The 110343-nt window shown below is 74.4% G+C and carries 106 protein-coding genes and 1 pseudogene (1 of these 107 only partly in view); 55 read left to right on the forward strand and 52 right to left on the reverse strand.

From position 1 onward, the window contains the following. Nucleotides 1-140: 140 nt before the first annotated feature. Nucleotides 141-1199, reverse strand: a complete 1059-nt coding sequence (locus AC5L34_RS17880; protein WP_441176461.1) for an aldo/keto reductase — start codon at nt 1197-1199, stop codon at nt 141-143. Nucleotides 1200-1283: 84 nt separating this feature from the next. After that, the gene (locus AC5L34_RS17885) at nt 1284-1796 is read right to left on the reverse strand and encodes an HIT family protein (protein ID WP_172896686.1); all 513 of its coding nucleotides are present in this window, start codon (nt 1794-1796) and stop codon (nt 1284-1286) included. 211 nt (nt 1797-2007) lie between these two features. Between AC5L34_RS17885 and AC5L34_RS17890 the strand changes: the two genes are divergently transcribed. Further along, complete coding sequence (locus tag AC5L34_RS17890) at nt 2008-2757, forward strand: D-Ala-D-Ala carboxypeptidase family metallohydrolase (protein WP_441176460.1); 750 nt, start codon at nt 2008-2010, stop codon at nt 2755-2757. A gap of 61 nt (nt 2758-2818) precedes the next feature. Here the strand turns inward: AC5L34_RS17890 and thrS are convergent, their stop codons facing one another. Beyond that, a complete protein-coding gene (thrS, locus tag AC5L34_RS17895; protein ID WP_357719167.1) occupies nt 2819-4828 on the reverse strand; it encodes a threonine--tRNA ligase in 2010 nt (669 codons plus the stop codon). 243 nt (nt 4829-5071) lie between these two features. Here thrS and AC5L34_RS17900 point away from each other — a divergent pair, with 243 nt between their 5' ends. After that, nucleotides 5072-5974, forward strand: coding sequence for a DUF1775 domain-containing protein (locus AC5L34_RS17900; RefSeq protein WP_494826015.1), 903 nt, complete (start codon nt 5072-5074; stop codon nt 5972-5974). 79 nt (nt 5975-6053) lie between these two features. Here AC5L34_RS17900 and AC5L34_RS17905 read toward each other — a convergent pair whose 3' ends face one another. Next, a complete protein-coding gene (locus AC5L34_RS17905) occupies nt 6054-6974 on the reverse strand; it encodes an ADP-ribosylglycohydrolase family protein (RefSeq protein WP_441176458.1) in 921 nt (306 codons plus the stop codon). A 74-nt stretch (nt 6975-7048) separates the two neighbouring features. Between AC5L34_RS17905 and AC5L34_RS17910 the strand changes: the two genes are divergently transcribed. Together AC5L34_RS17910 and AC5L34_RS17915 are read left to right on the forward strand one after the other, a co-directional pair. Beyond that, nucleotides 7049-7738 (forward strand): response regulator transcription factor, encoded by a 690-nt coding sequence (locus AC5L34_RS17910; protein ID WP_089001050.1) that lies wholly within the window; start codon nt 7049-7051, stop codon nt 7736-7738. Nucleotides 7739-7767: 29 nt separating this feature from the next. Further along, entirely contained in the window at nt 7768-9156 is a 1389-nt protein-coding gene (locus AC5L34_RS17915) for a HAMP domain-containing sensor histidine kinase (RefSeq protein WP_441176457.1), read from the forward strand. A 251-nt stretch (nt 9157-9407) separates the two neighbouring features. Here AC5L34_RS17915 and AC5L34_RS17920 read toward each other — a convergent pair whose 3' ends face one another. Beyond that, nucleotides 9408-10433 (reverse strand): adenosine deaminase, encoded by a 1026-nt coding sequence (locus tag AC5L34_RS17920; protein ID WP_441176456.1) that lies wholly within the window; start codon nt 10431-10433, stop codon nt 9408-9410. Beyond that, nucleotides 10430-11227 (reverse strand): trans-aconitate 2-methyltransferase, encoded by a 798-nt coding sequence (locus tag AC5L34_RS17925; protein WP_441176455.1) that lies wholly within the window; start codon nt 11225-11227, stop codon nt 10430-10432. Before AC5L34_RS17925 ends, AC5L34_RS17920 begins: the two co-directional genes overlap by 4 nt. Nucleotides 11228-11311: 84 nt before the next feature. Here AC5L34_RS17925 and AC5L34_RS17930 point away from each other — a divergent pair, with 84 nt between their 5' ends. Both AC5L34_RS17930 and AC5L34_RS17935 read left to right on the forward strand, forming a co-directional pair. After that, complete coding sequence (locus AC5L34_RS17930; RefSeq protein ID WP_441176453.1) at nt 11312-12295, forward strand: aldo/keto reductase; 984 nt, start codon at nt 11312-11314, stop codon at nt 12293-12295. Nucleotides 12296-12335: 40 nt separating this feature from the next. Beyond that, a complete protein-coding gene (locus AC5L34_RS17935) occupies nt 12336-12530 on the forward strand; it encodes a hypothetical protein (protein WP_089001054.1) in 195 nt (64 codons plus the stop codon). A gap of 132 nt (nt 12531-12662) precedes the next feature. Here the strand turns inward: AC5L34_RS17935 and AC5L34_RS17940 are convergent, their stop codons facing one another. The 7 genes from AC5L34_RS17940 to AC5L34_RS17970 form a co-directional block, all read right to left on the reverse strand. Further along, on the reverse strand, nt 12663-12866 hold the full coding sequence (locus AC5L34_RS17940) for a cold-shock protein (RefSeq protein WP_007075740.1): 204 nt from the start codon (nt 12864-12866) through the stop codon (nt 12663-12665). Between the two features lie 291 nt (nt 12867-13157). Continuing rightward, the gene (locus AC5L34_RS17945) at nt 13158-13430 is read right to left on the reverse strand and encodes a DUF4235 domain-containing protein (protein WP_089001055.1); all 273 of its coding nucleotides are present in this window, start codon (nt 13428-13430) and stop codon (nt 13158-13160) included. Next, nucleotides 13427-13777 carry a DUF3618 domain-containing protein gene (locus AC5L34_RS17950; protein WP_441176452.1) on the reverse strand — a complete coding sequence of 117 codons (351 nt, stop codon included), beginning with the start codon at nt 13775-13777 and terminating at the stop codon, nt 13427-13429. Before AC5L34_RS17950 ends, AC5L34_RS17945 begins: the two co-directional genes overlap by 4 nt. Further along, on the reverse strand, nt 13774-14208 hold the full coding sequence (locus AC5L34_RS17955; protein ID WP_441176451.1) for a phage holin family protein: 435 nt from the start codon (nt 14206-14208) through the stop codon (nt 13774-13776). The genes AC5L34_RS17950 and AC5L34_RS17955 overlap by 4 nt, the downstream gene beginning before the upstream one ends. A 399-nt stretch (nt 14209-14607) precedes the next feature. Next, nucleotides 14608-15804: a mechanosensitive ion channel family protein gene (locus AC5L34_RS17960; RefSeq protein WP_363621647.1), complete on the reverse strand. Its 1197-nt coding sequence runs from the start codon at nt 15802-15804 to the stop codon at nt 14608-14610. An 83-nt stretch (nt 15805-15887) separates the two neighbouring features. After that, nucleotides 15888-16709 (reverse strand): DUF1206 domain-containing protein, encoded by an 822-nt coding sequence (locus AC5L34_RS17965; protein ID WP_441176450.1) that lies wholly within the window; start codon nt 16707-16709, stop codon nt 15888-15890. A gap of 60 nt (nt 16710-16769) precedes the next feature. Further along, complete coding sequence (locus tag AC5L34_RS17970; protein WP_441176449.1) at nt 16770-17135, reverse strand: hypothetical protein; 366 nt, start codon at nt 17133-17135, stop codon at nt 16770-16772. Nucleotides 17136-17225: 90 nt separating this feature from the next. On the opposite strand from AC5L34_RS17970, the gene AC5L34_RS17975 reads away from it, so the two are divergent. Continuing rightward, complete coding sequence (locus AC5L34_RS17975; protein ID WP_441176448.1) at nt 17226-18452, forward strand: cysteine desulfurase-like protein; 1227 nt, start codon at nt 17226-17228, stop codon at nt 18450-18452. After that, nucleotides 18449-18736: a GNAT family N-acetyltransferase gene (locus AC5L34_RS17980; protein ID WP_101409155.1), complete on the forward strand. Its 288-nt coding sequence runs from the start codon at nt 18449-18451 to the stop codon at nt 18734-18736. Before AC5L34_RS17975 ends, AC5L34_RS17980 begins: the two co-directional genes overlap by 4 nt. Nucleotides 18737-18825: 89 nt before the next feature. Here AC5L34_RS17980 and AC5L34_RS17985 read toward each other — a convergent pair whose 3' ends face one another. Continuing rightward, complete coding sequence (locus tag AC5L34_RS17985; protein ID WP_494826024.1) at nt 18826-20322, reverse strand: glycoside hydrolase family 3 protein; 1497 nt, start codon at nt 20320-20322, stop codon at nt 18826-18828. Nucleotides 20323-20500: 178 nt separating this feature from the next. Between AC5L34_RS17985 and AC5L34_RS17990 the strand changes: the two genes are divergently transcribed. The 4 genes from AC5L34_RS17990 to AC5L34_RS18005 all read left to right on the forward strand — a co-directional run bounded on the left by AC5L34_RS17990 (nt 20501) and on the right by AC5L34_RS18005 (nt 24124). Continuing rightward, complete coding sequence (locus AC5L34_RS17990; RefSeq protein WP_255474757.1) at nt 20501-20623, forward strand: hypothetical protein; 123 nt, start codon at nt 20501-20503, stop codon at nt 20621-20623. A 94-nt stretch (nt 20624-20717) separates the two neighbouring features. Continuing rightward, nucleotides 20718-21668: a TIGR03557 family F420-dependent LLM class oxidoreductase gene (locus AC5L34_RS17995; RefSeq protein ID WP_441176446.1), complete on the forward strand. Its 951-nt coding sequence runs from the start codon at nt 20718-20720 to the stop codon at nt 21666-21668. 254 nt (nt 21669-21922) lie between these two features. Next, nucleotides 21923-23554, forward strand: coding sequence for a RecQ family ATP-dependent DNA helicase (locus AC5L34_RS18000; protein WP_494826025.1), 1632 nt, complete (start codon nt 21923-21925; stop codon nt 23552-23554). Nucleotides 23555-23620: 66 nt separating this feature from the next. Then, nucleotides 23621-24124, forward strand: coding sequence for a hypothetical protein (locus tag AC5L34_RS18005; RefSeq protein ID WP_101409152.1), 504 nt, complete (start codon nt 23621-23623; stop codon nt 24122-24124). 66 nt (nt 24125-24190) lie between these two features. Here AC5L34_RS18005 and AC5L34_RS18010 read toward each other — a convergent pair whose 3' ends face one another. Next, nucleotides 24191-24964 carry an ABC transporter permease gene (locus AC5L34_RS18010; RefSeq protein ID WP_494826027.1) on the reverse strand — a complete coding sequence of 258 codons (774 nt, stop codon included), beginning with the start codon at nt 24962-24964 and terminating at the stop codon, nt 24191-24193. After that, on the reverse strand, nt 24957-25916 hold the full coding sequence (locus AC5L34_RS18015) for an ATP-binding cassette domain-containing protein (RefSeq protein WP_494826029.1): 960 nt from the start codon (nt 25914-25916) through the stop codon (nt 24957-24959). Before AC5L34_RS18015 ends, AC5L34_RS18010 begins: the two co-directional genes overlap by 8 nt. A 98-nt stretch (nt 25917-26014) precedes the next feature. Here AC5L34_RS18015 and AC5L34_RS18020 point away from each other — a divergent pair, with 98 nt between their 5' ends. Beyond that, nucleotides 26015-26770 (forward strand): TetR/AcrR family transcriptional regulator, encoded by a 756-nt coding sequence (locus tag AC5L34_RS18020; protein ID WP_441176442.1) that lies wholly within the window; start codon nt 26015-26017, stop codon nt 26768-26770. Nucleotides 26771-26879: 109 nt separating this feature from the next. Beyond that, nucleotides 26880-27917, forward strand: a complete 1038-nt coding sequence (locus AC5L34_RS18025) for an AraC-like ligand-binding domain-containing protein (RefSeq protein WP_494826031.1) — start codon at nt 26880-26882, stop codon at nt 27915-27917. Nucleotides 27918-28060: 143 nt separating this feature from the next. On the opposite strand, the gene AC5L34_RS18030 is transcribed toward AC5L34_RS18025, so the two are convergent. The 8 genes and pseudogenes from AC5L34_RS18030 to AC5L34_RS18065 form a co-directional block, all read right to left on the reverse strand. After that, nucleotides 28061-29044, reverse strand: a complete 984-nt coding sequence (locus AC5L34_RS18030; RefSeq protein ID WP_494826033.1) for a DNA topoisomerase IB — start codon at nt 29042-29044, stop codon at nt 28061-28063. Beyond that, nucleotides 29028-29981 carry a glycosyltransferase family 9 protein gene (locus AC5L34_RS18035; protein ID WP_441176439.1) on the reverse strand — a complete coding sequence of 318 codons (954 nt, stop codon included), beginning with the start codon at nt 29979-29981 and terminating at the stop codon, nt 29028-29030. The genes AC5L34_RS18030 and AC5L34_RS18035 overlap by 17 nt, the downstream gene beginning before the upstream one ends. Then, complete coding sequence (locus AC5L34_RS18040; protein ID WP_363621676.1) at nt 29978-30679, reverse strand: SDR family oxidoreductase; 702 nt, start codon at nt 30677-30679, stop codon at nt 29978-29980. Before AC5L34_RS18040 ends, AC5L34_RS18035 begins: the two co-directional genes overlap by 4 nt. 170 nt (nt 30680-30849) lie before the next feature. Beyond that, nucleotides 30850-32268, reverse strand: a pseudogene (locus tag AC5L34_RS18045) (PfkB family carbohydrate kinase); the annotation flags it as partial. Continuing rightward, complete coding sequence (locus AC5L34_RS18050; protein ID WP_441176498.1) at nt 32265-32939, reverse strand: D-sedoheptulose-7-phosphate isomerase; 675 nt, start codon at nt 32937-32939, stop codon at nt 32265-32267. The gene AC5L34_RS18050 and the pseudogene AC5L34_RS18045, both read right to left, overlap by 4 nt. Then, nucleotides 32936-34153: a glycosyltransferase gene (locus tag AC5L34_RS18055; RefSeq protein WP_441176438.1), complete on the reverse strand. Its 1218-nt coding sequence runs from the start codon at nt 34151-34153 to the stop codon at nt 32936-32938. Before AC5L34_RS18055 ends, AC5L34_RS18050 begins: the two co-directional genes overlap by 4 nt. After that, complete coding sequence (locus tag AC5L34_RS18060; protein WP_441176437.1) at nt 34138-35115, reverse strand: glycosyltransferase; 978 nt, start codon at nt 35113-35115, stop codon at nt 34138-34140. The genes AC5L34_RS18055 and AC5L34_RS18060 overlap by 16 nt, the downstream gene beginning before the upstream one ends. Next, nucleotides 35112-36878 (reverse strand): HAD-IIIA family hydrolase, encoded by a 1767-nt coding sequence (locus AC5L34_RS18065; protein ID WP_494826037.1) that lies wholly within the window; start codon nt 36876-36878, stop codon nt 35112-35114. Before AC5L34_RS18065 ends, AC5L34_RS18060 begins: the two co-directional genes overlap by 4 nt. Nucleotides 36879-37026: 148 nt before the next feature. On the opposite strand from AC5L34_RS18065, the gene AC5L34_RS18070 reads away from it, so the two are divergent. From AC5L34_RS18070 to AC5L34_RS18080, 3 genes are all read left to right on the forward strand, one after another. Further along, nucleotides 37027-37455 carry an SRPBCC family protein gene (locus AC5L34_RS18070; RefSeq protein ID WP_441176435.1) on the forward strand — a complete coding sequence of 143 codons (429 nt, stop codon included), beginning with the start codon at nt 37027-37029 and terminating at the stop codon, nt 37453-37455. Beyond that, nucleotides 37452-38453, forward strand: a complete 1002-nt coding sequence (locus tag AC5L34_RS18075; RefSeq protein ID WP_441176434.1) for an SDR family oxidoreductase — start codon at nt 37452-37454, stop codon at nt 38451-38453. The genes AC5L34_RS18070 and AC5L34_RS18075 overlap by 4 nt, the downstream gene beginning before the upstream one ends. A 119-nt stretch (nt 38454-38572) precedes the next feature. Further along, complete coding sequence (locus tag AC5L34_RS18080) at nt 38573-39340, forward strand: polyprenol monophosphomannose synthase (protein WP_089001079.1); 768 nt, start codon at nt 38573-38575, stop codon at nt 39338-39340. Nucleotides 39341-40618: 1278 nt separating this feature from the next. On the opposite strand, the gene AC5L34_RS18085 is transcribed toward AC5L34_RS18080, so the two are convergent. Continuing rightward, entirely contained in the window at nt 40619-42223 is a 1605-nt protein-coding gene (locus tag AC5L34_RS18085) for a phytoene desaturase family protein (RefSeq protein ID WP_494826040.1), read from the reverse strand. A 70-nt stretch (nt 42224-42293) separates the two neighbouring features. On the opposite strand from AC5L34_RS18085, the gene AC5L34_RS18090 reads away from it, so the two are divergent. Beyond that, on the forward strand, nt 42294-43727 hold the full coding sequence (locus AC5L34_RS18090; RefSeq protein ID WP_441176432.1) for an aldehyde dehydrogenase family protein: 1434 nt from the start codon (nt 42294-42296) through the stop codon (nt 43725-43727). Between the two features lie 81 nt (nt 43728-43808). Here the strand turns inward: AC5L34_RS18090 and AC5L34_RS18095 are convergent, their stop codons facing one another. Beyond that, the gene (locus AC5L34_RS18095) at nt 43809-44210 is read right to left on the reverse strand and encodes a ChaB family protein (protein WP_089001082.1); all 402 of its coding nucleotides are present in this window, start codon (nt 44208-44210) and stop codon (nt 43809-43811) included. A 159-nt stretch (nt 44211-44369) separates the two neighbouring features. On the opposite strand from AC5L34_RS18095, the gene AC5L34_RS18100 reads away from it, so the two are divergent. The 4 genes from AC5L34_RS18100 to AC5L34_RS18115 all read left to right on the forward strand — a co-directional run bounded on the left by AC5L34_RS18100 (nt 44370) and on the right by AC5L34_RS18115 (nt 46728). After that, nucleotides 44370-45350 carry a YihY/virulence factor BrkB family protein gene (locus tag AC5L34_RS18100; protein ID WP_441176431.1) on the forward strand — a complete coding sequence of 327 codons (981 nt, stop codon included), beginning with the start codon at nt 44370-44372 and terminating at the stop codon, nt 45348-45350. 95 nt (nt 45351-45445) lie between these two features. Further along, a complete protein-coding gene (locus tag AC5L34_RS18105; RefSeq protein WP_441176430.1) occupies nt 45446-45862 on the forward strand; it encodes a DUF2795 domain-containing protein in 417 nt (138 codons plus the stop codon). Nucleotides 45863-45914: 52 nt separating this feature from the next. Continuing rightward, nucleotides 45915-46376 (forward strand): SRPBCC family protein, encoded by a 462-nt coding sequence (locus AC5L34_RS18110; RefSeq protein ID WP_089001085.1) that lies wholly within the window; start codon nt 45915-45917, stop codon nt 46374-46376. A 91-nt stretch (nt 46377-46467) separates the two neighbouring features. Continuing rightward, entirely contained in the window at nt 46468-46728 is a 261-nt protein-coding gene (locus AC5L34_RS18115; protein WP_101414860.1) for a hypothetical protein, read from the forward strand. Nucleotides 46729-46840: 112 nt separating this feature from the next. On the opposite strand, the gene AC5L34_RS18120 is transcribed toward AC5L34_RS18115, so the two are convergent. Continuing rightward, nucleotides 46841-48043: an MFS transporter gene (locus tag AC5L34_RS18120; RefSeq protein ID WP_441176429.1), complete on the reverse strand. Its 1203-nt coding sequence runs from the start codon at nt 48041-48043 to the stop codon at nt 46841-46843. A gap of 154 nt (nt 48044-48197) precedes the next feature. On the opposite strand from AC5L34_RS18120, the gene AC5L34_RS18125 reads away from it, so the two are divergent. Then, nucleotides 48198-48410: a hypothetical protein gene (locus tag AC5L34_RS18125; protein WP_089001087.1), complete on the forward strand. Its 213-nt coding sequence runs from the start codon at nt 48198-48200 to the stop codon at nt 48408-48410. Nucleotides 48411-48428: 18 nt separating this feature from the next. Here the strand turns inward: AC5L34_RS18125 and AC5L34_RS18130 are convergent, their stop codons facing one another. After that, nucleotides 48429-48878 carry a hypothetical protein gene (locus AC5L34_RS18130; RefSeq protein ID WP_101409134.1) on the reverse strand — a complete coding sequence of 150 codons (450 nt, stop codon included), beginning with the start codon at nt 48876-48878 and terminating at the stop codon, nt 48429-48431. 162 nt (nt 48879-49040) lie between these two features. On the opposite strand from AC5L34_RS18130, the gene AC5L34_RS18135 reads away from it, so the two are divergent. Beyond that, the gene (locus tag AC5L34_RS18135) at nt 49041-49418 is read left to right on the forward strand and encodes a DUF6401 family natural product biosynthesis protein (protein ID WP_494826045.1); all 378 of its coding nucleotides are present in this window, start codon (nt 49041-49043) and stop codon (nt 49416-49418) included. A 68-nt stretch (nt 49419-49486) separates the two neighbouring features. On the opposite strand, the gene AC5L34_RS18140 is transcribed toward AC5L34_RS18135, so the two are convergent. Beyond that, on the reverse strand, nt 49487-50353 hold the full coding sequence (locus tag AC5L34_RS18140; protein ID WP_494826047.1) for a mechanosensitive ion channel family protein: 867 nt from the start codon (nt 50351-50353) through the stop codon (nt 49487-49489). Nucleotides 50354-50542: 189 nt separating this feature from the next. On the opposite strand from AC5L34_RS18140, the gene AC5L34_RS18145 reads away from it, so the two are divergent. The 3 genes from AC5L34_RS18145 (at nt 50543) to AC5L34_RS18155 (ending at nt 54780) form a co-directional block, all read left to right on the forward strand. Further along, nucleotides 50543-52669 (forward strand): ATP-binding SpoIIE family protein phosphatase, encoded by a 2127-nt coding sequence (locus tag AC5L34_RS18145; protein ID WP_441176426.1) that lies wholly within the window; start codon nt 50543-50545, stop codon nt 52667-52669. A 38-nt stretch (nt 52670-52707) separates the two neighbouring features. Beyond that, nucleotides 52708-53385, forward strand: coding sequence for an HAD family hydrolase (locus tag AC5L34_RS18150; protein WP_357719244.1), 678 nt, complete (start codon nt 52708-52710; stop codon nt 53383-53385). A 105-nt stretch (nt 53386-53490) separates the two neighbouring features. Then, on the forward strand, nt 53491-54780 hold the full coding sequence (locus AC5L34_RS18155; RefSeq protein ID WP_494826050.1) for a cation:proton antiporter: 1290 nt from the start codon (nt 53491-53493) through the stop codon (nt 54778-54780). Between the two features lie 31 nt (nt 54781-54811). Here AC5L34_RS18155 and AC5L34_RS18160 read toward each other — a convergent pair whose 3' ends face one another. Then, on the reverse strand, nt 54812-55753 hold the full coding sequence (locus AC5L34_RS18160) for an NAD(P)/FAD-dependent oxidoreductase (protein ID WP_494826207.1): 942 nt from the start codon (nt 55751-55753) through the stop codon (nt 54812-54814). A gap of 165 nt (nt 55754-55918) precedes the next feature. Here AC5L34_RS18160 and AC5L34_RS18165 point away from each other — a divergent pair, with 165 nt between their 5' ends. Continuing rightward, on the forward strand, nt 55919-56134 hold the full coding sequence (locus AC5L34_RS18165; RefSeq protein WP_089001095.1) for a DUF3072 domain-containing protein: 216 nt from the start codon (nt 55919-55921) through the stop codon (nt 56132-56134). Here AC5L34_RS18165 and AC5L34_RS18170 read toward each other — a convergent pair. Beyond that, nucleotides 56128-56643 (reverse strand): metallophosphoesterase family protein, encoded by a 516-nt coding sequence (locus AC5L34_RS18170; RefSeq protein WP_494826052.1) that lies wholly within the window; start codon nt 56641-56643, stop codon nt 56128-56130. The two genes, AC5L34_RS18165 and AC5L34_RS18170, sit on opposite strands and share 7 nt — an antisense overlap. A gap of 160 nt (nt 56644-56803) precedes the next feature. Between AC5L34_RS18170 and AC5L34_RS18175 the strand changes: the two genes are divergently transcribed. The 5 genes from AC5L34_RS18175 to AC5L34_RS18195 all read left to right on the forward strand — a co-directional run bounded on the left by AC5L34_RS18175 (nt 56804) and on the right by AC5L34_RS18195 (nt 61320). Beyond that, on the forward strand, nt 56804-58186 hold the full coding sequence (locus AC5L34_RS18175; protein WP_494826054.1) for a glycoside hydrolase family 6 protein: 1383 nt from the start codon (nt 56804-56806) through the stop codon (nt 58184-58186). Nucleotides 58187-58266: 80 nt separating this feature from the next. Continuing rightward, a complete protein-coding gene (locus AC5L34_RS18180) occupies nt 58267-59058 on the forward strand; it encodes a helix-turn-helix domain-containing protein (protein ID WP_494826209.1) in 792 nt (263 codons plus the stop codon). Nucleotides 59059-59111: 53 nt separating this feature from the next. After that, nucleotides 59112-59696: a YflT domain-containing protein gene (locus tag AC5L34_RS18185; protein WP_089001099.1), complete on the forward strand. Its 585-nt coding sequence runs from the start codon at nt 59112-59114 to the stop codon at nt 59694-59696. Between the two features lie 144 nt (nt 59697-59840). Next, on the forward strand, nt 59841-60323 hold the full coding sequence (locus AC5L34_RS18190) for a MarR family winged helix-turn-helix transcriptional regulator (RefSeq protein WP_494826057.1): 483 nt from the start codon (nt 59841-59843) through the stop codon (nt 60321-60323). A 10-nt stretch (nt 60324-60333) separates the two neighbouring features. Next, on the forward strand, nt 60334-61320 hold the full coding sequence (locus AC5L34_RS18195) for a pirin family protein (protein ID WP_441176421.1): 987 nt from the start codon (nt 60334-60336) through the stop codon (nt 61318-61320). A 70-nt stretch (nt 61321-61390) separates the two neighbouring features. On the opposite strand, the gene AC5L34_RS18200 is transcribed toward AC5L34_RS18195, so the two are convergent. Next, on the reverse strand, nt 61391-61519 hold the full coding sequence (locus AC5L34_RS18200) for a hypothetical protein (protein ID WP_284039359.1): 129 nt from the start codon (nt 61517-61519) through the stop codon (nt 61391-61393). 141 nt (nt 61520-61660) lie between these two features. Here AC5L34_RS18200 and AC5L34_RS18205 point away from each other — a divergent pair, with 141 nt between their 5' ends. Continuing rightward, a complete protein-coding gene (locus AC5L34_RS18205; protein WP_441176495.1) occupies nt 61661-63250 on the forward strand; it encodes a phospholipase D family protein in 1590 nt (529 codons plus the stop codon). Nucleotides 63251-63266: 16 nt separating this feature from the next. On the opposite strand, the gene AC5L34_RS18210 is transcribed toward AC5L34_RS18205, so the two are convergent. Next, nucleotides 63267-64022: an acetoacetate decarboxylase family protein gene (locus tag AC5L34_RS18210; RefSeq protein ID WP_441176420.1), complete on the reverse strand. Its 756-nt coding sequence runs from the start codon at nt 64020-64022 to the stop codon at nt 63267-63269. 353 nt (nt 64023-64375) lie between these two features. On the opposite strand from AC5L34_RS18210, the gene AC5L34_RS18215 reads away from it, so the two are divergent. Continuing rightward, nucleotides 64376-65203, forward strand: coding sequence for a SigB/SigF/SigG family RNA polymerase sigma factor (locus tag AC5L34_RS18215; protein WP_494826059.1), 828 nt, complete (start codon nt 64376-64378; stop codon nt 65201-65203). 199 nt (nt 65204-65402) lie between these two features. Here AC5L34_RS18215 and AC5L34_RS18220 read toward each other — a convergent pair whose 3' ends face one another. From AC5L34_RS18220 to AC5L34_RS18230, 3 genes are read right to left on the reverse strand one after another with little or no spacing between them, the layout of a single operon-like run. Continuing rightward, nucleotides 65403-65993 carry a GNAT family N-acetyltransferase gene (locus tag AC5L34_RS18220; protein WP_494826061.1) on the reverse strand — a complete coding sequence of 197 codons (591 nt, stop codon included), beginning with the start codon at nt 65991-65993 and terminating at the stop codon, nt 65403-65405. Then, a complete protein-coding gene (locus AC5L34_RS18225; protein WP_494826063.1) occupies nt 65990-67516 on the reverse strand; it encodes an APC family permease in 1527 nt (508 codons plus the stop codon). The genes AC5L34_RS18220 and AC5L34_RS18225 overlap by 4 nt, the downstream gene beginning before the upstream one ends. A gap of 40 nt (nt 67517-67556) precedes the next feature. Then, nucleotides 67557-68183: a GOLPH3/VPS74 family protein gene (locus AC5L34_RS18230; protein ID WP_250100622.1), complete on the reverse strand. Its 627-nt coding sequence runs from the start codon at nt 68181-68183 to the stop codon at nt 67557-67559. 141 nt (nt 68184-68324) lie between these two features. Here AC5L34_RS18230 and AC5L34_RS18235 point away from each other — a divergent pair, with 141 nt between their 5' ends. Genes AC5L34_RS18235 through hrpB form a run of 3 tightly spaced genes read left to right on the forward strand, consistent with a single transcriptional unit; the run spans nt 68325 to nt 72050 of the window. Further along, entirely contained in the window at nt 68325-69167 is an 843-nt protein-coding gene (locus AC5L34_RS18235; protein WP_357719271.1) for a helix-turn-helix domain-containing protein, read from the forward strand. Between the two features lie 41 nt (nt 69168-69208). Then, entirely contained in the window at nt 69209-69409 is a 201-nt protein-coding gene (locus AC5L34_RS18240) for a DUF397 domain-containing protein (protein WP_089001108.1), read from the forward strand. Nucleotides 69410-69437: 28 nt separating this feature from the next. Next, nucleotides 69438-72050 (forward strand): ATP-dependent helicase HrpB, encoded by a 2613-nt coding sequence (gene hrpB / locus AC5L34_RS18245; protein ID WP_494826066.1) that lies wholly within the window; start codon nt 69438-69440, stop codon nt 72048-72050. Nucleotides 72051-72096: 46 nt separating this feature from the next. On the opposite strand, the gene AC5L34_RS18250 is transcribed toward hrpB, so the two are convergent. Then, on the reverse strand, nt 72097-72822 hold the full coding sequence (locus tag AC5L34_RS18250) for a PP2C family protein-serine/threonine phosphatase (RefSeq protein ID WP_101409115.1): 726 nt from the start codon (nt 72820-72822) through the stop codon (nt 72097-72099). A 228-nt stretch (nt 72823-73050) separates the two neighbouring features. Between AC5L34_RS18250 and AC5L34_RS18255 the strand changes: the two genes are divergently transcribed. The 3 genes from AC5L34_RS18255 to AC5L34_RS18265 all read left to right on the forward strand — a co-directional run bounded on the left by AC5L34_RS18255 (nt 73051) and on the right by AC5L34_RS18265 (nt 77488). After that, nucleotides 73051-75663: a glycoside hydrolase family 9 protein gene (locus AC5L34_RS18255; RefSeq protein ID WP_494826069.1), complete on the forward strand. Its 2613-nt coding sequence runs from the start codon at nt 73051-73053 to the stop codon at nt 75661-75663. Between the two features lie 165 nt (nt 75664-75828). Beyond that, complete coding sequence (locus AC5L34_RS18260) at nt 75829-76764, forward strand: hypothetical protein (protein ID WP_494826071.1); 936 nt, start codon at nt 75829-75831, stop codon at nt 76762-76764. A 190-nt stretch (nt 76765-76954) separates the two neighbouring features. After that, on the forward strand, nt 76955-77488 hold the full coding sequence (locus tag AC5L34_RS18265; protein WP_441176414.1) for a GNAT family N-acetyltransferase: 534 nt from the start codon (nt 76955-76957) through the stop codon (nt 77486-77488). 115 nt (nt 77489-77603) lie between these two features. On the opposite strand, the gene AC5L34_RS18270 is transcribed toward AC5L34_RS18265, so the two are convergent. Beyond that, complete coding sequence (locus AC5L34_RS18270; RefSeq protein WP_441176413.1) at nt 77604-78548, reverse strand: RICIN domain-containing protein; 945 nt, start codon at nt 78546-78548, stop codon at nt 77604-77606. Nucleotides 78549-78845: 297 nt separating this feature from the next. Between AC5L34_RS18270 and AC5L34_RS18275 the strand changes: the two genes are divergently transcribed. Beyond that, nucleotides 78846-79262 carry a hypothetical protein gene (locus AC5L34_RS18275; RefSeq protein WP_363895863.1) on the forward strand — a complete coding sequence of 139 codons (417 nt, stop codon included), beginning with the start codon at nt 78846-78848 and terminating at the stop codon, nt 79260-79262. Between the two features lie 228 nt (nt 79263-79490). Here the strand turns inward: AC5L34_RS18275 and AC5L34_RS18280 are convergent, their stop codons facing one another. From AC5L34_RS18280 to AC5L34_RS18290, 3 genes are read right to left on the reverse strand one after another with little or no spacing between them, the layout of a single operon-like run. After that, complete coding sequence (locus tag AC5L34_RS18280; protein ID WP_441176412.1) at nt 79491-80456, reverse strand: TIGR03885 family FMN-dependent LLM class oxidoreductase; 966 nt, start codon at nt 80454-80456, stop codon at nt 79491-79493. Nucleotides 80457-80510: 54 nt separating this feature from the next. Continuing rightward, nucleotides 80511-81923: an NADP-dependent succinic semialdehyde dehydrogenase gene (locus tag AC5L34_RS18285; RefSeq protein ID WP_494826075.1), complete on the reverse strand. Its 1413-nt coding sequence runs from the start codon at nt 81921-81923 to the stop codon at nt 80511-80513. A 12-nt stretch (nt 81924-81935) separates the two neighbouring features. Further along, entirely contained in the window at nt 81936-82199 is a 264-nt protein-coding gene (locus AC5L34_RS18290; RefSeq protein ID WP_363895854.1) for a DUF6343 family protein, read from the reverse strand. A gap of 295 nt (nt 82200-82494) precedes the next feature. Between AC5L34_RS18290 and AC5L34_RS18295 the strand changes: the two genes are divergently transcribed. Both AC5L34_RS18295 and AC5L34_RS18300 read left to right on the forward strand, forming a co-directional pair. Continuing rightward, complete coding sequence (locus AC5L34_RS18295) at nt 82495-83106, forward strand: antibiotic biosynthesis monooxygenase (protein WP_441176410.1); 612 nt, start codon at nt 82495-82497, stop codon at nt 83104-83106. Nucleotides 83107-83292: 186 nt separating this feature from the next. Then, nucleotides 83293-84144, forward strand: coding sequence for a GDSL-type esterase/lipase family protein (locus AC5L34_RS18300; RefSeq protein ID WP_357719292.1), 852 nt, complete (start codon nt 83293-83295; stop codon nt 84142-84144). A 63-nt stretch (nt 84145-84207) separates the two neighbouring features. On the opposite strand, the gene AC5L34_RS18305 is transcribed toward AC5L34_RS18300, so the two are convergent. The 3 genes from AC5L34_RS18305 to AC5L34_RS18315 form a co-directional block, all read right to left on the reverse strand. Continuing rightward, nucleotides 84208-84966 (reverse strand): EcsC family protein, encoded by a 759-nt coding sequence (locus AC5L34_RS18305; protein WP_441176408.1) that lies wholly within the window; start codon nt 84964-84966, stop codon nt 84208-84210. A 37-nt stretch (nt 84967-85003) separates the two neighbouring features. Then, nucleotides 85004-85147: a hypothetical protein gene (locus tag AC5L34_RS18310; protein ID WP_172896546.1), complete on the reverse strand. Its 144-nt coding sequence runs from the start codon at nt 85145-85147 to the stop codon at nt 85004-85006. A 103-nt stretch (nt 85148-85250) separates the two neighbouring features. Then, nucleotides 85251-86087, reverse strand: coding sequence for a peptidase M23 (locus AC5L34_RS18315; RefSeq protein ID WP_441176407.1), 837 nt, complete (start codon nt 86085-86087; stop codon nt 85251-85253). Between the two features lie 420 nt (nt 86088-86507). Between AC5L34_RS18315 and AC5L34_RS18320 the strand changes: the two genes are divergently transcribed. Genes AC5L34_RS18320 through AC5L34_RS18330 form a run of 3 tightly spaced genes read left to right on the forward strand, consistent with a single transcriptional unit; the run spans nt 86508 to nt 88600 of the window. Beyond that, on the forward strand, nt 86508-87428 hold the full coding sequence (locus AC5L34_RS18320; protein ID WP_494826079.1) for a proteasome assembly chaperone family protein: 921 nt from the start codon (nt 86508-86510) through the stop codon (nt 87426-87428). Between the two features lie 37 nt (nt 87429-87465). Further along, nucleotides 87466-88263 carry an exodeoxyribonuclease III gene (locus AC5L34_RS18325; RefSeq protein ID WP_441176405.1) on the forward strand — a complete coding sequence of 266 codons (798 nt, stop codon included), beginning with the start codon at nt 87466-87468 and terminating at the stop codon, nt 88261-88263. 28 nt (nt 88264-88291) lie between these two features. Further along, entirely contained in the window at nt 88292-88600 is a 309-nt protein-coding gene (locus AC5L34_RS18330) for an antibiotic biosynthesis monooxygenase family protein (RefSeq protein ID WP_363895835.1), read from the forward strand. Between the two features lie 16 nt (nt 88601-88616). Here AC5L34_RS18330 and AC5L34_RS18335 read toward each other — a convergent pair whose 3' ends face one another. After that, nucleotides 88617-89294 (reverse strand): class F sortase, encoded by a 678-nt coding sequence (locus AC5L34_RS18335; RefSeq protein ID WP_441176403.1) that lies wholly within the window; start codon nt 89292-89294, stop codon nt 88617-88619. Nucleotides 89295-89302: 8 nt separating this feature from the next. Continuing rightward, nucleotides 89303-89830 (reverse strand): hypothetical protein, encoded by a 528-nt coding sequence (locus AC5L34_RS18340; protein WP_441176494.1) that lies wholly within the window; start codon nt 89828-89830, stop codon nt 89303-89305. Nucleotides 89831-89972: 142 nt separating this feature from the next. Here AC5L34_RS18340 and trmB point away from each other — a divergent pair, with 142 nt between their 5' ends. The 3 genes from trmB (at nt 89973) to AC5L34_RS18355 (ending at nt 95017) form a co-directional block, all read left to right on the forward strand. After that, nucleotides 89973-90686 carry a tRNA (guanosine(46)-N7)-methyltransferase TrmB gene (gene trmB / locus AC5L34_RS18345; protein ID WP_441176402.1) on the forward strand — a complete coding sequence of 238 codons (714 nt, stop codon included), beginning with the start codon at nt 89973-89975 and terminating at the stop codon, nt 90684-90686. Between the two features lie 97 nt (nt 90687-90783). Further along, a complete protein-coding gene (locus AC5L34_RS18350) occupies nt 90784-93288 on the forward strand; it encodes a DEAD/DEAH box helicase (RefSeq protein WP_494826083.1) in 2505 nt (834 codons plus the stop codon). 358 nt (nt 93289-93646) lie between these two features. Further along, entirely contained in the window at nt 93647-95017 is a 1371-nt protein-coding gene (locus AC5L34_RS18355) for an MFS transporter (RefSeq protein WP_494826085.1), read from the forward strand. An 86-nt stretch (nt 95018-95103) separates the two neighbouring features. On the opposite strand, the gene helR is transcribed toward AC5L34_RS18355, so the two are convergent. Further along, nucleotides 95104-97251 carry an RNA polymerase recycling motor ATPase HelR gene (gene helR, locus AC5L34_RS18360; protein WP_494826211.1) on the reverse strand — a complete coding sequence of 716 codons (2148 nt, stop codon included), beginning with the start codon at nt 97249-97251 and terminating at the stop codon, nt 95104-95106. A gap of 539 nt (nt 97252-97790) precedes the next feature. Here helR and AC5L34_RS18365 point away from each other — a divergent pair. From AC5L34_RS18365 to AC5L34_RS18375, 3 genes are all read left to right on the forward strand, one after another. Further along, nucleotides 97791-98435 (forward strand): hypothetical protein, encoded by a 645-nt coding sequence (locus tag AC5L34_RS18365; RefSeq protein WP_494826087.1) that lies wholly within the window; start codon nt 97791-97793, stop codon nt 98433-98435. 152 nt (nt 98436-98587) lie between these two features. Continuing rightward, nucleotides 98588-100357 carry a hypothetical protein gene (locus AC5L34_RS18370; protein WP_494826213.1) on the forward strand — a complete coding sequence of 590 codons (1770 nt, stop codon included), beginning with the start codon at nt 98588-98590 and terminating at the stop codon, nt 100355-100357. Nucleotides 100358-100420: 63 nt separating this feature from the next. After that, a complete protein-coding gene (locus tag AC5L34_RS18375) occupies nt 100421-101512 on the forward strand; it encodes a glycosyltransferase family 2 protein (protein ID WP_441176397.1) in 1092 nt (363 codons plus the stop codon). A gap of 22 nt (nt 101513-101534) precedes the next feature. Here the strand turns inward: AC5L34_RS18375 and AC5L34_RS18380 are convergent, their stop codons facing one another. The 4 genes from AC5L34_RS18380 to AC5L34_RS18395 are packed head-to-tail and all read right to left on the reverse strand — an operon-like array spanning nt 101535 to nt 105487. Continuing rightward, the gene (locus tag AC5L34_RS18380) at nt 101535-102479 is read right to left on the reverse strand and encodes an ABC transporter substrate-binding protein (protein WP_441176396.1); all 945 of its coding nucleotides are present in this window, start codon (nt 102477-102479) and stop codon (nt 101535-101537) included. Next, nucleotides 102479-103327 carry an ABC transporter ATP-binding protein gene (locus AC5L34_RS18385; protein ID WP_441176395.1) on the reverse strand — a complete coding sequence of 283 codons (849 nt, stop codon included), beginning with the start codon at nt 103325-103327 and terminating at the stop codon, nt 102479-102481. The genes AC5L34_RS18380 and AC5L34_RS18385 overlap by 1 nt, the downstream gene beginning before the upstream one ends. A 25-nt stretch (nt 103328-103352) precedes the next feature. Further along, on the reverse strand, nt 103353-104444 hold the full coding sequence (locus AC5L34_RS18390; RefSeq protein ID WP_441176394.1) for a FecCD family ABC transporter permease: 1092 nt from the start codon (nt 104442-104444) through the stop codon (nt 103353-103355). After that, nucleotides 104441-105487 carry a FecCD family ABC transporter permease gene (locus AC5L34_RS18395; protein WP_494826090.1) on the reverse strand — a complete coding sequence of 349 codons (1047 nt, stop codon included), beginning with the start codon at nt 105485-105487 and terminating at the stop codon, nt 104441-104443. The genes AC5L34_RS18390 and AC5L34_RS18395 overlap by 4 nt, the downstream gene beginning before the upstream one ends. Before the next feature lie 153 nt (nt 105488-105640). Between AC5L34_RS18395 and AC5L34_RS18400 the strand changes: the two genes are divergently transcribed. Next, nucleotides 105641-106000, forward strand: a complete 360-nt coding sequence (locus AC5L34_RS18400; protein WP_363621771.1) for a YciI family protein — start codon at nt 105641-105643, stop codon at nt 105998-106000. Between the two features lie 67 nt (nt 106001-106067). On the opposite strand, the gene AC5L34_RS18405 is transcribed toward AC5L34_RS18400, so the two are convergent. After that, nucleotides 106068-106508 carry a cytidine/deoxycytidylate deaminase family protein gene (locus AC5L34_RS18405; protein WP_089001133.1) on the reverse strand — a complete coding sequence of 147 codons (441 nt, stop codon included), beginning with the start codon at nt 106506-106508 and terminating at the stop codon, nt 106068-106070. A gap of 169 nt (nt 106509-106677) precedes the next feature. Between AC5L34_RS18405 and hrpA the strand changes: the two genes are divergently transcribed. After that, nucleotides 106678-110343: the 5' portion of an ATP-dependent RNA helicase HrpA gene (gene hrpA / locus AC5L34_RS18410; protein WP_494826092.1), read on the forward strand. Its footprint extends 363 nt past the window's final position; the window shows 3666 of its 4029 coding nt (coding positions 1-3666); it begins with the start codon at nt 106678-106680; the stop codon falls past the right edge of the window.

The raw sequence follows: 110343 nt of genomic DNA on the forward strand, positions 1-110343 counted from the left end.
GGAGACCTCTTCAGTTATCGATCACCGCCACGCCGTGACCCCACCCGACCAACACCCACTTACGAAACGCGCCCTAGGCGTGTCTCGGAAGTGGTGGGGGTCGCAGTCCTAACGGCGCTCCCGGCCGACGGCACCCCCCGTCAGGGGCGGGCGGTGGGCAGCGTCGGGGTCGGCCAGTGGGGGCGGTCGGCGTCGCGGAGGGCGGCCGAGCGCAGCGCGGCCAGTTGGCGCTCCACCTCGGCGAACTGGTCGGCGGGCAGCGGGCCCCGGTGCAGGGCGCCGGCGTTCTCCGCCACCTGGGCCACGGTGCGGCAGCCGGGAATCGGGACCGTACGGGCGCTGCGCGCCCAGAGCCACCCGAGTGCGCCCTGCGCCAGGGTCCGCCCGTCGGCGGTCAGCGCGGCGCGCACGGCGGCCACGCGGCGCAGCCACTCCGGCGCCGGCCGGCCGCCCCGGAACCACTCCAACCAGCCGGGGGCGGCTCCGCGTACGTCGTCTCGGGGCAGCGTGGCGCCGGCCGTGTACTTGCCGGAGAGCAGCCCCATGCCCAGCGGTGCCCGGTTGACGCTGGCGAGGTCGTACTTGTCGCAGACGGCGAGCAGTTCGGGGGCGTCCCGGAGCACCGACAGCGTGTGCTGCACGGCGGTGGCGTGCCGGGCGCCCTGGCCGAACGCGGCGGCCCGGTCGGGGCGGTCGGTGCTCCAGCCGTACGCCCGGATCAGCCCTTCGGTGACCAGGTCCTCCAGGGTTCCCACGAGCGCCTCGGCGCGGGGCACCGGCAGGTCCGCGAGGTGCAGCTGGTAGAGGTCGATCCGGTCGGTGCCCAGCCGGCGCAGCGAGTGCGCGACGGCCTGCCGCAGGTACGCCGGGGAGGCGTCCTCGCCGGTGGCCTGGCGGGCGGCCTCGTCGAAGGTGTAGCCCCACTTGGTGGCGATGACGGCCTCGTCGCGACGGCCGGCGAGGGCCCGGCCGAGCACCCGCTCCCCGTGCCCGGCCCCGTAGGTGTCGGCGGTGTCGAAGAGCGTCACCCCGAGGTCGAGTGCGTGCCGGATCGCCCGGACCGACTCGTCGTCGTCGACCGCGCCCCAGCCCAGCGGCCGGGTGCCCTCGGCCCAGGGGCCGCCGATCGCCCAGCATCCCATGCCGAGGGCGCTGACCTCGATGCCGCTGCGGCCCAACGTCCGCGTCGTCACTGCCATCGCCAGATCGTGCCACCTCGCGCCCCGCCCCGGGGTGAGAAGTTCAGCGCCGCCCCGACCGTCCACTGCGGCCGGGCGGGTCGGTCAGGTCGGCCAGGCCCGGGTGAACAGGTCGCGGGTGTCGGTGAGCAGCTGGGGCAGGACCTTCGTCCGCCCGATGACGGGCATGAAGTTGGCGTCCCCGCCCCAGCGGGGCACCACGTGCTGGTGCAGGTGTGCGGCGATGCCCGCGCCGGCCACGCCGCCCTGGTTCATGCCCAGGTTGAAGCCGTGCGCGTTGCTGACCTTGCGCACCACCCGCATGGCGGTCTGGGTGAACGCCGCCAGCTCGGTGGTCTCGGCCAGGTCGAGCTCGGTGTAGTCGGCGACGTGCCGGTAGGGGCAGACCAGCAGGTGCCCGGGGTTGTAGGGATAGAGGTTGAGCACCGCGAAGACGTGCTCGCCCCGGGCCACCACCAGGCTCTCCTGCGCCGCCAGCCCGGGCGCCCGGCAGAACGGGCAGCCGGCGGGCCGCTCGTAGCCGCCCTCGGGCCGGTCCTCCCCGGAGATGTAGGTCATCCGGTGCGGAGTCCAGAGCCGCTCCAGGCCGTCGGCCATGCCGCTGTCCGCGTGCCGTTCCACCCCAGTCACGCCACCGATCCTACGTTCCCGGCGGGTGCCGCTCCCGATGCCGTACGCGGGCCCGCGTCCCGACCCCGACGGCCTCTGGGGGTCGGGGTGCGTTCAGGGGGACGGATAGGGGGTGAAAGTTCTTGACCAAATGATGAACGTGAATGAAGAATCCAACCGCATACATCATCCCCCGTCGATGGGAGACACCGTGAGAACCGCACTCCGCCGGATCGGCCGGGCGTTCGCCGCCTGCACCCTCGCCGCGGTCACCACCCTCGTCGGGGTCGTGGCGACGAGCAGCGCCGCACAGGCCGACGGCTGCTACACCTGGGGACGCGTCCTGACGCAGGGCGCGACGGGCGATGACGTCCGGCAGCTCCAGATCCGGCTCGCCGGCTACCCGGGATACGGCGGGGTGCTCGCCCTCGACGGGTCGTTCGGCCCGGCCACCCGCTCGGCCCTCATCCGCTTCCAGCAGGCGTACGGCCTGAGCGCGGACGGCGCGGCCGGCCCGCAGACCTTCAACCAGCTCTACGCGCTGCAGGACAACGACTGCACCCCGGTCAACTTCAGCTACGCGGAGCTGAACCGGTGCAACAGCACCTGGTCCGGCGGCGCGGTCTCCGCCAGCACCGCCAAGTTCAACGCCCTCGTGTCGATGTGGAAGCTCCAGGCCATGCGCAAGGCCCTCGGCAGCGTGTCGATCAACATCAGCAGCGGCTTCCGCAGCTACTCCTGCAACAGCGCGGTCGGCGGAGCCTCCAACAGCCGGCACCTCTACGGCGACGGCGTCGACCTCGTCGGGTCGCCCTCGTTCTGCCGGCTCGCCCAGCAGGCCCGCTACCACGGCTTCGGCAACATCCTCGGCCCCGGCTACCCGGGTCACAACGACCACACCCACGTCGGGGCGGTCGGCGGCTGGTCCGCGCCGACCTGCGGCATCTGACGCCCGACGACCCGTCGACGAAGGCCCCCCGCGTCGCGGGGGGCCTTCGGTGCGTGGCGGGTCAGGCGGCGGACGGGCCGGCGTTGGTCCGGGAGCCGACCACGTCGAGCACGTGGGCCACGGCGTCGGCGACCGGCACCCCGTTGCGCTGCGAGCCGTCCCGGTAGCGGAACGAGACGGTGCCGGCGGCCACGTCGTCGTCGCCGGCGATGACCATGAACGGGACCTTCTGCTGCTGGGCGGTGCGGATCTTCTTCTGCATCCGGTCGTCGCCCGTGTCGACCTGGGCGCGGACGCCCTCGGCCCGCAGGGTGGCGACGAAGTCGTGCAGGTAGTCGGTGTGATCCTCGCGGATCGGGATGCCGACCACCTGCACCGGGGCCAGCCAGGCCGGGAACGCGCCCGCGTAGTGCTCGGTGAGCACGCCGACGAAGCGCTCGATCGAGCCGAACTTCGCGCAGTGGATCATGACCGGCTGCTGCCGGGTGCCGTCGGCCGCCTGGTACTCCAGCCCGAAGCCCTTGGGCTGGTTGAAGTCGTACTGGATGGTGGACATCTGCCAGGTGCGGCCGATCGCGTCCTTCGCCTGCACGGAGATCTTCGGGCCGTAGAAGGCCGCGCCGCCCGGGTCCGGCACGAGGTCCAGCCCGGTCTCCCGGGCGCACTCCTCCAGCACGGCGGTCGCCGTCGCCCAGTCCTCCTCGGTGCCGACGAACTTCTCCGGCTTGGACTCGTCGCGCGTCGACAGCTCCAGGTAGAAGTCGTCGATGCCGAAGTCCTTCAGCAGGCCGAGCACGAAGTTCAGCAGGTGCTTCACCTCGCCCGGCGCCTGCTCCTTCGTGCAGTACGAGTGCGAGTCGTCCTGGGTGAAGCCGCGCACCCGGGTGAGGCCGTGGATGACGCCGGACTTCTCGTACCGGTACACCGACCCGAACTCGAACAGCCGCATCGGCAGCTCCCGGTAGGAGCGCCCGCGCGAGCGGAAGATCAGGTTGTGCATCGGGCAGTTCATCGCCTTGAGGTAGTAGTCCGCGCCCTCGAACTCGATGGGCGGGAACATCCCGTCGGCGTAGTACGGCAGGTGACCCGAGGTGTGGAAGAGACCTTCCTTCGAGATGTGCGGGGTCCCGACGTACTGGAAGCCCTCCTCGATGTGGCGGGCCCGGACGTAGTCCTCCATCTCCCGCTTGATCACGCCGCCCTTGGGATGGAAGACCGGCAGGCCCGAGCCGATCTCGTCGGGGAAGCTGAACAGGTCCAGGTCCGCGCCGAGCTTGCGATGGTCGCGCCGCGCGGCCTCCTCGAGCAGCTTCAGGTACGCCTTCAGCTCGTCGCGGGTCGGCCAGGCGGTGCCGTAGACCCGCTGGAGCTGCGGGTTCTTCTCCGAACCCCGCCAGTACGCGGCGGCCGAGCGCATCAGCTTGAACGCGCCGATGAGCCGGGTGTTCGGCAGGTGCGGGCCCCGGCACAGGTCCGACCAGCAGACCTTGTCCTCGTTGGCGGCGAGGTTGTCGTAGATGGTCAGCTCGCCGCCGCCCACCTCCATCACCTCGGAGGTGTCCAGCCCCTCGCCCTTGACGTCGATGAGCTCCAGCTTGAACGGCTCGGCGGCCAGCTCGGCCTTCGCCTCGTCGAGGCTGCCGAAGCGCCGGCGGCGGAACCGCTGGCCGGACTTGACGATCTCCTGCATCCGCTTCTCGAGCTTGCCGAGGTCGTCCGGCTGGAACGGCTTGTCGACGGCGAAGTCGTAGTAGAAGCCGTTCTCGATGGGCGGGCCGATGCCGAGCTTGGCATCGGGGAAGACGTCCTGCACGGCCTGGGCGAGCACGTGCGCGGTCGAGTGGCGCAGCACGTCGAGCCCGTCCGGCGAGTCGAGGCTGACCGGCTCCACCTCGGTGTCGACCTGCGGGGCCCAGTCGAGGTCGCGCAGCTGGCCCTGCGGGTCGCGGACCACCACGACCGCCTTCGGGCCGGACGCGGGCAGACCGGCCGCGGCCACCGCGTCGGCCGCCGTGGTCCCGGCGGCGACGACGACGGGGTCGGCCACGGCGGGGGTACGGGGTGCGGACACGGTGACTCCTCCAGCAGACGGCACGGATGACGCCGAACGTTCGGCTCCTGCGATGCTATCGGTCGCCTCCGCCGCCACGGTGGCCGACGCCACCGCCCCGGGATCCGTGGGACGGGCGGCGCCCCGTCGACGTCGTGCCCGGGCGGGTCGGGCGGTCGCGTTGAACCTTTCCGCCGCCGCATCCGAACTACCGGGTGTGGCCGGAGCCGATGCCGGCCCCCGTGGAGACGGATGGGACCGACGATGGCGACGATGCACGGCACGCGCTCCCGGCGCCGGGCCGGGACGGTGGCGGTCCTGGTGGCGGCCGGGGTGCTGACCTGGCCCGCCCCGGCGTACGCGGCCGACGTGACGACCAGCCCGACGCAGGCGCGCCAGGGCGGTTCGGTGAAGCTGGAGTTCGTGGTGCCCGACGAGCTGCCGGGCGCCCGCGCCGAGCGCATCGAGATCCGGTTGCCGGCCGACGCCCCGATCGCCGAGGTCTACCCGATGTCGGTGACCGGCTGGGCGCCCCGGATCACCTCGCGCAGGCTCGACCAGCCCCTCGCGGGCATCCACTCCGCCCGCGTCGACGAGGTCGCCAGCGCGGTGACGTGGATCCGGATGCCCGGAGCGGCCCCCGGTCCGGCCCGGCTCACCCTCTCCATGGGACCGCTGCCGCAGGCCGACCGGCTCACCTTCGAGGTGATCCGGACGTACGCCGACGGCACGGTCGTGCGCTGGGCCGGGCCGAGCGGGGCCCGCCGGTCGCCGGCGCTCACCCTGCTGCCGGCGGCCCCCGGCGCGGCGGCCGGGCACGGCGGACACGGCGCCGGTCCGGGGGCCGGGACGGCCGGACACGGCGGCGGCCCGGCGGCCGGAACGCCGGCCGGCGGAGCGGGCGGCATGCCGGGGACGGCCGGCGGAGCGGGCGGCGTGCCGGGGACGGCCGGCGGCACGTCGGCCGAGGGCGGGAACGCGGACGCGATGCTGGCCGCCGGGCTACTCGCCGGCCTCGGCGGGGGCGCGGCGGTCGGCTGGCTGGTCAGCCGCTGGCGTCGCCGCGAGCCGGTCGACCCGGTCGACCTGTCGGTGCTGCGGGAGATGCCGGCGGCCCCCGCCGACGCCGGGGCGCGGTCCCCGGGCGGGCCGGTCGCCGCACACTGAGCGCGGCGCGCGCGGGTCAGCCGGTCCCGTGCCGGGTGCGACGCGTGGAACCCCGGTCCGGCGCGCGGCGCCGCGAGGATCAGCCGGCCCAGTCCGGCAGGGGTTCACGGGCGGCCAGCCAGTCGGTCGGCACCCCGCCCGGGGCGCCGACCCCGGTGTGCGCGGCCACCACCGACCCGACGATCGCGGCGGTGGTGTCGACGTCCCCGCCGGCCTCGACGCAGGCGCGGATCGCCGCCGGGTAGTCGTCGAGGTGCACGGCGGCGACCCAGCAGGTGAAGGCGACGGTGTCCTGGGCGGTGACCCGGGAGCCGTTGCCGAGCACGTCGGCGGCCTCGGGGACCGACCGGTCGAGCAGGCCGGCCGCCCGGCGTACGCCCCGGTGCACCTCGGTGGTCGGGTCCAGCGCGGCGGTCACGCCGGCCAGCAGCCGGGCCGGGGCGGGCCGATGGCCGTCGAGACGGGCGCGGGCGGCCAGCGACGCGGCCACCGCGACCGCCACCGCGCCGGCGACGCCCTCGGGGTGCGCGTGGGTCACCTCGGCCGACGCCCGGGCCTGCGCCGCCGCCCGCGGCGTGGAGTCGGCGAACCACGCGCCCAGCGGCCCGACCCGCATGGCCGCGCCGTTGCCGCAGGAGCCCTGTCCGTCGAAGGCCGAGGCGGCCGCCACCGGCCACGGCGTGCCGGTGCGGATCAGCCGCAGGACGGTCACGGCGCCCGGCCCGTACCCCCGGTAGGGCTCGCAGCGCTCGGCGAAGGCCGTGGCGAGGGCGTCGGAGTCGATGCGGCCGGCGTCGGCGAGGGCGGCGACGACGGAGCAGGCCATCTCGGTGTCGTCGGTCCACTGCCACGGCGGCGGGGGCAGCTTCCCGGCGGCCAGGTCGCCGGGGTGCCGGCCGGGGACGAAGAACTGTGAGCCGAGCGCGTCGCCGACCGACAGGCCGACGAGCGAGTCCCGGGCGAGCGCGAGACGGGTGTCGGGAAAGAGCGTGAAGGACATCGTTGTACCAGCTTGCCCCTTTGCCTCGTGCGCCGCAAACGCGATCGACTTGCCACCACGAGTACGGTCTTGCTGTGGCCACCGTGCTCCTGGTCGAAGACGATCACGTCGTACGCGGCGCGATGCTGCGATCCCTCGCCGACCGGGGGCACGCCGTGCACGCCGTCGGCACGGCGCTGGACGCGCTGCGCCGGGTGGCGGCCGAGACCCCCGACCTCGTGGTGCTCGACCTCGGGCTGCCCGACCTCGACGGCTCGGACGCGCTGCGGATGCTGCGCGGCATCACCGACGTGCCGATCATCATCGCCACCGCCCGCGACGACGAGCAGTCGGTGGTACGCCTGCTGCGCGCCGGGGCCGACGACTACATGGTCAAGCCGTTCACCGGCGCGCACCTCGACGCCCGGATCACCACCGTGCTGCGCCGGGCCGGGCGGGCCAGCCGGACGGTGCAGCCGGCCGTGCACAGCGTCGGCGGGCTGCGGGTGGACGTCGGCGAGCGCAGCGCCCACCTCGACGGTGAGCCGCTGGCGCTGACCCGCAAGGAATTCGACCTGCTGGCCTATCTCGCCGCCCGGCCGGGCCGGGTAGTGTCCCGCCGGGAACTTCTGGAGGAGGTATGGCGGCAGCCATCGGTCGGCGAGGACCAGACCATCGACGTTCATCTGTACTGGCTGCGCCGCAAAATGGGCGAGTCCGCGGCGAAGCCGCGCTACCTGCGCACCGTGCGGGGGGTCGGCTTCCGGCTGGTGGCGCCGGACTGAGGTCGTCGCTGGCCCTGCTCACGGCCGGCATGTGCACCCTGGTCGCGCTCGCGTTCCTCGTCCCGCTCGCCGTCGGTCTCGGTGACCGGGCGCGCGAGGAGGCCATCGCGGACGCGGCCCGGCGCAGCGCGCTGGTGACGGGCGCGCTCGCCGTCAGCACCGACCCCGCCGTGGTGGAGCGCGCCGTGGCGGCCAGCGGCGACGACCCGGCCACCCGGCCCGTCGTGCACGGGCTGGGGGTGGACGAGTCCACGGCCCGGGCCGACGCCGCGGGCCTGGAGCGGGCGCGGGCCGAGCGGCGCTCCGTGGTCGTCGACGTCGAGGGTGGCGTGCTCCGGCTGGACCCGGTGGTGCTCGGCGACACCACGGCCGTGGTCGAGGTCTTCGTGCCCGAGTCGGCGCTGGCCGGCAACAGCCGGTGGCTGCTGCTGCTCGGGGTGGCCGCCGCCCTGGTGGGCGCCACGGTGCTGGTGGTCGACCGGGTCGCCGCCCGCGCGGTCGACTCGGCCCGGGGCCTGGTCCGCGCGGCGCTCGCGATCGGCGACGGCGACCAGGGCGTACGCGTCGACCCGAGCGGCCCGCGGGAGCTGGCCGAGGCCGGGCACGCCTTCAACCGGATGGCCGACCGGCTGGACGCGGCCCGTACCGACGAGCGGGAACTGGTCGCCGACCTGTCGCACCGCCTGCGTACCCCGCTGACGGTGCTGCGGCTCGACGCCGAGGCGCTGGAGTCCGACGACACCAGCGTGGGCTCGTTCAGCGAGGCGGAGCTGGACCGCCGCCGGGGCATCCGGCGGATCCGGCAGGCGATCGTCACCCTCGAGGGCGAGATCGACGTGCTGATCAAGACCACCCGCAAGGCCGTCGCGCACGAGGCCGGGCCGGCCATGTGCGACGTCAGCGAGGTGGTACGCGACCGGATGGTGTTCTGGGCCGCGCTGGCCGGCGACCAGAACCGCCCGCACCGGGTCAGCGGCGCCCAGCTGCGCATTCCCGCGCCGGTGCCCCGGGCCGAGCTGGCCGCCGCGCTGGACGCGGTGATCGGCAACGTCTTCCGCTACACCCCGCAGGGCACCGCGTTCGAGGTGGCGGTCTCCCGCCGCGACGGGTACGTGGCCATCCGGATCGACGACGCCGGTCCGGGGATCGCCAACCCGGACCGGGCCCTGCGCCGGGGCGCCAGCGACCAGGGCTCGACGGGGCTGGGGCTCGACATCGCCAAGCGGGTGGCGTTGCAGGCGAACGGCTCGGTGAGCATCGACCGGGCCCGGCTGGGCGGGGCGAGCGTGGTGATGCTGCTCGCCGACCCGGAGGCGACGCCCCGGCAGGTCAGCCGCTTCGGTCTGGTCGGCCGGATGGCCCGGGAGCAGAAGACCGGCAGCCGCCGCTGGCCCCGTCAGCGGCCCACCGACGACTGACGCGGCGGCCCGCACGTCGATCGGCTTCCCGTCCCGGGAAGACGGGCCGGTTGTGCGGCGGCGCAAGTCTTCCTTAGATCGGAATTAACCGCGCTGCCGTGGCGGGCCGGCGCTGACAGGATCGAATCCGAACCCATCAGTTCCACCGGCCATTGCCTCGGGGCACCCCACCGGTCGGTGGAGCCGGGCGCGCGGCGGGAGACTCGGTCCCCCCACACCTCCTCCCGCCGCGCGCCGTCCCCTCGCGGCGCTCAGCCGGTGGCGGCGGCCAGGTAGGCGTCGATCTCGGCGGTGATCCGCCGCTTCGCCGCCGCATCCAGGAACGAGGCGGTCACCGCGTCGCGGGCCAGCGCGGCCAGCCCCTCCGGCCCCGCGTCGAGCAGCCGGGCCGCGACGGCGTACTCGTCGTTGAGGGTGGTGCCGAACATCGGCGGGTCGTCGGAGTTGATGGTGACCAGCAGGCCGGCGTCGACCAGCTGCCGCAGCGGGTGCTCCTCGATGGCGGCGACCGCCCGGGTACGCACGTTGGAGGTCGGACAGACCTCCATGCCGATCCGGTGCTCGGCGAGGTACGCCAGCAGCTCCGGATCCCGGGCGGCGGAGATGCCGTGCCCGATCCGCTCGGCGCCGAGCTCGCGCAGCGCGTCCCAGACGGTCTCGGGGCCGGTGGTCTCGCCGGCGTGCGGCACCGAGCGCAGGCCGGCCGCCCGGGCCCGGTCGAAGTACGGCTTGAACTGCGGCCGGGGCACCCCGATCTCGGGGCCGCCGAGGCCGAAGCTGATCAGCCCGTCCGGGCGCTGCTCCAGGGAGATGCGCAGCGTCTCCTCGGCGGCCGCCAGGCCGGCCTCGCCGGGGATGTCGAAGCACCAGCGCAGCTCGATGCCGAAGTCGGCCTCGGCCCGCTTGCGGGCGTCCTCGATCGCCTCGCAGAAGGCGGGCGCGGGGATCCCCCGGTGCACGTGCGAGTAGGGCGTGACGGTCAGCTCGGCGTAGCGGACCTGCTGGCGGGCCAGCTCGCGGGCGACCTCGTGGGTGAGCAGCCAGACGTCGTCGGGGTCGCGGATGAGGTCCACGACGCTCAGGTAGACCTCGATGAAGTGCGCGAAGTCGCGGAAGGCGAAGTAGTCGGCGAGCGCGGCCGGGTCGGCGGGCACGGGGCTGCGGCCCTCGTGGCGGGCCGCCAGCTCGGCGACGATCCGGGGCGAGGCGGAGCCGACGTGGTGCACGTGCAGCTCCACCTTGGGCAGTCCGGCGATGAAGGTTTGCAGGTCGGTCACAGGTTCTCCTCTGCGCGGGCGCCGGTGCGGGCGACGAAGAAGACGCGGCGGAACGGGAAGTGCACCTGGGCGTGCCGCACCGGGTACGCCTCGGCGAGGCGTACGCCCAGCTCGGCCCGGAAGCCGGACCAGCGCTCGGCGTCCAGGGCCGCCCGGACCGGCCGGAGCGCGGTGCCCTCCAGCCAGCTCAGCACGGGGTGGTCCGCGTCGGCGCGGGCCGGCAGCAGGTGCACGTAGGTAGTCTCCCAGGCGTCCACCGCGCAGCCGGCACCGGTCAGCAGCTCCGCGTAGCCGATGGCGGTGTCGTCGGCCGGGGGCCGGCGCAGCAGGGGTGCCACGTCGGCGCGCCACGCCGGCCGATCGGCGACCTCCCGCAGCGCCCGGTGCGAAGGCGCGTCGAAGTTGCCCGGCACCTGCACGGCCAGCCAGGCGCCGGCGGGCAGTTCCCGGGCCCAGCGGGTCAGCAGCTCCCGGTGCCCGGGCACCCACTGGAGCACGGCGTTGCTGACCACCACGTCCACGTCGGACGCGGGGCGCCAGTGCCGCACGTCGCCCACGGCGAAGCGGACCCCGGGGGCGGTGGCGGCGGCCCGGTCGATCATCTCGGGCGAGGAGTCGAGGCCGGCGACCCGGCTGCCCGGCCATCGCTGGGCGAGGGTGGCGGTCAGGTTGCCCGGGCCGCAGCCGAGGTCGACCACCGCGCGCGGTCGCTGCGCGGGGACCCGGGCGAGCAGGTCGTGGAAGGGCCGGGAGCGCTCGTCGCCGTAGCGCAGGTACGTCGTCGGATCCCACATCGTCGCCTCCCAAACCGTACGTCCGTCTTGTTAACCCTACGGGCCGGCGCGCGGCACCACAAGGCGATCACTAGGCTCAGTCCCATGGAGCAGCGCACCTTCCCCCGGCTGGGGCGGCACGTCGGGGTGATCGGGCTGGGCGCCTGGCAGCTCGGCGCGGACTGGGGCACGGTCAGCGAGGCCGACGCCACCGCCGTACTGAGCGCCGCCGTCGAGTCGGGGGTCACCTTCCTCGACACGGCGGACGTCTACGGCGACGGGCGCAGCGAGCAGCTCATCGGGCGGTTCCTGCGCAGCCGGCCCGACGCCGCGCTGACCGTCGCCACCAAGATGGGCCGCCGGGTCGCGCAGACGCCCGAGGCGTACACCCTGGCGCACTTCCGCGAATGGACCGACCGGTCCCGGCGCAACCTCGGCACCGACACCCTGGACCTGGTGCAGCTGCACTGCCCGCCCTCCGCCGTCGTCGCCGACGACGCCGTCTTCGACGCGCTGGACACCCTGGTCGCCGAGGAGCGGATCGCCGGCTACGGGGTGAGCGTGGAGACCTGCGACCAGGCGCTCACCGCCATCGCCAGGCCGGGCGTCGCCAGCGTCCAGATCATCCTCAACGCGCTGCGGCACAAGCCCCTCGACCGGGTGCTCCCGGCCGCGGCCGCCGCCGGGGTCGGCATCGTCGCCCGGGTCCCGCTGGCCAGCGGGCTGCTCTCCGGCCGGTACGACGAGCACACCACCTTCGCCGCCGACGACCACCGCACCTACAACCGGCACGGCGAGGCGTTCGACGTCGGCGAGACCTTCTCCGGCGTGGACTTCACGCTGGGCCTGGCCGCCGTACGCCGGCTGGCGCCGCTGGTCGGCGACGGGCGCACCATGGCCCAGTTCGCGCTGCGCTGGGTCGTCGACCAGCCCGGGGTCACCGTGGTCATCCCCGGTGCCCGGGACGCCACCCAGGCCCGGGGCAACGCCGCCGTGGCCGGTCAGGCGCCGTTGACGCGACGGGAACTGGCGGCGGTCGCGGAGGTCTACGACGGACTCGTCCGACCCCGGGTGCACGACCGGTGGTGAGTTGGGCGACCGGGACCCGGACCGACGGAGGGGGATCGCGATGAAGGGCTGGCTGCCGCTGACCCTCGGACTGCTCGCCGTTGTCGGCGGTGCGTTGTGGACGGTGCAGGGCCTCGGCTACGTCGAGGGCAGCGTGATGACCGACCGGCGGTTCTGGGCCGCCCTCGGGCCGCTCGTCGTCCTGGTCGGACTCGTCGTGCTCTGGTTCGGGCTGCGCGCCCGCAGGCGCCGCTGAGCGCCCCCGCAGCCGTCCCACCGGTCCGGCGTCCCGGTACGCGGAAAGCCCCGCATCCCGGGCGGAATACGGGGCTTCGCTGTGATCCGGGCGCCGGATCACCACTGGCCGGCGGCTGCCGACCGGCACTGCTCAGATGGGGCGGACCTGCTCGGCCTGCGGACCCTTCTGACCCTGGGCGATCTCGAACTCCACCCGCTGGTTCTCCTCCAGCGTGCGGTAGCCGCTGGTCTGGATGGCCGAGAAGTGGACGAACACGTCAGCACCCCCGCCGTCGACGGTGATGAAGCCGAAGCCCTTGTCTGCGTTGAACCACTTCACGGTTCCCTGCGCCATGTGTATCTCCTTCTAAAACTGGCGGCCGAGCACGCCGTGCGGCCGATTGGCCGTTTTCGAGCAGCGGTGCCTGAGGCGCCCCCACGAAGGAGACTTCACTCAACCCACGCCATCTCTCAACAGCGTGGAACAGCAAACCACGTAGCGAAAACTCTGCACAGACTACCGGACGAAATTCTTCGACATGTGACCTGACGGATGTCGAAGATCCGCTGGGTGGGCCCTTGTCCCCGCGCGAAAAGACCCCCGCACCATCGCGCCGGTGCGGGGATCCTTTTCGTCGTCGTCCGGTCAGTCCGGCCAGCTTCCGGTGAACCGGCGTACGCCCACCGCGCCACCCCGGTCGACGGCGGCCCGTACGACCGCGAAGATGGCGCCCTGCAACGCCGCCGCCGCCAGGACCTCGCCCCAGCCGCGGTCCTCGTCGGTGGCGCTGGGCGCCTCGCCGTCGCCCGCCGTCATCTTCCACACCTGCCGGAAGATCGCGCCCGCGACCGTACCGGCGGCGATGCCCATCAGCACGCCGACCGGCTTGTACGCGGCCTTCCCGATACCCCTGCTCACCGCTGCCTCCCCCGAACGATCACCAACACGATCACCGCGGCCACCGCCCCGGCCGCGAGGGCGACGAACGGCGTCGGGTTACGCCGCACGACCGCGCCCGTCTCCTGCGCCTGGCCCCGCGCGAGCTGCGCCTTCTGCGCCGCCTGCCCGCGCACCCGGGCCACGGTCTGCGCGGCCTGGCCCCGCACCCGCTCCTTCGCCTGGTCGGCGGAGGACCTCAGGCGCGCCTTGACGTCGGCCTTGGCCGCCAACGCCTCCATCGTCTCGCCCAGCTCGACCCGGGTTCGCCGGATCTCCTCCCGCAGCGCCTCGGTGTCGCCGCTGCCCCGGCCGTTGCCCGTCGTCATGCCCGTCCCCTGTCCTTCACGGCGGCGGTGACCGTGTCCACGTCCGCCCGGACGCTACGGACCGCGGCCTGCGGCACCGGTGGGACCGCCTGGCTGACCTGCTTCTTGCCCACCAGGGCCAGGATGCCGGCCATCGCGAAGAGCACCACCGCGACGATCAGGGCCGCCGCCCAGGCCGGCAGCACCAGGTCGAGCAGCAGGATCGCGGTGGCGACCAGGGCACCCAGGCCGTAGAGCGCCAGCGCCCCGCCACCGCCGAAGAGACCGATACCGATACCGGCGTGCTTGCCCTTCTCGGTCAGCTCCGCCCGGGCCAGGGCCAGTTCGTCGCGGACCAGGCGGGAGACCTGCTCCGTGGCCCGCTGCACCAGCTCGGCGGTGGACGGCTCGCTCCCGTTGCGGGGTGTGCGGGCGTTCGCCACGTCAGCCATGCTGTCCTCCTTTCATCATCACCGCGCTGTATGCCCGGAGTCGCCGCCCGTCAATCCTTCGCCGGTGCACCCGGACCGTCGGGCCCCCCGAGCCGCCGCACGGCGCGGAAGAAGGTGCAGAAGCGTCGCGCAGCAGGTCCCCACGAAACGCCCGGTCAAACCCCCCGAGCCGCCGCACTCCACCCCGGGCGCCCCCAGCAGGCACAACCCACCCACACCACCAACGCCCCCACCCCCCACAGGTCACGACCCCACTCCCCCGCCCCGACCTCCGCCGCGCCGATCGCGCAGCTGTGGTGGGCTTTACGCGACCTACGCACCTCTTGCGGGGCGCCACGACTGCATCATCGACGCGGGGGCCGGCCCGGGCGGCCGGCGCCCTCGGCACGGGTGGGTGGGTCAGCGGCGGGAGTCGGCGGGTTCGTCGGGGCCGACGAAGGCCTCGCTGCGGGCGTCGCCGTCATCGCTGCCCCCGAAGACCCGCGCGTCGTCGGGTACGTCGGCGTCGGTGCGGCGGCGCACCGGCCGGCGGGGGCGTACCCACTGCCACGGCAGGTTGCTCTCCACGTCCCCGATCTCGGTACGCATCCGGGGCATGGCGGTCGGCCGGTGGTCCCGGATCCAGGCGACCAGGTGCTCACGCACCAGGCAGCGCAGGTCCCACAGGCTGCCGGCGTCGGCGGCGCTGACCAGGGCGCGCACCTTGATCGTCCCGCCGGTCGCGTCGGTCACCTGGAGTACGCAGACCCGCCCGTCCCACAGCTCGGTGCCCTCGGCGAGGCGGCGCAACTCCTCCCGCATGGCCTGCACCGGCACCGCCCAGTCGACGTCGAACTCGGCGGTGCCCAGCACCGCCGCCTCGGTGCGGGTCCAGTTCTGGAACGGCTTGCTGGTGAAGTACGAGGTCGGCAGGATCAGCCGCCGGTCGTCCCAGATCTGCACGACCACGTAGCTGAGCGTCAACTCCTCGATGCGGCCCCACTCCCCCTCGACCACCACCACGTCGTCGAGGCGGACCGCGTCGCTGAAGGCGAGTTGGAGGCCGGCGAAGACGTTGCCCAGCAGGCTCTGCGCGGCCAGCGCGGCGACCACACCGACCACACCGGCGCTGGTCAGCACGCCGGCGCCGATGCCGCGTACGGCCGGGAAGGTCATCAGCATCACGCCGACCGCCAGCACCACGATCACCGCGATCGTCAGCCGGCGCAGCATGACCACCTGGGTCCGTACGCGCCGCGCGTGCCGGTTGTCCGGCACGTCGACCCGGAAGCGGGCCAGGGCGGTGTCCTCGGCCACGACGAGCAGCGAGGCGACCAGCCAGGCGACGCTGGCGATCACGCCGAGCACCAGCAGGTGCAGCAGCACCTGCCGCCACTGGTCGCCGACCGCGTAGCCGGTGCTGAACCGCACGGCGAACTGGACGGCGACGACGGTGGCGGCGACCTGGATCGAGCGGTGCGCGTGATCCGTCAGCTCGGTCAGCAGCAGCGAACGCCGGCCGACGCGCCGGATCACGCGGTGCGCGACCTCGACCGCGAACAGGGCGATCGCCGCCGCGGCGAGCGCGGCGACGATCGTCCCGAGGTAGCTCTGCACAGGTTGTTTCCTCCCCCTGACGCCGGTTGCCTGTTTCGGGCAAGGGCCCAATGGTGCCCGGCGGCACCGGAATCGACCAGGTCTCAGACCTTGCGATACCGGGACTGGAGGAAGCAGAAGACGCCGAAGGCGGCGATACCGAGCGCCACCAGGGTGAGCAGGAGCTGGCCGTACGCCTGGTCGCGCAGCGTGCGCAGGGCCGCGTCCAGACCGCGGGCCTTCTCGGGGTCGTAGTTGACGGCGGCCAGGATGATCAGCAGGCCGGAGATGCCGTACGCGACGCCCTTGGCGATGTAGCCGGCCATGCCCAGCCGGCGGGTGAGCTGCCGCGTCTTGGCGTTCATCTCGCCGGTCTTGAGGTGCTTCTCGAAGCGCTTGATCAGCCCGTAGATCACCAGGCCGACGCCGATCGCGGCGAGGCCGAGCCCGGCCAGGCCGACCAGCCAGCGGCCACCGGAGGACTCCATGAGCCTGCCGGTCAGCGCCTCCTGCTGGTCGGCGCTGTTGGAGCCGGCGTCCTTGAAGACCTTGAAGGCCGTCCAGGCGAAGTAGAGGTAGACGACGGTGCGTCCCAGCGAGGCGAGCCGCTCCCAGACGCGCTCCTTGCCGCGCTCGGCGCGGTGCCCGACGGCCGCCTCCAGCGCCTGCCAGATCGCCATGGCGAGCAGGCCGACCGCGATGGCGATGACGAGGAACTTGCCCAGCGGCTGGGCGGCGAGGGTGCGCAGCGCGCCGGACTGGTCGCCGTCGGCGCCGGCCTTGCCGAACGCGATCTGCAACGCCAGCCAGGCGAACAGGAGGTGCACGATGCCGTAGCCGATGAAACCGACTCTGGCCAACAGTTCGAGCCACCTGCTGTTCGCCGTACGGGAGGCGGTGGCTTCGGCGTTCCGGGTGAGTGACATGGCGCCACAATCACCGAATACGAAGATTTCCAAACGTCGGCCACCGCCGCCCCGGCCAGGTCAGTTGCCGGGGTTCCTCGACACCCTGATCTTGACCTCCTGGTCGGTGACGCTGTCCAGCGTCACCGCGAAGCCGCCGACCTCGGTGGCCTGCTGGCCCGTCGTCAGCGACAGCTGCTCGCCGGCGACCTCGACGGTCACCTGGTCGTCCTGCGCGCCGATGAGCTTGGCCTCCACGCCGAGGATGGTGGCGCTGGCGTTCACGCCCCGGTCGAAGGTGACCGTGCAGGCGTCCAGGCCGCAGTCGGTGCTGGCGCCCTCGGAGCTGCAACCGGCGAGCACGGCGACGCCGAGCGCGAGGCCGGCCAGCAGGCCGGCGGCCCGGCGGGTGGGGGTCAGCGGGAAGGCAACACGTCGATTCGTCACCCCGCCAAGGGTACGAGACGCCGGCCACTGCGGCAGCGCGTGATCATCCGCCGAGGTGGGGGGCCCGCGGCGGGGCGTTAGGGTCCCGGCATGCCGTTCGACATCGCCCGCACCCGGGCCGCCTACCCCGCCCTCGCCGAGGGCTTCGTCCATCTCGACGGGGCCGGGGGCACCCAGACCGCCGCCGGAGTCGTCGACGCGGTCACCGCCGCCATGCGCGCGGCGGTGGGCAACCGCAGCGCCGCCTTCGCGCCCGGCCGGCGGTCGCTGGAGATGGTGGCCGCCGCCCGGTCGGCCGTGGCCGACCTGCTCGGCGCCGAGCCCGACGGGGTGGTGCTGGGCCCGAGCGCCACGGCGCTGACGTACACCCTGGCCCGGGCCCTGGGCGCCGGATGGGGGCCCGGCGACGAGGTCGTGGTCTCCCGGCTCGACCACGACGCGAACGTACGCCCCTGGGTGCAGGCCGCCGAGGCGGCCGGCGCGACGGTGCGCTGGGCCGAGTTCGACCGCGACACCGCGGAACTGCCGGCGGCCCGCTACGCGGAGCTGGTCGGCGAGCGCACCCGCCTGGTCGCGGTGACCGCGGGCAGCAACGCCACCGGCACCGTCCCGGACGTGGCGGCGATCGCCGCCACCGCGCACGCCGCCGGCGCGCTGGTCTGCGTCGACGGGGTGCACTCGGTGCCGCACGGCCCCACCGACCTCGCCGCGCTGGGCGCCGACTTCCTGGTCACCAGCGCCTACAAGTGGTCGGGGCCGCACCTGGCCGCGATGGTGGCCGCGCCCGCGACGTGGGAACGGCTGCGCCCGGCGAAGCTGCTGCCCTCCTCCGACGCGGTGCCGGACCGCTTCGAGTACGGCACCCCGAGCTTCCCCCTGCTGGCCGGCGTGGCCGCCGCCGTGGACCACCTGGCCGGGCTGGACCCGACGGCCACCGGCAGCCGGCGCGAACGGCTGCTCGCCGGGCTGGGCGCCGCGCAGGCGTACGAGGAGGCGCTGCTTCAGCGGCTGCTCGCCGGGCTGGCCGCGCTGCCCGGCGTCACGGTGCTCGGCGCTCCCGTCCGGCGCTGCCCGACGGTGTCCTTCCGGCTGGCCGGGCTCTCGCCGCAGCGGACCCAGGAGGAGCTGGGCGCGGCCGGGTTCTGTCTCTCCGCCGGCGACTACTACGCGTACGAGTACTTCCAGGCGATGGGGCTGCGCGACAGCGGCGGGGCGGTGCGGGCCAGCCTCTACCACTACAACACGGCAGACGAGGTGGACCGGTTGCTCGGCGAACTGGACCGCCTCGTCGCCGGCGGGGGCAGAATGGCCGGGTGAGCACCCTGGTCGAGGACAACCCCGCCAAGCACCGGTTCGAGATCCTGGTCGACGACGCGCTGGCCGGGTTCACCGCGTACCTGCCGCGCGGCGAGGTGCTGGTCTTCACCCACACCGAGATCGACCCGAGGTTCCAGAACATGGGCGTCGGCGCGGCCCTGGTCCGGGGCACCCTCGACCAGCTGCGCGAGCGCGGCACGACGGTGGTGCCGCGCTGCCCGTTCATGGCGGCCTTCATCGACCGCCACCTCGAGTACGCCGACCTGGTCACCCCCGAGCCGTAACCGGGGGCGCCGGGATGCTCCGGCGCCCCTCGACGGCGGGGGGGGACGCCGGGGCACCGCCGCAACGGTCCGAGCAGGCGCGGGAGCGGTCAGCGGCCCGCCAGCAGGCCGGCGGCGGCGTGGGCGGCCGCCCGGGTGGCGCCGTGGGTGGCGACGTGCACCGCCCCGGTGACCAGCTCGGGAACGCCCAGCTCGACCACGACCGCGTCCGGGCGGGCCGCCAGCGCACGGGTCACCGAGGCCCGCATCCAGTCGTGCCGGTGCAGGTCGCGGACCACCAGCACCACGCACCGGCCGGCCGCCCCGGCGGTCGGGTCGGCGGGCACGTCGGCCTCGGCGTAGCGGACGGTGGTGGTGCCGGCGAGCAGGTCGGCCAGCGGGGCGGCGAGTCCCCACGGGGTCTCCGGACCGATCGCGATGTTGCGCGGCGGCTCGAACTCGACCACGTGCGCGGGGCCGGCCAGCGGCAGGGCGGCGACGCCGGCGGGCGCGGTGGTGACCCGCAGCGCCCGGCGGGCGGCGGCCAGCCCGACGGCCGAACCGGCGGCGGTGGGGCGGGGCCGTGACGGCCGCTCGGCCCGGGCCGCGACGGTCCAGGCGGCGAGCTGCCCCACGCGCTTGGCCGCCTCGGTGAGCCGTTCCTCCGGCAGCTCGCCGGAGACGACCGCCGCGACGATGGCGTCGCGCAGCAGCCGGGCCGTCTCCTCGTCGGCGCGTTCCCCGCCCACGCAGATCGCGTCGGCGCCGGCCGCGAGGGCGCGTACCGCCGCGCCCGCGAAGCCGTACCGGTCGGCGACCGCCCGCATCTCCACCGCGTCGGTGACGACGACGCCGGAGAAGCCCAGCTCGTCGCGGAGCAGCCCGCCGAGGATCCGGTTGCTGAGGGTGGCCGGCAGCTCCGGGTCCAGCGCCGGCACCAGCAGGTGGCCGGTCATCACGGCCTGCACCCCGGCCGCCACGGCGGCCCGGAACGGGGCCAGCTCCACGGCGTCGAGGCGGGCCCGGTCGGCGGTGATGCGGGGCAGGTCGTGGTGCGAGTCGACCTTGGTGTCGCCGTGCCCGGGGAAGTGCTTGGCGCAGGCGGCGACCCCGCCCGCCTGGAGGCCGCGTACCCAGGCGGCGGTGTGCCGGGCGACCAGCGCGGGCTCGGCGCCGAAGGCGCGTACGCCGATGACCGGGTTGGCGGGGTTGGAGTTGACGTCGGCGTCGGGGGCGTAGTTGAGGGTGACGCCCAGCGCGGCGAGGTCGGCGCCCAGGTCGTGGGCGACCTCCTCGGTCAGGGCCGGGTCGTCCACCGCGCCGAGGGCGAAGTTGCCGGGCCGGGAGCTGCCCCGGGCGGACTCGATGCGGGTCACGTCGCCGGCCTCCTCGTCGATGGCGACGACGACGTCGGGGCGTTCGGCCCGCAGGGTGGCGGTGAGCGCGGCCACCTGCTCCGGATGGACCACGTTGCGGGCGAAGAGCACCACGGAGCCCAGGCCCTCGCCGAGCCAGCGGCAGATCCAGGGCGGCGGTGTGGTGCCGACGAACCCCGGTTGCAGGACGGCCGCGGCCAGGGCCGTCAGGCTCTCGTCGCGCCCGCTCACGCCGGCCCGCCCGCGTGGTGGCTGTTGTGTCGCTCGCTCATGCGGTCGTCGTACCCCCGTCTTCTCCGCGCCCGGCGGCCCGCCACCCGCGGCGGTGCTGACATGGTCACACCGCGCGAAAAAATAGTCAATAAACCTTACAGTTGCCGTCCGGCGCGGAGCTGGGGACAGTTCGGGGATGGATCCCCTGCTGCTGGCCGACGCGACGAGCCCGGCCGACATCCCCGGCGTACGCCTGCTCGGCCTGGTCGTCGGCGGCCTGCTGCTGCTCGCCGCGATCCGCGCGATGTTCCGGCGCTGAGGCCGCGCACCCGGCGCCGGCGCCCGGGGTTCGACGGCGGCCGTCGGGGTACCGCCTGCCTCGTTGGACCGGTAGGAGACCGCGAGGGGGAACGATGAGGATCGGCTACTTTCTGTCCACCGAGGAGTACACGCCGGCCGAGCTGCTCGAACAGGCGCGCGGCGCGGAGCGGGCCGGCTTCGAGGCGCTCTGGATCTCCGACCACTACCACCCGTGGACGGACGCGCAGGGCCAGAGCCCCTTCGTCTGGTCGGTCATCGGCGCGCTCAGCCAGGTCTGCCAGCTCCCGGTCACCACCGCCGTAACCTGCCCGACCGTGCGCATCCACCCGGCCGTCGTGGCGCAGGCGGCGGCCACCAGCGCGGTCATGCACTCCGGTCGGTTCGTGCTCGGCGTGGGCAGCGGCGAGGCGCTCAACGAGCACATCCTCGGCGACGCCTGGCCGCAGACCGACGTGCGGCTGGAGATGCTGGAGGAGGCCGTCGAGGTGATGCGCGAGCTGTGGCGGGGCGGCTTCGTCAACCACCACGGCAAGCACTACACCGTCGAGCACGCCCGGATCTACACGCTGCCCGAGACTCCCCCGTCGGTGTACGTCTCGGGCTTCGGCCCCAAGGCCGTCGACCTGGCCGCGCGCATCGGCGACGGCTTCGTCAACACCTCACCCGACGCCGGACTCGTCCGGCGGTTCCGGGAGAACGGCGGCGGCGACAAGCCGTGCCAGGCCGGCTTCAAGGCGGCGTACGCGTCGACCGAGGAGGAGGGCGTACGGATCGCGTACGAGCGCTGGCCCAACGCCGGGGTGCCGGGCGAGCTGTCCCAGGTGCTGCCCTCGCCGCGGCACTTCGAGCAGGCCGCCGAGCTGGTCCGGCCGGAGATGATGAAGGACGCGTTCGTCTGCGGGCGGGACACCGACGCGCACCTGGCGAAGATCGAGGAATACGCCGAGGCCGGCTTCGACGAGGTCTACGTGGCCAACACCGGCCCGAACTGGCAGGGCCTGCTCGACCTCTACCAGCGCGAGGTCTTCCCCCGCGTACGCTGACCGCGCCGGCCCCGGGCACCCCCGCCGGTGGGGGTGCCCGGGCTCAGCGCGAGCCCGGAGCCGGGCCGCGATGGAGGAGGCCATCCGCGGCTTCCTCGCCGAGATCGATCCCGCTACCGGCTACCTGGCGGATTGACGGCAACCGGCGGCATCACGAATGGTTCCCATCCCATCAGTTCTCCGCGCGCCGGGTCGCCGGCGTAACCCGAGCCGCCGGTTTCGCCGCTGAACACGTCGGGTACCTCCGGCCCTCGATGAAACTGTCCACGCACTCGACGACACTGCGCCGCGCGGCGAAGAGCCTCTTCGGCTGGACCGCACTGCGGCCCCACCAGCTGGCCGCCATGCGGGCGGTGATGAAGCGCCGTGACGCCCTGGTGGTGCTGCCCACCGGTGCCGGCAAGTCGGCGATCTACCAGATCCCGGCCAGCCTGATCCCCGGCCCGACCGTGGTGATCTCCCCGCTGCTCGCCCTCCAGCAGGACCAGATCGCGGCGCTCAACGAGCGGCAGCGGCCGGAACTGCGCGCCGTGCGGATCAGCTCGAACGAGTCGGCCGGCCAGCAGGCGGAGGCGATCGCCGAGATCCGCGACGGGCGGGCCGAGTTCCTCTTCATCACCCCGGAGCAGCTCGCCAACCCCGACCGGATGGCCGAGGTCAGGTCGCTGAAGCCGGCGCTGGTGGCGATCGACGAGGCGCACTGCATCTCGGCCTGGGGGCACGACTTCCGCCCCGACTACCTGGCGCTGGGGCACCTGATCGACGGCATCGGCCGGCCTCCGGTGGTGGCGCTGACGGCCACGGCCTCCCCGCCCGTACGCGACGACATCATCGCCCGGCTGCGGCTGACCGAGCCCGAGGTGGTGGTCTCCGGGCTGGACCGGCCGAACCTGTTCCTCGAGGTGGCGCACTGCCCGACGGAGGACTACCGGTGGCGGCGGCTGATCGCCCTGCTGCGCGACGACACCCGCCCCGGCATCATCTACGTGCCCACCCGGCGCTCCGCCGAGGAGCTGGCGGCCCGGCTCACCGACGCCGGCTCCCCGGCCCAGTACTACCACGGCGGGATGGCGGCCGGCGCCCGCGCCGAGCTGCACGAGGCGTTCCTCGCCGACCAGGTGCCGATCATGGTGGCCACCTCTGCGTTCGGCATGGGCATCGACAAGCCGAACATCGCCTGGGTGGTGCACATGGCGCTGCCGGACTCGCCCGACAGCTACTTCCAGGAGATCGGGCGGGCCGGCCGCGACGGCGCCCCGGCCCGGGTGCTGCTGCTGTGGCAGGCCGAGGACGTCGGGTTGCAACGCTTCTTCAGCGGCGGCCTGCCGGACCCCGACGAGCTGCGCGACCTGTCCGCGCTGCTGCGCAAGAAGGCGCGCAACAAGAAGGAGCTGCGCGAGGTCACCGGCCTGGGCCCGCGCAAGCTCGGCCAGTACCTGGCCCTGCTGGAGCAGGTGGGCGCGGCCGAGCCGAGGGCGAAGCAGCGTATCGGCGCGCCCCGCTACTCCCCCGCGCCCGTGGACGCCGCCGCGGCGGCCCTGGCGGAGGCCGAGCGGCAGCAGACCGTGACCCGTTCGCGTACGGACATGATGCGGGCGTTCGCCGAGACCACCGCCTGCCGGGGGCAGACGCTGCTGGCGTACTTCGGCGAGCAGATGACCGAGGTCTGCGGGCACTGCGACAACTGCCACGCCGGCACCAGCACCCCCGACGACGGCTCGGTGGGGCCCTTCCCCGTGCACAGCCAGGTCCGGCACCCGGAGTGGGGGCACGGCTTGGTGCTGAGCTACGAGGAGGACCGGATGACGGTTCTCTTCGACGAGGTGGGGTACAAGACGCTGTCCGTCAGCGTGGTGTCCGAACAGGGCCTGCTGACCCTCGACTAGCCTGAGCCGGGCTCCCCTGTCGGGGCCGCGGACGACGAGCGACATCAGTACGGAAGGAGCGTTGTCGTGATCGAGCAGCCGGCGTACACCGGGTTCGGTTTCTCCGACGAGGAGTGGGGGCTGCTGGTCGGCCTGCCGCAGTCGGTGCTGACCGCGGCGAGCGCCGCCGAGTCCGACGGCACCCGCCGCACCATGGCCGAGAACGCGGCCGGGCTGGAGACCATCGCCGCCGGCCGGGAGTCGGCCAGCCCGCTGGTCGCGGCCGTGGCCGGCGAGATCGTCTCGCGGGTCGGCGACCCGGAGGCGGGCGAGGAACTGCCGGTCATCGCGCCGTCCGACCCGCGCGCCTACCTGGAGGACGTGCTGGGCCGGGCCCGGGAGGCGGCGGTGCTGCTGGCCGCCCGGACCGACGAGGGCGAGGCCGGCGCGTACAAGCACTGGCTCGTGGACATCGCCGAGCAGGTGGTGGGCGCGGCGTCCAGCGGCGGCATCCTGGGCCTCGGCGGGGACGTGGTCAGCGACTCGGAGCGGCGCTTCCGCGACCGGCTCTCCCAGGTGCTCAACGACTGACGCGACGACGACGGCGGCACCGGACGAGGTCCGGTGCCGCCGTCGCGTACCCGGGGTGGCGCGCGGTCAGGCCACGCGGCGGCGGAACAGCACGGCGGTCAGCGGCACCGAGACGGCCAGGACGCCGAGGCACCAGGCCACCGCCAGGGTCGGGGCCGTGCCCGTCGGGGTGCCCAGCAGCAGGGCGCGCAGCGTCTCGATGACGGGCGTGACGGGCTGGTGGTCGGCGAAGCCGCGGATCCAGCTCGGCATCGTCTCCACCGGCACGAACGCGCTGCTCGGATAGGGCAGGAACATCGCCAGGAAGGTGAAGCCGCTGGCGGCCTCCGGGGTGCGGGCCAGCAGGCCGAACGCGGCCGACAGCCAGGACACGGCGAGCAGGAAGAGCAGCAGCACCCCGAACGCGGCCAGCCAGCGCAGCGGGTCCACGGCCGGCCGGAAGCCGATGGCGACGGCGAGGGCCAGCACCAGCACGGTGGAGACGGTGTTGCGGGCGATGCTGGCGGCGACGTGCCCGCCGAGGATCGCGGTGGCGCTGACGTCCATCGTGCGGAACCGCTCGATGATCCCGTTGGTCAGGTCGGTGGTCACGCTGACGGCGGTGCTCGCCGCGCCGAAGCTGGCGCAGAGCAGCAGGACGCCGGGCACCACGTAGGTGACGTAGCGGGTGCCGGTGTCGATCGCGCCGCCGAACAGGTAGACGAAGAGCAGCATCAGCAGCACCGGCAGCAGCAGCGACGTGAGCAGCGCGTCGACGTTGCGGCGGGACAGCCGCAGGCAGCGCGCCACCATGACGACGGCCTCGCCGGCGCGGGTCGGACGCAGGGTCAGCTCAGACACGGGCCACCTCCGGGTGGGCGGTCACCGGGTCGCCGGTGAGGGTGAGGAAGACGTCGTCCAGGGTCGCCTCGCGGACGATGAAGCGGGCGAGGCCCCGCCGGTCGGGGTCGGCATGGTCGAGCAGGTGGCGGATCTCCGCCGCGTCGCCGCCGGTGGTCACCGCCAGCTCCAGGCGGGCCGGGTCGCGGTGCGTGACCCGGTCGCCGAGCCGTTGTCCGGCGGCGGCGAAGCTCTGCGCGTCGCGCAGCGTCAGTTCCAGCCGGTGGGCGCCGAAGCGGCGCTTGAGGTCGGCCGCGCTCCCCTCGGCGGCGAGCCGGCCGCCGTGCAGCACGGCGATCCGGTCGGCGAGCCGGTCGGCCTCCTCCAGGTACTGCGTGGTGAGCAGCACCGTGCCCCCGGCCCCGGCCAGCTCGGCGACCACCTCCCACAGGCCCTGCCGGCTGCGCGGGTCGAGGCCGGTCGTCGGCTCGTCGAGGAAGATCACGGACGGCTCGCCGACCAGGCTGGCCGCGAGGTCGAGGCGGCGGCGCATCCCGCCGGAGTAGGTCACCACCCGACGGCCGCCGGCGGCGACCAGGTCGAAGCGCTCCAGCAGGTCGGCGGCCCGCCGCCGGGCGGCGGGCGGGGCCAGCCCGGCCAGCCGGGCCATCATGCGCAGGTTCTCCGCGCCCGTCTGCTGGTCGTCGAGCGCCGCGTGCTGGCCGGCGAGGCTGATCGCCCGCCGCACCCGGCGCCGGTCGCGGACCACGTCGTGGCCGTCCACCCGGGCCGCGCCCCCGTCGGGCGCGGTCAGCGTGGCCAGGATCCGTACTGTCGTGGTCTTGCCCGCCCCGTTGGGGCCGAGCAGGGCGTGCACGCTGCCCCGGGCCACCCGCATGGTCAGCCCGTCGAGCACCGCCACCCCGCCGTAGCGCTTGCACAGGTCGACGGTCTGCACCGCTGCTGTCTCCATCACCCCTCACCCTCCGCTTTCTGCGTACCACGTACGCTTTTCTGCGTAGACCATACGCAGAAGTTAGGATGGCGGTCAAACACGCACCGGGAGGTGGGATGAGCGACGCCGACGTCGAGCTGCCGGAGAGCATCGAGCTCGCCTGGGGCCTGCGGGAGCGCCCCGGCAAGGGCCCCCGGCGCAGCCTCACCATGGAGCAGGTGGTGGCCGCCGGCATCCGGGTGGCCGAGGCCGACGGGCTGGCGGCGGTGTCGATGAACCGGGTGGCCGGCGAGCTGGGCGTGGGGACCATGTCGCTCTACCGCTACGTCCCCGCCAAGACCGACCTGCTCGAACTCATGGCCGACGCCGGCTACGGGGACCCACCCGCGCCACGCGGCCCGGACGAGGGCTGGCGGCCGGCCCTCGCCCGCTGGGCGCACGCCAACGTCGCGGCGATCCACCGCCACCCGTGGATCCGGCAGGTCCCGATCGGCGGCCCGCCGATGGGCCCCAACGGGGTCCGCTGGATGGAGCAGGGGCTCGCCGCCCTGCGCGGCACCGGCCTGCGCGGCATCGAGCGGCTCTCGACGATCCTGCTGGTCAGCGGGTACGCCCGGTACTGGGCCACGCTCACCGCCGACCTCACCGAGGCGGCGGCGCGGGAGCAACTGAGCCCGGACGAGGTCGGCGCGCGGTACTGGCAGCAGCTCGAACGGCTGACCCGCAACGGACCGTACCCGGCGGTCCGGGAGTTGCTGGCGGACGCCGAGGACGAGCTGGACGAGGAGCTCGATGCGGAGTGGCGGTTCGGCCTCGACCGGATCCTCGACGGCGTCGAGGCGCTGATCCGCAGCCGGACGGCCACGCGCTGAGCCGGCCGGCGCGCCCCGGCCGCGTCGACGGGCGGGCCGGGAACGCCCTGGGCACACGGACGCCCACGATGGACAATGGCCACTCGAACGGCGCGAGGACGGGGAGCGGATGCTGCTGCGCAACACCGTCGACACGACTGCGGTGCCGGCGGCCGAACGCTTCGAGATGTGGCTCGACCTGGTGGCGCGTACGGCGTCGCCGCTGCGGATCCGCACCGAGCACGCGCACGACTTCGCCGCCCGGGCGGAGATCGTCGAGCTCGACCCGATCCGGGTGGTCAACTACCGGTATCCGTCCCTGGATGCCGTCGGGAGCTCCCGGCTGGTGCGCGAGTCGGCCCCGGAGATCTACACGCTGGCGCTCACCGTCGACGGCGACGGCGCGGCCAGCCAGGCCGGTCAGAGCAGCGTGCTGGGGCCGCGCGAGTTCATCTTCTACGACGGGTCACGGCCACACGGGGTACGGCACGTCGGCGACGACGGCGGCCGCAAGCCGGCCCGCTCGGTCGTGGCGATCATCCCGCACGCCGCCCTGCCGCTGTCGCCGGACCGGCTGGCGCCGCTGCTCGGCGGCCGGATGTCGGGCACCGAGGGGATCGGCGCGCTGCTGGCCCAGTTCCTCCTCCAGATCGCCCGCCACCCCGAGCAGTACCACGCCGCCGACGCCCCCCGCCTCGGCACCGTCGGGCTCGACCTGGTGTCCACCATGCTGGGTCGGCACCTGGTGGCCGAGGACGCGGTGCCGACGGAGGCCCGCCGGCGCGCCCTCGTCACCCAGATGCGGGCGTACATCCAGCGGCACCTCGGCGACGCGACGCTGAGCCCGCAGGTGGTGGCGGACGCCCACCACGTCTCGCTGCGTACCCTGCACCGGCTCTTCGAGGCCGAGGAGTCGACGGTCGCGTCGTACATCCGGGAGCTGCGGCTCGCACGGTGCCGGCACGACCTCGCCGACCCGGGCCTGCGCGGCCAGCCGGTCCAGGCGATCGGGGCCCGCTGGGGCTTTCCCGACAAGGCGCACTTCAGCCGGGCCTTCCGCAAGGCGCACGGCGTCGGGCCGCAGGCGTGGCGGGCCGGCCAGGCGCAGGACGCGGCACGGGAAGTCAACCCGGCGGCATCCACGGTCAACCCGGTCGCGGCAGACTGACGCCGAGATGGCCGATCCTCGCCCGCCACGGCACCGGCGGAGCGGGATCGCCAACGGGGGCCGCGGCGAGCCGCCCGCCGCCACGGGGGAGGCGGGCGGCCGCCCGGTGACCACCGGGGACGGCCCCCGCACCGACGGCCGGCTCAGGCGTCCTGGAGCAACTCGAGCACGATCCGCTCGGCCTTCTCGCGGGGCGTGGCGGGGTCGACCGGGGCGACCACGCCGTCGTGGAAGAGGTCGACCACGCGCGGGTCGACGTAGGACGTGCGCGCCACCGTCGGGGTGTTGCCGAGCAACTCCGCGACGTCGCGCATCACCGCCGCCACCGCCCGCCGGCCGGCGGTGGCCGAGCGCGGCGGGCCCACCGTCGCCAGCTCGGTCGCCGCCAGCACCGTGGCGTGCCAGGTCCGGAAGTCCTTCGCCGTCATCTCGCCGCCGCTGGCGTCGCGCAGGTACTCGTTGACCTCGTCGCTGCGCACGTCGCGCCAGTCCCCGCCGTCGCGGTAGCCGAACAGCCGGTCGGCCGAGCGCCGCCGACGGCGCAGGTTGACCAGCACCCGGCACAGCTCCGGGTCCTCGATGCGGCGCACCTGCTCGATGCCGCCCTTCGCGGGGAACTCGAAGACCACGCAGCCGCCCCGGGAGCGGGCGTGCTCGGGGCGCAGGGTCGACACCCCGAACGTCGGGTCGTCGCCGGCCGCGTACTGGTCGCTGCCGACGCGGAACATGCCCATGTCGAGCAGCCGGGTCACCGTCGCCAGCACCCGGTCGCGGTACAGGCCCCGGCCGGACAGGTCCCGCCCGACCCGCTCGCGCAGCACCGGCAGCCGGCGGGCCACCTCCAGCACGTGGTCGAACTTCGCCTCGTCGCGCTTCTCGCGCCACTTCGGGTGGTAGAGGTACTGCTTGCGCCCCGCCGCGTCGATGCCGGTGGCCTGGATGTGCCCGTTCGGGTACGGGCAGATCCACACGTCCCGCCAGGCGGGCGGGATCACCAGCTCGCGCAGCCGCCCCAGCTGGTCGGGGTCGCGCACCGACTGGCCGGACGGTTCGAGGAAGAGCCAGCCCCGGCCGCGCCGGCGTCGCCCGTACCCCGGCCTGCCCGGATCACTACGCCGCAACCGCACCGGACACCCGCACCGCCCGTTCCACCTCGTCCACGGCGGCCACCACCTCGTCGACCCCGATGGCCGCCAACGTCGGATGGCTTCCTACCCCCTCCCACCTGCGCCAACCCTGTCCGCCCGCCCACAGCGCCCGGTGCCGGGGCCGGCCCGGCGGCGGCCCCCACCGCGCCGGGGAGACCGGCCCGAAGAGCACCACCGACGGGGTGCGGTAGCCGGTCGCCAGGTGCGCCACGCCCGTGTCCCCGCTGACCACCAGCCGGGCGTACGCCACCAGCGCCGCCAGCCGGCCCAGGTCCGTCCGGCCGGCCAGCACCGCGTCGGCGGGCAGCCCCGCCCCCGCAGCGATCCGCTGCGCCGTCGCCCGCTCGTCGGGGCTGCCGGTGAGCACCACCCGGTGCCCCCGGGCGGCCAACTCCCGGGCCAGCGCGGCGAACCGCCCGGGCGGCCAGCGCTTGGCGGGGACCTTGGAGCCCGGGTGCAGCACGGTCACGCCGGTCGGAACGTCGCCGGGGGCCGGGCGCAACAGGTCCAGGTTGGTGCGGTCGGCGGGGATGCCGTACCAGTCGAGCAGCCGGCACCAGCGGTCGACCTCGTGTTCGTCGGCGCGCCAGTCGGGGCCGTCGCGGTGACCGGCCTCCGGGCTGGCGTAGGCGAGCAGCCGGCCCGGGTGGGTGCCCGCGAGCATCCGGTGCGACTCGGGGCCCCGCCCGTGCAGGTTGACGGCGACGCGCGGCGCCCGCAGGGCCGCACCGGGGCGGCCCAGCCCGTCCGTGGGCACCAGCCGGTCGACGCCGCCGACCAGCTCCACCAGCGGCGCCAGCCAGCCGGGCGCGGCGAGCACGAGCTCCCGGTCGGGATGGGCGGCGCGCAGGGCGCGCAGGGCCGGGGCGGCGGTGGCGAGGTCGCCGACGCCGAGGGCGCGCAGGACGAGGATCACGGGTACGAGGTCTCCTGGTCGGCGCAGACGACCATCTCGCGTACGGCGCAGCCGGCGGGTTGGGACAGCGCGAACATGACGGCGGCGGCGGTGTCGGCGGGGTCGTTCAGCACGGCGTCGGGACCGGGCTTGTACGCGGCGTCGCGCTCGTCGAAGAAGGCCGTGCGCATGCCGCCGGGCACGAGCAGCGTGACGCCGACCCTGCCGGCCAGCTCGGCGGCGAGGGCCCGGGTGAAGCCGACGACCCCGAACTTGGCCGCGCAGTACGCGGTCGCGTCGGCGACGGCCTTGACCCCCAGCGTGGAGGCGACGGTGACGACGCTGCCCCGGGAGGTCTCCAGGAACGGCAGGGCGGCCCGCACCACGGCCGCCGTGGCGAGCAGGTCCACGGCCACGATCCGGTCCCAGGTCTCGCCCGGCACGTCCGCCAGCTTTCCCGGCACGTCCATCCCCGCCGCGGTGACCACCGCGTCCAGCCCGCCCGAACGCTCGGCGAGCTGCCGGGTGGCGGCCTCGGCGGCGCGGGTGTCGGCCAGGTCGCACTCCACCCACGGCACCCCGTCGGCGGGCGCCTGGCGGTCCAGCACCAGCGGCCGACCGCCGGCGCGGGCGACGGCCGCGACCACGGCGGCGCCCAGCCCGCTCGATCCGCCGGTGACCAGCACGGTGCGCCCCGCGCCGGGCGAACCGGCGCTCATCGGGTGCCCTCCGCCGCGCCCGGTCCCGGGACGGGCCGGCCGGCCCGCGCCCGTGGGCGTTCGCCGCCGGAGGGCGCCGACCCGCCACCGGGGGCGGGGCCGGGTGGTTGCGCACAGGCCGGCGGCACGGTGTCGGTGAGCGGCGGCCCGCCGACCGGCCCGGCCGCGACGGCGGTGCCGGTCGACCGGGCGGCGGCGATCAGCCCGGTGGTGGAGCGGCCGTCCAGGTACGGCACCACCACGGCGTTGCCGCCCCACCGGCGCAGCACCTCCGCCTCGGGCAGGGCCGGCTCGCCGCCGTCGCCGGCGTAGTCGCCACCCTTGACCCAGACGTCCGGGCGCAGCCAGGACAGCGCCGCGTGCGGGGTGGACTCGTCGAAGATCATGACCGCGTCGACGCAGCTCAGCGCCGCGAGCAGCCGGGCCCGGTCGCTCTGCGGGATCACCGGCCGGTCCGGGCCCTTCAGCCCCGCCACGCTCGCGTCGGAGTTCAGGCAGACCACCAGGCAGTCGCCGAGCTGACGGGCGGCCTGCAACGTCGCCACGTGCCCGGCGTGCAGCAGGTCGAAGCAGCCGCCGGTGGCCACCACCGTGCCACCGGACGCGCGTACCGCCGACACCACGCCGGCCGCCGCGGCCACGCCGACGCGCTCGCCGCCGGGGCTGGAGACCGCCGGCGGCAGCGGGCGCACCGGCCGCGGCAGCGCCGTCGCCACTCCCCCGCCGGCCACGTACGCCGACGCCTCGGCCACCGCCTCCTGCACCGCCTCGGAGACCAGCGCCCCCCGCGCCAGGGCGAGGCTGGCGGTGGCCGCGAACCGGTCACCGGCGCCGCACGTGTCCCCCTCGGCGGTGGCCGGGGCGGGCACCACCATCGGCGTCGCGCCGGCGTGGCAGAGCAGCGCGCCGTCCCCGCCGAGGGTCACCGCGACCGCGCCGGCGCGCCAACGCTGGCGCAGTCCCTGCGCGCCCCGCGACGCCGTCGCCAGCCGGGTCGCGCCGGGCGCGACCGTGACCAGCTCCCGCACCTCGGACTCGTTGGGCGTGACGAGGTGCACCCCCGGGACGGCCGCCGGTCCCCGCGGGTGCGGGTCCCAGACCACCGGCGCCCGGGTCGCGGCCAGCGCCGCCCGCAACGCGGGCTGCCGCGCGACACCCCGCCCGTAGTCGCTGACCAGCACGGCGGAGGCCCGCGCGACCACCCGCAGCACCGCCTCCGACGGCTCGCCCGGCGTGCCGGCCGCCCCGCCCCGGTCGTGGCGCAGCAGCACCCGGCCCCGGGCGCGCAGCCGGACCTTCTCCGGCGTGCCGCCGCGCAGCCCGAGGGGATAGACCTGCACGCCGGCGTCGGCCAGCAGAGAGCTGAGCCGGGCGCCGCCCGCGTCGTCCGCCAGCGCGGTCACCAGCACCACGTCGACGCCCCGCGCGGCGGCGGCGAAGACCGCGGCCAGCCCGGCGCCGCCGGGCCGGTCGACGTGGGCGGTCTCGTCCAGCACCGGCACCGGCGAGTCCGGGCAGAGCCGGTTCACCACCCCCTCGACGTCCCGGTCCAGCAGGGTGTCACCGACCACCACGACGGGTCCCCTCACGCTTCCCCCCTCATCACGCCCTGGGCCTGCTGACCTGCACCGCCGTCGAGCACCACCTCGACCCCGGTCCGTACGGGCGCCCCGGGGGCGGCCAACGCCAGCGGCAGCTCCCGCTCCACGTACTCGCAGAGGAGGTGGCTGGTCACGAGATGGAGTTCCTGCACGACCTGGCTGTCGGCCGAGCCGACGGCGAGCACGTCGTGGCACAGCTCCGCCAGCGGGTTGGGGGCGGGGCCGGTCAGGGCCCAGCAGGTGAGCCCGCTGTCGCGCCCGGCGCGGGCCGCGGCGAGCAGGTTGGCGCTGCTGCCGCTGGTCGACAGCAGCAGCAGGATGTCGCCGTCGCGGCCGTGGGCGCGTACCTGGCGGGCGAAGACCTCGTCGTAGCCGTAGTCGTTGCCGATGGCGGTCATCGCGGAGGTCTCGGCGTGCAGGGCGATGGCGGACAGGGGCTGGCGGTCCTCGCGCAGCTTCCCGACCAGCTCGGCGGTGAGGTGCTGGGCCTCGGCGGCGCTGCCCCCGTTGCCGGCCACCAGCAGCCGGCCGCCGTCGACCAGCCGGCGGGCGAGCGCCGTCCCCCACCGGGACAGCAGCGGTTCGTGCCGCCGGAAGGGCACCAGCGCTGCCGCCAGGTTCGTCAGGTGCGCGTCCAGCGGGGTGCCCGCCGCCATCAGGCCACCACCCGGGTCGGCCGGCGCAGGGCCGCCACGTCGCCGTAGACCTCCACCAGCCGCTCCGCGGTGGCCGCCCAGGAGTACCGCCGCCGGGCCCGTTCCCGCGCCGCCGCCGCGTACGCGAAGCGACGGATCCGGTCGTCGAGCAGCCCCTGGATCGCGGCACCCAGCGCACGGGGATCACGGGCCGGCACCAGGTCGCCGGTGACGCCCTCGACCACGGTGTCCTTGATCCCGCCGACGGCGGTGCCCACCACGGGCACGCCGCACGCCATCGCCTCCAGCGGGGTGAGCCCGAACGGCTCGTACCAGGGGGCGGCCACCAGGACGTCCGCCGAGCGGTACCAGCGGCCCATCTCCTCGCGGGGCACCGCGCCGACCAGCCGCACCCGGTCGGCCACCCCGCAGCTGACCGCGAGGGCGCGCAGCCGGCGGGCGTACGGGTCGGTCTCCAGCAGGCCGGCGGGCGGGCCGCCGACCACCACGCACTCCGCCTCCGGCACGTACGCCATGGCCCGCACCACGGTCTGGAAGCCCTTGCGTTCGACCAGGCGGCCGACGGTCAGGATGCGCGGCCGGTCGTCCTCCCGCTCGGCGGTCGGCCCGAGCGGGGCGAACGTGCCCAGGTTCACCCCGGACGGCACGACCGTCATCCGGGACCGGGGCACGCCCATCCGGACCAGCTCGCCGACCTCGTCGCGGCACTGGGCGATGATCCGGTCGACGGCCCGGCCCAGCTCCCGCTCGTAGCCGATCCGCCGGGCCGGGCTGGTGTCCTGCACGCCCTGGTGCCGCCGCTTGACCACCCCAAGGGCGTGGTAGGTCTGCACGACCGGCACCCCGGTCTGCCGGCCGGCGGCCAGGGCGGCGAGGCCGCTCATCCAGAAGTGCGCGTGGACGACCTCGGGCATCCAGTCGTCGCCCCGCCACCGCTCGACCAGCCAGCGGCTGAACTCCTTCATGTGCGGCAGCAGGGCGTCCTTGGCGACCGGCTCGGCCGGCCCCGCCGGTACGTGCACCACGTCGTAGCCGTCGGCGCTGCGTACGGTCACCGGCAGGTCCACGGCGTCGCGGCGGGTGTAGACCCGCACGTCGTGTCCGGCGGCCGCGAGGGCGGCGGAGAGCTCGGCGACATGCGTGTTCTGACCGCCAGCGTCCTCGCCGCCCAGGATGGCGAGCGGGCTGGCGTGCTCCGAGATCATCGCGATGCGCATACTTCCTCCTCCAGCAGCCGGTCCCAGTCGGCGAGGAAACGGTCGAGGCCGTAGCGGTCCCGGGCGGCTAGGCGGGCCTGCTCCCCCGCCCGACGCGCCTGCGCCGGCTCGTCGATGTACCGGCGGGCAGCGTCGAGCAGGGTGTCGAGCCGGGTGGACAGGGCGCCCGCCCCGGGTGGCACCGCCATCGCCGCCTCCGTGGCGGCCAGGGCCACCACCGGCATCCCCATCGACATCGCCTCGATGAGGCTCAGCCCCAGCGAGGTCCACCGGCACAGGTGCAGGTACGCCCGCCGCCGCCCCAGCTCGGCGTGCATCCGGTGCTGGGGCACGTCGTCGTGGCTGACGATCCGGTCGGCGGGCAGGCCCAGGTGCTCGGCCAGCCCGGCGACCTTCATGCCGAAGACGTCCAGCGGGGCGATCTCGGCGAAGCGGGGCAGCAGGTCGGTGCCCGTGACCCGCCAGCGGCGTACCGGCTCGTTGATCACCACCGCGAGCCGGTCGAGTTCGCCCGTGTACTCCACTGCCGGGGTGACGATGCCGTGGTCGACCACCGTGGTACGGGTGGCGCCGGTGTCCCAGAACAGCTCGTTGAACCCGGTGACGTGGGCGACGAGCAGGTCGTCGCGGTCGGCCATGGGGTGCCGGCTGTTGGGCACGTCGCCGTCCTTGGGCGTGTTGTGCTCGACGTAGACGGCGGGGACGTCGCGGCCGGGCCGGCGCCCGAGCCACCGCTCGGCGAGGTCGAGCTCCTCGGGGCGTTGCAGGACGACCAGGTCGACGTCGGCGGTGCGCAGCTGCTCGGGGGTCACCTCGACGACCGTGTCGGGCCACGGGTAGGTACGGGCGCGGCCGAGCCCGTACGGGCCGCGGTCCGGGGTGACGGGCACCAGGTACCGGTGCTTGCCGTGCACGAACGACGTGGTCCAGGAGCCGTGCACGTGCCAGAGCAGCAGGTTCATCGGCCGCTCCCGCCGGTGCTGGTCCCCGCCGGCACGCCGGCCGCCCGGTCGGCGGCGGCCGGCGCGGGCCGGACCGGTGGGCCCACCCCGAGCAGCCGCAGCGCCTCGAGGACCTGGTCGGGTTCGAGGCCGCTGAGGCAGGGGTGTCCGGGCACCGGGCAGCGCGCCGCGCGGGTGTCGCGGCAGGGCGCCTCCGCGTCGCCGAGCCGCACCGTGGGCACCCGCCACGGCCCCCACTGCCCGAACGGGACCGTGGGGGCGAAGAGACTGACCACCGGCACGCCGTGGGCGGCGGCGAGGTGGGCGGGGCCGGTGTTGCCGACCACGACCGCGCCGGCGCCGGCGACCGTCGCGGCCAGCCCGGCGAGCGTGGTACGCCCGCCCAGGTCGACGGCGACGTCGCCGGCCACCCACGCGGTCAGCTCCCGCTCGCCGGGGTCGCCGGTGACCACCACCCGGTGGCCGGCGACGGTCAGGGCGCGGGCGATCCGCGCGGCCAGCTCCGGCGGGCAGCCCCGGGCCTGCGCCGCCGAGCCGGGGTGCAACACCACGTAGCCCGGCTCGCCGACCTCGGGCGGCGGCGCCGGCACCGGACGCAGGCGGGGCGCGGGTCCGTCGGGCTCGGCGGGGGCGAAGCCGGCGGCGGCGGCGAGTGACAACGCCCGCTCCGCTTCGGGTACGCCGGGCGGCACCCGGTGCCGCACGTCGAGCAGGCTGCCCGGGTAGTCGTCGCTGATGGCGCTGACCCGGCGGATCCCGGCCAGGCGCAGCAGCAGGGCCAGGGGCAGGGGCGACTGGTGGAAGCTGGTGAAGACGACCGCCTCGTCGGCGCCCACGGCGGCGAGCCGGTCGACGAGCCGACGCATGTCGGCGGGGTCGACCGGGTCGGGCGCGGGGTCGATCCACGGCAGCCGGTGCTCGACGATCTCGTCGACGCCGGGCAGCAGTTCCGCCGCGGCCCGCCCCCGTGGCCCGCACAGCAGCACCACGCGCCGGGCGCCGGCCGCCACCGCGCGGATGCCCGGACCGGTGACCAGGACGTCCCCCGCCGAGTCGGCGCGTACCACCAGCACCGTCCCCACCCGCGGCGCGTCGACGTGCCCGTAGGTGGCCGGGTCGACCGCCGCCTGGCGGCGGAGGATCTCCGCCACGGCCGCCGACAGGTCGGGCGCGACCTGCGGCGCGGCGGCCACCTCCTGAGGGCGGGTCACCGGCGTGGGCACCAGGATCCCCGATGCCCCCGCGGCCGAGGCGGCGGTCATGTCCCGCCCGATGTCCCCCACCAGCACGCACCGCGCCGGCACGGTGCCCAGCTGCCGCGCCGCCGCGTACACCAGTCCCGGGGCCGGCTTGCGGCATCCGCATCCGTCGCCGTCGTCGTGGGGGCACACCGCCCAGGCGTCGAACGGCCCCAGCAACTGCTCCACGCGGGCGTGCACCGCCCGCATCTGCGCCTCGGTGAACAGCCCCCGGGCCAGGCCGGACTGGTTCGTCACCACCGCCAGTCGCAGGCCCGCCGCGCGCAACCGGTCCAGGGCGTCCCGCGCCCCGGGCATCGGCCGCACCTTGTCGGGATCGCCGTTGTACGGCACGTCCTCGATGAGCGTGCCGTCGCGGTCCAACAGCACCGCGTCGAACAGGACGGGCCCGGAGGCGGTCCGGTCAGCGCCGGCAAAAACCCGGGCTGACCTGCGCTGATCCGGCTCGACCTGGTCCTGTCGCACAGCCGGCGGGTTCCCGGCGCCCCGGGGAGTAAACGTCATCTTGAACGCGCCGCCGCGTCCTTCGCCGGCGGTGCCCCACGCCGGCCCGCAGGTGCCGTTACCCGTCGCCCGGGAGAAGCTAACCCGCCGGCGCCGTTAGCCCCCGGTACGGCCGGGGTATGGGAGCGCAGTGGCGATTGTGGAGAAAGTGATCGAGGCTGCCCCGGAGCAGGTCTGGGCGGTGCTGGCGGACGGGTGGACGTACAGCGACTGGGTCGTGGGCACCGTGCACGTACGCGACGTCGACGACGCCTGGCCCCGGGTGGGCAGCCAGCTGCACCACAAGGCCGGCCCGTGGCCGTTCTCGCTGCACGACTCGTCGACGGTGCTGACCTGCGAGCCGCCACGCCGGTTGGTCATCCGCGCCGGCCTGTGGCCGGCCGGGGAGGCCATCGTGGTGTTCACCCTCGAAGGGGTCGGCACGGGCGCGACCCGGGTACGCATCGGCGAGGACTTCGCCGCCGGCCCGCTGCGCTGGGTACGCAACAAGGTCAACGACCTGGTGCTGCACCAGCGCAACAAGGAGACCCTGACCAGGCTGGCCGACATCGCGATGCGACAGAAGGGCGACGCATGACGCAGACCGTCGTCATCACGGGGGCGAGCGCCGGCGTGGGACGGGCCGTCGCCCGCCGCTACGCCGAGCGCGGCGCCCGGCTCGCGCTGCTCGCCCGGGGCGGGGCCGGGCTGGCCGCCGCCGAGCGCGACTGCCGGGAGCTGGGCGCCTCGGACGTACGCACGTACCGGGTGGACGTGGCCGACGCCGGCGCGGTGCAGCAGGCCGCCGACGACGTGGCGCACCGCTTCGGCGGCATCGACGTGTGGGTGAACAACGCGATGGTCTCGGTCTTCGCCCCGGCGTGGGAGATCCCGGCCACCGAGTTCCGCCGGGTCACCGAGGTCAACTACCTCGGTACCGTGCACGGCACCCTCGCGGCGCTGCGGCACATGCGGGCCCGTGGCCGGGGCGCGATCGTGCAGGTGGGCTCCGCCCTGGCCTACCGTGGGATCCCGTTGCAGTCGGCGTACTGCGCGAGCAAGCACGCCGTCCAGGGCTTCAACGACTCGCTGCGGGCGGAGCTGCTGCACGACTGCCCCGGGGTGAAGCTGTCGATGGTGCAGCTGCCGGCCATCAACACCCCGCAGTTCTCCTGGGTACGCACCCGGCTGCCCCGGCACCCCCAGCCCGTACCGCCGATCTTCGCGCCCGACGTGGCCGCCAGGGCGATCGTCTGGGCGGCCGAGCACGGGCCGCGCGAGCTGAACGTGGGTGGCCCGACCTGGCGGGCCCGGCTCGGCGACATCCTCGCGCCCGGCCTGCTCGACCGGAAGCTGGCGCGCGACGGCTACGACAGTCAGCAGACCGAGACCCCGATCGATCCGGCCACCTGGCGGGACAACCTGGACAGCCCCGGCGACGACGAACGGGACCGGGGCGCGGAGGGCGTCTTCACCGACCGGGCCCACGGCCGCTCGGCCGCCCTGTGGGTCGGTACGCACAAACCGGCCGTCTCCGGCATCGCCCTGGCGGGGTTGACGGTGGCCCTCACGGCGCTCGCCCGACGCCTCCGCTGACCCGGATCCGTCCTCTCCAGGGGCGGGAAGACGGGGCGGTAGGGGTGGCCTTTTCGACCCGGATGTGGCAACTGGCTACGCTCTCAGGGAGCCCTGTCCGCCGACCGAGGATGTCCGACATGATCGAACCCGTGCAGTTGCCCGTGCCGTGGCGGGACGCACGCCTGACCGTCGTGGTTCCCACCTACAACGAGGCGGGCAACCTCCCGGTGCTGGTCGAGCGGCTGCTGGCCCTGCCGCTGCCGGGCCTGAAGATCCTGGTCGCCGACGACAACTCGCCGGACGGCACGGGTGAGGTGGCCGACAAGCTGGCCATCGAGCACCCCGACCGGGTCGAGGTCGTGCACCGGGCCGGCAAGGAGGGCCTGGGCCGGGCGTACGTGGACGGCATCGGGCGTGCCCTCGACGGCGGTGCCGAGTACGTGGCGCAGATGGACGCCGACCTGTCGCACCCGCCGGAGGCGCTGCCGGGCATGCTCGGCGCGCTGCTCTCCACCCAGGCCGGCGTGGTGATCGGCTCCCGCTACGTACCCGGCGGCGAGCTGGACGAGAACTGGCCGCTGTACCGACGGGCGCTCAGCGGCTGGGCCAACCTGTACGTGCACACGCTGCTACGGGTCCGGATCCGCGACCTCACCGCCGGTTTCAAGATCTGGCGGGCGGACGCGCTGCGCGACATCGGCCTGGAGCGGGTGCAGTCCAACGGCTACAGCTTCCAGGTGGAAATGCACTACCTGGCCACCAAGCTGGGACACACCATCCTGGAGGTGCCGATCCGCTTCGAGGAGCGGCGTGACGGCGCCTCCAAGATGACCACCGCAACCAAGATCGAGAGCGCGCTGATGCCGTTCAAGCTGCGCAGCAAGCACCGCAACATCGAACCCTGACCCCGCCCGGAGCCTGCGGCCCTCCGGCCCCGGGCTCCCTCCGGCCCCGGGCTCCTCCGGTCGCTGCGGTCCGCCGCCGCCCCACCCTGCCCCGTGGCTCAGCCCTGCCCTGTCCCGTCCTCCGCCCTGCCCTTCCCCGCCAGTCCTTCCCCGCCTGTCCGTCGCCCTGCCTGTCCGTCGCCCTGCCCTGCCTGCTTCCGCCGGCCAGGCCCGGCCCGCCACGGCCGCCGCCCCGGCCCTGCCGCCTCACGGCCTTGCCCCACCCCAGGCTGGCGGGGCGGCTCGGGCGAGCCTGGCCCACGCGCCCGGTCCGGCTGCGGGCAGGGCACGTGGGGCGGCGAGGCCGGCAGTGAGGCGAGGCGGCAGGGCCGGGGCCTTCACGGCGGGCGGATCGAATGACACGTGGCCTCGACCCACGGCAGCGGATCAGCGAGCGCGGCCTAGGCGTACCGCGAATCGGCAAGCGCGCTCGCCGCACGGCGGGCGCGGCGGCAAGGCCGTCGGCTGGTCGCGGCGGTCGCGGTCGCGACACGGCGGGCGGGGCGGGTGCGGCGCGGCGGGCGGGGCGGCGGATGCGGCGCGGCGGGCGGGGCGGGCGCGGCGGCTGGCGAACGACCTCAGGCACCCCACCCCGGCCATCTGATCACTGAGCATGCGATTACCACGCGTAATCTGACTCTAAGTAGCCCCCGCCTGGAAGCTCCGGACCGTCCCGTCGGCCCTTTGCTCTGCAGCCATGGACGCGCCAGCCCGCTGAACTGGCGCTATGCAATCGTCGTCGCGGGCGCGCAGTCGATTGACGATCACCCTCGGTAACCGTTGCGTATGTGGCTGCAGAGCAAAGGGCGGAGCGAGGGTCCCCCGCCGTCCGTCAAGCCCTCACCCTGCGTATCCAACGCGTGTCCAAGAGCTGCTTGGTACCAGAAACTTCTCCGCGCACCGGGCGGCTGGCCGGACCTACGCACGCAGATGCCGTCGAAGGCGATCGGCGATCGCGAGAAGCCCCGGTTCGCCTCGACCAGGTTCGGATCTCGCGATGGAGAAGGACCAGAGGGGCCCCCGGGGAGGCCGACGAGGCCGACGGCACCCCTGGAACTGGCGAGACAGGCAGAGAAGGCTGGCGGGACCGGGCAGGCCGGCGGGGAGGCCGAGGAGGCCGAGGAGGCCGAGGCTCGCGGGACCGACCGAGGACAGGCGGGGAGGCCGAGGACGGCACTCCCCGCCGGGTCGTCATCCGACTGGAGCGGCGGCGCAGCGTGGGTCGGCGCGCCGCTGGCGTCAGCGGTAGACGGCGCGGTGCGCCGCGTCGATCCCGGCCGCGTACAGCGGGCCGGTGAGGGCGCGGTCGCGGGCCAGGGCGGCGCGGGCGGCGTTCGCGCCGGGCGCGCCGTGCACGCCGCCGCCCGGGTGCGCCGACGCGCTGGCCAGGAAGAGCCGGTCCACCGGGGTGTCCGCGCGGCCCAGGCCGGGGATCGGGCGCAGGAACAGCTGCTGGTACGCGGCGGCGGTACCGCCGCCCAACGCGCCGCCGACCAGGCTCGGGTCGCCCGCCTCCAGGTCGGCCGGCCCGGCCACGTGTCGCCCGATGACAAGGCTGCGGAAGCCCGGCGTGGCCTCCTCCAGCACCTGCTCCATCCGCTCGACGTGCGCGGCGATGTCCTCGGCCCGCCACTGCCGGCGGAACGGCAGGTGGGTGTACGACCACAGCGACTCGGTGCCCGGCGGCGAGTGGCTCGGGTCGGCCACCGACATCTGCCCGAGCAGCAGGAACGGGTCGCGCGGAATCTCCTTGCGGGCCAACGCGGCGGCGTAGCTGGTGAGCCCGTCCAGGTCCGCGCCGAGGTGCACCGTGCCGGCGGTGGCGACCGCCCGGTTGGTCCACGGCACGGGGGCCGACAGCGCCCAGTCCACCTTCAGCGTCGAGCCGTCCCAGCGGAAGTGCGCCAGGTCCTCCACCAGCCGGGGCGGCAGCGCCGCCGCGCCGACCAGGTCCAGGTAGAGCGCGGGCGCGGGGACGTCGGCGAGCACCGCCCGGCGCGCCCGCCACAGGGTGCCGCCGACGGTACGCACGCCCATCGCCCGGCCGCGCGCGGTCAGCACCCGGTCGACGTGTGCGCCGTAGAGGATCCGGCCGCCGCGCTCGGTCAGCCGGGCCACCAGCGCGTCGGTGATCTTCTGCGCGCCGCCGTCTGGCACCGGCCAGCCGACCTGCTGGCCGAGCATGGCGAGCAGCCAGCCGTACACGCCCGAGCCGGCCTCCTCGGGTGACAGGTCGGTGTGCAGGGCGCAGCCGGCCAGCAACGCCGGGCCGCCCTCGCCCTCGAAGAGTTCGTCGCCGAGCTTGCGTACCGGCACCACCAGCCGCCGGGCCAGGCGCAGCGCCCCGGACACCCGCAGCCGGCGCAGCAGGCTTAGGCCCCCTCGCACCGGCGGAAACGGCGTGGTGATGGTCTCCAGCATCGGCTCGGCCACCTGGCGCCAGTCGTCGTACGCGTGCAGCCAGCGCTTGCCGTCGCCCGGCGCGAACGCCTCCAGCGACGCCGCCGTGGCCTCCGGGTCGCGGTTGAGCACCGCCGCCCGGCCGTCGGGCAGCAGGTGGGCCAGCACGTCCGGGGAGTGCCGCCAGCGCAGCCCGTAACGGTCGAGCTCCAGCCCGCGCAACACCGGCGAGGCGTAGCCGAGCGGGTAGAAGGAGCTGTAGAGGTCGCTCAGGTAGCCGGGAGCCGTCACCTCGGCCGAGCGCACCGCCCCGCCCGGCGTGGCCGTGGCCTCCAGCACCAGCACGTCCCAACCGGCGTCGGCCAGCAGGTTGGCGGCGACCAGACCGTTGTGTCCGGCTCCGACGACGACGGCGTCCGCGCTCTCCGCGCCGGGGGAACTCATCCGATCCGCCTACCCGGCCAGCAACCGGGCGAAACGCGTTTGCCGCGCCGGGACCGGGGCATGCACTGCCATGTACACGGTTGCGCAGCTCATTGGCGGAGTGTGGGGCGCGGGCGGCGAGGGTGGCGAGCTGGTCGTACACGATCCGGCCGACGGCTCCCCGGTCAGCTCGGCGCCGGTGGCGACGGCCGACGAGGTCGGCAAGGCGGTGGAGGCGACGCGCGGCGCCGCGGCGGAGTGGGCGGCGACCGCGCCCGCGGAACGGGCGGCGGCCCTGCATCGGGCGGCGGACGCCGTGGCGGCGGTCGCCGACGACCTGGCCCGGGCGACGACCGCCGAGATGGGCAAGCCCCTGTCGGACGCCCGGGGCGGCGTGGAGGCGGGGATCGGCACGCTGCGACAGTACGCGGAGCTGGCCCCCGTGCGCGGCGGGCGGACCCTGCACGGCGGCACCCACGCCCTCGACTTCATGACGCCGCAGCCACGCGGAGTGGTCGCCGCGATCACCCCGTGGAACGATCCGGTGGCGGTCTCCTGCGGGCTGCTCGGCGCGGCCCTGGTCACCGGCAACGTGGTGCTGCACAAGCCGAGCGAGCGCGCTCCGGCGACCGGCTGGCTGCTGGCGAAGGCGCTGGACTCGGCGCTGCCGCCCGGGGTGCTGTCGCTGCTGACCGGGGGTCCGGAGGTCGGCGCGGCGCTGGCCGCGCAGCAGGTGGACGTCGTCGCCCACGTCGGCTCCACCGCCACCGGGCGGGCCATCGCGGCCGCGGCGGCGCGGACCGGGGCGAAGGTGCTGCTGGAGAACGGCGGCAGCGACCCGCTCGTCGTGGACGGCGACGTCGACCCGGTGTGGGCGGCCGGGCAGGCGGCGCTCGGGGCGTTCGCCAACGCGGGGCAGATCTGCGTCGCGGTGGAGCGGATCTACGTGCACCGCGACGTCGCGGAGGACTTCACGCACGCGCTGGTGGAGCGGGCCGAGCGGCTGCGTACGGGCCCCGGCGGCGACCCGGACACCGAGCTGGGGCCGCTGGTGGACCGGCGGCACCGCGACCACGTGCACGGGCAGGTGACCGCGGCCGTGGCCCAGGGCGCGCGGATCCGTACCGGCGGCAGGCTGCCCGACGGCCCCGGGTCGTTCTACCCGGCGACCGTGCTGAGCGACTGTCGGCACGAGATGACGGTGGTGCGGGAGGAGACGTTCGGGCCGGTCGCCCCGATCGTCACCGTCGACTCGTTCTCCGAGGCGCTGCGGTGCGCCGCCGACTCCCCGTACGGGCTGGCCGCGACGGTGCTGACCGGGTCGATGAGCCACGCCCAGCGCGCCTGGCGGGAGCTGCCCGTGGGCACGGTGAAGGTCAACGCCGTATTCGGCGGGGCGCCGGGCGGCGCCGCGCACCCGCGCCGGGGCAGCGGGCACGGCTTCGGCTACGGACCGGAGCTGCTGGACGAGTTCACCGCGACGAAGGCGGTCCACATCGAGGCGCCCGGCGGCGGGCACTGGTGAGGCACACGCAGGGGCTCTTGAGACACGCGCAGGGGCCGTCCGCGCCGGACAGCCCCTGCGTCGCGTACCCGAAAGGTGGGCTCAGCGGCCGCGGGCCTTGGCGGTCTGGCGGTTGTTCGCCTTCTCGATGGCCTTGACGAGTTCCGGCTTCGTCATCGTCGAACGACCGGGGACGTCCAGCTTGCGGGCCACCTTCATCAGGTGGTCCTTGGTGGCGTTGGCGTCCACCCCGCCGGCCGTGGGTGCCCGGCGCTCCGGTCCGCCGCCGGCCGCCTGGCGGTCGCTCGGTCCCTTGCGGCCCTTGGGCTCCCAGTGGTCGCCGACCTTCTCGAACTCGTGCTTGACGGCCGCGAAGGCGGTGCGGTGGGCCCGCTCCCCCTCGCCGTAGGTCTCCACGGCCGAGTCGTGCGTCTTCTCCCAGGTGCGCTGCGCCTTCTTGGGGGAGCGTCGCAGCGTGCTGGGCAGTACCTCGCGCCCGGGCATCTCGTCCTCCTCCGCGTCGTGGGTTCCCGGTTGACCGTTCCCCCGCGCCCGGTCGGCAAACCGGGTGGTCGGGTTTGTCGATTTCCGGCCACGGGTACCGGCGGGGCCAGGCGACGCCGGATGCACCGGGTCATCCGGGGCCGGGCACAGGGAGCGGGCATGACGACGACGGAACCCGGCGCGGCGCCCACCGAGGAGCGGCGACCGCGGATGCCCCGCCGGGTACGCCAGCTGAGCTGGCGGACGTGGCGCGGGGTGCTGGTACGCAGCGTGCGCAACTTCGTGAAGGACAACTGCGCGGACTGGGCCGCCGCGCTCACCTACTACGGGGTGCTCGCGCTCTTCCCGTCCACGATCGTGGTGGTCGCCCTGGTCGGGCTGGTGTCCAACGGCGAGCAGACCGTCGACACCGTGCTGGACCTGGCCCGGGACATGGGCGCCGGTTCGGTGGTGGCCAACGAGGGCTTCGTCGGCGTCGTACGGGGTGTGGTGGACCAGAACGACTCGGCCAGCGTGCTGCTGAGTTTCGGTCTGCTCGGCGCCCTCTGGTCGGCCTCCGGCTTCATCGGGGCGTTCACCCGGGCCTCCAACGCCGTCTACGGGGTCGAGGAGGGGCGGCCGGTCTGGAAGCTGCGACCGATGCAGATCGGCCTGGCGGGGGTCTCGCTGGTGCTGCTGGCGGTCGTCGCCACCGGGCTGATCGTCAGCGGGCCGGTCACCGACGCCGTGGGCGACCTGGTCAACGCCGGCGGGCTGGCGCGTACGGCGTGGAGCGTCGCCAAGTGGCCCGTGCTCGCGCTGATCATGATGGTGCTGCTGAGCCTGTTGTTCTGGATCGCGCCCAACGTCCGGCAGCCCCGGTTCCGCTGGCTCACCCCGGGCGGCGCGGTCGCCCTGGTCGCCTGGGCCCTCGCCTCCTTCGGCTTCGGCCTGTACGTGGCCAACTTCGGCTCGTACGACGCCACGTACGGCAGCCTGGGGGCCGTGATCGCGTTCCTGGTCTGGCTCTACCTGTCCAACTCGGCGCTGATGCTCGGCGTGCAGATCAACGCGGAACTTCAGCGCGGCCGGGTGCTCCAGGCCGGCGAGCCGGACGCCGAGGAGCCCGTCCTGCCCCCGAAGACGCCCGCCACCACGTGACCCGCGACGGGTTTACCGGCCCTCACCGTCGCCGCCCGCGCCAAGGAGCCGCGCCGCACCGTTTACCGGCGGTGCCACCGGGTAGCGCAGAAGGCATGGAACGTGGCAGCAGCAAGCACGGACCGAGGGTCGACGAGCAGATGAGCCGGGAGGTCAGCGGCCTCGTGCAGGGGCCGGGGACCGGTGGCTCACGGGTCGACGAGTCCCGTGTGCCGGAGCCGGCGGGTGAGGACCAGCCGGAACCGACCACGGCCCCGGCCGGCGACCTGCGTACGGGCGCGCCCAAGGGGATGAGCTCCGAGGACGTCGAACGACGCAGCCGGCTCGGACGGTTCATCACGATGACCGCCCTGCCCGGTGACCGGGAGACGCTGATCGCCAACGCGCGGGACAACGAGGCGCCGGCGGACATCGTCGCCGAACTGGAGCGGCTGCCCGAGGGCACCCGCTACCAGACGGTCTCCGAGGTGTGGGCGGCGCTCGGCCACAAGAACGAGACGACCCGCTGGTGACCGGATCCCCGCACGATCCGGCCCGTCACCGGTGGACGAAGGAGGATGGCTGATGAGTGGCGTTACCGAACACGTGGACGTCTCCGTCCCGGTGCGCACCGCGTACGACCAGTGGACCCAGTTCGAGGACTTCCCCCAGTTCATGGAGGGGGTGCAGGAGGTCCGGCAGCTGACCGACACGATGACCCACTGGACGGTGGAGATCGCCGGGGTGAAACGGGAGTTCGACGCCGAGATCACCGAGCAGCTTCCGGACGAGCGGGTCGCCTGGCGTTCGACGGGCGGCACCCAGCAGGCCGGCGTGGTCACCTTCCACCGGCTGGACCCGGAGACCACCCGGGTCACGCTCCAGCTCGAGTTCGAACCGCACGGCGTGGTCGAGCAGGCCGGCGACAAGCTCGGCATCGTCGACCGGCGCGCGAAGGGCGACCTGGAGCGGTTCAAGCAGTTCATCGAGCGCCGCGGTCAGGAGACTGGCGCCTGGCGCGGCAAGGTCGACCGGCCGCAGCCCTGATCTCCCTCCCCCCGAAAGAACATCCGATGGCCGCCGGCTCTCCGGCGGCCATCGTCGTTTGCGTGCACCGGGCCGGGGTACCGCGATGGGCATGACGGACGACGACAAGGTGTGGCGGGACGAGGAACGCACTCCCCTGCGGGAACTGGACCGGGCCGTGGCGCGGTCGACGCTGGACGGCCAGGCCGACGACGTGACGGCGAACGACGCCGGCGAGGAGGCGGCCTTCGGCCACGGCCCGGAGGCGGTGGACCGGGGTGGGCAGGCCGCCGGAGCGGGCCGCGAGCCGACGGACCCGGACCGCGCGTACCGGCCCTCGACGACGGGGCGGACCGGGCCCGACACGATGTGAGCCGCGCCGTGCGGCGGGCGGGCCGGCCGGCGGAAGACGTGGAAGGCGCGCCGGCCGTCGAGGTCGGGCGCGGCCGGCCACGGTCATGGAACGGACCGTGGCCCCGCCACGCTCAGCCGGACGCCGGTCGGCGGGTGCCGGCCGCGTGCAGGGCGATCAGGCCCAGCGCGAGCACGACCAGCGCCGGCCCGAGCAGCTCGACCGACGTGTTGCCGAGCAGCACCCCGATCCCGGCCGGCACCAGCGCGCCGCCCAGCCCGGCCGCGGCGATCTGGAGTCCGATGGTCCGGTCGGCGTGCGCCGTACCGACCCGCTCGGCGGTGGTGAGCGTGAGCAGCGGGAAGACCGGGGCGGCGGCGAAGCCGACGACGAACAGCCCCGCCACGGCGACCCAGGCCGGTGCGGGCAACGCGATCAGGACCGCGCCGAGCGCCATCCCGACCAGGCTGCCCCGCAGCACCGTCGCCGCGCCCAGCCGCTCGGCCACCACGCCCTGCACCACGCGCCCGACGAAGAGGCTCCCCCAGTAGCCCGAGACGCAGACGCCGGCGACGGCCGCGCCGAGGCCACGCCCCTCGGTGAGCAGCAGGAACGCCCAGAGCCCGGCGGCCACCTCGATGGCCACGTAGACGGCGAAGGCCGCCGCGCCGAGCCAGACCGCCGGCAGGCGCAACGTCTCGCGTACCCGGGTGACGGCCGGCGGGGCGACGGCGGCCTCCCCCGTCGCGGGCCCCGCGGACCCCCGGGCCGGGGTGCGGTCCCGCCAGGCGCGGACGGTGAGCGCGAACGCGGCGGCCAGCGCGAGCTGTGCCCCGGCGACCAGGCCGTAGCCCCAGCGCCAGGAGAGCCCGGCGCTGAGCGCGCCGGTCATGATGAGCGGCCCGAGCGCCACGCCGAGACCGAAGAACGCGTGCATCCAGTTCATGTGCCGGGGTCCGAAGGCACCCGCCGCGTACGCGTTCAGGCCGGAGTCGATCGCGCCGGAGCCCAGACCGAGCACCAGCGCGCAGCCCACCATCAGGATCAGCCCGGGGGTCAGCGCGTAACCGGTGAGCGCGAGGCTGGCCAGCAGCGTGCTGCCGGCGAGCAGCCAGCCGACGCCGAGCCGGGCCAGCGTGAAGCCGGCCAGCACGCTGGAGGTCAGGTAGCCGGCCGTGCCCGCCGTGAGCACGAGGCCGACGGCCTCGGTGGGTACGCCGAAGTCGGCCCGGATCGAGGGCCAGCCCACGCCGATCAGGCCGTCGGGCAGGCCGAGGCTGACGAACGCGAGGTAGGCCAGCAGGAGCAGCGAGGCGCGGGGCGGGGCGGTGGACACGAAGGACCATCCTGCCCGGAGTCGGCGGCGGCGCCAGTCCGCGTCCCCCGGTGGGACGAAGATTACGGTCCGGACGGGTGGTGAAACGGACAGCTCATCCAGAATCGGCCGTTCGGCTGACGGCAAGGCCCGGGTCACGCGCAAGACTTTCGGGATGCATCAGGGCTCCGGCATCCTCTCCACGCGTCAGCGCCGCCTGGCATGGCTCGGCTTTCTCCTCGCCGCGCTCCAGGCTCCCGTCTCCGCCAAGCTGGTCTCGGACGACTCCTGGTTGTTCAGCCTCTGCGTGGCGCTGATGGTGGCGACCGTGATCATCGCCGACGACGCGGCCCGGCGCCGCCCGGCGGACGCCCGCCCCACGGACTGACGGCCCTCCGGGGTCGGTTCAGCCCTCGCCGGCGGGGCGCGCCTCGTGCCCGGGCAGGCCCCGGGTGCGCCGCCGCTCCTTCATCTCCGCCTCGTAGAGGTGCCGGCGGCCGCCGACCAGCTCCTCGCGGGCGGCCCGGTCGAGGTCGCGGAAGAGGGCGTAGTAGCCGTCGTCGAAGTCCTCGACGATCTGGAACGTCCACCGCCCGGCGATGACGTTGCGACCCAGCAGGTCGGCGTCGATGCGGTCGGCGATGCGGTCGTGCCCGGCGGCGCGGAACATCTCCACGGCGTCGTCGAGCATCAGGTCGGCGTGCCCCACGAGCTGGTGCAGCGAGTAGAGGTGACCGCGCACCCGCTCGACGCACTCCAGCGCCTCGCTGAGCTTGCCCAGCGCCGCCACCGTCTCGTCGCTGACCCCGGCCGGCCTGCGGTGCCGCTCGTCCGGCCCGTCCCCGTGTCGTTCCATCCGTTCCTCCAGGTGTCGACTTCGCCCCCGCGGGGCGGTTCTCCTCCTGCCCCGCCCGGGCCGACTCAATCCCCCGTGGGCGGTTGACCGTTCGGGGGAGGGTCAAAAACCCGCCGACCGGCCGAGGTCGACCCCGGTCGTGGCCGGATAGCCTCGGTCACCATGCGTGTGCCGTTCACCCGGGTCGAGGCCCGTTCCGCCGCCAGCTCGGCGCGATCCACCCTCGCCCTCCTGTCCGCCTCCGTCGGCGCCGAGGGGCTGGCCGCCGCCGCCGCGCGTCCGGGCCTGCTGGCCCTGGTCGACCAGCACGCCGCGGCGGTACGGGAGAGCCTGGACGGCGACCGCCGGCCGCTGAGCGCCGCCGCGCTCGCCGGCTACGCGGAGGGCGTACGCGCCGCCGCGCTGGAGCACGGCTGGCAGCCCCCGGTGGCGCCGGTCGACTGGTCCGCGCCGGACTGGCTGCTCACCCGGCTGCTCGCGGTCTGCGCGCTGACCCGCTCGCTGGGCACCCCGGCGCCCGCCCCGCTCCCGCTGGCCTGACCGACGGCCCGACACGCCGGAGGGGCGCCCGCGGTCCGCGGACACCCCTCCCCGTCGCGCCTCACCGGTCAGCGGCGGAACTGCTGGGTCTCGTCACCCGCGTTCCCCGACTGGTAGGTGCCGCGCCCGCCGGCCGTCGCGGACTCCTGCCCGCGCGGCATGACCTCGGTGCGCTCGGCCGCCGTACGGTCGGCCATCTGCCGGCCGACGTCGACCTGGCCGGCCTCCCGGGCCCGACGGTGCTCCTGCACCGCCCGCGACTCCTCGGCCATCCGGTTCAGCCAGCCCTCCCAACGGTTCTGCATGGGCCGCACCAGACCGCCGCCGACGCCGACGATCAGGATGCCGGCCACCGTGGCGAGCACCGCCACCAGCACCGGCGTGGTCACCGCCGTGGCGATGCCGACCTGGTTCAGCGCGGCGATGACACCCAGCGCGATGATGAAGATCGCCGTCAGGTCGGCGAGGATCTTGCCGTACGAGAGGCCGCCCAGTGCCCCGGTGACGATGTCGCGGACGGCGCTGGCGATCGCGGCGGCCACGACGATGATGACGATCGCCACGAAGGCGCGTGGCAGCCAGGCGACCACGCCGCCGATCAGGTCACTGATCGCGTTGGGTCCCCACACCCCGAAGGCGAACTGCAGGGTGAACAGCAGCACCGCGTAGTACGCGAGCTTCGCCAGGATGTCACTGGCGTCGTACCTGGTGCGTTCCAGCGCGCGTTTGATGCCGCCCCGTTCCACCGCTCTGTCGAAACCGACCCGTTCCAGCGCCGCGTCGACGATCTTGAGCACGGCCTTGGCGATGAGCCATCCGACCACGAGGATCGCGATGAACGCGATGGCCCGCGGTATGAACAGCAGCACCGACCTCCACATGTCGGCCACGGCGTCGCCGATGTCGACCTGCCTGACCGCGAGGCTATCCGGCATGATGTCCCTCCTGTCGCATGGACTGCGCCGGGCGCATACCCGGTCACCGACGCGGCACGCCGTACCGCTCCCCGAGTTTTTCCCGACATGTCACCGCAGATCCGCCCTGACCTGCCCGAACGTCCAGCCCCGGGGACGCGCGCGGCATGATCGGAAACGGCCGGTAGGGGCTGCGGCTAGGCTGCGGTCATGCCAGGAACGGTCGGACGGGTCCCGAACCCCCCAGCCCCGGTCTCGGGAACACCCTCCGTGTCACACACGGCGGCCACCGTCCTGCGCCACGACTGGGGCGGCACCCCGTTGGGCCCGTGGCGCGCATGGGACCCGGCGGTCCGCGCCGCCGCCGAGTTGCTCCTCGCCTCGCCCGTACCGATGGCCCTCACGCTGGGCGACGAGCACCTGCTGGTCTACAACGACGCGTACGCCGACCTCATCGGTGACCGGCACCCCGACGCGGTGGGGCGGCCGGCGGCCGAGGTGTTCGCCGAGTCCTGGCCGCTGCCCGGCGTCGGCGACGCCATCGAGCACACCTACCGCTCCGGGGAGCCGTTCCTGGAGAAGGAGACGACCCTTCCGCTGCACCGTGGCCCCGGCCTGGTCGAGCAGTCCGTCTTCACCCGGGGCTACTCCCCCGTGCGCGACAGCGCCGGGCGGATCGTCGGCGTGCTGACCGTGGCCGCGGAGACCACCCAGGTCACCCAGCAGTTGCAGAGCCTCAGCGACTTCGCCGCGGCGCTCGCCGGCACCCTCACCCTGGACGACGTGGCCCGGGTCGCGCTGCGCTACGCGATCACCGCGTTCGACGCCGACCGGGTCACGTTCGCCGTCGACGAGGGCGGCGGCGGCTGGCGGATGGTCCGGCGCGTCCGGGGCGAGCTGATGGACGAGGCCGACGAGCGGCTGCCCCCGCTGTGGCGACGCATTCCGCCGGACTCGCAGGGGCCGGTGGTGGCCGCCGCCCGCAGCGGGGTGCCGCACTTCGTCGACGACGGCCAGCCGCTGCGGGAGACCGCGGTGGACCGGCACGACCAGAAGGTCCGCTCGCTCGCGGCGGTGCCGCTGCGGGCGTCGGTGGTGCGCGGCGGGTTGACGGTCGGCTACCAGGTCCCGCACGTCTGGTCGGCCGCGCGGCGCGCGCTGCTGGCCGCCTCCGCCGAGCTGGTCGGCCAGGCCGCCGAGCGGGCCCGCCGGTTCGAGACCCAGCACGGCACCGCCCAGCTGCTGCAACGCAGCATGCTGCCGGAGCACCTGCCCGACCTGCCCCGGATGCGGATCGCCGCCCGCTACGACCCGGGCGTCGACGGCAACGCCGCCGGCGGGGACTTCTACGACGCCTTCCTGCTGCCCGACGGCGGTCTGGGCATCGTGCTCGGCGACGTCGCCGGCCACGACGTGCAGGCCGCGGCCCGGATGGGTCAGGTGCGCGCGGCGCTGCGGGCGCTGGCGCTGGCCGATCCCCGCCCGGACGCCGTGCTGGCCGGGCTCGACCGGCTGGTCACCAGCCTGGGTGCCGAGGGCGACACCCACGAGCTCTTCGTCACGGTGGTCTTCGGTGTCGTCGACGCCGACCGGCAGCGGCTCACCCTGGCCAGCGCCGGTCACCCCGCGCCGCTGATCCGCCGGTGCGCCTCCGACGGCGAGCCGGTCGCCGAGTACCTCGACCTGCCCGCGGGCGCCCCCCTGGGCCTGGGCTGCCGGCCACCGACGGCCACGGTGCGCTTCGCCCCGGGCGACACGCTGCTGCTGTTCAGCGACGGGGTGGTGGAGCGGCGCTGGCAGGACCTGACGGCCGGCCTGGACGCCCTGGCCGCCGCCGTCGCGGGCGCGGGCAGCGGCGACCCCCGCGCGCTGTGCGCGGTGGCCACCGCGGCGGTGCCCGGTGCCACCGAGGACGACGTCGCCGTGCTGGCGGTGGAGTACGCGCTGCGGCCGTCGCGGTCGGCGAGCATGGAGGTGCCGGCCGAGCCGACGGCGCCGAGCCGGGTGCGGCACTGGATGACCGGGCAGCTCACGGAGTGGCAGGTGCCCGAGTCGATCATCGGCGCGGCCGTGCTCTGCACCAGCGAGCTGACCACCAACGCCCTGCTGCACGCGGGCACCGCCGCCCGGGTGGAGATCGACCTCAGCCCGGAGCGGCTGCTGGTGTCGGTCGCCGACTCGGGCACCCGGGGCACGGTGACCCGCGCGCAGACCGACACGCTCAGCAGCCGTGGTCGGGGGCTGGGGCTGATCGAGGAGCTGAGCGACGCCTGGGGGACGGACCCGACCGTACGCGGCTCGACGGTCTGGTTCGAGATCCTGGTCCCGTCCGGGTGAGCGGCGTCAGCCCCGTCCGGAGGGGGTAGGAGGAGGTCATGCCCACCGACAAGCCCGCCGGTGTCCTCTTCGACGTGGACGGCACCCTGGTCGACACCACCTACCTGCACACCGTGAGCTGGTGGGAGGCGCTTCGCCAGCTCGACCGGCCCCCGCCCATGGCGACGATCCACCGCGCCATCGGGATGGGCTCGGACAAGCTGCTCGACCACCTGCTCGGCCCTGAGCGCGACCGCGGCGCGGACCGGAAGCTGCGCGACGCCCACGACACCCTCTTCGCCGAGTACTGGGAGCGGCTGGTCCCGCTGCCCCGCGCCGCCGACCTGCTGCGGGCCTGCGCGGAGCGGGGGCTACGGGTCGTGCTCGCCACCTCCGCCGCCGAGCACGAGGTGGCCGCGCTACGCCGGGCGCTGGCCGCCGACGACGTGATCCACACGATCACCAGCTCGGCGGACGCGCGGGAGAGCAAGCCGGCGCCGGACATCCTGGTCGCCGCGCTGGAGCAGTCCGGGCTCGCCGCCGAACGGGTGGTCTTCGTCGGCGACTCGGTGTGGGACGTCGCCGCCGCCGGCGAACTGGACGTGCCCTGTGTGGGGCTGACCTGCGGCGGCACCAGCCGGGGCGAGCTGGCCGGGGCCGGCGCGGTGGCCGTCTACGAGGACCCCGCCGCGCTGCTCGCCGCCCTCGACGACTCGCCGGTCGCCCGGGTGAGGTGACCGGCGCCGGTTCCGTCGCTCCGGACAGGAATACGAGAAGTCCTCCGGGGGCAAGGAACTGCACCACCTGCCCGCACGCCGTGGGCGAGGCGGAGAGGTGGGGTCGTGGAGCCGGTAGACGTGGCGTTCGCGGTGGTCGGTCTGGGCGCGCTGCTGGCGGGGATCCTGCCCCGGGTGCTCGAGCGCCGGCCGCTGTCCATGCCGATCGCGTTCCTCGGGCTGGGCATGCTGGTCTTCGCCCTCCCCGTCGGGCTGCCGAACCCCGATCCGCTCGCGTACCCGGACGTCGCCACCCACCTCACCGAGATCGGCGTCATCGTGGCGCTGATGGGCGCCGGTCTCAAGATCGACCGGCCGTTCAGTTGGCGCCGCTGGTCGTCGACGTGGCGGCTGCTGGCCGTCGCCATGCCGCTGTGCATCGCGGCGGTGGCGCTGCTCGGCTGGTGGTGGGCCGGGCTGGTGCCGGCCGCCGCGCTGCTGCTCGCGGCGGCCCTCGCGCCGACCGACCCGGTGCTCGCCGCCGACGTGCAGGTCGGCGAGCCCAACGACGTGGAGGACTCCGAGGACGAGGTCCGTTTCGCCCTCACCTCGGAGGCCGGGCTCAACGACGGGTTGGCCTTCCCCTTCGTGTACGCGGCCATCGCCATCGCCACCACCAGCCTGGCCCCGGCGGACTGGCTGGGTCACTGGTTCGGCGTGGACGTGCTCTGGAAGGTCGGGGCGGGCGTGGCGGGCGGTTGGCTGGTCGGCTGGCTGCTCGGCAAGCTCTTCTTCCGGGCCCCGAGCGAGCTGCGGTTGGCCCGGCACTCGGAGGGCTTCCTGGCGCTGGCCGCGACGTTCCTGGCGTACGGGCTGGTGGAACTCGTCAGCGGGTACGGCTTCCTGGCGGTCTTCGTGGCGGCGCGGGCGATCCGGGCCGCCGAACGCACCCACGAGTTCCACTCCGTGCTGCACGACTTCGCCGAGCAGGTCGAGCGGCTGCTCACCGTGCTGTTGCTGCTGCTCTTCGGCGGCGCCGTCGTGGGCGGCCTGCTGGGCCCGCTGACGTGGCCGGCCGCCGCGGTCGGGCTGGCGCTGCTCTTCCTGGTCCGCCCGCTGATCGGCTGGCTGTCGCTGCGGGGGGCGCCCGGCCGGCCGGCCGAGCACTGGGTGATCGCCCTGTTCGGCATCCGGGGCGTCGGCTCGTTCTACTACGTGGCGTACGCGACGACGAAGGCCGACTTCCCCCAGGCGGACCTGATCTGGGCGACCGTCGGCCTCGTCGTGATCGTCTCGGTGGTGGTGCACGGCGTCGCGGCGACGCCGGTGATGCAGTTGCTGGACCGGGCGGGACAGCGCACCTCCGACCCGTCCGAGCGGGGCCGCTCCGGCGAACCCGTCGCCGCCTCGAGCTGACCCGGCCCGGCGGTGCGCGCGAGGGCTGCCCTCACCCGCCGCCCAGGCGGGTGACCAGGGCGCGGCCGAGGTCGCGGCCGGAGCGCCAGGCGCTCTGCACCCGGGGCTTGCCGAAGGCGTCGCCGGCCAGCCCGACGCTGTCGGCGTCAAGGTGGTACGTGCCGCCCGGCCCGGCGGTCGGCTTCGCGTACGTCCAGCGGTGCACGTGCACGTGCTCCGCCGGTTCGGGCAGCCCCAGCAGGTCCCGTACGGCCTCCTCGACCGCCGGCCCGGCCCCGGTGGGCAGGGCGAGATGACCGGCGGCGTACTCGGGTGTGGTGTGGGCGACCAGCACCGGCGCGTCGTCGCCGCGTCGGTCGCCGTCGTCGCAGACGAGGTTGAGCACCGGGTGGTCGTTGACGAAGGCGCCCCGGAAGGCGGCCCACCGGCGGGCCGGGAAGCGCAGCACCGCCGCCAGCGACGGCGACCAGCGCTGGGCCTGGGTGGCGCGGGTGGCGGCGCCCAGGGTCGGGGCGAGCAGCAGCGCCGCCTGCGGCCCCGGCATGGCGAGCGCCACCGCCTCGCAGGCCCGCCCGTCCACCACGGGTCCCGGTTCGACGCCGATCACGAGCCGGTTCACGGTCACCGGCAGGTCCCGGGCCAGGTGCTCCACCAGCGAGCGCAGCCCCCGGGTCGCCGCCCAGCGCATCGGGCCGGGCGCCTCGCGCCGACCGGCGCCGTCGTACGCGACGAAGGTGTCGGTCCACTCGCGGGCCAGGCCGGCCGACCGCCATCCTTCGGCCACCTGCGCGAAGTCCGGATCGTCGACCGTGAAGTACGCCGCGCCGAGGTCGGCGGGACGGCCGTCGAAGCGGCGGCTGGCCATCCGGCCGCCGGACACCCGGGCGCGCTCCCGGATCTCCACCGGGATGCCCGCGCGGGCCAGCTCCGTCGCGCACGCCACCCCGGCGATGCCCGCGCCGACCACGATCACACCCGCCCGCTGCCGCGCACCCACCCGGTGATCGTATGCGGGCCCGGGTCGCCGGGGCGGCGGAGTCGCCCGCGCGGCGCGCCCGGGGAGACGACGCGCCGGGGCGCCGCATGGATCGGGGCCGCGCGGGGTATTGGCACGTCTGTTCGAAGGAAGGTGGAGACCATGACGGACCGCACCAGCAGCCAGGCCAACCCGCAGGGCGCCATCAAGGACCCGGACGAGTGGGTCACCGGCGAGGAACCGCCGACCGCCGCCCAGGAGTCCTACCTGGCGACCCTGGCCCGGGAGGCCGGCGAGGAGCCGCCGGAGGGACTCACCAAGGCCGAGGCCTCGAAGCGGATCGACCAGCTCCAGGAGGAGACCGGCCGGGGTCAGTGACCGGACGGGCGGCGCGGTGGCAGGCGGTGCAGCTCGACCTCGTCGAGCCGGCCCGCCGCCACCCGCGCCGTCAGGTACGTGGCGTACGGCTGGGCCCGGCGGTCGGTGGGCGAGCCCGGGTTGAGCAACCGCAGACCGCCCGGGGCGAGCGTGTCCCAGGGGATGTGCGAGTGCCCGAAGACCAGCACGTCGGCGTCGGGGAAGCGGGCCGCGCAGCGGCTCTCCCGACCGGCCTTCGGGCCGGTCTCGTGCACGACGGCGACCCGCAGTCCGTGCAGTTCGACCCGGGCGACCTCCGGCAGCCGGGCGCGCAGCGCCGGCCCGTCGTTGTTGCCGTAGACCCCGACGAGGCGGCGGGCCCGGGCGGCCAGGGCGTCCAGCAGCGCCTCGTCGACCCAGTCCCCCGCGTGCAGCACCACGTCGGCGGCGTCGACCGCCGTCCAGAGCGGCTCCGGCAGATCCCTGGCCCGCTTCGGCACGTGGGTGTCCGCGGTGATCACCAGGCGCATCCCGCCATTCTCCCGGGCGGGCGCGCCTCGCGCCGCGCCGGTGGGGGAAATGTCGCCGACGGCGACGCGGCCCCTTCACATCGCCGTCATCACCACGTAGTTTGACGGCGGTATATGGGAGCGCTTCCAGCGGTGCTCCTCGATGGAATGGGAGAGTCCCGTGAGAAGTAGACCCGCACTCGCCGCGGCGGGCGCCGCCGCGGCCGCGCTCACCGTCGCCGCCACCGTCGCCGTCGGCATCGTCCGCGCTCCCGCCGCCGTCGCCGCCGACTCGGCGTTCTACGTCGACCCGGCCACGGCCGCCGCGGCCTGGGTCGCCGCCAACCCCGGCGATCCCCGGGCCGCCGTCATCTCCGACCGGATCGCCAACGTCCCCCAGGGCCGCTGGTTCACCCGCACCAACACCTCGACCGTACGGTCCGAGGTCGACGCCCTCGTCGGGGCGGCGGCAGCCGCCGGCAAGGTGCCGATCCTGGTCGTCTACAACATCCCCAACCGTGACTGCAGCGGCGCGAGCGGCGGCGGTGCCCCCGACCACGCCACCTACCGGCATTGGGTCGACCAGGTGGCGGCCGGACTGGCCGGGCGGCCGGCGACCATCGTGCTGGAACCGGACGTGCTGCCACTGATGACCAGCTGCCAGAACGCCGCCCAGCAGGCCGAGACGAGGGCCTCCATGGCGTACGCCGGCAAGAAACTCAAGGCCGGCTCCGCCGCCGCCCGGGTCTACTTCGACATCGGGCACTCGGCGTGGCTCGCCCCCGGCGAGGCGGCCTCCCGGCTGCTCGGCGCGGACGTCGCCAACAGCGCGGACGGCATCTCGCTCAACGTCTCCAACTACCGGCGCACCGCCGACGAGGTCGCCTACGCCAAGGCCGTCATCGCGGCCACCGGGGTGTCCCGGCTCAGGGCGGTCGTCGACACCAGCCGCAACGGCAACGGGCCGGCCGGCTCCGAGTGGTGCGACCCGGCCGGGCGGGCCATCGGCACCCCGAGCACCACCGCGACCGGCGACTCCGCCATCGACGCGTACCTGTGGGTGAAGCTGCCCGGCGAGGCCGACGGGTGTATCGCGCCGGCCGGCCAGTTCGTGCCGCAGCGGGCGTACGACCTGGCCGTGGCCGCCGGCCCGGCCCCCACCACCGCGCCGCCGACCACCGCACCGCCCACGACGGCGCCCCCGACCACCGCGCCGCCCACGACGCCTCCGGCGACCACTCCCCCGCCGGCCGGCGGCTGCGCGGTGTCGTACACCCCGAACTCGTGGTCCGGCGGCTTCACCGCCGAACTGCGGGTGACCAACCACGGCGCCGCGCTCACCGGCTGGACCCTCACCTTCGCCCCCGGTGCCGGGGTCCGGTTGACCAACGGCTGGAACGGCGACTGGACCCAGTCGGGCGACCGGATCACCGTGCGCAACGCCGCGTGGAACGCCGGCCTGCCCGCGGGCGGCACGGTCTCGATCGGCTTCCAGGGCACCTGGCCGGGCGGCACCCTGCCCGCCCCGACCGGGTTCACGCTCAACGGCACCGCCTGCTCCTGACCCCCGACGCCCCGCCCGCCCCGCACGGGCGGGCGGGGCGGCACCGGGGCAGCGCCTAGGATCGGCGCGTGAGCGCGGCGGTGGAGCAGCGGCGGGCGCCGGTCGGCACGCTGCTGCGGCAGTGGCGCAGGCGGCGCGGGCTCAGCCAGCTCGCCCTCGCGGTCGAGGCGGAGGTCTCCACCCGGCACCTCAGCTTCGTGGAGACCGGGCGCTCCGCGCCGAGCCGGGAGATGGTCCTGCGGTTGGCCGAGCACCTCGACGTGCCGCTGCGGGAGCGCAACCGGCTGCTGCTGGCCGCCGGGTACGCCCCGGTCTACTCCCACGCCCCGCTGGACTCCCCCGGGCTGCGCCGGGTCCTCGACGCGGTACGCCGGGTCCTGCGGGCGCACGAGCCGTACCCGGCCGTCGCGGTGGACCGGCGCTGGAACCTGGTCGCCGGCAACTCCGCCCTGCCGCTGCTCACCGAGGGGGTGGCCGGGCACCTGCTCCGGCCGCCGGCCAACGCGCTGCGGCTGACCCTGCACCCCGAGGGCATGGCGCCCCGGATCGCCAACCTCACCGAGTGGCGGGCCCACCTGCTCGGCCGGCTGCGCCGACACCTGGGGCTGACCGCCGACGCCGAGCTGACCGCGCTGCACGACGAGCTGCGCGGCTATCCGGGCGGGTCGGCCGAGCCGGACGCCGGCCTGCCGCGTGCCGGGGACGTGGTGGTGCCCCTGCGGCTGCGTCACCCGGCGGGCGAGCTGGCCTTCCTCAGCACCGTGTCGACCTTCGGCACCCCGCTGGACGTGACGGTCGAGGAGCTCTCCATCGAGTCCTTCTTCCCGGCCGACGAGGCCACCGCCGCGTACCTACGCGCCGCCGCCCGCTGAGCGTTACCTCGCGACGGCGGCGGGAACGCGGGCGGTCGACGAAGGAGGAACTCATGACCACACCGTCGAGTCCCACCTCGGCATGGCGGCCCGGGATGCCGGGCGCCGACACCCTGCCGTCCGGTCCCGCCGGCCGGCCCAGCGCCCCCGGTCAGGACGGGCACGGCCCGGAGACCGGCCCGCCCACCGTGACGATCGGGTCGTACCCGGACTATCCGTCCGCCCAGCGGGTCGTCGACTACCTGGCGGACAACCGGTTCCCGGTCGAACACAGCGCCATCGTCGGCACGAACCTCACCCTGGTCGAGACCGTCCTCGGGCGGATGACGACCGGACGGGCGGCCCTCGCGGGCGCCGGCACGGGCGCCTGGTTCGGTCTCTTCATCGGGCTGCTGTTCGGCATCTTCACGGCCGGCAACTGGCTCGCGGTGATCCTGGTCGGGCTGGTCGTCGGCGCGATCTGGGGAGCGGTGTTCGGCGCGGTCGCACACGCGATGACCGGCGGGCGCCGCGACTTCACCTCGGCCAGCTCGCTGCGCGCCGGCCAGTACGCCGTGATCGTCGACGCGCAGTTCGCCGAGCAGGCCCGGCAGCTCCTCGGCCGGATGCACATGCCGGCCTCGTCACCCGGCCGCTGACGGCCCGGGTCGGGGCGCCCGAGCGGACGGCGCCCCGACCTGGCACGCACGCACATCGTTCAAAGCTGCACGGCCATCCCCTAGAAGTGAGGTGACGGCACTCACGGCACTAGTTAAATTTTGAAGTAGTGCTACTGTCGTGGCGTGACCGACAGCCTGGACAGTGCCCGCCTCGCCGCCTGGCGCGCCTACATCGAGGCCAGCCAGCGGCTCTACACGCGGCTGGAGGACGACCTGCGCGCCGACAGCGCGCTCAGCTTCGCCGACTACCACGTGCTCGTCCTGCTCTCCGAGGCGCCGGGCCAGCGGCTGCGGATGGGCGAGCTGGCCAGCCGCCTGGTCTTCTCCCCGAGCCGGCTGACGTACCAGATCACCACGATGCAGCGGCGCGGCCTCGTCGCCCGGGAGTCCTGTCCGGACGACCGCCGCGGCAGCGAGGCCGTGCTCACCGCTGCCGGGCTGCTGGCCCTGCGCGAGGCCGCCCCGCACCACCTGCGGTCGGTACGCGCCCACCTCATGGACGACCTCGACGACGCCGAGGTCGCCTGCCTCACCCGGATCTTCGAGCGACTCGGCCGGCGCCTGCGCGCGGACCGCGACGCGTCGACCGCCCACCCCCACAGCTGAGGAGTCCCCGATGCCCGCCATCACCGTCGACAACGTGCTCGTCCTGCCCCGCCTGCCCCGGCTCGACGAGTCCACCGCGTTCCGGCCGGTCCGCCGGCTGACCACCGCGCCCAGCGGCTACGAGGGCGAGGGCTTCCCGGTCCGCCGGGCGTTCGCCGGCGTGCCGGTGAGCGAGCTGGACCCGTTCATCCACCTGGACCAGATGGGCGAGGTGGACTACGCCCCGGGCGAGCCGAGGGGCACGGCCTGGCACCCGCACCGCGGCTTCGAGACGGTGACCTACATGATCGACGGGATCATGGACCACCAGGACTCGCAGGGCGGCGGCGGCACGATCACCAACGGCGACACCCAGTGGATGACGGCCGCGAGCGGGCTGCTGCACATCGAGGCGCCGCCGGAGCACCTCGTCATGAGTGGCGGGCTGTTCCACGGCACCCAGCTCTGGGTCAACCTGCCCCGGGCCGCCAAGATGAACCCGCCCCGCTACCAGGACATCCGTGGCCGGGAGGCGGCTCTGCTGACCACGCCCGACGGTGGCGCGCTGATCCGGGTCATCGCCGGGGAGATCGCCGGGCACCGGGGGCCGGGCTCCACCCACACCCCGATCACCATCACCCACGTGACCGTGCAGCCGGGCGCGCGCGTCGACCTGCCGTGGCGGCCGGACTTCAACGCTTTGGTCTACGTGCTGGGCGGGCGGGGCACGGTGGGCACCGACGGGCGGCCGGTGCACACGGGCCAGCTCGCCGTGCACGGCCCCGGCGACGCGCTGACCTTCGCCGCGGACGCCAGCCAGGACGGCCACACCCCGACGCTGGACCTCTACATCATGGGCGGCGAGCCCATCCGGGAGCCGGTGGCCCACTACGGCCCGTTCGTCATGAACACCCGCGACGAGCTGCTCCAGGCGTTCGAGGACTTCAAGGCCGGTCGGCTCGGTGTCGTCCCCGCCGAGCGGCTGCCGCACACCGGCGGCCAGGCCCCGAGGCCCTGAGCCCACGGCGGGCGGCGGGCGCCCCCGGCCACGGCGGGCGGCGCCCACCGGCGCGTCGCGCGACGCGGCGTCAGGAGACGGCGAATATGCCCGCGACGCCCAGGATCACCATGAGCAACACCGTCACCAGCGCACCCCGCTCGCTCTCGACCGCCGGCTCGCGGTGCTCGTTCGCGGAGTTCGTCGTCTCGCCGGGCATGGTGTTGCCTCCTCGGTGTCGCGTCGTGTTCGGGCGGGCTGTCGGGGGTCGTCCGGCCGGGTCACCGGGGTGCCGGTCGGGATGCGGGCCCGCGACGTGGGTCCTACCGTGAGGACGTTGTCGACCTCGGGGGGCTGGAACGTGGCACCACGCAACTGGTTCCTCAGCGCGGCCGAACGCGCCAACCCGGTGTCAGAGTTACCCGTCTGGACCAGCGGTAACCTTGCCGAGCCGTTAATTCACGGTGTCGCGTACTTCGACCGGCTGGTCGACGAGGTGGAGGCCCTGGAGGCCGGCGACCACCTCTTCTTCACTGACTGGCGGGGCGACCCGGACCAGCGGCTGCGCCCGGACGGGCCGACCGTGGCGCAGCTCTTCGCGCGGGCCGCGCAGCGGGGCGTGGTGGTCAAGGGCCTGATCTGGCGCTCCCACCTCGACCTGCTGGCCTACAGCGAGGCGGAGAACCGCAACCTGAGCGAGACGGTCTCCGCCGCCGGCGGCGAGGTGCTGCTCGACCAGCGGGTCCGCCGGGGTGGCTCGCACCACCAGAAGCTGGTGGTGCTGCGGCACCCACGGGCGCCGGAACGCGACGTCGCCTTCGCCGGCGGGATCGATCTGTGCCACAGCCGGCGTGACGACGCCGCGCACCGGGGCGACCCGCAGGCGGTGCAGATGTCCACCCGCTACGGGGACCACCCGCCCTGGCACGACGTGCAGCTCGCGGTGCGGGGGCCGGCGGTGGGCGCGCTGGACACCACCTTCCGGGAGCGGTGGAGCGACCCGATGCCGCTGGATTCGGAGAACCCCCTCGCCTACCTGCGCGACCGGCTGCGCGGCGCGGACCTGCGACCCGACCCGCTGCCGCCGCAGCCGGCCGACCCACCGCCCTGCGGGCCGCACCACGTCCAGGTGCTGCGCACCTACCCGGCGGTACGGCCCCGCTACTCCTTCGCCCCGGACGGCGAGCGCACGGTGGCACGCGGCTACACCAAGGCGGTCCGGCGGGCCCGGCGGCTGATCTACCTGGAGGACCAGTACCTGTGGTCCACCGAGGTGGCCGACCTGTTCGCCAAGGCGCTGCGCGACAACCCCGACCTGCACCTGGTCGCGGTGGTCCCCCGGTATCCGGACGTGGACGGCCGGTTGGCGCTGCCGCCCAACACGGTCGGCCGCGAGCAGGCACTCTCACTCTGCGAGCGGGCGGCCCCGGAGCGGGTGCACGTGCTCGACGTCGAGAACCACGCCGGCACCCCGGTGTACGTGCACGCCAAGGTCTGCGTGGTCGACGACGTGTGGGCCAGCGTCGGCAGCGACAACTTCAACCGCCGTTCCTGGACGCACGACAGCGAGTTGTCCTGCGCCGTACTGGACGAGACCCGGGACGAACGGGCGCCGACCGACCCGGCCGGCCTCGGCGACGGGGCCCGGGTCTTCGCCCGGGAGCTGCGGTTGCGGCTGTGGCGCGAGCACCTGGACCGCGATCCCGACGGCGGCGAGGACGCCGACCTGGTCGACCCGGCCGACGCCGTGGCGGCGATCACCGCCGCCGCCGACGCGCTGCAACGGTGGTACGACACCGGGCGGGCCGGTCCCCGGCCGCCGGGCCGGCTGCTGCCGCACCGGGCCGAACGGCTGCCCTGGTACACCCGGGCCTGGGCGCTGCCGGCGTACCGGCTGGTCTACGACCCCGACGGCCGGCCGCTGCGGGCCCGCCGGTCCGGCACCTGGTGAGCGCGCGGGTGGGCGTTCAGGCGGGTACGGAGAGGGCGTCGATCCTGCCGAAGGCGGGCACGGCCCCGGTGTCGGCGTCGGTGGCGTGGACCGTCAGCCCGCCGGGATAGGCGAACGAGGCGCGCGGCGAGTAGAAGCCGAAGCCGATGGTGAGCGGGTTCTCCGGGCGCAGCGCGTAGATCGGGTGGGCCGGCTCCAGGAACTCCAGCGACTCGATCACGAACGGGTCGACCGGTTCGGCGACGAACGGGTGCACGGAGCTGAGCAGCTGCCCGTCGCGGGCCGTGAAGTAGCGGTGGTGGCCCCGGCTGATCGTGCCGCCGGTCTCGCCCACCTGGCAGCGGGCGCGGATCACCGGCACGCCGTCGATCTCCGTCTCGGCGACGATGTCCCCGCCGTGGCGCTCGATGTGGGTACGGCCGACGACGGCGGGCGCGCCCCGCGCGGCGGCGTAGGCCCGGACCCGCTCGCTGCACGTCACGTAGTGCGTCCACCAGCCGCCGGGGTTGAGCCCACCCGGCGCGTCCACCCCGCTCAGCGCCACGCCGAGGTAGGTCAGCGAGTACGCGCCGAAGCCGGAGGTCTGGCTGTCGTCGTCGACCACGTACTGGTTCATGAAGACCAGCCGCTCGGGCGACGGGCGCAGCCCGGCCGGGACCAGCGCCGCGACCGCGTCCGGGTCCGCCGGCAGCCAGCCGAAGTAGAGCGTGCGGCTGTTGACGACCAGGTGGGGAGCGGCGGGGTCGAGCACGGCACCTCCGGCGTGGGGCATGTACCCGCACGCTACGGGCCGTCCCGTTGACGGGACAACGACGGAAAGCCGACATTCGACGCCGGTCGTCCGGTGGACCGTGGCCGCCCGGCCGGCCCGCCGTGGCCACCCGGATGCGTCGACGTCGATGTACGGCGGGGCTGGCCGGCCGCTCGCCGGCGTAGCCCGGCCCACAATCGGAGGCGCATTTGCCCGCTTTGCGACTCTGATGGTCGAAAATCGCTTAAGTACATCGTACTTTCGGCTAGATTTCGTCGGACCGATCGGGCTAAGGTGGCTCCCGAACGGACATCTGAAGTTAAACCTAAGCGTCACGTCTTTCATCCGCGGACGAGGTGCAGGGAGGACCACCCATGACCGCGCCAACGATCAGCGAACAGGCGACCACAACAACGCCGAGCACCACTCAGAAGCTCGACCCGCGTGCGCTCACCGACAGCGCGGCCGACCTGCTCAACGCGATGGCCGCGCTGCCGGCCGGCCACCCGTCCCGCGCCGCCCTGCGCGACCGGGCGATCGAGGCCTGGCTGCCGCTCGCCAACCACCTCGCCCACCGCTACAGCGGCCGGGGCGAGCCCACCGACGACCTCGCCCAGACCGCCGCCGTCGGCCTGATCAAGGCCATCGACAAGTTCGACCCGACCCGCGGCGTCGACTTCGCCGGCTACGCGATCCCCACCATCATCGGCGAGCTCAAGCGGCACTTCCGCGACCGCACCTGGGACATCCGGGTGCCGCGTCGCCTCCAGGAGCTGCGCCTGGCCATCTCCGACGCCAACAGCACGCTGTTGCAGACCCTCGGCCGCTCCCCCACGGTCGCCGACATCGCGGCCCACCTCAAGCTCACCGAGGAAGAGGTGCTGGAGGGCCTGGAGGGTGCCCGCGCCTACAACGCGGTCTCGCTCTCCACGCCGACCGGAGACGGCGACCGCGCGACCGAACTGGGCGACATGCTCGGCGGCGAGGACGGCGAGTTCGAGCTGGCCGAGCTGCGGGTGGCCCTCGGCCCGGCGCTGGCGACGCTCGACGAGCGCGAGCAGAAGATCCTCACGCTGCGGTTCTACGGCAACCTGACGCAGTCGCAGATCGCCGAGCAGATCGGCGTCTCGCAGATGCACGTCTCCCGGCTGCTGGCCCGCGCGCTGACCAAGCTGCGTGGGCAGCTCGACGGCACGTACTAGGGATACGACCCAGGGGTAGCCCAGCCGGCGCACCCAGCCGGAAGTGGATGCGAAGGCCTCCGGTCGTGGAGTGGGACCGTCCAGGTCCCGCTCCGCCGGCCCGGAGGCCTTCGTTTCGCTCCGACATGTCCCGGCCGGTCAGCGCCGCCCGTCGAACCGCCCGGGTCGCCCCTGCGACGGGTGACCCGGGCGTCGGCGTTCAGCGGACGGGCTCGCGCCACATCGGCCAGAACGGGGTGCCGTCGGGCAGGTGGAACGGCTCGGCGACCCGGTAGCCGTGCCGCGCGTACAGGTCGCGGCCGGTCTCGCTGGCGGCCTCCAGGTAGCCGGGCACGCCCTCGGCGTCCAGGACCGCGTGGTGGTGCCGCAGCAGCGCGCTGCCCAGCCCCCGCCCCTGCCGCTCCGGCGCGACGGCGAGGAACGCCAGGTGGTGGTGGTCCGCGTGCGGGTGGTGTGCCTCGAAGAGCTTGTCCAGGTGCGCGAACCGGTCCGTCCACTGCCCGCACGCCGCGGCCAGCCGGGCGTCGTAGTCCTCCGGCGGCGGGGCGGGCTCGCCCACCGAGGGGAACCAGACCGCCACCCCCGCCCGGTCCGCGGTCGCGTACACGAGGCCGTGCCGCATCGCGTGGTCCACCAGGATCGCGAACTGGCCGGCCAGCACGGACTGCCGCCGCGCCGCGTCGGGCACCAGCCAGCGCGGCGCGTCCAGGGCCATGAAAGCCTCGGCGATCCGGTCGGCCACCAGCGACGTCTCCGGCGGCCCGAGCCGCTCCACCCGTACGCCGTTCATCGCCGGGCCCCCGTCGCGCTCGGCACGGGCCCGCCCGCGTGCCCGGTCGTCGGCACCGTCGCCGCCACGCTCTCCGCGCCCAGGCCGATCCGGGCGTACGTGTCGGGGCGGCTGCCGCGCAGCACCAGCGCCCACAGCAGGCCGAGCAGCGCGGCGACCGGATAGACCGCCGGGACCGCCCAGCGCAGGGGCGAGTCCGGCGCCACGCCGAGCAGGTCGGCGAAGTTGGCCACCGCCAGCGCGACGATCACGGTCAAGGCCACGGCGGCGAGGCCGGGGGCGACCGCGCGGCGCCACAGCGTCTCCTCCACCCGGCCGCGGGCGAAGAACGCGATCACCGCGACCGAGGTGGTGGCGATCAGCAGCAGCACGCCGAAGCCGCCGGCCGTGCCGACCCAGTAGAACAGCTGCACCACCGGGTCCCAGCCGTTGAGCGCGTAGAGCACGATCACCACCAGCCCGAGCGCGCTCTGCGCGAGGGACGCCGCCCGGGGCGACCCGGTGCGCGGCGAGGTCTGCCCGAACACGGCCGGCAGCACCCGCTCCCGGCCGAGCGCGAAGGCGTACCGGGCGGTGGTGTTGTGGAAGGAGATCATCGCGGCGAGCACCGAGGTCAGGAAGAGCGCCTGGCCGATGGCCACGGCGGTGCCCCCGAGGTGCGCCTCGGCCAGGTTGAAGATCAGCCCGATGCTCTGCTCGCCCGCCTCGGCGGCGATCCGGTCCGGCCCGACGGCGACGGTCATGCTCCACGACGACAGCGCGTAGATCCCCGCGATGATGGCGATGGAGAGGTAGGTGGCCAACCGCACCGTCCGCCGGGGGTCCTTGCTCTCCTCGCTGAACACCACGGCCGACTCGAACCCGACGAAGCCCAGGATGGCCAGCACCAGCACCGCGCCCGCCCCGGGCACGACGAGGTTCTCCGGGGAGAGGGCGGCGAAGCTCACGTCCCCGCCGGCCGGGTGGGCCAGCTGCCCGAGGTCGAAGACGACGATCACCACCATCTCGGCGACCAGCAGCGCCGCCAGCACCAGGCCGTTGAGGTCGACCCGGAGCAGGCCGAGTACGCCGACCGTCGCCCAGGCGATCAACGCCACGAGCCACCACGCGGGGGCCACCCCGAACAGGCGGCCCAGCACCGGCTCCGCGGCGGCGCCGATGGTGCCGTACAGCCCCACCTGGAGGGCGTTGTACGCGATCAGCGCCACCCAGGCGGCGCCGACGCCGGCCGGGCGGCCCAGCCCCCGCGAGACGTAGGCGTAGAACGCGCCGGCGTTGGCCATCCGCCGCGCCATGGCCACGTAGCCGATGGAGAAGAGGGCGAGCACGGCGGCCACGGTCAGGAAGGCCACCGGGATGCCGAGCACCCCGACGACCCCGTAGCCGGTGGTGACGACGCCGGCCACCACGGTCAGCGGGGCGGCGGCGGAGAGGACGAAGAAGATCACCGACGGCACGCCGAGCCGGCCACGGGCCAGGGCCTCGGAGACGTTGCTCGGTCGGCCGAGCGTAGGTGTCGACATGTGCGGACTCCGGTTCGAGGGGAGGGGGGTGGAGGGGCGGTCAGCCCACGCCGCGCAGCACGGCGGCGCCGACCGCGGCCTCGGTGTGCGCCACGAGTTCCCGCAGCGGCGGGGGCAGTGCCGGGATGAGCACGCCCAGCCGGTGGTGCGCCCGGGGGCCGGCGCTCCACAGCACCTCGCGGCTCAGCCCGGCGGCGACGACCAGACCCAGCAGCGTCCCGTCGGGCACGCTCGGCGGTTCGGGCCGGTCGAGCAGGGCGCGCAGCCGGGTGGCCGGCCAGGCCACCGCGTTGAGGTCGATCGGCAGGTAGCTGACGGTGGTACGGAGCAGCCGGCGGCTCTCCTGCCGGCGCAGCACCCCCGCCCTGACCAGCCGCTCCCCGACCGAGGTGGTGGCGGTCTGCGCCAGGAAGCTGAGCCAGGTGCGCACCGGGTGCTGCTGCGTCTCGCCGACCAACTGGTCGAGCACGGTGTGCGCCAGCGCGTCCGCCGGGGGGCGGCGGTCGAGCACCGTGACCAGTCCGGAGGAGACGGTGGCGTGGCCGTGGAGGACCAGTTCGGCGAGCAGCCCGCCGGCGAGTCCGAGGCCGGTCGCCGTGGGGTGCAGCTTCGCCTTGCCCCGACTGTCGTTGTGGGTGATCAGGAAGAACTCGTCGGCGATGAGCAACCGGTCCTCCCACGCGGGTTGTCCACAGTGATCGCAACCGGGCAAGGATGCACCGGCCGTGACTGCAACGCAACTCCCGTTTGTGGAAGTTGCACTCCGTACTGGCGCGACCTGCGGATCTTGCCGTGACAGACTCGGAGGGTGACCGCGAGCCCCACCGTCCGCCGCCGCCGCATCGCCCGGGAACTCCGCCAGTTGCGCGAGCGCGCGGGCATGACCCTGGATGTCGCCGCCCGGCAACTGGACATGTCCAAGAGCAACCTGTCCCGCATCGAGAACGCCCAGATCGGCATCAAGCCGCGCGACGTCCGGGCCGCGCTGGCCCTGTACGAGGTGACCGGGGCGGACGCCGAGGCGCTGATCGAGATAGCCCGCGGGGCGCAGCAGCGCGGCTGGTGGCAGAGCTACAGCGACGTGCTGCCGGAGTGGTTCGAGTTCTACGTCGGGCTGGAGGCGGAGGCGGCGACCCTGCGCACGTACGAGGTCGAGGCGGTGCCCGGCCTGTTGCAGACGGAGGCGTACGCGCGGGAGGTCTTCCGGCGCACCGCGGGCGAGGACGGGATCGAGCGCAAGGTCGCCGCCCGGCTGCATCGGCAGAACGTGCTGCACCGCGACGGCCCGGTCGAGCTGTCCGTGGTGCTCAACGAGGCGGCGCTCTGCCGACCCGTTGGCGGCGCGACCGTGATGTCCGATCAGATGGCCCATCTCGCGAAGGTCGCTCAGTTACCAAACGTGACTCTCCAGGTACTTCCGTTCTCGGCCGGCGGGCACCCTGCGATGAACGCGCCGTACGTCGTGCTGACGTTCGCCGACGCCGCCGACGCAGCCGTGGTTTACCTGGAAAACCTCACGATGGGACTGGCTCTGGAGGAGGCCGTCCAGGTGCGCGGGTATAGCCTTGTGCACGAGGAGCTGTGCCGCATGGCACTCGGTCCGGAGGCGTCTCTGACGCGCCTGGCGGAAGCTTCTCGTCACTTTGCGTGACCGCTGACGCGGCGCGCCGGCACAGACGGGGGTACCGCCCGATGACCGCGTTCGACCTCACCCGGGCCCAGTGGCGCACCAGCACCCGCAGCGTCGGCAACGGCAACTGCGTGGAGGTCGCCGTCGCGGCGGACCGGGTCGCCGTCCGCGACAGCAAGGACCGGTCCGGTCCCGTCCTGGCCTTCCCGGCGCCGGCGTGGCGTGCCTTCGTCACGAACGTCGACGGGGTCCGCCCCGACTGAGCCGCGCCGGGCGGTGCGAGACTGGGCCGTGCTCTCGGACGTGCCCCTCGACCTGCCCGTACGGCCCGTGCTGCCGGAGCTGGTCGCGGCGCTGCGCGCCACCGGCGCCGGGGTGCTGGTCGCCCCGCCCGGGACCGGCAAGACGACCCTCGCCCCGCTGGCCGTGGCCGACGAGGTCGCCGGCCGCGTGCTGGTCGCCCAGCCGCGCCGGGTGGCCGCCCGCGCGGCGGCGCGCCGGATGGCCGCGCTGCTCGGCGAGCCGCTCGGCGAGCGGATCGGCTACGCCGTACGCGGCGAGCGTCGCAGCGGACCGCGTACCCGCGTCGAGGTGGTCACCACCGGGCTGCTCGTGCGGCGGCTGCACCGCGATCCCGAGCTGGCCGGCGCCGGCGCCGTGCTGCTCGACGAGTGCCACGAACGGCAGCTCGACGCCGACCTGGCGCTCGCGTTCACCGTGGAGGCGCGGGCCGCGCTGCGCCCCGACCTGTGGCTGCTGGCGATGTCGGCCACCCCCGAGGCGGACCGGTTCGCCGCGCTGCTCGGCGGCGGGGGCGCGCCCGCGCCGATCGTACGGGCGTCCTCGGCCCTGCACCCGGTGGCCCGGATCTGGGCGCCGCCGCCCCGGCCGGTGGCCGCGCCCGGGGCCGGCCCGGTCGACCGGGGACTGCTCGACCACGTCGCGGCGACGGTGCGCCGGGCGCTGCGCGAGCGCGCCGGGGACGTGCTGGTCTTCCTGCCCGGCGCCGGCGAGATCGGCGCCGTCGCCGGCCGGCTGGCCGACCTGCGCGGCGAGGTCGCCGTCCTGCCGCTGCACGGGCGGCAGCGCGGCGCCGACCAGGACGCGGCGCTTCGCCCCGCCGACCGGCGGCGGGTGGTGCTGGCGACCGCCGTGGCCGAGAGCAGCCTGACCGTGCCGGGCGTGCGGGTGGTGGTGGACGCCGGGCTGTCCCGGGTCGCCCGGATGGACCTGGCCCGGGGCCTGGGCGCGCTGGTCACCGTCACGGTGTCCCGGGCGGCGGCCACCCAGCGGGCCGGCCGCGCCGGCCGGGAGGCCCCGGGGTACGTCTACCGCTGCTGGTCGGCGGCCACCCACGAGCGGCTCGCCGCGCAACCCGAGCCGGAGATCGCGACCGCCGACCTGACCGGCTTCGCCCTGGAGCTGGCCGCCTGGGGGTCGCCGGACGGCACCGGGCTGGCCCTGCCCGACCCGCCCCCGGCGGCGTCCATGGCCGTCGCCCGCGACACCCTCACCACGCTCGGCGCGCTCGACGCGGACGGCCGGATCACCGACCGGGGTCGGGCGATCGCCGCGGTCGGGGCTCACCCCCGGCTGGCCAGGGCACTGCTCGACGGGGCCGCCCGGGTGGGCGCGGACCGGGCGGCGGAGATCGTGGCGGTGCTCGCCGAGGACACCGCCGCCGGGCCGGGCGACGACCTGACCGCCGCCTGGCGCCGGCTGCGCGCGGGCGCGGATCCGGGTGCCACCGCCCGCTGGCGCACGGAGGTACGCCGGCTGCGCGCCGCCCTGCCCGACGCCGCGCCGACGGGGCGACCCGGCCGGGCACGCGCGACCCACGGTGCGGCGACGGCGGAAGGCACCGGCCGGGCGCGGCCGGACGCCGATACGGGCCGGACCGGGGACACAGGCCGGGACCGGCTGACCGACGACCTGGCCGCCGGGCTGCTCGTCGGGCTCGCCCACCCGCAGCGGCTGGCCCGGGCACGGCGTCCGGGCGGCTCGGCGTACCTGATGAGCGGCGGGACCGCCGCGGAGCTGGCGCCCGGGTCGGGGCTGGCCGGCGCCGACTGGCTGGCCGTCGCGGTGGCGGACCGCTCCCCCGGCGCGCCGACGGCCCGGGTGCGGCTGGCCACCCCGCTCGACGAGGCGACCGCCCGGGAGGCGGGCGGGCCGCTGCTGCGCACCGAGCGGGAGGTCGGCTGGGTCGGCGACGACGTGGTGGCCCGGGAGGTGGTGCGGCTGGGCGCGATCGAGCTGGTCGAGCGACCCCTCGCCCGGCCCGACCCGGCGCAGGTGGCACAGGCGCTGCTGACGGGCCTGCGGCGTACCGGCCTGGGCCTGCTGACCTGGAGCCCGGCGGCGCGGGCCCTGCGCGAGCGGCTGGCGTTCTGCCGGCACGCGCTCGGCGGCGACTGGCCCGACGTGGGCGACGAGGCGCTGCTCGCCGACGCGCCCGCCTGGCTGGGCCCGGAGCTGGCCCGCGCCCGGCGCCGCGCCGACCTGGCCCGGGTCGACGTGGCCGGGGCGCTGCGCCGGCTGCTGCCGTGGGCGCTGGCGGCCCGGCTGGACGAGGTCGCGCCCGAGCGGATCGCCGTGCCGAGCGGATCGCGGATCCGGCTCGACTACGCCGACCCGGCGGCGCCGGTGCTCGCGGTCAAGCTCCAGGAGACCTTCGGCTGGCGCGACGCGCCCCGCGTCGCCGACGGCCGGGTGCCGGTGCTGCTGCACCTGCTCTCGCCGGCCGGGCGGCCGGTGGCGGTCACCGCCGACCTGGCGTCGTTCTGGCGGACCGGCTATCCGCAGGTGCGGGGCGAACTGCGCGGGCGCTACCCGCGCCACCCGTGGCCCGAGGACCCGACGACGGCCCCGCCCACCCGGCACGCCACGCCGCGTCGCCGCTGAGCGGGCGTACGCCGTCACCTCCCGGCGGCGACCGCCGGGCGCCCGCTCACTCCTCCACGACGTCGGCGACGACCACCGTGACGTTGTCCGGCCCGCCCGCGCGCAGCGCGAGGTCGATGAGCCGGCGGGCGCAGTCCGCGCGGTCCGGGTGCTCCGCGAGCACCTCGGCGAGGGTGTCCGGGCGGACGACGTTGGACAGCCCGTCGCTGCACAGCAGCCAACGGTCGCCGGGCCACGGCACCATCGTCGCGTACGCCGGGGAGACCTCCTCGCCCTGCAACGCCTGGGTGACCACCGCCCGGCGGGGGTGGCTGCTGGCCTGGTCGGGGGTGATCACCCCCTGGTCGACGAGCAGCTGCACGAACGTGTCGTCGCGGGTGATCTGCTTGAGCACGCCTTCGCGGAACAGGTAGGCGCGGGAGTCGCCGACGTGGGCGAGGGCCAGGCAGCTGCCCGTACGGGCGAAGAGCAGGGCGGTGAGGGTGGTGCCCATGCCCTGCCGCTCCGGATCCTCGGCGACCGCCTGGTGGATCCGCGCGGTGGCCTGCTCGATGCCGCTCTGCAGTGCGGCCACCAGCGCGTGCTCCGGGGTCTCCACGTCGAGCGGAGCGACCGCCTCGATGGCGATCGCGCTGGCCAGGTCGCCGGCCGCCATCCCGCCCATGCCGTCGGCGACGGCGACGAGCCAGGTGCCGGCGTGCAGGGCGTCCTGGTTGCCACTGCGGATCAGCCCACGGTCGCTCGTTCCCACGGAACGCAGCTTCAGGGTCATGGGTGGCAGCCTGCCAGGCGGAGGGCTCGGTTGTCTCTAGGAGATCGGGACCTCGGCGCGTCGCGCGGCGAATCTCACTGTCCCGGGGGCCTCCGGGGGGCGGTTCCGAACCATCCAGCCGGATCGATTGACAGGGTGGCGGAGGCACTGGAACCATCGAGACGACCTGGGAGCGCTCCCAGGTCGCCACCACCTTCCCGTCCCCACAGCCGTCCGGAAGGAACACCCGTGACGCCATCCCCACGCCGCCTCGCGCTGCTCGCGGCCGCGACCGCCGTCGCCCTGACCGCAGTCACCGCCGGCGCCGCCCACGCCGAACCGCCCCCCGACGCCCCCGAGCAGATCGACAACGGCGACTTCAGCGCCGGCGTGTCCCCCTGGTTCTCCTACGGCACCGGCGCGCTCGGCGTCACCGACGGCCGGCTCTGCACCACCGTGCCCGGCGGCCTGGCCAACCCGTGGGACGCCGGCATCGGCCAGGACGGCGTGCCGCTGGTCGCCGGGGCGGAGTACACCCTCGGCTTCGACGTCTCCGCCACCCCCGGCACCGCCGTCAAGGCCGTGCTGCAACTGGGTACCGCCCCCTACACGACGTACGCCAGCGTCGACGCGACCGCCGGCGGCACCGCCCAGCGGTTCGAGAAGACGTTCACGGTCGCCGAGGGCAACCCGGCCGCCCAACTGATCTTCCAGGTCGGCGGCAGCGCGGCCGAGCAGACCGTCTGCCTGGACGACGTCTCCCTGCGCGGCGGCGACCCGCCCGAGCCGTACGTGCCCGACACCGGGCCACGGGTGCGGGTCAACCAGGTCGGCTACCTGCCCGGCGGGCCGAAGAACGCCACCGTGGTGACGGCGGCGACCGACGCCCTGCCCTGGCAGCTGCGCTCGGCTGCCGGCGCCGTCCTGGCCAGCGGCACCACCACCCCGCGCGGCGTCGACGCCGCCTCCGGGCAGAACGTGCAGACGCTCGACTTCTCGTCGTACCGGACGCCGGGGGCGGGGCTCACCCTGACCGTCGACGGCGAGACCAGCCACCCCTTCGACATCTCGGGCACCCTCTACGACCGACTGCGCGCCGACTCCCTCCAGTTCTTCTACGCCCAGCGCAGCGGCATCGCCATCGACGGCGACCTGATCGGCGCGGAGTACGCCCGCCCCGCCGGGCACCTCGGCGTGGCACCCAACAAGGGCGACACCTCCGTGCCCTGCCAGCCCGGCGTCTGCGACTACTCCCTGGACGTGCGCGGCGGCTGGTACGACGCCGGCGACCACGGCAAGTACGTGGTCAACGGGGGCATCGCCACCTACCAGCTGCTGAACACCTTCGAGCGGACCCGCACGGCCGCCACCGCCGGACACGGCGCCGCCCTCGGCGACAGCACGCTGCGGGTGCCCGAGCGCGGCAACGGCGTACCGGACGTCCTCGACGAGGCCCGCTGGGAGCTGGAGTTCCTGCTGCGCATGCAGGTGCCGGCCGGCAAGCCGCTCGCGGGGATGGCCCACCACAAGATCCACGACCGGAACTGGACCGGGCTGCCGCTCGCCCCGCACGACGACCCCGAGCAGCGCGAGCTGCACCCGCCGTCCACGGCCGCCACGCTCAACCTGGCCGCCGTCGCCGCCCAGTGCGCGCGGCTGTTCGCCCCCTACGACGCGGCCTTCGCGAAGCGCTGCGGCACCGCGGCGAAGACGGCCTACGCCGCCGCGAAGGCCAACCCGGCGCGGTACGCCAGCCCCGCCGACAGCACCGGCGGCGGCGCGTACGACGACACGAACGTCACCGACGAGTTCTACTGGGCCGCCGTCGAGCTCTACCTGACCACCGGCGAGCAGGCGTACCTGGCGGACCTCACCGCGTCGGCGCACCACACCGGCGACGTGTTCGACCCGCGCGGCTTCGGTTGGCAGGGTGTCGCCGCGCTGGGCCGGCTCGACCTGGCCACCGTGCCGAACGGGCTGCCGGCCGCCGACCTGGCCCGCGTACGCGCCTCGGTCACCGCCGCCGCCGACGCCCACCTCGCCGAGGCGGCCCGGCAGGCGTACGGGCTGCCCATGCCCGGCGACGCGGGCAGCTACTTCTGGGGCGGCAACAGCAACATCATCAACAACGCGGTCGTGCTGGCCACCGCCTTCGACCTGACCCGGAACGCGAAGTACCGCGACGGCGCGGTGCAGGCGATGGACTACGTCCTCGGCCGCAACGCGCTGAACATCTCGTACGTGACCGGCTGGGGCGAGCACGCGGCGGAGAACCAGCACAGCCGGATCTTCGGCCACCAGCTCGACCCCGACCTGCCGAAGCCGCCCGCCGGCTCCCTGGCCGGCGGCCCGAACGCCGCCCTCCAGGATCCGTTCGCCGCCAAGCTGCTCGCCGGCTGCAAGCCGATGTTCTGCTACGTCGACGACATCAACTCGTACGCGACCAACGAGGTGGCGATCAACTGGAACTCGGCGCTGGCCTGGATCGCCTCGTTCCTGGCCGACCAGGGTGACTCGGCGGCGGTGCCGGCGCCCACCTGCTCCGCCACGTACACCAACTACGGCACCTGGCAGGGCGGCACCGGGTTCACCGCCCAGGTGACCATCCGCAACACCGGCACCAGCGCCGTCGACGGGTGGACGGCCCGCTTCGCCTTCACCGGCGACCAGCAGGTACGCGAGGCGTGGCTGGCGAAGACGACCCAGGCGGGGGCCACGGTCACCGCGAAGAACGAGTCGTACAACGCCCGCATCGCCCCCGGCGGCACCGTCACCTTCGGCTTCAACGCCGTGACCGGCGGCGGCGCCAACCCGGCACCCGGCCTGATCACCGTCAACGGCGCGGCCTGCGCCCTGTCCTGACGGACCCACCCCGGCGATCGGTCGTCTCGATCGCACCACGTGTGTGGTGACCTCCCCCGAATCCGAGGGAGGCCACCACACTGGTCGGACCTCGTCACGCGACGCGGGCGTGCCGCCCGCCCAATTCAGGTGGACGGCCGCCGGGGCGTACGACAGGGTGGCCGCATGGACGACGTGGAGCGGCGGGTGTGGCAGCGGCTGCCGGACGGCACCCGTACCGCCCTGGCCCGCCTCGCCACGGCGGACCTGCGCACGCTGCTGCTGGCGGTGGCGCGGGACCGGGCGGCGGCGGTACGCCCGGCGGACCTGGTCCGCCGCTGGCGCAGCGACCGCTTCACCCGGCCGGCGGCGGCCGACCCGCGTGCGCTGGCCGCCGTCGAGGCCCGCCTGTGGGAACTGCTCCCGGCGCAGTTCGCCGGCGTCGACCTCTCCCCCGTCGCGCCGCTCGGCACCTGCTCGGCGGTCGCGCCGGTGAGCCAGGACCGGATCGTCACGACCCTGCGCGCCACCGAGGTGGTCAGCGACCCCACCAACGCCCTCGCGATCGAGGCCGCGGTACGCCGCCGCGGGCAGCCGGGCGACGGCGCCGTGCACCTGGCCGCCTGCCACCGGGTGCTGCGGGCGCAGGACTTCGGGCCGGGCCTCTCGGCGCACTTCCGGCTCTTCACGCTGGTCTCGAGCGCCCGCGACACCGGCTCGGGGCGCACCGAGGCACGGCTGCTCACCCTGCACCTGGCGTACTGGCGCACGGTGCTCGCCGCCCTGCTGCCGCAGTCGGCGGCGGCCCGGGTGCGCCTGACCGTGCTCGACAGCCCGGTCGTCGGCGAGCGGATCGCCGACACCGTCCGGCCGGCGCTCGGCCCGTCGGGCGTGCCGCTGGTGGACGAGCCGGAGCGCCGGCGCGGCCGGGGCTACTACGTCGACGCCGCGCTGCGGATCACCGCCGGCGACGGTGTCGACGAGGTCGAACTCGGCGACGGCGGCTTCACCGACTGGACGGCCCGCCTGACCAGCGACGCCAAGGAACGCTGCCTGACCTCCTGCCTGTCCACGGAGCGGCTCGTCGCGCTCACCGGGGGCTGGCGGCCGGCGGCGCCCTGACCACGGTCAGCCGGCCCAGAGCCTGGCGATTGGCGTAGCTGACGCCCGGAGCGGTGAATCGTCCACGACATCAGCTCGACAGCACGAGCGCGGGGAGACCGCCACCCTGGCCGGGGCTCGCGGCGTCGAGGGCCGACGTCCAGTCCGGCCTGCTCGCGTCGAGGCACCTGGTTGTAGCAGCATGTCCGTCATGAGCGACCAGCAGAGCCCGGGTCTGCGTCCCGGCGGGCCGACCGACGCGCCCGCCGTGCTGCGGCTGCTCGACGACGCCACCGCCTGGCTGGCGGCGCGGGGCCGCACCGGCCAGTGGGGCACCGGACCGGCCTCGACCGACCCACGGCGCATCGCGCAGGCCGAGGCCTGGGCGACCGGCGGCGGGCTGTGGCTGGCGACGCTCGCCGAGCGCCCCGTCGGCGCGCTCGTGGTGGGGGCGGCGACCGCGTACGTGCCACCCGCCACCGAACCCGAGCTGTACGTGAACCTGCTGGTCACCGACCGCGCGCACGCCGGGTCGGGCATCGGCGGCCGGCTGCTGGCGTACGCCGCGGAGCTGGCCCGGGAGCGCGGGCTCGGCCTGCTCCGGGTGGACTGCTACGCGGGCGACGACGGCGCGCTGGTCCGGTGGTACGAGCGGCAGGGCTTCACGGCCACCGATCCGTTCACGGTCGAGCGCCCGGGCCGCGACCCGTGGCCGGGACAGGTCCTCGTGCGCCGCCTGCCCTGACCCGGGCCGCTCGGCCCTGGCCGCCGGGCGCCCCGACTGGCCGCCAGGCCGGGCGGGGTGGGGCGGGGCGGCGTGCCGCCGGGGCCGGGTTGCCCGCGCGTCTTGGTCAACCGGTTCAGGAGGAACGTGTTGTTGGCTTCAGCACGAAGACTTGGTCCGCGGCTCCGGTACATGTTGCTTGAGCGACCTCGGCTCCGTTCTCTACGTCCGCCAGTCCGCCGAGAATTCCGAGGCAGAGGCTGCTGTGGGTCGGCCGGATCCGGTAGCCGGTCGACTCCGGTGTCCGAGTCGGCTCCAGTTGGTAGCGCTGGTGGGGTGCCCCGCTGCACTCAGCGGGCGCTACCAGTGCTTCGTCGACTGTCAGCGCTTCGTCGACCGTGAGGCATCCAACGCCTTCCTCCGGATGGTGCCACCGGATCTCGTAGACACTGCCGATGCCCGTCGCGGCGAGGTAGGTGTCCGGAACGATCGCGGCACACGGGCGTTGGACAGCGAGAGGGCGATCGGTACGACGATTGCGCTCACGGCCCTCGCCGATACAGAAGCCGTGGTCGGGAATGTGGGCAGGCTGGATGAGGAACCAGCCCTCAGGTGGCAACTCGGGCTCGGCTACGACGCCTTTGTGTTGGCTACCGGTTCGTTCCTGCAGCAGAAACGCCGCGATGCTGATCACCAGCCCGAGGGCGCCCAAGCCGGCCACCACTGGCCGCAATCGCGAGTGTCGCTTCACCTGGGACTCCGCTGGTGTCTGCCCGGCGCTGCTGTCCGATGGCGGTGCCAATGACTCGGGAGACCGTGACACCGGGCGCTCGGATTCCAGGGCGATGCTGTTACGCACCGCGGCCCACCGGTCAGCAGTTTCCTGATCCAGGCCGCAAGCCAGGACGAACGTCACGATCAGTGGGGCACGTGGCAGGGTGTTGCGGCCGAGCATCGAGGTGATCGTGCTGGGCGGAAGCGTCCCTCCCGACGCCCGTGCCTTCGCGGCCAGTTCCCGGTACGACAGCCCTGACCACAGGCGTAGAGCCCGCAGGGCAACGACGAACTCTCGGACGTTCATGGACGGATCCGGTTCCGGCGGTCGCAACACAGGACACTCCCCCATAGGCGGTCTCGATTCAGTTGGGACCACCAGCATCCCGGCGGCCACATATTCATACTTTCGGATATCCGGCTTCGTTGCCGACTGTGACCGCCATCACTTCGACCGCGCGGGCCAGGGTCGACCGTCAAGGCGGCGTGTGCGGAACTGTTCCGCCCAGCTCAGACCCTTCCCCGCATCACCAAACGCCGCTCAGGCTTGACGCCAGATCGATGCAGAACCCTCTCGATCCGTTCCCTACCAGAGGAGGAGCACATGCTGGAACTGAAGCGAAGGGCACTTGCGGGGGGCGCCGCCATCGCGTTCGGTGTCACGGCGGCAGCCTTCGCGGTGATGCCGTCGGCGTCAGCAGCCGCTCAGGCGGACACCATGTCCGCCCCCCAGGCTCCCGCAGGCGTGAACTGCAACTGGGACCCCAGCGGCGGGACCACCGGCGTGAGCATTGTGACCACCAAATCGATCCGACTGAGGTATGGGCCGGCTGCGGGCTGCTCTTTCATCGGGTGGTCCGACATGGGCGTGCCCACGCAACTGTGGGCTGTGTGCAAGTACCGCAACCCCGATTCGGGCAACACCTGGTACTACGTCGACCCGGACGACACCGGTTGGCGGAAGGGCTGGATCTATTCCGGCAACGTCAGGGTCGGTTCAGGGACGATCCCCACCTGCTGAACGTGATCCGGAGTTCGTGTCCTAAGCCCTCCTGGAGCGTGGTACACCGACGGCCCACTGTCCGAGGACCCAACGGCCCCCGGACCTGACCGGCGACACCGCAGCGGCCCCGGACCGGGTTGGTCCGGGGCCGCTACTCAATCAGGAAAGCTCCAAACGCCCCCGAAGGAGATTCGGGCCGCTCGCAGTGTGTACAGCAATTGATGCGTCTTACAGACAAGATCAAGATCAGCCGGCGCTGCGCAGCTTCGGCAGCACCTCGGCGCCGAACGCGTCGATGAAGTCCCGCTGCTCCTGCCCGACGTGGTGCAGGGCGATCTGGTCGAAGCCGAGCTCCAGGTACTCCTCCAGCCAGCCGACGTGCCGCCCGAGGTCGGCGGAGACGTTCACGACGTCGTGGACCTTCTCCATCGGCACGTCCTGCGAGACCGCGTCGAAGTGCTCCGGGGTCTCCAGGTCCCAACAGACCGGCGGGGCGAAGACGTTGCTGCGCCACTGGTCGTACGCGATCCGCTCCGCCTCGGCCTGCGCCGGCGCCCAGCTCACGTGCACCTGCAGGTGCAGCGGCCCGCGCCCGCCGGCGTCCCGGTACGCGTCGATCATCTCCCGCAGGTGCGCGGTCGGGGCGTTCACGGTGATCAGACCGTCCGCCCACTCGGCGCACCAGCGGGCGGTGGCCACGCTGACCGCCGCCCCGATCAGCGCCGGCGGCTGCTCCGGTCGGGTCCACAGCTTCGCCCGGTCGACCCGTACCAGGCCGTCGTGGCTGACCTCCTCGCCGGCCAGCAGCGCGCGGATCACGTCCACGCACTCGCGCAGCCGGGCGTTGCGGACGTCCTTGCGCGGCCAGGCGTCGCCGGTGATGTGCTCGTTGCTCGCCTCGCCGGTGCCGAGGGCGGCCCAGAACCGGCCCGGGTACATCGCGCCCAGGGTGCCGATCGCCTGGGCGATGATCGCCGGGTGGTAGCGCTGCCCGGGGGCGTTGACCACCCCGAACGGCAGGTTGGTCGCCTGGAGCGCGGCCCCCAGCCAGGACCAGGCGAAACCGGACTGGCCCTGCCGCTCGCTCCAGGGCGCGAAGTGGTCCGAGGACATGGCGGCGTCGAAGCCGGCCCGCTCGGCGTGGATCACCGCCTCCAGCAGGGCGCGGGGATCGATCTGCTCGTGGGACGCGTGGAAGCCGAACACCGTCATGGCGTCACTCCGTACCCATGACGGCGCCCGGCTACGCCGGCGAACCGGAGCGGGCTACTCCGCGTGCGCCCCGGCGCCCGCCGAGGCGGCCCCCTCGCCCACCCAGACGGTCTTCGTGTTGCAGAACTCCCGCATGCCGAGCGCGGAGAGCTCGCGGCCGTAGCCGGAGTTCTTCACGCCGCCGAAGGGCAGTTCGGGGTAGGAGGTGGTCATCCCGTTGATGAAGACGTTTCCGGCGTCCAGGTCGGTGGCGAAGCGCTCCTGCTCCTCGGGGTCGCGGGTCCAGGCGTTGGAGCCCAGGCCGAAGGAGGTGCCGTTGGCCACCTCGATCGCCTCCTCGTACGACGACACCCGGTAGAGGCCCGCGACGGGGCCGAAGACCTCCTCGGACCACATCCGCATCTCGGGGCGCAGGTCGGTGACCACCGTCGGCGGGTAGTACCAGCCGGGGCCGGCGGGCGGCTCGCCGCCGCAGAGCACGGTGGCGCCCTTGTCGACGGCGTCGCGTACCTGGGCGTGGACCTCGTCGCGCCCGCCCTCGCTGGCCAGTGGGCCGACGTCGGTGTCGGGGTCCATCGGGTCGCCGACCCGCAGGGCCGACATCTTCGCGGCGAACGTCTCGGCGAAGGCGTCGAAGACGTCGGCGTGCACGATGAAGCGCTTGGCGGCGATGCAGGACTGACCGTTGTTCTGGCAGCGGGCGGTGGTGGCGACCTCGGCGGCCCGGTCGAGGTCGGCCGACGGCATCACCACGAACGGGTCGCTGCCGCCGAGTTCCAGCACGGTCTTCTTCAGCTCCCGGCCGGCGATCTGGGCGATCGACCGGCCGGCACCCTCGCTGCCCGTCAACGTCGCCGCGCGCACCCGGGGGTCGCTGAGCACCCGGTCGACCTCGGCCGAGCCGACGAGCAGGGTGGTGAACGCCCCCTCCGGGAAGCCGGCGCGGCGGAACAGGTCCTCCAGCAGCAGCGCGGTCTGCGGCACGTTGGAGGCGTGCTTGAGCAAGCCGGTGTTGCCGGCCATCAGGGCCGGCGCGGCGAAGCGCAGCACCTGCCAGAGCGGAAAGTTCCACGGCATCACCGCGAGCACGGGCCCGATCGGCTGGTAGCGGACGAAGGCCCGGGTGGCCTTGACCGCCCCCGCGTCGGCGGGCTCGTCGGCGAGGAAGTCGGCCGCCCTCGCCGCGTAGAAGCGGCAGGCGGTGGCGCACTTGGTGACCTCGGCCCTGGCCGACGCGTACGTCTTGCCCATCTCGGTGGTCATCAGCCGGGCGATCTCGTCGCGTTCGGCCTCCAGCAGGTCGGCCGCCGCGTTCAGCCAGCGACCGCGCTGGTCGATCGTGGTGCCGCGCAGCTGCCGGTACGCCAGGTCGGCCCGCTCGATCGCGGCGTCGATCTGCTCCGCCGACATCGGGTCGTAGGTCTTGAGCGTCTGTCCGGTCGCGGGATTCGTGGTCGCGATGGGCATGTCGTACTCCTGTCACTCGAAGAGTGAGTGGCGGGCTCCCGGTTCCTCCCGGCGGCGGGCGGCACGGCGGCGCTGGATGATGATCAGATCGACCACCGCGACCACCGCGAAGACCACGCAGAGGACGCCCAGCCACACCACGTCGGCGTTGAACGCCAGCACCGCGAAGACGGTCATGGTCACCAGCCCGAACCCGGCCAGCAGGAGCCGCATGTTGAGCGCGCTGTAGGCGTGGCCGACCGTGCCACGGGCACGCCGGGGCTGCGATCTCGTCATTGCACCGACCTACCCCCGATCGACCCGCTTAACCCGCCCCGGCCGGTCGGCTCCCCCGGGCGCCCTCGTCGGTGCGCCAGGCGCCCCGGGCCGCCGCGTCGGCGGCGTACGCCGTGAAGTCCTTCGGCGCCCGCCCCGTGACCTGCCGGACGACCCCGCAGGTCGCCCGCGTCGGCCCCCGCCGGCGCACCGTCGTCAGCCCTGATGGTGGGCCGCGTCACCCCGCTGGTGGGGTGCGTTACACCGGCGGCCGGTGAGCCTGTCGAACCGGCTCCGACCGGAGAGGATGGCCGGTATGACGATGACCCACGCGCTGCCGGTGACCGTCGCCGTCGCCCGGCGCACCGACCCCGCCCGGACCAGCGAGATGGTGGCCTGGATGCGGGCCGGCACGGCGCTGGCCGAGGCGTTCCCGGGGTTCCTCGGGTCCGGCTGGGTACGCAGCGCGCCCGGCTCCGGGGAGTGGCACATCATCTACCGCTTCGCCGACCACGAGACGCTGCACCGCTGGGAGGAGTCCCCGCAGCGGCACTGGTGGCTCTCGTCCGCCCAGGGCATCGTCGAGCACACCCGGGTCGAGCGGCGTACCGGCGTCGAGGGCTGGTTCGACCCACCACGGGAGCACGTGGCGCAGACCGTGCCGGTCAGCGCCGAGCCGACGGTCCCGCCGCCCTCCCCACCGCGCTGGAAGCAGGCGGTGACCATCTGGCTGGCGTTCTTCCCGCTCAGCCTGACCGCGACGCTGCTCACCAGCCGGTTCCTCCCGGACGTGCCGCTGGCCGCCCGGGTGCTCCTGATGACCCTCACGCTGACCCCGCTGATGACCTACCTCGTGCTGCCCCGGATCACCCGGACCCTGCACTGGTGGCTGCACGGCCAGGCCGCGCCCTGGCGCCTGGCGCGCTGACCTCCGTCTGAGTCCCTGATCCCGCCCGACACGCCGACCGCCGCCTGGCGCGCGATCCGCGCGCCTAGCACGCGCAGCCGCGCCGGAACAGCCCTCTGCCGCATAGTCGACAGCGGCGGGCCACCCCACCGGGCCCGCGCTTAGAGTTGCCGCGCTGTCGCTCTCCGCTGCGGGACTGGGGATGGTATGCCTCGACGTTGGGTCACCGTGGCCGCCTGCCTGCTGGCGCTGGTCGCGCTCGCCTGCGAGGGCGGCGGGGAGCCGGGCTCCCGCCCGCCCCGGGAGACCCCGTCGCCCGGCTCGCCCGGCGGCATCGCGGCCCTCGGCGACTCGATCAGCACCGGCTTCGGCTCCTGCCTGGTGCTCGTCTCGTGCGAGCGCAACTCCTGGTCAACCGGCGACGGGTTGCGCGTCGACAGCCTCTACCGGCGCCTACTGGACCGGAACCCGGCGATCCGGGGCCGGGCCCACAACCACGCCAGCCCCGGGGCCCGCGCGGCGTCGCTGGAGGGGCAGGCCCAGCGGGCGGTACGCGACCGCGTCGACCACGTCACCGTGCTGATCGGCGCCAACGACGTGTGCCGCGGCGGCATCGAGGCGATGACCCCGGTCAAGCAGTTCCGCGCCGACGTCGACCGCGGCCTGCGGGTGCTGCGGCAGGGCCGGCCGAAGGCGCGGGTGCTGGTGGTGAGCGTGCCGAACCTGCACCGGCTCTGGGAGGTCGGGCACACCGACGCGCGGGCGGTGCGGGCCTGGAAGCGGGGTGTCTGCCCGGCGCTGCTGGCGAACCCCACCTCGACGGATCCGCTCGACCGGGCGCGCCGGGCGGCCGTGCGGGAGCGCATCGCCGACTACAACACGCAGCTCGCCGCCGCCTGCAAGGCGTACGGCTCGCGCTGCCGGCACGACGGCGGGGCGGTGCACCGGGTGCGGTTCGACCTGGAGCTGGTCAACCCGCTGGACTGGTTCCACCCGAACGCCGCGGGGCAGGACCGCCTGGCCGACGTGGCGTGGCGCGCCTCGGGCCTCGGCTCCTGACCCCACCACCCGGCGCACCGGCCCGTACGGACCGGGCGCGCAGGCGGCGTCGAGGGGCCCGGATCAGGGCTGGCGGGGTTCGGGGACGCTGGGCCCGCCGTGCTGCCGGTAGAGGGCGCGGGAACGCACCGCGAGGTCCTTGGTGGCCGACGAGTTGGCCCAGGTGCCCAGGACGATCGCCGCGCCGGGCACCACCTTGGCGAAGACCCGCTTCGCCGCGCGCACCCCGGCCATCTGGGCCAGGCGTACGCCGAGGCGCAGCATCACCTTCCCGAGCGGGTTCTGCCCGCCGCTGCCGAAGAGGGCCCCGGCGCGCTCCCGGCCGGCGGCCACCCCGAGCGCGAGCCGGGCGCTCTCGGCGACCTTGTGCACCTTCTGCAACACCAGCAGGTCGGTGGCCCGGTCGCCGTGCAGCGGGTCGACGCCGTACGCGGCGGCGATGTGCAGCACCATCCGGGCCTGGGTCCAGGCCAGCACCCCCACGTCGATCACGGCACCGGGCAGCCCGGCGGCGCCCGAGACCGCGCCGGAGAGGCGGGCGTGGTTGACGAACTTGCGTACCGCCTGCTCCGCCAGGGCCTCGGCGGAGGCCCCGGGCTGCTCGGCCCGGGCCCGCGCGGCCCACTGCGCCGCCTCCGGCCCCAGCCGGCGTACGGCCTCCAGGGCGAGGTGCTCCGGGGCGTACTGCGGGTCCTCCCGCATCCGGTCCCAGAGCTTCAGCGGCGGCGCCTCGGTGGCCTCCTGCGTCGGTGCCGGAACCACGGCCGGCGGCTGCGGTCCCCCGGCGACGGGCTGGTCGTCGGTGGGCGCGGAATCGGTCACAGGGTCTCCCGGGGGTCGGAGAGGGCGTCGGTGACGGTCAGCGGCGGTTCTGGAACTTGGCCGCGAGGCCCCTCAGCTTCTGCTGGGTGCCGGGCTTGGCCAGCTCGCGCCGGCCACGGTCGACCATCTGCTGGCCCTTGGGCGAGCGCAGGAAGGTGGTGATCCGCTGCATCAGTGACATGTCGTCCTCCAGTCGGTGGCGCCTGTTCCATGTGTACCTCGGAGCGACAACACCTGTACCCCGGATGCCCGAACCGCAACCGTCCACTATGGTCGGTGAGAGCCTACTGCCCGGCCTCCAGGCACGCCGCGACGACCTTGGTGGCGCGCCACTCGTGCTTGGCGTAGTGCTCCGGGTAGGCGGAGATCTGCACCGCCTGGGCGGCATCGGTGAGCCGCATCTGCTGCCAGCCCGGCACCCGCGCCAGCGCCGAGAGGAACTGCCGGGTGGCGAACTCCGGGTCCATCAGGTCGCCGACCTCGCCCCAGCCGCTGCTGGAGCGCTGCTGGAACAGCCCGACCGAGTCGTGGTCCCACCCGATGCCCTGGTGCGGGTACTCGCGGGACTCGGGAAGCACCCCGCTCGCGACGTTGTAGAGGTTGCTCTCCTGCATCGCGGTGGCGACCGCGATCACCAGCGCGCGCCGGGGCATCCCCATCTCACGCCCGGTCCGCACGATCTCCTCGGCGTTCTCCATCTGGGCGTTGTCGAGCCCGACCACCGGGGCGGGGTCGACCGGCCTGCGGGTGGTCTTCTTCGGGGCGGGGGTGGTGGTGTCGGGGTCGGCGGTGCGGGTGGGGCTGGCGGAGACGGCGACGCGTTCGAGGCTGCGGGAGGCCGGATCCGGCTCGGCGCGCTCGGCGAGCGCGGAGGGGGCAGCGGCGGGGGCAGGGTCGACGGAGCCATCCCGGCCCCCCTGGGCGACGGCGGTCAGTCCGAGGCAGCACAGGACGCCGGTGGCGAGGGCGATCCGGGCCCGGACCGGCCCGCGCGTCAGCAGGCGGGCGTACGCCGTGGCGGCGCGCAGACTGGTTGACCGGTCGTACGAGGGGGTATCGTCCGAACGGTCGATCGGCTCACTCGGGGCGAGCTGGTCATCGAGGGTGCGGTCGTCAGGCATCAGCCGAGGCTAGGCAGGCCGACACGCCGAGCACCCGAGGTGATCTCGTGGCTTTCCTCACGATATGGCCCAGGCCGGGTGGACGCCCGTGCCGTGCCGGGCAGTCGCCGGGACGCACCTCGCGGACCGGTCGAACCTCCGGAGGGCCCCGGGGCGACCCGGTGCGCCCGGAAGGCGGACAAACCACCGGCGACCGGCCCATGATCTACAAACTCCCCCGTTCGGTCGATAGTCTGGTCACCCTGACGGCCACGCTTCGTCGCCCGACGGCGGGCTTGCGGGCATACGCCCGATTACCGGTCACGTGGCGACCCGCGGCGGGGCGCGGCGAGGAATGCACGAGGATGACGGGTACGTTCCCCGAACCGGGTGCCGGCTCCGCACGGCGACCCGTACGCACGACCAGGGAGGTCCGCACCGGTGCTCGACCCACACGAGCTCTACGAGCTCACCGACGATCTGCCCGACCTCGGTCAGCCGGTGCTGATCCAGACCCTCACCGGCTTCGTCGACGCCGGCAGCGCCACCCGACTGGCCAGGGAGCAGCTGCTCACCTCCCTGGACACCCGCCCGATCGCCCGCTTCGACGTGGACCAGCTCTTCGACTACCGCTCGCGCCGGCCGGTGATGACCTTCGTCGAGGACCACTGGGAGTCGTACGACGCCCCGGCGCTGGAGCTGCACCTGCTCCGCGACGACGACGAGACGCCCTTCCTGCTGCTCACCGGCCCGGAGCCGGACCTTCAGTGGGAGCGTTTCGTGGCCGCGATCGCCGGGATCTCGGCGCGGCTGGACGTCCGGCTCACCGTCGGGCTCAACTCGATCCCCATGGCCGTGCCGCACACCCGGCCGGCCGGGGTGACCGCACACGCCACCCGCCGTGAGCTGATCGCCGGCTACGAACCGTGGTTGCAGCGCGTACAGGTGCCCGGCAGCGTCGGCCACCTGCTGGAGTACCGCCTCGGTGAGCTGGGCCGCGACGCCCTCGGCTTCGCCGCCCACGTGCCGCACTACGTGGCGCAGACGGAGTACCCGGCCGCCGCCGAGGTGCTGCTCGCCTCCGTGTCGCGCAGCACCGGGCTGCTGCTGCCCCGCGACGGCCTGCGCTCGGCGGCCGAGGTGGTCCGGGTGGAGATCGACCGGCAGGTCGCCCAGACCGACGACGCCGCCCAGCTGGTGCAGGCCCTGGAGGAGCAGTACGACGCGTTCGCGCGCGGCCGGGGCGAGAAGAACCTGCTCGCCGCCGAGGCCGGGCCGCTGCCCACCGCCGACGAACTGGGCGCCGAGCTGGAACGGTTCCTGGCCGAGCAGACCCGCCCGGGCGACACCCCGGGCAGCTGACCCGGCGACGCGCGCGCGGATGGGGCAGGCTGGTCACATGCGTCTGGCGACCTGGAACGTGAACTCGGTGAAGGCCCGCCTGCCCCGGCTGCTGGACTGGTTGGCCGGCACCGGGCCGGACGTCGTCTGCCTCCAGGAGACGAAGTGCCCGGACGGCGCCTTCCCGGTGGCCGAGGTGGGCGAGCTGGGCTACACGGTGGCCAGCCACAGCGACGGCCGGTGGAACGGGGTGGCGATCCTGTCCCGGGTCGGCCTGGCCGACGTCACGGTGGGGTTCCCGGGGGAACCGGGCTTCCCCGAGCCCGAGGCCCGCGCCATCTCGGCGACCTGCGACGGGGTCCGGGTCTGGTCGGTGTACGTGCCGAACGGCCGGGCCCCGGACGACCCGCACTACGCGTACAAGCTGAACTGGTTCGCGGCGCTGCGCGACGCGCTGGAGGCGGAGCTGACCAGCGGCCTGCCGCTGGCGGTCTGCGGCGACTTCAACGTGGCGCCCACCGACGCCGACGTCTGGGACCCCGCGGTGTTCACCCACTCCACGCACGTCACCCCGGCGGAACGGGCGGCCCTCGCGGCGCTGCGCGACCTCGGGCTCTCCGACGTGGTGCCCACCCCGATGAAGGGCCCGCACCCGTTCACCTACTGGGACTACCGGGCGGGCATGTTCCACCAGAACAAGGGCATGCGCATCGACCTCGTGTACGCCTCCGCGCCGCTCGCCCGGGCGGTCCGCTCGGCGTACGTGGACCGGGAGGCGCGCAAGGGCAAGGGCCCCTCCGACCACGCGCCGATCGTCCTCGACGCCGACCTGGTTCCGGCGGTCGAGTCGTTCTGAGTTCCGACGTCGTCGCTAGGGTGGAGCCATGGCAGTCGTGAAGATCAACGCAATCGACGTCCCTCCCGGCGCGGGCGAGGAACTGGAGAAGCGGTTCGCCGCCCGGGCGGGAGCCGTGGAGAACTCACCCGGCTTCCTCGGCTTCGAACTGCTGCGTCCCGTCGCCGGCGAGAACCGCTACTTCGTGTACACCCGCTGGGAGACCGAGGAGGCCTATCAGGCATGGGCCGCCGGCCCGTCGCGTGCCGCCCACGCCGGCGAGAAGCGTGCCCCGGTCGCCTCCGGCGCCACCCTCCTGGAGTTCGAGGTCGTCCAGCAGGTCCCGGGCCGGTCCTGACCCGCCCTCCCGCCGCTCAGGCAGGGCGGGAGGAGAGCAGCGTGGCGAAGGCGATGATGTTGTCGGCGTAGCCCGTCCGGCCGCCCAGCCAGTCGCCGCCGCAGGTGATCAGGCGCAGGCCCGGCGGGCCCTCGTCGCCGTAGACCCGTTCCGCCGGCAGCCGCTCCTTGGGGAAGTGCTCCACGGAGTCGACCTTGAACACCACGACCGAGCCGTCGGCCCGGGTCACGTCGACGGTGTCGCCCGGGCGCAGTTTGTGCAGGTCGTAGAAGACCGCCGGGCCGCGCTTGGTGTCCACGTGCCCGACGATGACCGACGGGCCCGGCTCGCCCGGGGTGGGGCCCCGGTCGTACCAGCCGGTCTCGTCGGCGCGCTCCAGCGGCGGTACGGCGATCGAGCCGTCCCGGGCCTGACCCACGGGGGCCACCGGGGCGGACACCTTGATCGCGGGAACCGACAGGCGCACCGGCCGGCTGGCCGACAGTGCCCCGCTCTCGCTGCGCGCCGGCCGCTCCTGCCCGCCGCCGGCGGCCCAGTCGAGCGGGCCGGCGGTGCGCCCCAGCCCCGCGCCGGTGGCGAAGACCCCGGCCAGCACCAGCACCACGGCCAGCGGCACCGACCAGGGGCGACGTCCGGGCGGCCGCGCCCCCCGGGCCGCTGCGGCGGCCGGCTGCGGGGCGGGCGTGGTGGCCATGAGGCGGCTCAGCGTCGGGCGGCGCCACGGGCGGTACGCGGACGGCGCGCCGCCCGGACCGCGAGCACGATGCCGGTCACGGTCAGGGCGAGGCCACCCGGCAGCAGCAGCCCGCCGGTGAAGCCGCCGGCGCCACCGCCGAACCCGGTCGCCGGGCCGCGGCTGGGCTTCACCGCCTTGACGACCTGGAGCATCGTCGAGGCGGTCTCGCCGTCGCGGCATTCCAGCTTGATCCGGTAGTTGCCGGGGCGGGTGCGCTCCCGCACCATCGGCGCGGCGGTCAACGTGCCGCCCTGCGGCTGCACCTGCACCCGACCGAAGGCGTCCGAGACCACGGTCGCCGGGATGGAGTTGTTGCGGCAACTGGCCCGGATCCCCACGAGGAACCCCGGCTCGACCGTGCTCGGGCTGACCTCGACGAAGACGTTCGGCCCCGGCGGCCCCGGCTGGGGCGCACCGGCGAGGGCGGGCGCGGCCGCGAGCAGCGGCCCGACGAACACGGTCGCGATCGCGAGCGCCACACCGCCACGGTGCACCGACACGACGCCCCCTCCCGGCGCGTTGGGGCAGCGCCGGGGCAACACCAGGCTCCCGGCCTGCCGTACGGGATGGATCCTCTCATCCCCGGGCGAACATCACATCCGATTCGGCGCGGTCGTCGCGTACGCTCAGGTCGTTGTGACCTCCACCGACTTCCCCGCCGCCGTCCCCGCGCCGCCCACCGCCCGGACGATCCGGACCTTCCACCCGCGCCGTGGCCGGATGAGCAGCCGCCAGACGGAGGCCCTCGATCGGCTCTGGCCGGTCTACGGCCTGCACGTCCCGGAGCGGCCCGGCACGCCGGTGGACCTGGCCGCCCTGTTCGGCCGCCGGGCCCCAGTGGTGCTGGAGATCGGTTCCGGGATGGGCGACACCACGGCCGAGATGGCCGCCGCCGACCCCGGTCGAGATTATCTGGCGGTCGAGGTGCACACGCCCGGAATCGCCAACCTGCTGGACCTGGTGGAGCGGCACGGCCTGCGCAACGTACGGGTGGCCCAGGGCGACGCCCTGGACCTCGTGGCGGGCCTGCCGGAGGCGTCGCTGGACGCCGTGCACGTCTTCTTCCCCGACCCCTGGCCCAAGTCCCGGCACCACAAGCGGCGGATCATCCAGCCGGCCCACGTCGCGCTGCTGCGCTCCCGGCTGACGCCCGGCGGCACCCTGCACTGCGCGACCGACTGGGCCGAGTACGCCGAGGCGATGCGCAAGACCCTGGACGCCGACCCGGGGCTGGTCGACGCGCACGACGGCTTCGCGCCCCGCCCCGCCCACCGCCCGGTCACCAAGTTCGAGCGCCGGGCCCTGCGGGCGGACCGCCCGATCTTCGACCTGATCCACCGCCGGTCGTGAAGGCGGGGGCCGCTCCGGCGCCGAAGCGGCCCCTTCCCGCCTCTCCCGCCCGGCCGGTTGGCGCTCGGGGGCATGATCCAGGCACCATGGACGCGCTATGACGCTCACCGCCGCGCTGCCGACAAGCGCCGACCCCGACACCCTCTTCGACGCGTTCGCCGGCTGGGCGAAGGAGCGCGGCCTCGACCTCTACCCCCACCAGGAGGAGGCGGTCATCGAGATCGTCTCCGGCGCCAACCTGATCATGAACACGCCGACCGGGTCCGGCAAGAGCCTGGTCGCCATCGCGGCGCACTTCGCGGCCCTGGCCGACGACCGGACGACCTTCTACACCGCCCCGATCAAGGCGCTGGTGTCGGAGAAGTTCTTCGCCCTCTGCGAGGTCTTCGGCGCCGACAACGTCGGCATGCTGACCGGCGACGCCAGCGTCAACGCCGACGCGCCGATCATCTGCTGCACCGCCGAGATCCTGGCCAACCTCGCGCTGCGCGAGGGCGACCGCGCCGACGTCGGCCAGGTGGTCATGGACGAGTTCCACTTCTACGCCGAGCCCGACCGGGGCTGGGCATGGCAGGTGCCGCTGATCGAGCTGCCGCAGGCGCAGTTCGTCCTGATGTCCGCCACGCTGGGCGACACCACCCGCTTCGTCGACGACCTGGCCCGGCGCACCGGCCGGCCCACCGCCGTCGTCCGCTCCGCCGAGCGGCCGGTCCCGCTGATCTTCTCGTACGCGATGACTCCGCTGCACGAGACCCTCGAGGAGCTGCTGGAGACGAAGCAGGCACCCGTCTACGTCGTGCACTTCACCCAGGCCGCCGCCCTGGAACGCGCGCAGGCCCTGATGAGCGTCAACGTCTGCACCCGCGCCGAGAAGGACATGATCGCCACCGCGATCGGGAACTTCCGGTTCACCTCCGGGTTCGGCAAGACCCTGTCCCGGCTGGTGCGGCACGGCATCGGCGTGCACCACGCCGGGATGCTGCCCAAGTACCGCCGGCTCGTCGAGACCCTGGCCCAGGCCGGCCTACTCAAGGTCATCTGCGGCACCGACACCCTCGGGGTGGGCATCAACGTGCCCATCCGCACCGTGCTGTTCACCGGCCTGTCCAAGTACGACGGGGTGCGCACCCGGCTGCTCAAGGCCCGCGAGTTCCACCAGATCGCCGGGCGGGCCGGGCGGGCCGGGTTCGACACCGTCGGCCGGGTCGTCGTGCAGGCCCCCGAGCACGTCATCGAGAACGAGAAGGCGCTCGCCAAGGCCGGCGACGACCCGAAGAAGCGGCGCAAGGTGGTGCGCAAGAAGCCGCCGGAGGGGTCGATCGGCTGGGGGAAGCCCACCTTCGACCGCCTGGTCGAGGCCGAGCCGGAGCCGCTGACCTCCAGCTTCCACGTCAGCCACTCGATGCTGCTCAACGTCATCGGCCGCCCCGGCGACGCGTTCGCCGCGATGCGCCACCTGCTCACCGACAACCACGAGGAGCGCGCCGCCCAGCGGCGGCACATCCGCCGCGCCATCGCCATCTACCGGGCGCTGCGCGCGGGCGGCGTCGTCGAGCAGCTCGACGAGCCCGACGAGACCGGGCGGCGGGTCCGCCTCACCGTCGACCTCCAGCTCGACTTCGCCCTCAACCAGCCGCTCTCCCCGCTGGCGCTGGCCACGATCGAGCTGCTCGACGTCGAGTCCCCCGCGTACGCCCTCGACGTGCTCTCGGTTGTCGAGTCGATCCTGGACGACCCGCGTCAGGTGCTCTCCGCGCAGCAGTTCAAGGCCCGCGGCGAGGCGGTCGCCGCCATGAAGGCGGAGGGCATCGAGTACGAGGCCCGCCTCGAACTGCTCGACGGGGTGACCTGGCCGAAGCCGCTGGCGGAACTGCTGGACTCGGCGTACGAGATGTACCGGCAGGGTCACCCGTGGGTGGCCGACCACCAGCTCTCCCCCAAGTCCGTCGTCCGGGACATGTACGAGCGGGCGATGACCTTCACCGAGTACGTGCAGTTCTACGGGCTGACCCGCTCCGAGGGCCTCGTGCTGCGCTACCTCGCCGACGCGTACAAGACGCTGCGGCAGACGGTGCCCGAGGACGCCAAGACCGAGGAGCTGATCGACCTCATCGAGTGGCTCGGCGAGCTGGTCCGCCAGGTCGACTCCAGCCTCATCGACGAGTGGGAGCGACTGCGCAACCCCACCGACGCCGCCGAGGCCGCCGAGGCGCTGGACGACCGCGTTCCGGCGGTCACCCGCAACGCCCGCGCCTTCCGGGTGCTGGTGCGCAACGCCCTGTTCCGCCGGGTCGAGCTGGCCGCCCTGCGCCGCTGGTACGACCTCGGTGAGCTGGACGCCGCGTCGGGCTGGGACGCGGACGCCTGGGCCGACGCCCTGGAGCCGTACTTCGAGGCGTACGGGGAGATCGGGGTGGGGCCGGACGCGCGCGGCCCCGCGCTGCTGATGATCGAGCAGGGTCGGGAACGGTGGACGGTCCGGCAGATCCTCGACGACCCCGAGGGTGACCACGACTGGGGCATCAGCGCCGAGGTCGACCTCGCGGCCTCCGACGAGGCAGGCGCGGCGGTCGTCCGGATCACCTCGGTCGGGCAGCTCTAGCCACCGCCACGACCGGGCGGGGCCGGCTCCGGCCGGCCCCGCTGCGGTGCTCCGGGACCCCGCCCACAGGTATCGCGTTGCCGGGGTGAACCGCCCTGGACTAGGTTGACCCCGTGCCCGCCTCGGACAGGGTGCGCCGCCCGTAGCGGCGGCGCGAAACCCCAGACTCCCGAACGCTCTGCGTTTCCGCTCCGCCGCATCAGCGACCCTTCGCCGGTGTGGCCGTCCGAGCTGCCCGGCTCCGCATGCGATGTCCGGAGCCTTTCGTGCACAGTGCTGCATTCACCTGTCCCGTCCCCCGTGACGCCCCCCGCTCTCGTCTCCTCCCGACCGCCGCCGTCCCGGGTCGGTGGTCGCGGTGAACGCGCGCGCCCTCACCCTGACGGCGGTGCTGTTGTCGTCGCTGTCGTTTCCGCTGACGATCACCGGGGCGTCCGTCGCTCTTCCCGGAATCCAGCACGACCTCGACGCGTCGCTCACCGCGGCGCAGTGGGTCGTCAACGGCTACAACCTCTGCTTCGCCGCGTTCCTGGCCCTCGGCGGCTCGCTGGCGGACCTGCTCGGCAAGCGCCGCCTCTTCGCCGCCGGGGTCGCGGTCTTCTTCGCCGGCAGCGTGCTCTGCGTGCTCGCCCCGGACGCCACGGTCCTGAACCTCGCACGCGTCCTCGCCGGCATCGGCGCGGCAGCGGCGACGGCAACCGGCCAGTCCACCCTCGCCGCGACCTTCGCCGGACCGGCCCGGACCCGGGTGTTCGGCGCGCTCGGCGCGGTCCTCGGTGCCGGCCTCGCGTTCGGACCCACGATCTCCGGCCTGCTCGTGGACGCGCTCGGGTGGCGGGCCGTCTTCGCGGTCCCCGCCGCGCTGGCGGGAGTCGTGCTGCTGTTGTGCCCCTTCCTCCCCGCCCTGCCCGGTGCCGGGAAGGGCGTCGACTGGGGCGGCGGCATCCTGTTCACCGCCGCGCTCGCGCTTCTCATCTGGCTCTTCGTCGAGACACCCACCCTGGGGGCCGCGCATCCGTTGGTGATCGCCGCGCTGCTCGCCCTCGCGGCGTGCGGGATCGGGTTCGTACGGGTCGAGAAGCGCCGTGCCGACCCGATGTTCGACCTCGGCCTCCTGCGCAACCAGCGCTTCGTCGGGTACTCGCTGGTCGCCGCGACCATGATGGGACTGCTCGTGCCCCTTCTGGTCTACCTGCCCTCCTACCTCATCGACGTCGCCGGCCTCGACGCCGGGCGAGCCGGGCTGTGGATGCTCATGCTCACCCTGCCCTCGGTCGCCCTGCCCCTGGTCGGAGCGGCGGTCGCGCGTCGATCACCCCGCCTGCTCTGCGTCGGGGCGATCGCCCTCGGCACGGCCGGCATGTGCGCCCTCATCACCATCGGTCCCGACAGCACGCCGGGTATCCTGCTCCTGCCGCTGCTGCTGATCGGGACCGGTGTCGGCGCCACCACCGGCGTGATCGACGGACTCGCCATCTCCAGCGCGCCCCTCCGTCAGGCCGGTACCGTGGCGGGGCTGTTCAACACCGGCCGGCTCGGCACCGAGACCATCGCGCTCGCGGTCGTCGGCTCCACCCTCGCCGTCGTCAGCGGCGGGCAGCTCGCCGGCGACGGCTTCACCGCCGCCCTGCACGTCGTCGCGATGGCGCTCGGGTGCTTCGGCACCGTCTCCGCCGTCGCCGTCGGCCTCCTCCTGCGGCGACGAGACGCCGGGCGCCCGGCGTCGTGACACCGCCGACGCTCCTCGTCGCCACACGGCCGACGTCGCGGCGCCCGGCGCCCGGCGTGCGTGGCAGGGGCCGCCGCGCTCGCCTCTCAGGACGTGGTGAGGATGACGAGCTGCCGGGTCGCCCGGGTCATCGCGACGTAGCGGTCGACCGCTCCCTCGACGCCTGCGCCGAAGGCCTCCGGGTCGACGAGGACGACCAGGTCGAACTCGAGCCCCTTCGCCAGCTCCGGCGTCAGCAACCGGACCCGGGACGTCGCCCGGAACGTGGGATCGCCGATGACGCACGCGGTCCCCTCGGCGTGCGCGGCGAGCCACGTGTCGAGGATCGGGCCCAGGTCGGCGGCGGATCCGCGTACGACGGGAGCGCCGCCGCCGCGGATGGAGGTCGGCACGTTGGCGTCGGGGAGCACGGCCCGGATGACGGGCTCGGCCTCCGCCATGACCTCTTCCGGCGTCCGGTAGTTGACGGTCAGGGAGGTCAGGGTGATCCGGTCGAGCCCGATGCGCTCCAGCCGTTCCCGCCACGACTCGGTGAACCCGCGCCGGGCCTGGGCGCGGTCCCCGACGATGGTGAAGCTCCCCGACGGGCAGCGCATCAGCAGCATCTGCCACTCGGCGTCGGTCAGCTCCTGAGCCTCGTCCACCACGATGTGGGCGAACGGTCCGGCGAGCAGGTCCGGCTCGACGTGGGGCAGGGCGCTCTCGTCGACCAGGGCGTCCTGGAGGTCCAGCTGGCGCAGGCTCGACAGCACGCCCTCGCCGTCGTCGTAGGTGTCGGCCTCGATCAGGTCGTCGACGACGGCGGCCATGCGCGCGCGTTCGACGGCGACGACGGCCTCCTGCCGGCGCCTGCGCCCGGACGCCTCCGCGTCGCCGAGCCGTTGCCGTGCCGCGTCCAGCAGCGGCAGGTCGGACACCGTCCAGGCCCGGGCGTCGGGGCGCTGCAACGTGCGGATCTCGTCGGGGCCGAGCCAGGGAGCGCACCGGCGCAGATAGGCGGGCACCGACCACAGGTCGCCGACGAGGTCGGTCGCCGCGATCAGCGGCCAGGCCCGGTTGAACGCCGTACGCAGCTCCCGGTTGCGCAGCAGCGAGGCGCGGACCAGGTCGTCGGGCTCGTCGCCGTCGTACTTCTCCACCAGGATCGTGAGCAGTTCCTCCCAGACCTCGTCGCGCGCCTCGTTGTGGGGCGTACCGGGCCCCGGCGCCTCGAACGCCTCGGCCCAGTCGGCGGCGCGCAGCCGGATGTCGGCCTCGTCGGTGCTGACCGTCATCGGTGCGGTCGGCGGCTCCTCGTAGAACCTGACGGCCGACTCGATCGCCTTCACCATCGCCGCCGACGACTTCAGCCGGGCCACCTCCGGATCGGTCTCGACGCTCGCCGAGGCGCCCTCGGGCACGAGGTCGCGCAGGGTGCAGGTCTGCACCTCCTCCTCCCCCAGGCTGGGCAGCACGTCGGAGACGTACGCCAGGTAGGGCTGGTGCGGCCCGACGAACAGCACGCCGCCGCGGCGGTGACCGAGGCGCGGGTCGGCGTAGAGGAGGTACGCGGTGCGGTGCAGGGCGACGACGGTCTTGCCGGTGCCGGGGCCGCCGTCCACGACGAGGGCACCGCTCGATCCCGCGCGGATGATGGCGTCCTGGTCGGCCTGGATCGTGCCGAGCACGTCGCGCATCCGCGGCGACCTGCTGGCGCCCAGGCTGGCGATGAAGGCGGACTGGTCGTCGAGCGTGGCGGTGTGCCCCGCGAGGGCGTCCGGGGTGAACACCTCGTCCCAGTAGTCGGTGATCCGGCCGCGCGTCCAGCGGTACCGGCGGCGGCTCGCCAGGCCCATCGGGTTGGCGTGGGTCGCCGCGAAGAACGGTTCGGCCGCGGGGGAACGCCAGTCGAGCAGCAGTCGTGCGCCCGCGCCGTCGGTGAGGCCGCGTCGTCCGACGTACACGGGCGCGGAATCGTCGGCGCCGACCATGCGGCCGAGGCACAGGTCCACGCCGAAGCGGCGCAGTGTGCGCAGGCGGGCGGCCAGCCGACGGACCTCCATGTCCCGGTCCACCGCCTGCCGGCCCTTGCCACCGGGGGCCCGGCGCTCGGCGTCGAGGCGGTCGGACAACTCGGTGCTCGACTGCTCGATGCTCCGCGCGACGGCCGCGAAGTGCCGCTCGTCGGCGGCGATCAGCGTCGGATCGGCCTTGGCGGCGAGGTGGTCGGGAAGGTCGAACGCGCTGGCCGTCAGAGGATTCACGGCAACTCCGATCTCGTTCAGGATCCTGGCTCGCGATGCCGCGCGGTTCGCGCGGTACCCGCCCCGGGCGCACCACCACCGGCCCGACGTTTCCGCGCGGGCCGCACGACGACGACTCATACATTTCATGGGTTTCCGTTTCCGCAGCTCGCGGCCTCGGCCGGTGATTCTGCGGCACGAACGGGGTCTTGCCGCAAGCCCCCCGGTGCGATATACGTTGAGAAGGGAAAGGGGCGGACGCTCCCTTTCCCTTTATTTCTTCCCGGGGCGGAAAACCCTGCGGGAATGGGTGCCGCGCACGACGGCGCAGCGGCCAGGCGGACATTCCCCGGCCGGCACGTGCGACCGGGCCGCGGCGCGCCTCGGCGGGGCCGTCGGCACGGTGTGGATCTTCCGCCACGCAGGGGTGACCTTCCATCGTGCCCGCCCTCGCCAGGCCGCCCGAGGAACGCTCCGCAAAGCCTGGGAGATGTCACACCCGTCGATTAGAATGTATGTACTAATCGAGGTCCTGACCTGGGAGGACGCCCGTGACCACGCCCGCCTCCGCCCCACCCACCCCCTACGCCACCCTGCTCGGCTTCACCCGCTACGTCGACCGCACCGGCCCGACGAAGGCCACCTTCGTCGGGGGCCTGCGCAAGCAGCGGGCCAGCCGCTCCGGCTTCAACCCGCACGGCCAGTTCGTCAAGGCGCTCAAGGCCGACATCGCCTTCCACACCGGCGGCACCCACCTCGACCAGGTGGTCGACGTGGTCAAGCCGCGTTGGCGCCCGCTCTACCAGGCCCTCGCCCCCGGCGCGACGGCCTGGCTGCGTTCCCTCGGCGAGCCGAGGTCCGTCGACCTCGCCCAGACCCGCGACGCGCTCGCGATGCTCGGCGACCTCCCCGTCAAGGTCAACCCCCAGTTCGGCGTACGGCACGCCGACGGTCGCGTCGAGGCCGTCCGACTGCACTTCGACGAGGCGCCGCCCAGCGAGGAGGCGACGCTCGCCACCCTGCACCTGATGGCCCGGCACATGGACGCGGTGCTCCCGCACGCCGAGCCGGTCCTGGTCGACGTGCGTCGGGGCGAGGCCCACCGCATGCCCGCCGACGCCCGCCCCGAGCAGATCGAGCGCTGGCTGGCCGGGGAGGCGGCGGCCTTCCGGGCCATCTGGGCCACCGCCGCCTGATCCCTTCCCACCACCCGATCCGCCCGCCCGGCCCGACCGACATGGCCGGGCCGGGCGCCTACCGGGGATCCGCGTGGAAGCCCACATCCCGGGCGGCGGATCGACACGGCGCCCAGCATCGTGAATCATCTATCTTCATGACCACCGGGTCCATGGACGCCCGTCCACCCGCCGAGATCGCCGAAGACGAACAGGTGCCCGCCCCCGGGCCCCCCGGCCGGCGGGAGCGGTGGCGATGGCTGTGGCACGAATGGACGCTGGCGGTGCTCGGCGGGCTGCTGCTGGCGGTGGTGCTGACCTGGCCGACGATGCGGCATCCGGCGAGCACGATCCCCGGCGACATCGGCGACCCCACGTTGCAGGCGTGGCAGATGGCCTGGGCCGGGCACGCCCTGCTGAACAACCCGACCGGCCTCTGGCACTCCAACACGTTCTTCCCCGAGACCCACACGTACGCCTACAGCGACACCCTGCTCGGCTACGCCCCGCTCGGCATGCTCGGCTCGGGCTTCGAGGCCGCCCTGGTCCGCTACAACGTGGCGTACGTGCTGGTGCACGCGCTGGCCTTCGTCGGGGCGTACGCGCTGGCCCGGCAGCTCGGCGCGGGCCGGCTGGGCGGGGCGGTCGCCGGCGTCGCGTGGGCGTACGCGCCCTGGCGCCTGGCGCACGCCGGGCACCTCAACATCCTCTCCAGCGGCGGGATCGCGCTGTGCCTGGCGATGCTGGCGCGCGGCCACGGCTGGTCGTTGCGGCACGGGTACCGCCCGGAGCGCCGGCGACCGGGCTGGGCCCTCGCGGGGTGGCTCGTCGCCGCCTGGCAGATCAGCCTGGGCTTCGGCATCGGGCTGCCCCTGGTCTACTTCCTGCTGGCCGCGGTGCTGGTCGGGGCCGGCGGCTACGGCTGGTCGTGGTGGCGGCGGGGGCGACGGCCCGCGTTCGGCCGGCGGCTGCTGGTCGCCGACCTGGCCGGCGGGGCCGTCTTCGGGGCGGTGACGCTGCTGCTGGGCCTGGTCTACCTGCGCGTCGTCGACCTCAATCCGCAGGCCGAACGGTCGCTGGCCTGGACGGAGATGTTCTCGCCGCCGCTGATCGGCTTCGTCACCGCCCCGGCGGACTCGTGGTGGTGGGGCGAGCGGCACGCGGCGGCCCGCGAACAGCTGACCTGGCCGCCGGAGATGGCGCTGCTGCCCGGGATGGTCCTGCTCGCGTTGGCCGCGGCGGGGCTGTTCGTCTCGGTCTACCCGGCCCGGCGTCGGGTCGCGGTGGCGCTCGGCGTGCTCGGCACGGTGCTGCTGGGCCTGGGGGTCACCCTCGGCGGCGACGGCGATCCGGGCTACCTGACGCTGTCGAAGCACCTGCCGGGCTGGGACGCGTTGCGCACGCCGGGGCGGATGATGCACTGGACCAGCCTGCTGCTGGCGGTGCTGGCGGCGGGTGCCGTGACGGTGTTCGCCACGGCGGTGCGCCGGTGGGCGTCCCACGGTCGGGCGAGGTTCCTGGCGCCGGTGCTGCTGCTGGTGCCGCTGGCCCTCGTGGGGCTGGAGGGGGTCAACCGGACGGCGCACCCGGTGGTGCCCACGCCACCGGCGGCGATGCGTACGGCGGCGGAACCGATGCTGGTGCTGCCGGCCGGCGGCGCGCTCGATCTGATCTTCATGTCCTGGACGACGGACGGGTTCCCCCGGGTGACGAACGGGCTCGCCGGGTTCGAGCCGGTCACCCAGGCGCAGACCCGGGCTGCGACGGCCGCCTTCCCCGACGCGGGCAGCGTGGCGTACCTGCGGGGCATCGGGGTGCGCTCCGTGGTGGCCCTGCCGGGCTGGGCCGCCGGCACCCCGTGGGAGGGCATCGCGCAACGGCCGTACGACGGGCTGGGCATCACCCGGGAGGAGATCGATGGTGTGCTGGTCTACCGCCTCTGACCGGGCCGGCGCGAGGCGGCGCGGTGGGCGCCGCCGGGCGTCCTCGGGCGCCGGCCGGACGGGGTGACGGACGTGCGCCTGTCGGTGGTGGTGCCCTGCTTCAACGAGGAGGCCTCGGTGGAGCGGCTGCACGCGGCGGTGAACGCCGCCGTCGCCGAGCTGACCGACGTCGAGATCGAGGTGGTGTACGTCGACGACGGCAGCTCCGACGGCACCCTCGTGGCGCTGCGCCGGCTCGCCGCCGCCGACCCCCGCGTGCGGTACACGTCGCTGAGCCGCAACTTCGGCAAGGAGGCGGCGATGCTGGCCGGGCTGGAGCGGGCCACCGGCGACGCGGTCGTCATCATGGACGCCGACCTCCAGCACCCGCCGTGGCTGCTGCCCGACATGGTGGCGCTGTATCGGCAGGGCTTCGACCAGGTGATCGCCCGCCGGGACCGGCGCGGTGACCGGTTCGTACGGATGCTGGCGTCGCGCTCCTTCTACCGGCTGGTCAACTGGTGGATCGACGTGCGGCTGCTGGACGGGGCGGGCGACTTCCGGCTGCTGTCCCGGCTCGCGGTGGACGCGGTGCTGGCGATGCCCGAGTACAACCGCTTCTCGAAGGGGCTGTTCTCCTGGATCGGGTTCCGCACGGTGGTTGTCGCGCACGGCAACCAGACCCGGCAGGCGGGCCGGAGCAGGTGGACGTTCGGCAAGCTGTTCAACTACGCGTTCGACGGGCTGCTGTCGTTCAACAACCGGCCGCTGCGTCTGGCGATCTACGGCGGCCTGTTCCTCACCCTGATCGCGGTGGTCTACATGGCCTGGGTGGTCGCCGACGCCGTCAGCAAGGGGATCGACGTTCCCGGCTACACCACCATCATCGTCAGCGTGATCGGCCTCGGCGGCATCCAGATGACGATCCTGGGCGTGATCGGGGAGTACATCGGCCGGATCTACTACGAGACCAAACGTCGGCCGCACTACCTGGTCCAGGAGACCGAGGACCTGGTCACGCAGGGCGGGGAGGCACCACGGGTGCCGGACCAGCCGGCGGTGCGGCCGACGGAGCGGATCCGCCGGGACGGGCCGGCCCGCGAGGACCTGCCCCGGTACCGCTCGCTGCGGCGCGCCGCCGGCGAGTCCGTGACGGGTGACGCGCGGCAGCCGTAGGGGGCTGCCGCGCGCGTACCGGTCAGGCGGTGAGGTACTTGGCCAGGTCGTCGAGGATCTTGTTGGCGGCGCCGATGCCGATGCCGGTCATCCAGATCTCGTCGGACACCACGTGCGCCTTGCCCGCCTTGACCGCCGACAGCCCCTTCCAGAGCGTCCCGCCGGTGACCTTGGCCTGCTCGGCGGCGGCCTTCTCGCCGTATGCGGTCACGAAGATGACGTCGCCGTCGACCTCGCCGACGCGCTCCGGGCTGACCCGGTCCATCCGCCGGTCCTCCTTGCCGGTGAGCTGCTGGCGCTCGGGGCGGCCCAGGCCGGTGTCGCCGATGACGATGCCGGAGAACGAGTCCGGCCCGTACACCCGGATCTCGGTCGGCATGAAGCGGACGATGGAGACCTTGCGGGTGGCGGCGTCGCCGAGCTTGCCGCCGAACTCCCTGGCCCGCGTCTCGTACGCGGCCAGCAGGTCCTTGGCCTGCTGCTCCTTGCCGAGCGCCGCGCCGTCGAAGAGGAAGTTCTCCTTCCAGGTGACGCCGACCTTCTCGGTGAAGACGGTCGGCGCGATGGCGGCCAGCTCGTCGTAGAACTTCTCCTGGCGGAACTTGCTGCCCAGGATGAGGTCCGGCTTGAGGGCGTTGATGGCCTCCAGGTCGGGCTCGGTGAGCACCCCGACCTCCTTGATGCCGGCGAGCTTCTCCTCGCCGAAGTAGGTCGGCCAGCTCCTCGCCTCGCCGGCGGTGGCGGCGCCGACCGGTGTGACGCCGAGGGTCAGGGCGGTGTCGATCTTGTCGGTGTCGAGCACGACGACCCGCTTGGGCTCCGTCGGCACCTTGGTGGTGCCCATGGCGTGGGTGATCTCCCGGGTCTGCCCGGTGGTGGTGTCGGCGACCGGGTCGCTCTCACCACAGGCGGTGAGACCGACGCCGAGAGCGAGGGCCGCGGTGAGGGCGGCGGCGAGACGACGCATCAGATTCCTTTCGAGGGGTACGAGCCGGTCAGCGGCGTCGCCGCGTCCCCGGCCGAGGGGCGAGGCAGGGAGGCGCCGGTGAGCGCGGGCACCACCAGGGGCGCCCCGGTCACCGGGCAGGGCACGACCACGCAGTCCAGGCCGAAGACGTCCCGGACCAGGTCGGCGGTGAGGATCTCCCGGGGCGGCCCGGCGGCCACCACGGCGCCGGAGCGCATCGCGATCAGGTGGTCGGCGTACCGGGCGGCCTGGTTGAGGTCGTGCAGCACGGCGACGACGGTGCGGCCCCGCTCGACGCGCAGCCGGTGCAGCAGGTCCAGCACCTCGACCTGGTGGGCGAGGTCGAGGAAGGTTGTGGGCTCGTCCAGCAGCAGCGCCTCGGTGTCCTGCGCGAGGGTCATGGCGATCCAGACGCGCTGCCGCTGGCCCCCGGAGAGGGTGTCCACCGGCCGGTCGGCCAGCCCGGTCACGTCGGCGAGCGCCATGGCCTGCTCGACGGCGACGCCGTCGGACTCCGACCACTGCCGCCACCACCGCTGGTACGGCTGCCGGCCCCGGCCCACCAGGTCGGCCACGGTGACGCCCTCCGGCACCAGCGGGCTCTGCGGCAGCACGCCGAGGCGGCGGGCGACCTCGCGGGTCGGCAGGTCGCGGATGGCGGTGCCGTCCAGCAGCACGGCGCCGCGCCGGGGCGTGAGCAGGCGGGCCATGGTGCGCAGCAGGGTGGACTTGCCGCAGGCGTTCGGACCGACGATCACCGTGAACGCGTCGCCCGGCAGTTCCAGGTCGAGCCCGTCCAGCACGGTCCGTTCGTCGTAACCGGCGACCAGGTCGCGGGTGGAGAGCATCACGCCTCCTTGCCAGGGTCGGACTTCACGAGGACCGCCGCCGGCCGCGCAGCAGCAGGAAGATCAGGTACGGGCCGCCGATGGCGGCGGTCAGCACGCCGGCGGGCAGCTGGGTGGGGGCGAACAGCCGCCGGCCGCCCAGGTCGGCCAGCACCAGCAGCAGCGCCCCGAGCAACGCGGCGCCGACCAGCGGCGGACGCTCGGCGCGGACCAGCCGGCGGGCCAGCTGCGGGGCGACCAGGGCGACGAAGTCCACCGCGCCCACCTGGGCGGTGACCATCGCGGCGGCCAGCACCCCTGTCCCGGCGAGGCCGACCCGACGGGCCGTCGGACGCAGGCCGATCCCCCGGGCGGTGTCGTCGTCCAGGGCGGTGCTGTTCAGCGCCCAGCCGGCCCAGGCCAGCACCGGCAGGAGCGCGACCAGGGTGAGGGCGATCCACAGGCTCTCGGTCCAGCCCCTGCCGGCGAGCGTGCCGATCAGCCAGATCTGCGCGCGCAGCCCGTCGATCGGGTCGGCGGTGAGCATGACCACCTCGGTCAGGGCCCGCAGCGCGAAGGCGACCGCCACGCCGGCGAGCACGAACCGCTGGGCGGCCAGGCCGTGCCGGGCGCCGAGGGCGAACAGCAGCGCGGCGGCGACCAGCCCGCCGACCAGCGCGGCCGGCGCCACGAGCACGGCGGCGACGCCACCGGTCAGGGCCACCGTCGCGGCGAGGCCGGCGCCCTGGGTGATGCCGACGACGTCGGGGCTGGCGAGCGGGTTGCGCGCCACGCTCTGGATCAGGGTGCCCGCCACCCCGAAGGCCGCGCCGGCCACCGCCGCCAGCACCAGCCGGGGCAGCCGCAGGTCCAGGACCACCAGGTCGTACGGGGTGCCGGCGCCGGAGAGGGCGCGCAGCACGTCGACCGGGGCGACGTACGGGGTGCCCAGCGAGAGGCTGAGCAGCCCCGCGGCGAGCAGCAGCACGACCAGCACGGCGGCGACCAGCACCGAGCGGCGGCGGACCTGCACGGCGACCGGACCGATCCGCACCAGCGAACGCCCGGGCAGCGCGGTGACGCCGACGCGGGGCCGCCCCGCCGGCCGTCCGGCGGCCGGGGCGGTGGGGGCGGTCACGCCGTCACGACCTTCGCGCGGCGCACCAGGAAGGCCAGCAGCGGGGCGCCGACCAGGGCGGTCACGATGCCCGCGGGCACCTCCCCGGGCGGCGCGACGAGCCGGCCGACGACGTCGGCGCCCAGCAGCAGCGCGGGTCCCAGCAGCGCGGAGACCGCGAGGGTCCACCGGTGGTCGGCGCCGACCAGGGCGCGGGCCAGGTGCGGCACCGCGAGCCCGACGAACGCGATCGGGCCGGCGGCGGCGACGGCCGCCCCGGTGAGCAGGACCGCGGCGAGACCGCCGCCGAGGCGGACCAGGCCGATCCGGTGCCCGAGGCCCCGGGCCACGTCGTCGCCGAGGGCCAGCGCGTCCAGGCCCCGGGCGACCAGCGCGGCCAGGAACATCCCGGCCAGCACGAACGGCACCACCTGTACGGCCACCGTGAGGTCCCGGCCGGTCAGCCCGCCGACCACCCAGAAGCGGTACTCCTCGAAGGTGCGGGCGTCCATGCTGAGCAGCGCGTACACCACGGAGGCGAGACTGGCGTCGAGGGCCGCGCCGACCAGCGCGAGGGTGACCGGGCTGGCGCCCTCGCGGGCCTTGGCGGCGACGGCGAAGACCAGCACGCCGGCGCCGAGCGCGCCGCCGATGCCGAACCAGACGTACCCGGCCAGGGTGCTCACGCCGAAGACGGAGATGGCCAGCACCACGCCGAACGAGGCGCCGGCGCTGATGCCGAGGATCCGCGGCTCGGCCAGCGGGTTGCGGGTGAGGGCCTGGAAGAGGACCCCGGCGACGGCGAGGGCGAGCCCGACGGCGAGGCCCAGCGCGGTACGCGGCATCCGCAGTTCCCGCACGATGGTGGCGGCCTCGCCGCCGTCGGGGGCGACCAGCGCTCGCCACACCTCGTCGACGGCCAGCGCCCGGCTGCCGAGCGCGAAGCTCGCCAGCACGGCCAGCCCCAGCACCACGGCGGCGGCCACGGTGACTGCGAGCCGACGACCGCCACGCGCCCGGGGCCGGGCGCCGGCAGGCGCCGGTCGGATGGCGAGGCTGGTCACGAGGCTCCTGCACGTTCGGGCTTAGGGTCGCCTTACCGTAGCGGAACGCCCTGGCCGGGCCTAACTCGCCGTCGTCGATCCAAGCGGCGCTGAGCAGGGCGGACGGCGCCGGATCCGGGCGGACGGCGGCCCCGGCCGCCCTAGTGTGTGGGCATGCGATTCGACCAGCACACGGTGGTGCTCCTGCTCCGGCCGGCGGACGCGCCGGACCTGCCGCTGGACGCGGCCGACCGGTTGCAGGACGCCCACCTGGCGCACCAGGCGGGGCTGGTGGAGCAGGGGCTCGTCCTGGCGGCGGGGCCGTTCGTCGACGCCGACGACGAGCGGCTGCGCGGGTTCGTCGTGCTCTCCGTCTCGCCGCAGGAGGCCCGCGAGCTCTACCACAACGACCCGGCCGTGCGGGCCGGGCGGCTCGGCGTGCAGGTGATGAGCTGGATGGTGCCGGAGGGAATCGTGCGCTTCGAGAGCGTGCCGCTGCCCCGGTCGGTCCTGGAAGCCGCCGCCGGCGACTGACGGCCCGGCGGCCGGGCGTCAGCGGGCGCCGTCGGCGGGCCGGGCGTCAGTTAGGCGGCCGGGGGCGTCAGTCGGCCGGCCGTGGCGCGGGGACCGGGCCGGTCGGCCCGTCGAGCTGCTGGTCGGCCCAGACGTACGTCTCCGGCAGCAGCTCGGCGACGTGCACCACGCGCAGCGCGTCCATCGGCCCGACGATGACCCGGACCGTGGGGAAGTAGTCGCGCAGCACCTGCCGGCAGCGCCCGCAGGGCGGGATCACCCCGCGCCCCCGGTCGCCCACCGCGACGATCGTCTCCAGCTCGGTGACGCCCTGCGTGGCGGCGGCGCCGACCGCGACCACCTCGGCGCAGGGACCGCCGGTGAAGTGGTAGACGTTGACCCCGGTGAAGACCCGGCCGTCGGTGGTCCGCGCGGCGGCGGCGACCGTGTGGTTCTCGCTGCGGCAGCGCAGCTTGGCGACCGCCGTGGCGGCCTGCACCAGGGCCCGGTCGGTGTCGCGCATCGTCATCCAGTCCCCCGTGGCCAAGGTCGGTCGACGCCCCACTCTAGTCCGAGGCGGCGCCGCCCGCGCGCCCCTCGTGGGGCGCCGCCGACGGGCGTGGGCGCGGGCGGGCCGGGGCGGTGCGGCGGTAACCCGGGGGCGGTCCGGCCGGCGGCTGCCTATCCTTGGCGACGACATGCAGAATCCAGCCGCACCCGCCGCGACCGACCCCGTCCGCGAGCTGCACCGCCGCCTCCGTCCCCTGATGTTCCGCGACCAGCGCCGCCTGCAACGGCGCCTGGACGGGGTACGCCGGCTGCGCGACCCGCAGCGCCGGGAGTCGGCGCTCGGGGAGATCGCCGCCGACGTGGCGCGGGCCGAGGCCGTGCTCGAGAACCGCCGCGCCGCCGTACCGGTGATCACGTATCCGGCCCAGCTGCCGGTGAGCGAGCGCAAGGACGACATCGCCGCCGCGATCCGCGACCACCAGGTGGTGATCGTGGCCGGCGAGACGGGCTCCGGCAAGACCACCCAGCTGCCGAAGATCTGCCTGGAGCTGGGGCGCGGGATCACCGGCCTGATCGGGCACACCCAGCCGCGCCGGCTGGCCGCGCGTACGGTGGCGGACCGCATCGCCGAGGAGCTCGGCACCGAGCTGGGCGACGTGGTCGGCTACAAGGTGCGCTTCGCCGACCAGGTCAGCGACCGCAGCCTGGTCAAGCTGATGACCGACGGCATCCTGCTCGCCGAGTTGCAGACCGACCGGATGCTGCGCCAGTACGACACGCTGATCATCGACGAGGCGCACGAGCGCAGCCTCAACATCGACTTCATCCTCGGCTACCTGCGCCAGCTCCTCCCCCGCCGACCCGACCTCAAGGTGGTCATCACCTCGGCGACCATCGAGACCGAGCGCTTCGCCCGGCACTTCGCGGGGCCGCCCACCGCCGACGAGCCCGACGGCGTGCCGGCGCCCGTGGTCGAGGTCTCCGGGCGCACGTACCCGGTCGAGGTGCGCTACCGGCCGCTGGTCGAGGTGGCCGAGGGCGAGGACGACGGCGAGGACGAGGAGAACGTCCGCGACCAGGTCCAGGCCATCGGCGACGCCGTCGAGGAACTGGCCGCCGAGGGGCCCGGCGACGTCCTGGTCTTCCTCAGCGGCGAGCGGGAGATCCGCGACACCGCCGACGCGCTGGGCAAGCTGGTGGAGAAGAAACCGGCGCTGCGCGGCACCGAGATCCTGCCGCTGTACGCCCGGCTCTCCACCGCCGAGCAGCACCGGGTCTTCGCCCCGCACGCCGGGCGCCGGGTGGTGCTGGCGACCAACGTGGCGGAGACCTCGCTCACCGTGCCCGGCATCAAGTACGTGGTGGACCCGGGCACGGCCCGCATCTCCCGCTACAGCAGCCGGCTCAAGGTGCAGCGGCTGCCGATCGAGCCGGTCTCACAGGCGTCGGCCAACCAGCGCAAGGGGCGCTGCGGGCGTACCTCGGACGGCATCTGCATCCGCCTCTACGACGAGCAGGACTTCCTGTCCCGCCCGGAGTTCACCGACCCGGAGATCCTGCGTACCAATCTCGCCTCGGTCATCCTCCAGATGACCTCCATCGGGCTGGGCGACATCGCCGCGTTCCCGTTCATCGACCCGCCGGACCGGCGCAACGTCGCCGACGGCGTGAACCTGCTGCACGAGCTCGGGGCGCTCGACCCGGCCGAGGCCGACCCGGCGAAGCGGCTCACCCCGCTGGGCCGGCGGCTTGCGCAGCTCCCCGTCGACCCGCGGCTGGCCCGGATGGTCGTCGAGGGCGAGCGCAACGGCTGCGCCACCGAGGTGATGGTGATCGCCGCCGCGCTGTCGATCCAGGACCCGCGCGAGCGGCCCGCCGAGAAGCAGGCCCAGGCCGACCAGGCGCACGCGCGGTTCACCGACCGCGAGTCGGACTTCGTGACGCTGCTCAACCTGTGGCGGCACCTGCGCGAGCAGCAGCGCGAGCTGTCGTCCAGCGCGTTCCGGCGGATGTGCAAGGCCGAATACCTCAACTACCTGCGGGTACGCGAGTGGCAGGACATCGTCAGCCAGTTGCGACAGGTGAGACGTACGCCCGAAGAAGGGCGACCGACGCGCGACGCAGGCGGCGGGCGCCGGGGCGGCGCGGACCTGCCGGAGGAGATCGACACGCCGAAGGTGCACCAGTCGCTGCTGGCCGGCCTGCTGTCGCACGTCGGGCTCAAGGACGCGCAGAAGCACGAGTATCTCGGCGCCCGGGGCGCGAAGTTCGCGCTCTTCCCCGGCTCGGCGCTTTTCAGGAAGCCGCCGCGCTGGGTGATGGCCGCCGAGCTGGTGGAGACCTCCCGGCTCTGGGGCCGGGTGGCCGGCCGGGTCGAGCCCGAGTGGGTCGAGCCCCTGGCGACGCACCTGGTCAAGCGCAGCTACAGCGAGCCGCACTGGGAGAAGAAGCAGGCGGCCGTGATGGCCTACGAGAAGGTGACCCTCTACGGCGTCCCGCTGGTCACCTCGCGGAAGGTCAACTTCGGCCGGATCGACCCGGCGCTGTCGCGGGAGCTGTTCATCCGGCACGCCCTCGTCGAGGGCGACTGGCAGACCCACCACCACTTCTGGCGGGACAACCAGCGGCTGCTGACGGAGATCGAGGAGCTGGAGCACCGGGCCCGGCGCCGCGACATCCTCGTCGACGACCAGACCGTCTTCGACTTCTACGACGCCCGCATCCCGGCCGACGTGGTCTCCGGGCGGCACTTCGACGCCTGGTGGAAGAAGACCCGACGGGAGCAGCCCGACCTGCTCACCTTCACCCGGGAGCTGCTGGTCAACGCCGGCCGCACCGGCGTGGACGAGGCCGACTACCCCGACGAGTGGTCCGCCGACGGGGTGACCCTGCCGTTGACCTACCGCTTCGAGCCGGGCACCCCCACCGACGGCGTGACCGTCGACATCCCGCTGCCCCTGCTCAACCAGGTGCCGGCGGAGAGCTTCGACTGGCAGGTGCCCGGGCTGCGCGAGGAACTGGTGATCGCGCTGATCCGCTCGCTGCCCAAGGCGGTACGCCGCAACTTCGTACCGGTGCCGGACTTCGCGCGCGCGGCGCTGGCCGCGATGCCGGCCGGCGAGGAGCCGCTGCTGGACGCGCTGACCCGGCAGCTGCGCCGGATGACCGGCGTCACCGTGCCCCGCGACGCGTGGGACACCGAGCGGCTCCCCGCGCACCTGCGGGTCAGCTTCCGGGTGCTCGACGAGGAGAACAAGCCGGTCGCCGAGGGCAAGGACCTACCGGCCCTGCAACGTCGGCTCAAGGCGGAGGTACGCCAGGTCGTGGCCGCCGCCGCGCCGGACGTGGCCCGCACCGGGCTGCGCGAGTGGAGCATCGACGTTCTTCCTCGCACCATCGAGCAGGTGCGCGCCGGGTACGCCGTGACCGCGTACCCGGCCCTGGTCGACGAGGGCGACACCGTCGGGGTGAAGGTCTTCGACTCGCCCGCCGAGCAGGAGGCGGCGCACTGGGCGGGTACGCGGCGGCTGCTGCGGCTCACCGTGCCGTCGCCGGCGAAGTTCCTGCAGGGGCGGCTGAGCAACGAGGCGAAGCTGGCGCTGAGCCGCAATCCGCACGGCGGCGTACAGGAGCTGATCTCGGACGCGGCGGGGGCGGCGATCGACAAGCTGATCGGTGACGCCGGCGGCCCGGCCTGGGACGCCGAGGGCTTCGCCGCCCTGCGGGAGAAGGTCCGGGCCGACCTGGTGGACACCGTGGTCGAGATCATGGACCGGGTCCGCCGGGTGCTCGCCGCCGCGTACGCGGTCGAGCAGCGCCTCGGCGCCACGCGGAACCTGGCGGTGGTGGCCGCG

The organism is Micromonospora sp. ZG13 (genome assembly GCF_059359355.1).

What these genes read in the sequence shown, in the direction of transcription:
- AC5L34_RS17880 (WP_441176461.1), bottom strand. Translation starts at nt 1,199, where the DNA reads ATGGCAGTGACGACGCGGACGTTGGGCCGCAGCGGCATCGAGGTCAGC.
- AC5L34_RS17885 (WP_172896686.1), bottom strand. Translation starts at nt 1,796, where the DNA reads ATGGCCGACGGCCTGGAGCGGCTCTGGACTCCGCACCGGATGACCTAC.
- AC5L34_RS17890 (WP_441176460.1), top strand. Translation starts at nt 2,008, where the DNA reads ATGGGAGACACCGTGAGAACCGCACTCCGCCGGATCGGCCGGGCGTTC.
- AC5L34_RS17900 (WP_494826015.1), top strand. Translation starts at nt 5,072, where the DNA reads ATGGCGACGATGCACGGCACGCGCTCCCGGCGCCGGGCCGGGACGGTG.
- AC5L34_RS17905 (WP_441176458.1), bottom strand. Translation starts at nt 6,974, where the DNA reads ATGTCCTTCACGCTCTTTCCCGACACCCGTCTCGCGCTCGCCCGGGAC.
- AC5L34_RS17915 (WP_441176457.1), top strand. Translation starts at nt 7,768, where the DNA reads ATGTGCACCCTGGTCGCGCTCGCGTTCCTCGTCCCGCTCGCCGTCGGT.
- AC5L34_RS17925 (WP_441176455.1), bottom strand. Translation starts at nt 11,227, where the DNA reads ATGTGGGATCCGACGACGTACCTGCGCTACGGCGACGAGCGCTCCCGG.
- AC5L34_RS17930 (WP_441176453.1), top strand. Translation starts at nt 11,312, where the DNA reads ATGGAGCAGCGCACCTTCCCCCGGCTGGGGCGGCACGTCGGGGTGATC.
- AC5L34_RS17935 (WP_089001054.1), top strand. Translation starts at nt 12,336, where the DNA reads ATGAAGGGCTGGCTGCCGCTGACCCTCGGACTGCTCGCCGTTGTCGGC.
- AC5L34_RS17940 (WP_007075740.1), bottom strand. Translation starts at nt 12,866, where the DNA reads ATGGCGCAGGGAACCGTGAAGTGGTTCAACGCAGACAAGGGCTTCGGC.
- AC5L34_RS17950 (WP_441176452.1), bottom strand. Translation starts at nt 13,777, where the DNA reads ATGACGACGGGCAACGGCCGGGGCAGCGGCGACACCGAGGCGCTGCGG.
- AC5L34_RS17955 (WP_441176451.1), bottom strand. Translation starts at nt 14,208, where the DNA reads ATGGCTGACGTGGCGAACGCCCGCACACCCCGCAACGGGAGCGAGCCG.
- AC5L34_RS17965 (WP_441176450.1), bottom strand. Translation starts at nt 16,709, where the DNA reads ATGTCACTCACCCGGAACGCCGAAGCCACCGCCTCCCGTACGGCGAAC.
- AC5L34_RS17975 (WP_441176448.1), top strand. Translation starts at nt 17,226, where the DNA reads ATGCCGTTCGACATCGCCCGCACCCGGGCCGCCTACCCCGCCCTCGCC.
- AC5L34_RS17990 (WP_255474757.1), top strand. Translation starts at nt 20,501, where the DNA reads ATGGATCCCCTGCTGCTGGCCGACGCGACGAGCCCGGCCGACATCCCC.
- AC5L34_RS17995 (WP_441176446.1), top strand. Translation starts at nt 20,718, where the DNA reads ATGAGGATCGGCTACTTTCTGTCCACCGAGGAGTACACGCCGGCCGAG.
- AC5L34_RS18000 (WP_494826025.1), top strand. Translation starts at nt 21,923, where the DNA reads ATGAAACTGTCCACGCACTCGACGACACTGCGCCGCGCGGCGAAGAGC.
- AC5L34_RS18015 (WP_494826029.1), bottom strand. Translation starts at nt 25,916, where the DNA reads ATGGAGACAGCAGCGGTGCAGACCGTCGACCTGTGCAAGCGCTACGGC.
- AC5L34_RS18020 (WP_441176442.1), top strand. Translation starts at nt 26,015, where the DNA reads ATGAGCGACGCCGACGTCGAGCTGCCGGAGAGCATCGAGCTCGCCTGG.
- AC5L34_RS18025 (WP_494826031.1), top strand. Translation starts at nt 26,880, where the DNA reads ATGCTGCTGCGCAACACCGTCGACACGACTGCGGTGCCGGCGGCCGAA.
- AC5L34_RS18040 (WP_363621676.1), bottom strand. Translation starts at nt 30,679, where the DNA reads ATGAGCGCCGGTTCGCCCGGCGCGGGGCGCACCGTGCTGGTCACCGGC.
- AC5L34_RS18055 (WP_441176438.1), bottom strand. Translation starts at nt 34,153, where the DNA reads ATGCGCATCGCGATGATCTCGGAGCACGCCAGCCCGCTCGCCATCCTG.
- AC5L34_RS18060 (WP_441176437.1), bottom strand. Translation starts at nt 35,115, where the DNA reads ATGAACCTGCTGCTCTGGCACGTGCACGGCTCCTGGACCACGTCGTTC.
- AC5L34_RS18065 (WP_494826037.1), bottom strand. Translation starts at nt 36,878, where the DNA reads ATGACGTTTACTCCCCGGGGCGCCGGGAACCCGCCGGCTGTGCGACAG.
- AC5L34_RS18075 (WP_441176434.1), top strand. Translation starts at nt 37,452, where the DNA reads ATGACGCAGACCGTCGTCATCACGGGGGCGAGCGCCGGCGTGGGACGG.
- AC5L34_RS18080 (WP_089001079.1), top strand. Translation starts at nt 38,573, where the DNA reads ATGATCGAACCCGTGCAGTTGCCCGTGCCGTGGCGGGACGCACGCCTG.
- AC5L34_RS18085 (WP_494826040.1), bottom strand. Translation starts at nt 42,223, where the DNA reads ATGAGTTCCCCCGGCGCGGAGAGCGCGGACGCCGTCGTCGTCGGAGCC.
- AC5L34_RS18090 (WP_441176432.1), top strand. Translation starts at nt 42,294, where the DNA reads ATGTACACGGTTGCGCAGCTCATTGGCGGAGTGTGGGGCGCGGGCGGC.
- AC5L34_RS18095 (WP_089001082.1), bottom strand. Translation starts at nt 44,210, where the DNA reads ATGCCCGGGCGCGAGGTACTGCCCAGCACGCTGCGACGCTCCCCCAAG.
- AC5L34_RS18100 (WP_441176431.1), top strand. Translation starts at nt 44,370, where the DNA reads ATGACGACGACGGAACCCGGCGCGGCGCCCACCGAGGAGCGGCGACCG.
- AC5L34_RS18105 (WP_441176430.1), top strand. Translation starts at nt 45,446, where the DNA reads ATGGAACGTGGCAGCAGCAAGCACGGACCGAGGGTCGACGAGCAGATG.
- AC5L34_RS18110 (WP_089001085.1), top strand. Translation starts at nt 45,915, where the DNA reads ATGAGTGGCGTTACCGAACACGTGGACGTCTCCGTCCCGGTGCGCACC.
- AC5L34_RS18115 (WP_101414860.1), top strand. Translation starts at nt 46,468, where the DNA reads ATGACGGACGACGACAAGGTGTGGCGGGACGAGGAACGCACTCCCCTG.
- AC5L34_RS18125 (WP_089001087.1), top strand. Translation starts at nt 48,198, where the DNA reads ATGCATCAGGGCTCCGGCATCCTCTCCACGCGTCAGCGCCGCCTGGCA.
- AC5L34_RS18130 (WP_101409134.1), bottom strand. Translation starts at nt 48,878, where the DNA reads ATGGAACGACACGGGGACGGGCCGGACGAGCGGCACCGCAGGCCGGCC.
- AC5L34_RS18135 (WP_494826045.1), top strand. Translation starts at nt 49,041, where the DNA reads ATGCGTGTGCCGTTCACCCGGGTCGAGGCCCGTTCCGCCGCCAGCTCG.
- AC5L34_RS18140 (WP_494826047.1), bottom strand. Translation starts at nt 50,353, where the DNA reads ATGCCGGATAGCCTCGCGGTCAGGCAGGTCGACATCGGCGACGCCGTG.
- AC5L34_RS18145 (WP_441176426.1), top strand. Translation starts at nt 50,543, where the DNA reads ATGCCAGGAACGGTCGGACGGGTCCCGAACCCCCCAGCCCCGGTCTCG.
- AC5L34_RS18150 (WP_357719244.1), top strand. Translation starts at nt 52,708, where the DNA reads ATGCCCACCGACAAGCCCGCCGGTGTCCTCTTCGACGTGGACGGCACC.
- AC5L34_RS18165 (WP_089001095.1), top strand. Translation starts at nt 55,919, where the DNA reads ATGACGGACCGCACCAGCAGCCAGGCCAACCCGCAGGGCGCCATCAAG.
- AC5L34_RS18170 (WP_494826052.1), bottom strand. Translation starts at nt 56,643, where the DNA reads ATGCGCCTGGTGATCACCGCGGACACCCACGTGCCGAAGCGGGCCAGG.
- AC5L34_RS18185 (WP_089001099.1), top strand. Translation starts at nt 59,112, where the DNA reads ATGACCACACCGTCGAGTCCCACCTCGGCATGGCGGCCCGGGATGCCG.
- AC5L34_RS18195 (WP_441176421.1), top strand. Translation starts at nt 60,334, where the DNA reads ATGCCCGCCATCACCGTCGACAACGTGCTCGTCCTGCCCCGCCTGCCC.
- AC5L34_RS18200 (WP_284039359.1), bottom strand. Translation starts at nt 61,519, where the DNA reads ATGCCCGGCGAGACGACGAACTCCGCGAACGAGCACCGCGAGCCGGCG.
- AC5L34_RS18210 (WP_441176420.1), bottom strand. Translation starts at nt 64,022, where the DNA reads ATGCCCCACGCCGGAGGTGCCGTGCTCGACCCCGCCGCTCCCCACCTG.
- AC5L34_RS18215 (WP_494826059.1), top strand. Translation starts at nt 64,376, where the DNA reads ATGACCGCGCCAACGATCAGCGAACAGGCGACCACAACAACGCCGAGC.
- AC5L34_RS18220 (WP_494826061.1), bottom strand. Translation starts at nt 65,993, where the DNA reads ATGAACGGCGTACGGGTGGAGCGGCTCGGGCCGCCGGAGACGTCGCTG.
- AC5L34_RS18225 (WP_494826063.1), bottom strand. Translation starts at nt 67,516, where the DNA reads ATGTCGACACCTACGCTCGGCCGACCGAGCAACGTCTCCGAGGCCCTG.
- AC5L34_RS18240 (WP_089001108.1), top strand. Translation starts at nt 69,209, where the DNA reads ATGACCGCGTTCGACCTCACCCGGGCCCAGTGGCGCACCAGCACCCGC.
- AC5L34_RS18250 (WP_101409115.1), bottom strand. Translation starts at nt 72,822, where the DNA reads ATGACCCTGAAGCTGCGTTCCGTGGGAACGAGCGACCGTGGGCTGATC.
- AC5L34_RS18260 (WP_494826071.1), top strand. Translation starts at nt 75,829, where the DNA reads ATGGACGACGTGGAGCGGCGGGTGTGGCAGCGGCTGCCGGACGGCACC.
- AC5L34_RS18265 (WP_441176414.1), top strand. Translation starts at nt 76,955, where the DNA reads ATGAGCGACCAGCAGAGCCCGGGTCTGCGTCCCGGCGGGCCGACCGAC.
- AC5L34_RS18270 (WP_441176413.1), bottom strand. Translation starts at nt 78,548, where the DNA reads ATGAACGTCCGAGAGTTCGTCGTTGCCCTGCGGGCTCTACGCCTGTGG.
- AC5L34_RS18275 (WP_363895863.1), top strand. Translation starts at nt 78,846, where the DNA reads ATGCTGGAACTGAAGCGAAGGGCACTTGCGGGGGGCGCCGCCATCGCG.
- AC5L34_RS18280 (WP_441176412.1), bottom strand. Translation starts at nt 80,456, where the DNA reads ATGACGGTGTTCGGCTTCCACGCGTCCCACGAGCAGATCGATCCCCGC.
- AC5L34_RS18285 (WP_494826075.1), bottom strand. Translation starts at nt 81,923, where the DNA reads ATGCCCATCGCGACCACGAATCCCGCGACCGGACAGACGCTCAAGACC.
- AC5L34_RS18290 (WP_363895854.1), bottom strand. Translation starts at nt 82,199, where the DNA reads ATGACGAGATCGCAGCCCCGGCGTGCCCGTGGCACGGTCGGCCACGCC.
- AC5L34_RS18295 (WP_441176410.1), top strand. Translation starts at nt 82,495, where the DNA reads ATGACGATGACCCACGCGCTGCCGGTGACCGTCGCCGTCGCCCGGCGC.
- AC5L34_RS18300 (WP_357719292.1), top strand. Translation starts at nt 83,293, where the DNA reads ATGCCTCGACGTTGGGTCACCGTGGCCGCCTGCCTGCTGGCGCTGGTC.
- AC5L34_RS18310 (WP_172896546.1), bottom strand. Translation starts at nt 85,147, where the DNA reads ATGTCACTGATGCAGCGGATCACCACCTTCCTGCGCTCGCCCAAGGGC.
- AC5L34_RS18315 (WP_441176407.1), bottom strand. Translation starts at nt 86,087, where the DNA reads ATGCCTGACGACCGCACCCTCGATGACCAGCTCGCCCCGAGTGAGCCG.
- AC5L34_RS18325 (WP_441176405.1), top strand. Translation starts at nt 87,466, where the DNA reads ATGCGTCTGGCGACCTGGAACGTGAACTCGGTGAAGGCCCGCCTGCCC.
- AC5L34_RS18330 (WP_363895835.1), top strand. Translation starts at nt 88,292, where the DNA reads ATGGCAGTCGTGAAGATCAACGCAATCGACGTCCCTCCCGGCGCGGGC.
- AC5L34_RS18335 (WP_441176403.1), bottom strand. Translation starts at nt 89,294, where the DNA reads ATGGCCACCACGCCCGCCCCGCAGCCGGCCGCCGCAGCGGCCCGGGGG.
- AC5L34_RS18350 (WP_494826083.1), top strand. Translation starts at nt 90,784, where the DNA reads ATGACGCTCACCGCCGCGCTGCCGACAAGCGCCGACCCCGACACCCTC.
- AC5L34_RS18370 (WP_494826213.1), top strand. Translation starts at nt 98,588, where the DNA reads ATGGACGCCCGTCCACCCGCCGAGATCGCCGAAGACGAACAGGTGCCC.
- AC5L34_RS18380 (WP_441176396.1), bottom strand. Translation starts at nt 102,479, where the DNA reads ATGCGTCGTCTCGCCGCCGCCCTCACCGCGGCCCTCGCTCTCGGCGTC.
- AC5L34_RS18385 (WP_441176395.1), bottom strand. Translation starts at nt 103,327, where the DNA reads ATGCTCTCCACCCGCGACCTGGTCGCCGGTTACGACGAACGGACCGTG.
- AC5L34_RS18400 (WP_363621771.1), top strand. Translation starts at nt 105,641, where the DNA reads ATGCGATTCGACCAGCACACGGTGGTGCTCCTGCTCCGGCCGGCGGAC.
- AC5L34_RS18405 (WP_089001133.1), bottom strand. Translation starts at nt 106,508, where the DNA reads ATGACGATGCGCGACACCGACCGGGCCCTGGTGCAGGCCGCCACGGCG.